We start from the raw sequence: 112,990 nt of genomic DNA, 5'->3' as shown, positions 1-112,990 counted from the left end.
GTGCCTTCAGGTAGCCTTCGATGTTTTCTGCAATAAGGTCTGACTGATGTGCCATTAGAAATACCCCTCTTGCTTTTTCTTTTCCATGGAGGCGGCGCTGTCATGGTCAATGACGCGGCCTTGGCGCTCTGATGTGGTGGTCAGCAGCATTTCCTGAATAACGTCCGTAAGGCTGGTTGCCTCGCTTTCCACCGCACCCGTTAGCGGGTAGCAACCAAGCGTGCGGAAGCGCACCATTTTCATTTCTGGCTCTTCGCCGGGCTCCAGCGGCATACGCTCGTCGTCCACCATAAACAGCTGGCCGTCGCGCTCCACAACTGGGCGTTTTTTCGACAGATAAAGCGATGGGATGGGAATATCTTCCAAGTGGATATATTGCCACACATCAAGTTCGGTCCAGTTCGAGATCGGGAACACGCGGATGCTCTCGCCAGCGGCTTTGCGCGTGTTATACAGGTTCCATAGTTCAGGGCGCTGGCTCTTCGGATCCCAGCGATGCTGCGCTGACCGGAACGAGAAGATACGTTCCTTCGCGCGGGATTTTTCCTCGTCGCGGCGTGCACCGCCAAACGCGGCATCAAAACCATGCTTGTCCAGCGCCTGCTTCAGCGCCTGCGTTTTCATCACGTCTGTGTGGTACGCCGAGCCATGTGTGAACGGACCAACACCTTGCTTGATACCTTCCTCGTTTTTGTGAACGATCAGCTCAAGCCCAAGGTCTTTTGCTTGTCTGTCCCGAAAGGCGATCATCTCACGGAACTTCCATGTGGTATCCACATGCATAATCGGAAATGGTGGCGGGCTTGGGTAGAACGCTTTCATCGCCAAATGCAGCATCACGGCGCTGTCTTTACCGACCGAATATAGCATCACCGGCTTTTCAGCCTCTGATGCGACTTCGCGCATGATCTGGATACTTTCGGCCTCAAGCCGTTTTAAGTGAGTGAGTGTTTTTGTCATTAACCGATACCAACTTCATTGGGGCAAACAGCATGTTTATCACGCCTGAAACCTAACATGGCGTGCGATTAGCACAATAGAAGATGATAATTGAAATAATTTTTCTTATTTCAAGCAATAGTGATGCTTTGTTGAAATATTTTTCCAGTTAATAATTTAAATCATAAAATTGAATCTATAAACGAAGAAATATTCGATTCAAGGATTACAGCATACACATGTACGCACTTTTGATGTTATCATTATGTCGGAGTTGAGCATCACATTAACCACTAGCGCTTATTTTCCAATTTGACTGGGATATCCTCTCTCTTTACCTTTCTAACTAGAAAAAGCAAAGGTTGCTGCAATGGCAAATTATTCAGAGGAAGAGCTGCAGTCGAAGGAAGAAGCTGATACCACTCCAATGTCAGAATATGTGGATCTCAACGAATACGAATTCACAGTAACGCGCGAACTAGGACAAAAAGTTTTTGACTACGTTCTACAATCATGGCCTCAAGAGGTTGAGGTTAGCGATATTGAAATACAAGGGCCAGATATAGCTTTTTCCGCATCCCTCAGTAAACAATGGGGTCTAGTCGAAGATAAAATCAAAAAAGCCATAGAAGAAGGCACAGCACCAACCTTCATGAGTGAAGACTCTGCTGGAGAACTTGAATATGTGTTTTACGGGTGCGTCCACAAAGCAGCTCAAGAAAGTCGGCAAAAAGTCTACCCTCACAACATTAGGTTTAAAACCTATGAAACACAGTTCGCGGGCAAACATGGTTGATGGAAACCAAATAGCGTTAACGATGCCGCTCTCCAAACAATGATTGAAGACCTTTCAAAGACAGACAATACACGCCGCGCCATTTTTAGAATCCGGAATCTGGTTTCACTTTTCAGGCAATTCAAGTCCGCAAATGAGCAACCGCTTCTATGGTTTCTAGAAATTGACTCTGATACAGACAATTTACCAATTGACGATGACGTTCGATTAAACTGGAATGAAGCTGCGTTGGTCAAGATCGATGATGAGATTAGGCAAGATTGGAATTACATACTTAAAGAACTACCAACGCGATGTAACACCCTGATAGAGCATTACACTTCTTTTTTTGAAACATAGTTCAATGCAAGACCAACATCCGATAAACAACATCAAAATTGCAACACTTCTAATTCAACTTTAGCTGTCAAATTAAAGTACAACACTACTCGATTTGCTTCATGCTCTTTTTACCACTCAAAGCTTTGGATTGGTGTTTTCCAGTCTGGGCCATAGCGCGCTTCGGATACAGCCTCCGGATCAGCAGGTGCGTCAAAAACACTGCCTTTGAATTCCAGCTTTTTCGCAGGCAAGAAAATATCTGCGCGTTCAGGCACTACAGCCAGCTTTGTGTGCGGCCAATATACTGTGTCACCCTTGTGGCCCAGCATAAATATATCAAGCGTGAGCGCGCCTTTATGCACATGGATAAGCGGCGCATGCGGTGTACCCAAATTACACTTCAGGCCGATTTCATTAAGCGTTGCGATACACTTGTCGCGCTCCGCGTTCAAGTCCTTCGGTCCAGCACCCTCAATGATCACGGCCACGTCCATGTCATCATCGTGTGGGATAAAATCTTTTTCGCGGATCGCACCAAGAAGCGTGCCGTACATCAGCATGGGCTTGTAGCCAGCCTCTGTGATCTTCTCCATGCAGTGCTCAAGAAATGCCATGACCATTTTCTGGTCACGCTCAATGATCGGTACACGCAAACCGTGCTTGCCAAGTTTCAGCGGTGCGGCATGACGGATCTTGCCTGCAATTTCGTTGGAGCCATCAAACGTTGCCTGATTGAAGTCTTCACGGTCGCGCACCATTCTGGCCATTGGCACACCCATGCGGCGGCGACGGTATTGTGTGTATAGTTTCCCGATCAGACGCGGATATGCAACGGGCCATTTGTCTGCAACAAACAAATCAACCAATCGCAGAACGCTGTATGCGTTTTTGTATGCTGCACCGCGGTCATAAACCATACGCCACGGCTCGTCTTCGGTGCTCCGCACACATATTTCAAGGAAACATGCGTTGCCCGCGTGCTGGCGGTTCACGCTCCAGACCAGAAACTTGCCAACCGATTGCCTCTCCGGCAGCGTCACGACACGCGACCGGACCTGTGTCACGAGACCCATGCTGTATATTTCAGGCTCGGTGAACACAGACGGTTTGTATTTGAAGTTCAGTGCGGGCTTTTTCAGTTCTTTAATCAGCGTTCCGTCAGGCGCAGAAATTCTGCCTCCCGACAAGCCCGGTGGCAATTCGCCGTATGCCCGCACACGAATAAATTTTGCCTCCACGCCGCGCATATCAATCTCAAGGCCGTCTTCAGGTGTCAGGCCAAAGTCTTTGGCACCGCCCAGCGCAAGGTCTGTTGCGCGTATCAGTTTTTCTGCCACGTCGCGGCGCATGTCATCGCCGACTGATGGCAGAGCGGGCGTCTCGATGTTCGGTAGAACCTTGCGGGCATATTTGCGGGCAACTCGTGACATTGCTGTTGCGCTATCATGCGCGCGCATCGTCTCAATGGTGCCGCCAATGCTCTCAAGGCTTTCACGGACACAGGTGTCAAATTCCTGCATATCAGCATCAGCAACACGGCCCCGCATTTCCGCAAGCGCATCTGCAGCGGCACCCATACGGGTCTTGACCAAATCACGATGTTTGTTGTTTTCGTCTACCTCAGGGTAATAAAGCGCCTGCTCTTTCCCGTCCTTGCCCGCACCGGTCACGCGCACATGCGCATCATTCATTATTTCCCAGCCAACGCGGCGGTAGAGATAAACGGCACTTACGCGCACATTGTCAGGAAACTCGGCCCTCCACCAAGGATCAGTCTCCTTTTGTGTATGTGTATTGTTAAAATAGAAGGCGCCTTTTATCGGGTTTTCCGCCGTGTGCTTCTTGCTGTACATAGAGCTGACGCTGCAAACCGCATGCTCGGATACATCCGTAATACCCTTTTCACCTTCAATGTACCCTGCAAACACAATACGTGAGAAACAAAGCCAAAGCGGTTTGTTTTTGCCTGCACGCACATGAAACGTTGAGAAAGGAGACCTGACATCAATCCGAACGGGGTAAAAACAGTCTCCCGGCGACACAATATAGCCAGGGAAAGCCTGCTGCAGCATTGGCCGGCGTGCGGACGCAACAAAAGTTTGACTTTGCTCTTTAAAAGAGCTGCACAACGACGAAATTGAATTATCAGACATACTAGCTTTTGAACACTCGAGCGCACGGCTCGCCATATCTTGAATATTTAAACAAATACGATCGGGCAATAAACAACAGGTGTTTCTTTACAAATTAAACCCGGCGGATATATTGCACGCCGTTCGCGCCGTGTAAATTCTTAACCCGTGTAATTTCTTAATCAGAGTATAACCACCATGAAAACCGTGATTACCTTTGGCACCTATGATCTGCTTCATATCGGCCATGTTCGCATCTTACAGCGCTCTGCTGCGCTTGGTGACCGGTTAGTTGTTGGTGTTTCCTGCAGTGACTTAAACCTGAGCAAAAAAGGCCGTGCGCCGGTTTACACCACAGAAGATCGCATGGCGATTATATCTGCGCTTGAATGCGTCGATGAGGTTTTTGTTGAGAAGTCACTGGAAGCAAAAGGCGAGTATATACAGAAATACGGCGCTGATGTTCTTGTGATGGGTGATGATTGGGAAGGTCGTTTTGACGAGTTTAAATCTTTGTGTGAGGTGGTTTACCTGCCGCGCACAGTTGGCATTTCCACATCAAAGCTTATTGCTGACATTTCAGATATTAACCCTGACCCAGAAAGCCATAGCTAAACAGCTATACGTGCAGGCCAAGCCTGTCTAAAAGTTCACGCCGCACTTTATCTGCGCCCACGTGCAAGCCTGCTGCTTCCCCGTAGCCGTCCTTGTATTCAATAGTTTTGAAATCGCTCGGCAACTCAATACCTGTGCATTGGGCAATGCGCGCTATGTCTGCTTGCTGGTTATGGATAAAATCTTCCAGATACACATCAACCGTATCAACACCGCAGCCACGAACATCGTTCAGTAGTGCCGCGCCCTGATTAATCTCGCTTATCTGCTCAAAGCTTTCCAGACAGGCCCCAGCTTTTATCGGCGTATGCAGCTTCTTGGATGGTTTTTTTGTCCATACGGAACGTTCGCTTGTTTTATCCAGCAATTGCATCATGGTTGCTTGCGTCAAGGTATCACGGCGTTCAATCAATACCACCTTGGCATTCATACGCTTGAGATAGCGCAGGAACTGTTTTTGACTGAAAGCGGTATTTTCAAATACACTTTCCAACACATCTGTTTGCAACAGGTATGACAGCTTGCCGCCTTTGGCATACTTCTTCTCAACACCACTGTAGAAGCGGCTAACCTGAAAGTGCCGGTGAAGCTGAAGCCACGATGCGTAGGGCCGCGCCAAAAACTCGTGCGCATAGGCCATACCGTTCTCAGCCATCACAGATGTAACAAACTCCGCATCAGCATACGGCGTGGACAAAAACACAATTGGCTGCGCAGCCGGTAAAGCGGGCTTAGGGTCATATTTTACAAGGCGCGGATAGCGGTCCCGCCCTGAGCGCATATAGCCATATGTGCCAGAGGTAACGTGCAAATCAGGATGTGCTGACTGAATAGCACGAATGATGGCAAGTTCACCTTGTTCGCACAGCACCATCACCTTCTTTATTTCAGGTGTGATTGCATCCGCATAATTATCAGGTGAAGCGATTTGACTGCGCAGTTTTTCCTTGCGTGCACCGTTCAGGTAATCAGCCATTGGTTCGTCAATGATAAGCAAATGCGTTTCATCGTAACGGTATAAGACATGCACCCATGTCCAGTACCGCAGATGCATAAAAAAGCGCTGATATATATCGTCGCTTGATTGCTTCATAGAGGCCGCTTCTCACCAATTACTTCAATAACCATCATTTAACGCCTCAGGGCTTCAGCCAGATACATGGCCTTACGGCCCCAACGGGCAATTGCCCCAAGCGGACCGCGCGGCCCCATACCAGAAGGCCTGCCCACTTTGCTTATTGCACCAATCAACACTTCAACACTGGTGTTTTTACCTTCAGGCCACGCCACATAGCGTGCATACACGCACAGCACGCCGTAAACAAGACTGTCCAGTGTTAAGGCAGTTGAACGCCGCGGGAAAGATTGCTTGTCCGTGGTCAACCCCCAACCTGCATAAAAAGGCAATCCGTATGTCACTACAGCAACACCGCGCAGCAGTGCTTCAAATCCCGTTAAGCTGGTCATGGTGTGAACGCTATCGCACGCCTCAAGGCAATCAATGATGTCTGCACCATCAACAACCCGGTCAACACAAGCCGTGAGCACGTCAGGTGGCACATGGCCGTCCCTGTTGCCGCTCACTACATCCGGATGCGGTTTAAACACGATATAGGCGTCAGGGTTATCAGCTCGCACAGCCTGTAACAGCGCTGCATTGGTTTTGAATGCCGGAGATCCGTATTCGAGGCTCGCGTCACCTTCAACCTGCCCCGGCACCAGCAACACAGGCTTACCGTCCGCAGCAGATTTGAAATCCAGCGCGGCTTGTGCGCCCACATTGTATTTGGATACGCGGGTCGCAAGCAAGCTTTCACGCACGCGCTTACCGCGCGCAGTATCCGCTGCATCAAAGGCGTGGGTTTCCAGAAAAATTTCCAGATCACTGGCACAGGAACCATCATAGTAAATGCCGGTATGATCCATCACCAAAGAGGATGGCCTGCGCAGGTCCGACCCCAAACCAACAGACCTTACAAACCCGTCCTCCATCCGCCAAACAGGCACATGGTCTGGCACGCCGGAAATGTCCGCATCGCGGCCACGCCCCCACAGCACCAGCATATCACCCTCATCGAAGGTAAAACCGTCTAACAATGCAGGTTTGATAAATTTTGTTTCAGCAACAGCTACACCAAAAAATTCAGGAATAAAGCCGCGCTTCCACAGCGAAAATCCAACTGCTATTGCACGCTTTGCTCGCGGGCGCAGCATTTGGCGTTCAGCAACCAGAATATCCAGTATATCTTCAAGCTCGGCACGCTCGCCTGTGAACGGATTAAGGTACCGGGAATATAAAATAAAAGCAGCAGCAAACAACTCCGGCAATGCTCGATTGGCGGCACGGTTATCACACAATTGCCGGTCATGGGTCAGGCCCCAACCGGCGTAAAACGGCACGCCGAAACAGCTCACTTTTTTGCCCGCAATAAGCCCTTCCAAGCCCAACTGACTGGTAACCACATACACATGGTCAACCCTTTCCATCAAAGCATATGGATTGCAGTCTTCCGCAACAAACAGGATACGATCACCCGCAATGCGCTGGCATTCTTCCAGATCATAATGGCCGCGCTTGGTGCCAACCAAAACATCAGGATGAATTTTCAAGATAATCAATGCAGTTGGATTATCTTCAAGCGCCGCATGCAGCATATCTTGAAACATGCCCGCATTCGCCATGCCGCAATCGATAGACTTATCGCCAAAGGTTTGATCAACAACCAGAACCTTCGGTCCTTTGTAGGCTGAAAGTTTGGCATCCAGGTCTTCAGGCAGTTCAAATGGGGATTGGTTATATTTGGAGATACGCCACCGCCGCATACGCTCAATGGCTCGCTCAGCGCGCGCCGTTAAGTCCGGCGTTATCCAATCATCGCGGTTGAGCAGTTTTTCAAGGTCACTTGACTGGTGCGCATCGTAATAAATGCCGCTGGTGTCAACAATCAGCGACAAACGGCGCGGATCAAGTGCGGGATGGCTAAGATAGCCAATAAAGCCATCCTCAAGCCGCCAATAAGGTAAGCGCTTTCTCTGTGCGTACGCACGCGCTTTTTCGGTGTTTTCTTTTTCGCCCCAGCCAACAACCACATCACCTTCGCGGGCATTCAGGCCATGCGAAACTTTACGCTCAAGCAGCACCGGCAAGGCATTGTCGCGGGCGATACCACGCGATGTGGTAAGCGCTCTCATGTCGTTTGTGCTGCGTCGCGCAGGATTTTATCGACGCGTGCGGCATCCGCAGGCGTATCAACACCGATAGCTGACGGTCCGTGATAATGCGCAACAGTGATTTTCATGCCGTGCCACAAGGCGCGCAACTGCTCCAGCTTCTCAAGCTGTTCGGTGGGCGCAGGCTCAAGTTTTGTTAGCGCTCTTAATGTACCGGCCCGGTATGCATAAATGCCGATATGCCGCAAATAGGGACTGCCTTCAGGAATTCCGTCACGGTTATGCGGGATGCATGCGCGGGAAAAATAATGCGCACTACCATCTTTGGCGCACACTACTTTGACAATATTGTAATCATCCAGTGCAACCGGATCCGTGATTGTGTCAGCGGCTGTTGCAAGATGGGCATCGGCGGTATTGGCCAACTGCTCACCAACCAATCTGATTAATGACGGGTCGATAAGCGGCTCATCGCCCTGTACATTGATGACGATTTCATCGTCAGACAGTGACAATAAATCCACAAGCTCCGCCAAGCGTTCCGTACCATTTTCATGCGATGCCGCAGTAAAGCAAACCTGCCCGCCAAACCCGCCGACCACTTCAGCAATACGCTCATCATCCGTTGCGATATATACATCTTCGGGGCATTCAAAGGCTTTGATAGCCTGCTGCCAAACATGCTGTATCATCGGCTTCCCTGCCAATTCAAACAGGGGCTTGCCGGGAAAACGTGTTGAGGCGTAGCGTGCAGGAATGGCTATCTTCATCTACGCCTACACATATTCTTCGGGGTTAAGCAGATCAACCAAGCGCACGCCGTTACGCTGTGCAACATGCTCACATGCCTCGCGCACCGCACCTGCCCCGCCCGCTTTAACGCTAACCCAATCAGCAACAGCAAGCACTTCAGCCACCGCGTTACTGGGCGCCATCGCGTAACCCGCGTTTCGCAAGACATCCAGGTCGATCCAGTCATCACCCATAAAGGCACAATCCGCTGGCGTGATGCCCATGTCATCACAGATATCTTTAAGCGCTGTAGTTTTATCAGCACATTTAAGCCTGCGCCGCCGCACACCCAGATCATCAAGGCGGCGTTCAAGAGGCGCGCTTCTGCGGCCAGAAATCACCGCAACCTCAACGCCTGACTTGCGGAGATATTTTATCCCCAACCCATCATGTGCATTAAAGGCCTTCATCTCTTCGCCGTTTGCGGTGTACAGGATTGTGCCATCGGTCATGACACCATCTACATCAAGTGCTAGTAACTTTATGTGCTGATCACTCATTCGTTTGCACCAATCATTCTGTATCCAGCGGCGAAAACTGCTTCACGGTCTCATCAATGGCCTTAAGCTGCTCCAGATAAGGCTTCAGTACATTTAGCGGCAAAGCGCACGGACCATCACACAGTGCCGCGTCAGGGTCAGGGTGAGACTCAATAAACAAGCCAGCCAGACCAAGTGCCATGCCTGCACGCGCAAGTGCAACCGCCTGTGCACGCCTGCCGCCTGCACTGTCTGGTCTGCCACCCGGTTGTTGCAGCGCATGTGTTGCATCGAAAACAACAGGCCCCATAGACTTCATCACATCCATGCCCAGCATATCAACTACCAGATTGTTGTAACCAAAACTGGTACCGCGCTCACACAGCATCACCTCACGCTTGCCACTTTCAGCAAACTTCTTGAGAATATGCGCCATCTCGGCAGGCGCTAAAAATTGAGGCTTTTTAACATTAACAACCGCATCTGTTGCAGCCATAGCCGACACCAGATCGGTCTGGCGCGCTAAAAACGCTGGCAACTGGATAACATCAGCAACTTCGGCAACAGGCGCGGCTTGCGCAGGCTCATGCACATCAGTGATGATTGGAACATCCAGTTCCTTCTTGATATCAGCAAGTAACTCAAGCCCTGCTTCCATGCCAGGACCACGAAACGAATGGATGGAAGAACGGTTCGCCTTATCGAAACTGGCCTTGAAAACCAGCGGTATATTCAGCGCACCGGTAATCTCCTTAAAAGTTCCTGCCACATCAAATGCCAACTGCCTGCTTTCAAGCACATTCATGCCACCGAACAGAACAAACGGCATATCGTTCGCAACAGTTATCTTTTCAGCAATTGTGACGCTGCGCACCATTCTCGGTTCCTTAAATACTCTTACCCAAAATATTTTATAACTTTACTGATCATGCACGACATAAGTAAAGCCACCTTGGCTACCTTGCACGCAAAAAAAGCGCAAGCAACTATGGGTACATCACGCAAATAATACAGCTATAAAGCCAACATTCAGTTTTCAGGTAAAAAGCAGATAGCAAAAAAAGCGTTATAAAATGTCAGGTTTGTCGTCCTCTGGCGCGTCAGGCTCTGCGTCTTTTGAAGGCACCGTAGCATCTGCAGCACTTGAAGAAGCAGGAGCTCCCGGCTTTTCAGCATCGTCGCTCTCTTCTGCTTCAACAGGATCTGGAAGGCGTCTGCTGGCTCGCTCTTCTTCAAGAGTGTTTGTGTACTGCGTCCATAGACCATCAAGGTAAGCTTTAAGCTCGGGATTGTTGTTCCGGTTCAGGCTTTGCGCAACCTCAAGTTTGGGTATTGCCCTTTGGTAATCACCTGCGGCTGCAAGCGCACGCGCATGATGCATGAACACCTGTATAGATTCGGGGAAAACCCCTTCCAAATTGCGAAAATACCCTAGCGCTTCGGTCGCACCATCAGTGTCAATCAACGCGCGCACATACATCAATTGAGCACGGGCATCACTTGGTATTGTATCCAAAACTATGTTCAAATCTGCGCGCGCTTCTGTATATTTTTGTTGCCTTAGATAGAGCGCTCCGCGGTTTTTCAATGCAGACACATAGTTTGCATTCAAGGAAATTGCTTTGGTGTAAGCTTCAAGGGCAGCATCAAGCTGACCTTGCCTGTGCAAAACAGTACCGAGCGCATTATGACCAACAGGCGAGCTCGGTGCCTGATCAACCATAAGTCTTGCCGTGGCCAAAGCTGCTTCAAAATCACCAGCCTGCACCTGCACATTTGAGAGCATCGTCACACTGGTAATGTCTTCGGCATCCTCGGTTATAAGACCTTGAAGAATATCAGCAGCTTGCGGCGTGTTGCCCGCACTGGCATAAAAACTTGCTAATCTTCTTTTAAGAATTTTGATTGAATTTTCATCAATGTTATCAGCAGAAATTCCTGTGTTGGCAAGGGTTTCAGGGCTTTCGGCCAAAGCAATGGTTTTGGCTGTATACTCAATTGCACCTGCCGTATCACCAACCTGCGCTGCTGCGAGGCCCGCCATCGAAAATGCAGCCAGGTCAATGCTTTCATCCACGATCATTGGCTCCAGTGTTGTGAGTGCACGGCGTGGGCGCTGTTGCAGCAAATGTATTTCGGCCAATGCAATGCGCGAAGCCCTGTCAAACGGCGCTTTTTCCACCACCATTTCAAGCCTGCCGCGCGCAACATCATATTCTTTGAGGCGGTAAGCCACATGGCCTAACAAACGAGCAAGCTGCGGGTTTGCGTTATTGTTTATCACCAAAAGCTCAAGCTGATCTCGCGCCTTCTCGTCGTCACCTTTCACAGCCAGCAACATGGCACTAAAAAACTGCGCGGTGCTGTTTTCCGGTTGCTCGCTATATACACGATCAAGATATTGCTCGGCTGTTTCATAGTCACCTTCGATGATATGAATGCCCGTCAGCTCCAGTAAAGCCGGTACATTACTATCCAGAAAAGCCAACGCTTGCTCAAACTGGGCTTTGGCATCTGTCTGCCTACCAAGCTGATTGTAAGCTGTGCCTAATGTATAGTGCGCAAGTGTGTTTTCAGCACTTAAACCAACTGCCACTTCCGCGTCAGCCAGCGCCAGTTCTGGATTGCCGGTTTTCAGGTGCGCTTGCGCACGCGCAATAAAAGCGCTGTAATTATCACTGTTATTGGCTATTGCCGCACCGTAGTGTGTCAGCGCATTTTCAAAATCGCCTCTCAGGAAGGCAATGTCACCTTGCATCAACTTGGCTTCATAAATATTTGCATCGGCAAACTCACGCGCCAACAACATCCCTGAAGCCCGCCCCAGATTACCTTCGAGCAACAATGTTCGGGCATTCAAAAGTGTATATTCATCGCTATCGCGCAGTGCCTCGTTAACTTTGCTCAGTTGCACGGATGCGCCGATGGCATCAAACGTTGCATGATATGCCCGTGTTGCAAGAATATGATCACTGTATGTAGCGACCTCTTTTTGCTCCTTACGTTTAACAGCGGCAATCAAGTCAGCAAAATCGCCAGCGGCAAAAAGCGCATTCAATTCTTCTGCGCTTAGAATTGGCAAATCAGCTTCGATCACCTGATCGTTGTCGTCTGTGTCACTGCAGGCAGCAACAAAGGAAAAAGCAACAAAAAGGGATATAGTTCTGATCGAAAGAGACATGGATTTTCCAAGCAAAAGTTAACAATTGAGAACCAGCAATAACTTCGACCACCAAAATGATGTAAAGCCAATGCCCGCAACAAGTAAAGTCAATATTTACAATTACATCATTACCGTGGTATGGTGAGTCGTGGTCGGAAAAGTTTTGTGTTTATAAAGACAAAAGGTACCAGAAGACCATGTTTTCCCGTTTTATTAGTCGTGTAATGCCGCTGGCAGGTATTGGTTTGCTTATGCTCTCCGCACCTTCGCACGCCCAAACCGTCGGAATTGACGTTACGTCGGACATTGGCACCTTTCAGCCTGTAGCGCTTGGTGAAGATATTTCATTGTCCCCGTGCGGCAGCAACATTGTTCGCGGTAACGGTGCCTTTATCAGCAGCCTATGCGATACTGGTAGCCCTGATGCTTTCAGCGTGAACTACTTAATTTCCTTTGGTGGCACAACGTCCGCATTATCGTTTGGGACCGGTGCAAACGGCGTTAGCGCCGGTGTCGCTGCTCTGGTTGCAGGTGCTGGCGGTGTGGTTTTATCGCAGGGTGCGACAGCCGGCGCATTAAGTAGCCCATTAACCCTCGCTACAGGCGTAGGTTCACTGTTTTCAACGGCAGGTACTTATGTGATCAGCTTAATCATATCGGTTCGCAATGGTGGCACGATTAACGTGGCCAACGGCCCAAACCAACGCCCCTTCGGCGATGGTGGACTGGAACTGGCAAACACAGGCTTTACCATTAACGGTGCATCTGTTGGTAACTTTGATGGCACAGTTATCGGCACCCTTGGTGGCAATGTTCCAGCAACAGCCAATGGCAGCAGGAATGTTGCGTTCTCGCAAGCTACAATCGTTGTTGAAGCAGCCAGCGTTCCGGAACCATCAAGCATAGTGATGCTGTTGATGGCTTTAATATCAATTAGCTATTTTCACCATAACCGTTCAACAATAACCCGCTCAAACTCGTAATTCTGTTTACCCGAGGACTTTTATCTCATGATAAACCGTTTGATAAATCGCTTAGTGATACTCACTGCTGGCACTTTACTGCTCAGCATGCCCTCGCAAGCGCGGCAACCTTACGTCGATGTGACGTCTGACATTGGCACATTCCAGCCGGTAACGCTCGGGGAAGACATTAATGTTTCGCCGTGTGGCAGCACGGTTTCCACGACTAATCAAAGTTTCCTCAACAGCATATGCAATGTTGGATATCCAGATGGTTTCAGCATCCATTACCTTATTTCATTTGGCGGCATTACGTCTGCACTTTCTTTTGGTACAGCCGGCACAGGCGTTACAGATAGTATCGCAACACTTGTTGCCAACAGGGGAGGCACAGTCCAAAGTCTGGGCAACACCGCAGCTGGTTTAACAAACGTTGCATTGTCAACGGGTATAGGATCATTGTTTTCAACGGCGGGTACTTATGTAATCAGCCTTGTGACTGCGATTCAGGCGGAAGCAAACACAATTGACAATATTCGTGGCGGCGGTGACAGCGGCCTTGTGCTCGCCAACACAGGCTTTGACATTAACGGAGCATCTGTCGGCAGCTTTGATGGTGTTACTATTGGCACACTGGGAGTGGTGAGTGGCGGCAATCCTTCAGCTGGCAATGGCCGTCGCGATGTTGCTTTCTCGCAAGCGACAATTGTTGTTGAAGCAGCCGCAGTACCGGAACCATCAAGCTGGTTGATGTTATTGATGGGCCTTATGCTTATCGGTCGGCGTCAATTTTCCCGTCGCCTACCTGGCTTAGGCAAAATATAAGCGAAATTAAGTCACAGCAGCACGTATGTGCTGCACTTAGTGGGCATGAAAAACCATCCTTGTCAGGGTGGTTTTTTAGTCTGAGGGAAGGTTGTGCAAGGAATTTGCTGTGCCTGATGTGTGCCTAATAGCGCTATCAAGCGCCACATTAACCGGATCTCGGGTAACACACGCAACAGCAAGTTCAAATTCAGGAATGAATGTAAAGAAAATCCCTGCGCTTACAAGGCCTGCCGGTGTTGGAGCTGCAAGGCGAAATTGTCCATCTGAGAAATCAATCTCCACGCCACGCAAATAAGGCATCAATTTGCCGTCTTCCATCTTCACAAATGCTTCCTTGATCGCCCACAACGTGAAGAAAAGGGCACGCCCCTCAGCCTCCGGCATAGCAGAGATCAACGCCCATTCTGCTTCGGGAAAACGCCGCTCGGCAACGCGCTGCCAGTTGATAGCATGGTCGATCTGCTGAATATCAATGCCAATGGGCGTGTCTTCAGACACCGCAACCGCAGAAATACCCGCTTCTGCAGCACCTGTATGAGAAACGGAGAAATATGGTGGATCGTTGGGATCAAAGCCTTCGATAGTAATGCGGCCAACATCAACCTGACACAATGGCACAGCCTTGGCAGTTAAACCCATGTAACTACCGAGTTCAGCGCGCAGCATCGCTCTTGCGGTAACAAATGCAGGGCGCGCACCCTCGTGCATACCAGCAAGGCGCGTATGCTCACTTTCAGAGAGCACATCCTGTGCCGCGAGTGATGGTTCCGCAGCACGAATTTTAAAAGTAACATCGCTCATTATTTGTTACACATCCGAAACAAAATAACTAATTCGGCCAAACTACATCCAAGTAGAGCCTGTGTGCAAATAAAACATATGTGTATGCTTTTAGTCTTATTTTTTAAGTTGTTTTTTAACTTTTTCTACCTATCGTATTATGTACACAACCTGAAACAACCATACATAGCAGGCAAACCATGATGGTAGACGCAACTTCAACTAATCCCGATCAAATTCATGATATCAAGCTATTGGTTGTGGAAGACAACCCCGTGATGGTTAGCATTCTGGGCCGCGTCCTTAAAAAAATGGATATTCGGTTTGCTGTTGCCGGGAACGGAAAAGAAGCAGTTGAAGCATGCCAGGAAAAACCGTTTTCACTTATCCTCATGGACATTAACATGCCAGGAATGGGCGGCGTTGAAGCCACACAGCATATTCGCAAACTGTCTGCTCACTACTCCGAAGCACCGATTGTTGCGGTAACAGCCAATTTGTCCAGCGAAGATCTGGCAGAATATAAAAATGCAGGCATGACAGACTATGTAAAAAAACCGGTTAATCAAGTTGACCTGCATAGAGTGATAGAAGCCTATGCCAGCACACTGCACGCCGACCATGAAGCGCCTTATGCAACATCAAAAATTGTACCGCCTGAGTTACAAGAAGTGTCGGATGACGAGCTAGACGCACTCAATTGGGAAGTGCTGCGTGAATATGGTGCTATTATGAAGGGTGATATTGCGAAACTGCTTGAGGGCTACCTGAAGGCAGGACCAGAAATGATGAATGCACTGGCGGAAGCCGTTTACGGCAAAGACGGGAAACGCCTGGAGCATCTGGCGCACAAGTTGAAATCAACCAGCATTGTTTTTGGCGCAGAGAGTGTGTCTGCTATTGCAGCACAACTGGAAGCGTGCGGAAAATCAGGCAAGATGGACGGAGCCAGTGCATTGCACACAGAACTGCATATATGCTTTGAGCGCACCAACCATGTGCTGAAAAAACGCCTGACTCTGATGAAAATGGGGATGTAAAACTTCATTTTAAAGCGACAAAGTTATGCTAGTAAATCAGCCACTTATCACAACCTCTGGCATTGAAATCTCTCAGAGTTTTCAAACGAAAGATATCTTCTGCTTCTAACTGTAGATAGATGTTCAGAATCGAAGTTCTTACTTCTGCAAATTTTTTATCCACCATCGGCTTTTCGATGTAATAGCGGCCTATTTGTCCTATAAATACACCCAAGGTGAATATGGCAACCAGCACATTAACTCTTAACAATATACGACTTGCAACCACACTCTTTTGACGCCCTGCAAACTCTATATAGAGAGATAAAAGGTCTTTCGATTTACTAAGAATTTCCTCATCCGCTGTTTTATCAATCTGAAACAAATCATCGCCAATTATAGGAATAAGATTAGCACCTGCTTTAGCCAAGTTTTGCTTTGCCCTATCAAAATCTTCTGCGCTAGCCTGTTCTTTAATAAAACGCTCAAAATCCAGATTTACTGCTTCGATCTGCTCGATTAGCTCGATAGTTCGCGCCTCAGAATCTTTTAAATCTTCCGCCAACTCCCGGCAACTGGCACAATGGCGTTCAGTACCATTTTTAAAATTCTTATTTAGACTTTTTTCCAAGATGGTCGCAGCATAAGATTTAAGCGATTTATTAATAATCTTACCGCCCTCTGAGCCAGTTTCGGCACAGGCTTGAGCATGAATTCTACCAGCGATTTGAACGATAGTGTCCTTGGGCGGAATTTTAAGAACTATGCCACGCCCTATAACGTCCTCCTGGATTACGCGACCAATGTTACCATTTTGATCCATTTCCTTAAGTGTTCGCGCCAAGCCCTTGTGTGTTGCACTTCTGATCCTCAGCTGTATTTTTCCTGACAAATCATCACTTCGGGTTACTTCCCACGTGTTACTACCTGCAGCCGTAAATATCTCTATTAAATCATGAACCTGCTTAGGAATTAGCGCAGTATCTTTTAATGTAATCGCATCAACAAATGCTTTGATCTCTGGAAAGCTAATCACTGAATAGTACCTGCTCTCGGATAGGTCGAAATCAACCTGTTCAATGTGGATTTCGATAGCCTGACTGCCAATTCGACAATACTTTTTGGGCAGATAGTCAGCTAAGATCAAATAATCTGGAGATATGATATTACTTTTATGATTAGCATCAGAAGCATACAGAATAGATGTTCCCTTTATTGCCTGATAGTTAAGCAGAGTGTGACCATTTAACTTAGTGATTATCTGATTTCGCAGAAAGCCTACTTTTTTGATCGTACGAGGAAATACCCTACTTGATTTACCAACAACCGGATGGTCCTGAAAGAACCGTTGCAATGCAGGCTTGAAGAAATTGATTTTGCCATCTACTACTCCTTCAAAATAAGCATGACCATTTGAAGCCTTCAATACTTTAAAAGCAGCTTGCACCTTGGCAACATCATGGGGACGATTATCGCCCAAAAGGCCGACGGATCCTGTCAGGGTAAAAACCATATCTTACTTCCCGCGCCAACCATCACGGCTGACACCTTTCAGTTTCTCAACCGTGCGCAAGCCACCCAGCCCCAGCATGGACATCAACACTGTCACCAATGTTTCGGTGCCATTGAGCGCAGGCGGTGCCGGCATCTCCGGCGCAAAGGCCAAACGCAGCCAGTTTGCCATATCAAATCCAATGAAATGCCACGCCAGTGCCATGCCGCACACCCACCCCACAAATGGGCGCCACCCCGCCACAAACACCGAAGGGTGCTGCGCTTCAACCTTGTTCACCTCAAGCTGTGCCAGCCCCGCACGCAACAGTTCCATCTCAAGTTCATGGTTGAATTTGCTGCGGGCGTTTTTGTCGGGTATCAGGCGCTCCAGGGGTGCCTTAATCACATCAAGAATTGTGTCCAATAGTGGAATAGCCATCACGGCCTCCAATCAACAAAGGCTGCAAACAGCAAAAACAGCGTGTAAAACGCAAGCAATGTCACGACAAAATCAGCGATCCAATCACGCAGCATGTGCGCCTCCTGCATCACTTCTCGCCGTTGTGCTTAGGGTTTGGTCAACAACCGGCTGAATGCCAGCAAGCGTGCGCTTGCCGTCCACGTCCTGCACACAGGTCAACACCTCGCCTCTGTTTGGGCCCAACCGTCTGTGCGATACATGCAGCCATTCCTGCCAGGCGTCACCGCGCAAACGTGCTTCATAAATCAGTTGGTCAAATGCAATGCCCGAACCTACAATCGCTAGCGCAGCATCACATACAGGCACACCCCGAATAATAATATCCGCCGCCTCACCAAACAAATGCTGGCTGGTTATGGCACCGCCAATTAACCTGTTAAGCGTCGCACACCGAAAGCCGGATGTTATGATCACATAGCGGTCAAACAAGGCACGCACAGGTTCCAGCACATTAATTGAGAGCGCCTTCAGGTTAGCAACTTCTGCTTCTTCACGCGGCACATTATAAAGGTCATATTTTTCCGCGGTTTGGCTGCGTGTAAACTCATGCAAATGAAAATGCTGGCTAAGCGACATACGCGGATCAATGGCCAGCTCAGCCTTTGGATGCAGTTTGTACGGATAGGTCATATCAACCACCCCAATTTGTCGGATATAAGGAAAAACAGCAGGCCACCTACCTGCGTCAGCACCAAAAGCATCAGCTTGATCACGATGCCCCAGCGTTTGCTGCACTGTGCCTCGTGGCGTTCAATGCGATCGAAAGCGAGCGTTGCTTTCAACAAAGCGGCATTGGCGGTATTGCTGCCTTCAATCGGCGTTGTACTCGCCTGTATGTGCTGTGCAATTGTCATATGATGATACCTGCAATCGCAGTACACCCGGCACCAACCGCAAGTGCGGTCAGCACAGCCAGAAAGCGCTTTTTCTCCAGTGCATGCCAGCGCCAGAACGCAAACGCACTAATGGGCGGCAAGGCAAACACAGGCGACCATTCAATGGCCGCGCGCTCTGCACCCATGCCGAGAAACAACGCAAACAACATCAATGCCCAAAGGCCGGAAACATATAGCATTTGGCCAGAAAAAACACTGAACGGCACAACAACAGCTGCAAACAATAACAATACCAGCGCACCGCGTTTTAACCCGGGGCGGGTATGAAACAGGGCATAAAAAAAGCGACTGATGGTTTTGCCAACAGCCGCCTTTGATACAGTATAAATGCGCACAAGCGCACCGCGCACCTTTCGGTACGCTTTCGAAATGAAAATCATGGTTATTCCTTCAGGTAGGGAATTCTAAGAGATGATGGGCCACATGACTGAGCTATTTATTTGCTCAATCTCATTAACAGTGGTCGCGGCGTCGATTTGCTTCTTTGTACCTAGCCTTACAGCCTCAACGGCTGCTGCAAGTGCGACCCATTCGTCAGCCTTTTGTGTGATCTTTGTACATACATCCAGCATGTCTGTGCCAGTGATACCAATTTCTGCACAAGGTAGCTTAAACAGCTCTATCTCTTGTGATGTATCACTTAACCACGCGCGCGCTTGCTGTTCTTTAATCAGGTATGTTTCGGATTGACCACGCACACTCGTAATATAGCGGCCACGTACAGTACCTGCACCCTGGTCAATTTCTCGCTTAGAGCGCCGTTTACATTCATCGAGTGTTTCTGTCATTTTTTAAGAACCAATGCTGACATTTCGGCAAAATCTACGTCAATATCCAGCAAGACATTGCCGACAGTAGATACACGCAAATGATATGTAGTTGAGCCACTGCTACCACGGTCCCAATACATCAACGTGTAAGTATAATAATTGTCTGTAACTTCTACTGGCAGCACATTCATTACAGTTGATGTACCGCGCCGTATTTCAAGTCTAAGTGTTTCAATACTTTCCGGGCCAGACAAGCGGATGCGTGCTGTTCCAACAATGAGCTGTCCTTCCGGCTGTCGGACAACACTCATGTGTTCACTTATTCTGACACCGCCGTTAATCGGCAAATCAGAATCTGCACCTTTATCAGCCATTGGTCTGTCACTGGCCGATCCATCAAGAATTTGGCTTTCACCAACCGCGTCCAAATTAGCCAGCGCGCCCATGTTGCGTGTTGCATTATCAGCGGGGCGTCCGCTACCCGTAATGCCATACCACTGCGCAGTATCACCCAAACCTGCATTATCACTCAACTGATTGGTGCCAGTGATATAATTGGCATTTTGTTCAACATCACTGCGCACACCATACCAATCGATTGACCCTGGTCCTTTATTAAGTGACGGACGCCTGCCACCAACAGCACCAAACTTACCCGCTTCGCGCAGCAACCGGTACCTGATCAATTCTGTTCCGGGTGGAATGATCAAACCCTCAATGGAAACTTGCTGGTACGATGCTGTGTTGGCCTGGCTATATTGACTGGTGTAGGCTTCAATGTCGGTTGTGTCTGCCTGTTCAAAGATAATTTCGAGTTGCCCGCGCCGATCATCCAGTGATTGAACCTCACAAGCGGCTGATACCTGATCGCCGATTTTCAAGCTGGTATCCGCCAATTCAACCTTACCAAAAACCTCCAGATTATCTGTGTCCAGAACAGCAATATCAGCAAACTGAATTTCATCGGCCAAATTAGCACTTAATGCCTCTTGTGCAGGGGCAGAAACACGCCCAACACCAATCCAGTCGATCTCAAACGTATCACCAAGCGTGACAGATGGATCAAACCGCAAGCGTTTGATTGTGCTGTTTATCCAGTCATCACCACCAACAGTCAGGTTCGCCATATCAAAGACAAAGGTACGTGCATTACCATCACCAAACCGCAAACTGCGGGTGCGTTTATAGCTGCCACTAAAACCATGACTTTCTGTTTCGTACAACAGGACAGGAAACTCAAAAAAGTCACCTTCGCCCTGAACGACACGTTTCATACGCACAGCAACTTTATCGTATAAGGCACCATCAATGTTTAGATTATCGGGACTGATGAGCTGCCCGTCACTGGTAGTAGGCGTAACGTGAATTCCCTGCGGGACACCTTGCGTGACCATGTTAACGCCGCTCCATCCAAGCGTTGACCATTTAAAATCCCACAAATGACCCATTGTAAGCTGACCATCAGCCGTTACCACGTCGCCAGCATCCACAAGAAACCCGTCAGAATCGAAAAGGTTTGTGCCTATAGAAGCGCCGTCCGTTGCTCCTTCTTCAATATTCTTGAGTTTGCTAACTGTTGTCTCAGCCAAATTGACATCAAGTATTGCTTCAATTGATCGCTGAGAAAGGCGCGTAACATAGCTTACAATAACGCGGTACAGTTTATCATCAGTGAGATTTTCTATTTTGTGTGCCACTGCTTCAGCAGGTAACACCGCCCTACCTGCATACTGAACATCAGGGTAACCGCTATCATCAACACTTGGTAATTCACTGTCATTAATATCCCGCCATTTCACTTCAATGCGTTCTACTGCAACACCCGATGCCGGTGCATCCCATGTCAGGTAAATGCCGCTAATGACCGATCCGTCAGCTTTGCTGGTGTGGTATTCCTGCGCCTGTAGGTTGGTAATTGCATCAGGATCTACCCACGGATCAAGACCGCGCTCGCGAATATTTGGCGGCTCTGGTACGCGCACTGTTGCGCCGTACAGGCGCCCGTCGTATGCGCGCAGGTCAACCGTTACATCAAGCGTGGATGAAATATTGATCTTCTCAACGAAATACAGGTTCTCTGCTGGATCAAATCCCTTCTCGGCATAGTCGATGGCAATAACATCGCCGGGCTCAAGCAGCATCGCCTTGGGGGCAAGCTGAAGGCCGGTGATGCGTTCATTCACACGGCTTTTTTTCACAGCAAATTCGGCATAAGCCTCAGCACGGTAAAAATCTGTCACTGTTTTTAGCGTTAGGTTGGCGTGCAGGTCGCGCCCACCATCTTCTACCAGATAGATATTGTGTTGTTCCCCGCGCAGCGGTGGCCACGAAACCGTATCGCTTTCATAATCCTTGTTGGCGTTTGGAAACTCGACGGTCACACGGTTATATCGCTGTGACCGGTTGCCGCGCTCAATATTCCAGCCACCAAAAATAGAGGTTGCATCAAATGTCATGGCTGGTGCCGCCACATCATCTTCAATCACCAGCCTGTGCCGCCCATTAGACCATGAAAGCGACCAACCAAATTCTTCAAGCAAGACTTTCAAATTATCAACAACACCGTCTTTGGGATCCAAAACGGCGTCCGCGACGAACTGCTGCTGGGTTGTGCTGCCTGTCAGTTGTTCGATACGGTTACAAGGGTAACGCTGATTAACAACGATTGTATCAATCTCGCCAGTTTCCGCATTATAGCAAAACTGAGGTACGCCCGATGTGTTTACCGCCGGTGCAGGAATATCCATACTTTGATCACACAGGTCAGCCGCAACAATGAAACTTTCCAGATCAAGCTCAGCCTTTGGTGCATTAAATCCAAAAGGCGACATCAGGTAATTGAGAACAACAAGCGCACGGTTATTGCCGTATGCCCATGTGCCCGCGTCATCAAAGCTGTGAGAGCCGCTGCCACCTGCAACACTGTTGTCAAGGCGCGGATCATAAAGTTTTAGCCCTTCAATTTCTGCGCGCAGAACAGGTTCTGCGTTAAACTGTGGTTTGTTTTTGGAATTGAGAAACCGCGACCAGCTATAAGCCACGCCGTTGCCTTTGTGGTCTGCGCTCCATGTTGAAGGCACAGCTGATAATGCTGAAAATGCAGTTTGTCCGTCCGCTCCGTATTTGGTGATGGCACGGAAATATGGCCGCGCGTTAAACCGTTTGTGTGTATGCAGATCACCATCAATCCAGAAACGGCGAACAGCGTTAATCTCGCCCTGCCCCCACACATCTATGCGGTGTAGCCATACGTTCGGGCGGTCAATGTCATTATCCGAAGTGCCGGCACCTGCCAGCACAAAGTTTGTACCCGGATAAGTACCGCTGGTAGCCGTAATATTGTTGCTGGACACACGCTTGAACACGTTAATCGCTTCAAGGCGGCGCTTGCCATAAATGATTGGCAACCCTTCTGCAGCAGACGTTTTACTTATCTCGATTTTTTGCTGCGGGCCGCCACTGACACCAAGCAGTTTACCAACGAATGAAAGCAATCCCATTAGGCTTCGCCTCCCCACCCGATGGTGTTCTTTTCTTCATGTGCAAATTCAAAGAATGTGTCGCCCGTGTAGCGGTCTTGTTGGTTGTGGTTGCTGGTAATGCGCCCTGCGGTCAGGTTAGGCTTGACCCACGGGCTGGTAATCTTCACTGTTACAGTTGATGTGGTTGGTGTTTCACGCTCTACCCAACTGTCGAACGCTCCTTTGTAAAGACTGACCGGATCACCAAGTTGCCCTCCTGTGCCGTCAAACAACATCAGGAAAACCTCACACACTTCGCCCGTCCGGTCATGATCACGCAGTGCCAATGACACAGCACCATCCACACCAGAAAATTCAACGACATAGCTTTGCAGTTTAATGGTGCGCTCACGGGCAATGGCAGGAAAACGCAGCACATCGCCTTCACTGCGATATGTGTTACCTGCCCATACAACATCGGCAACATGGTTAGTAAAATGCAGGTCACTGCCAATTTTCAATAACCACGCGTATTGAAGCTGATCGCCCGTGAGTGCATCAGCAAAAACAGAAGATACAGTCATCATAGCGGCAACCTTTCAACTAGATCGACCTCAAGCCTGATAAGCCCGCCACGACCAAGCGAAACCTCCTGCACATCACCGACAAGCGAAGCGTACATGAAGACAGTGTCAGTAAAGGGGTTTGCTGTGTTGCTGCGCGAAGGGGTTACCTCAACCGGACTTGTACCTGTGATCAGGTAAAGCTTGGTGCTGTCACTGAAGTTCGCGAAGCTGCCAACATGCAATCCCGGCGCTTCTGCCAAGCCTGAAATATCTACTTTGAATTTGCTGTCCCGGCCTTTGCGCGATTGCAAAAAAGCAATCAAAGGCGCTGCCTGCGTGCGTGTCATTGGGTTATACGACAATGTCACTTCGTAAACCTGGCCGCCGTAACTGCGGGTAAATATATGGCCGCTTTCTGATTGGCTGGCGCGGGTACGCTGGCGAGACCGTACACGAATAGCGGCTGGTGCCGGCGCAGCAGGCATCGCTGGCAAGCTGTCAAACTGAGGGCTTGGCATACAGGTTTCCTAGAACTTGAAATACTGAATTAAATGAGAGGCATGTTTATGTTTAGAAAGGGGCTTCCTGTGCATAATCTGCGTAAATTTCACGGATCATGCCTTCAAGCGCACCACGGTTGGCAAACACTGCATCAGGGCTGGCGTTGCTACCAATAGTCATATTGATGGTCGGGTTGAAAGTGCTACTTTTACTGATGGAACGATCGAGGTTGTTGCTAACGCTTCCGCCCTCACCTGACATGCCCGCAAGAAAACCGGACAAATCCTGATTAAGCCGCTTGCCCACCACGCGTTCACCGCGTTCAAGCAGATATGTGCCTGTAGATGGCACGCGGTTCAGGCCGTTATGTGCCTGCCCTCTGATGGTTGCAATTTGCTGAGCGCCCTGGGCCGCCAAAGCAGCGGCAAACGGTATGGCCGCGGGAAAGCCAAGCCTGCTAAAAGTCTCGGTAACGCCCTTGGCCGTATTAACAATTGCGGCACTAACCGCGTATGCCTTTTTGACCTTGGCAAGCTTCTTGGAGCCAGCAATTGCGTTAGCAAGTTTTGACGCCCAAACTTTCTTGTCACTTAATATCTGCTCTTCATCTTTTGCCGCCTGATTATCAGCTGTTTCCGTAGACAATGCTTTTATTTTTTCTGCAGCGTTCGCGTTATCGGCCTCAGAACCAGACTTCTTTGGCGGCGATACCTCAAACAAACTGCTGCCAGCAAATGTATCTTCCAGAAAGCCCGCAAAGTTATCAGATACAGCTGGCTCCGGAACAGACGGCACAAACACGCGCGGGCCAGTTTTGCCAGCACCTCCTGTTCCGCCCATCACTGCTGCAAGCTTCTCGGCAACGTTTGCAAGCGCCGCGCTTGCGCTTGTTAAAGGCTCCGCCAAACCCGCGAGCATTTTCTGCATCGCATCACTATCTGGCGCCGCAGTTCCAATTCCAGCAATCATGTGCTGTACCTTTCATGTAATTCTTTGAGGCGACGTCGGGTCATGCCCTGTTCAGGCGAACCTAGGCCACGCGCTTGCCTGTACCCTGTAATAGAAAACAACAATTCAGGCAGTGTTGCCCGGTATATTTGGCGCGGTGTCCAGCCAAGCATTGCACCTGCTGCCAGTACATCATGCCAGTTTACAGCGCTATCCGGCTTGGGCTCTATTGCCGTGGTATCAGGCTTCTTTATGGCTTTCCCGGCACATGCCTCTTTTGTTCATCAGCTGAAGAGGGAGACAATGTTGCCTCAAGGCATTTCGATATTGCTGTGGCAGCATCGGCGATACCCCCTTTAACAACTGAGGCGCCGGCACGTTTCACTGCTGCTTCATCGCCAAAGTCACCGCCTGTCATTGCCAGAAACAAAACGGCCAGATCCTTGAGACGGAACTGCGGAAAACGTTCAGTCAAAAAAGGGACTAGCCCCATACCGAAATGATCTTCCAAATCCATCATCGTACCGATATCCAGCCTTAGCCTGCGCTTACGGCGACCCACCATAAGGCTGGTTTCACCACTGATTGTCTTTGCCATAATATGCCCTTAAATTGTTGCAGTGGTAATTACGCCCGCAGATTCCAGACTGATACTGTATTGCACAGCGTCTTCAATACCGCCGCTAAGGCTGAGTGATGTTACGGTGAAAGGGCCGGTGTAGGTCATGAAATCAGGCAGTGTGATACGGCAGTCAAGATGGCTATTCGAGAGTGCCGCAGCGTGTACACGTTCAAAGCTTTCATCGTCCATGAAAACACCGCTGGCATTGGTACTTATGGAGACGATACCGCCGCCGTCAAGCGCTGCCCGAAAACCACCTGAGTCCTTGCTGGTGATGTCAACAGCCTGACCGTTAATATCGAAGTCATTACTTGTGAAACCACCAACGGTTTCATATGTGCCGGTGCCGTCATTAACCGCCAACAGCAGCTCTTTTCCCTTTTGTGCAGACATGCACGTCTCCTTTGATTTGTGTAAGTTATTGAAATGGTGTTAATAATCACATGTTGGTGAATATAGCACCTAGGGTGTATGCTGATATTTGCTTCAAACCTTGTGCTTTAAAACAAAGTGCAAAGGGCATCAGAATATGTTCACGAAAGGGTCGCCGTTATGCTGAAACAAATTTCATTATCATTCATAGCTATTACCGTAATAGCCGTGGCCACTGCATCACCGGCATATACCCAACAAGACAGTATGGAACAACGTCGCCTTGAGTCTCAGATTATGGAATTGAAATCCGAAATCCGAGAGCTGAAAGCCAGCACTCTTGAAATGCAAAAAATATTAGAAGCCGTTGCGGTTGCTGTACTACAAGACAATGCCGCTGCTATTATCGGCGCGTCCGAACTCACAAACTGTGAAACCCGTTTATATGACTTGCAGGCCAGGAAAGACCAACTGCGCACCCTTGGTTTTTCAGACAAATATCCTGACATGGTCAATATTTCAGCGATGATGACTGAGATACAACGTGAATGCTCGGCACTTGCTGCAAGCGAGCCTCGGTAACTTACATAAACTAAATTAAACTAAAGTTTATTCGACTTGTTGTGTCATGACCGTTAACTGAATATTAACATATTTTTAACTATCCTGAAGATTGCTCAATCGGAAGTTGAGCGATGTATAAACAACGCACGATACGGCCAACAACAGAATGAAAACTTTCGACAAAATACTTGGTGTATTCCTGTTTCTAGTTGCCCTGCCTGCAGCAATTCAGGCTGATGTGCACTGGTTTGCCATAAGCTTACTGGTTGTTGCCTGTCTGGTTTTTGCCGGTTTTATTGTACAATCGAAAAGAGAACGCTGTAAGCGTTGTGGGCACTATTATTCGCTCAATATGTATGAAGCTTATATTGACAAAACGAAAACCAAACGATGTAGCAGCTGTGCACCTGCTACCGAGCAACACACGCAGGGCCCTTCGGCCATTTAAACGCTGACGCGCTCATAAACCTGAGCTGTGTAGCTCATGCGACCACGGTACAAACTGCCCTCTTCGTTAAACTGGCGCACAACACTGGCGTTCTGCAACCTGATTTGCAACAGATCAAAAGCCAACGTTTCCAGTTCGCCGCCAACAAATACATTATCAACAATGGCCATCAGTTCTTTGGCTTCCATCTGGCTAGGCTCGTTGGACCAGACGATAATTTCAAAAGTGATGCGCGCACCTACCCTGTCTTTCACTAAACCAGGCGCAATGCTTGTTTCGCCCATAGCAACATAAGGAAATGCAGCATCGGTTATTGGCTGGTCATATATACCATGAACACGCTGCGAGAGCGTTATGTCTGACGTAAGCGCCGCAAAAACCACCTCCTGCAGTGTGTGTGCAACAAGGCTTGTCATGACACGCTTCCTTTCTGTACATCGGTGCGGCTCATCTGCATCTCTAATGAAGGGTTCAAAAAGCCATGTTTTTGTTTTGTTGTTATACGGTACATGGTGCCGCCTAAGCGTGCATGACTGGCAGTCATAGAGGTTTCGCAGTAACGCATAGTTACCGTCAGCCCCGTATTTTGTTTCTGTGTGTCTGCACGGTTGACAAGGTCTACAGTACTATCGGCAATGCTTGCCCAGACATCTGCAATAATCGGCGTTGTTTTAACCAAGCGTCCACCCGCGCCTTGGTGATACTCTTCGCGCATTAAACTGATACGGTGCCGCATCTGACCAAGCCCTGAATTCATAGCTGATCTCATAATCGCACCCGCTTGTATGGTGACAAAAGTGCCATAATTCCTGACGATTTCATCACATCATGTATTTGATTGCTATCACCGCGATTAAAATAAAGTGTTGTAATCAAGAGTAACAGCGCCTGATGAATATCTGCAGGAACGGCATTCCAGTCTGCACCAAATCCTGCGGTAATATTAATACGAATACCATCTATTTGCGCCGTCATAGCAGGCCACCGCATATGAGGGGCCAAACATACATACGGTGTTAAACCTGTTTGCACGATGTACTGGCTAATTGGCCATAGCATATCAGCACCGGTATTGTCCTTTAAGTGAATAGAATTAACGGCTTGCAATGGCCTTACCGGCAATACCAATTGGCCATTATTTTGCCTTGGCAATTCACTCAAATATACGTCAAATTGGCGGCTGATAAGTGCCAAACCTGTGGTGGCTTCTATCATTCGTTCTGCTGTGGCGATAAAAGCATTTAACTGACCGTCTTCTGCTGTACCATCAATTCGCAGATGCTCTTTCACCTCAGCCAATAGTATTGCTGTGGTGGCCTTGAGGCTTACTTCTTCTATGCGCATAATCATCGCTCCATAATACGTAAGCTGAGGCTTCGGTCAGCTTGCCGACCCGCATCTGTTTCTATCCGGCAGGTAAGGTGGTATCGCCGCCCTGCTATGCCGCCGCTTACATAAACGCCTTGGACTGTGTCACCGTCTATGATGTTACCAAGCGTTGGTGCCGATGTGTCACTCGGTGTAATCGACCATTCAGTCGATGTTATTGCTTCACCGGCGACAAGCCATGTTGTCCAGTCAACGCTGTAATCAACGGTGCTTTGTGGATCTTTTAAATAAAGTGTCAAGGTGCCGTGCCTCCGGATTGCGAACAGGTATATGCTCTTGTTATGATGATGTAATTGTTAGCCACCCTGCCGGCGGCGTCTCAATTTTCAGCACACCATTGATCGCCTCCAGCGCATTGCCTGATGGATTAAGGTCAACGCAGATCAAAAGCTGTTTTGATGAGGCTGGCGCAGCAACTGAACCATAAGCCATTACTAGAAATCTAAACGGCGGCACTGTGACTGGATCACCAAAAATTATGGCGTCTGTCGCCAATGACCAACTGCCATTATCTGCGATTACAGCAATGCCATTTACGGGGCGCGGACTATAGTCAAAACCGGTGATTTCATGTGATGCTATATCAGCAAAAGTTTCCTGTCCGATTTGGTCAGGTACGAACGCTGGCGTCATGAGGTGCGCGGACAAACCAGCCCCACCAAACCCTGGCAAAGCACCTAACAAAACAGCGCGCATGGCTTGCTGATAAACAAATGTATGTACTGAAGGCATATTTAGACCTTTAGGCAAAAAGGTGGACTATCGTGTGCTTGAACACTGACAGCTTCAGTGATAACGGCGACAGGAGCAGATGGTTGCACTGTGGCTCTACGCTGTGCTGACAGACCGTGGCTGAGCTGTGCAAGCCAATGTGCAACATGAACGCTGGCCAGATAAGCGCTGCCCTGACTGACCCGACACAGATTATATTGCCTGCTCGATGCATCTGGAGCAGCAGCCAGGCTATTGCTTGCTAAAATCATAAGGCTCTTCTTTAAAGACGACATTATTGATGATGACGCGCGGCAGCCCATACAAGGCAGCCGCATTGTGTTAGTGACAAATTTTCTAGGCAAATGCTTCGTCAGCAGACGATGCTTTTGCTATAACGGAAAGCGCATTGAAGGCATCAACATATGCGGCCATTTCAGCGCCCTGAAGTTGTGTTCGCTGTAGAAATTGCAAGATTATCTGCGCCTGCTTTGAGGTAAGCGCCCCGTCATGTGCTATAGGGTTAGCAGTGCCTTCCGTTGTTGTAATGGTTTTCGGTGATGTCATGGTTATACTCCTTTTATTGGCAGTAAGATTTACCGCCTCACAATGAGCACGGCATGATTGAATTCATTTATAAGTTAGTCTGAACGCAGGCTTGATTATGTTGGCGAGCAAAAATGCCTAGCCATTGCTAGACCGAGAAACCTCGATCCAATAACCTGATTTGAACATCAACTGCATTGTGTCGTGAATGCTGATCATGGTGAAGTCGGTACCGCATTTTATATTACCGCTATCATTATGTTTGACGGTAATGGGTCGACTATCACTTGCTATCGAGATGATAAGCACATCACCTTCCGCACCGCCGATAATGTTTTGTAAATCATCAACAGGGTCATCGTTCTCTGTATCAATGATATGAAAAGCCCGGCTAACCAAGATTTGACCTGCGGTGATTGTCAGATCAGTTGGCGCGCCCAGGTTAAATTTACCGACATCAGTTATATTGCTGCCCTGGAAATCCGCTCCTGCGCTGCTCAGAGATAAAACATCAACAGCCACCCCGCTTGTGTTTGTGGGCGAAACAGTAATGACCGACGATGCAGTGTCAGTGTCAAAGTTGGCAGAAATTCGCCCTCTAAGGCTTCCAGCAGAGTTTAGCCACTTGAGTGAACCAATCCCATTACCTGCGACGCCTGAATTACTGCGCTGGATATTCACATCAGCAGCGTTGCCTGCCGCAGCAACAGTTAAGCTACTCACGCCGGTAATGAGGTTGCTTCTGAAATTCCATGCTGCTGCCGAATGGTCAAAATTTAACGCATCCAAAGCACCCGCCCTAAGCCGAATGTCATTTGCTTGCGTTGCGTGGCTCTCTCCGTATAAAATGAGGTTACCGCCTAATGAACTGGTAGATCCGCCTGAAACGTACACTGCTGAAGCTGCAGTCCCTCGTGTTACTTCTGTGAGACCCGTAATTCTATTACTTTGATAGTTCCATTCAGCAGCACTGTTGTCCCAACGCAAACGCGCTGTGGCTCCCGTTCTAAATAGTATGTCGTTGGCGTCTGCCGCACCACTCGCATACAATAAAAGATTTGCACCAGTACTTCCTTCTCCCCCGTAAATATCTAAAGCACCTGTCGTATCTGAACCCGTAATTACACCTACTTCTACAGCACCTGTAGTTCTAATATCGTTACCTTGGAAATTCCACTCGTCCGTCGACGCATCAAACAGTAATATGTTGGTACTATTTCTTCTAAACGCTATGTCATTTGGTGTGGACGCATGAGACGCGGGATACATGACAAGATTGGCACCGGCACCTGTCGCAAGGTCTGAGCCGACTACTATTCCCCCCGTACTATTGTTGCTGAGTATGCTCCCCGCCACCACTATGTCATTCTCGAAATTAGCGGCTGTACTCGTGAGATATACCGTTCTGGCACCACCAACAGTGAAGGATAATTCCCCTGCTGCTGGCAGGTATATACCCGTACTATCTTCATTCGAGAAAGTATAAGAAGGATCACCTGCTGAACCATTGGGTAGTCTGATCTCATTATTAAGAGTAAGAACCTCTACCCCACTCACATTATTACCTTGGAAATTAGCAGCGCCTCCGCTGCTAATAGATAGTCTTAAAGTCCCTTGTAGGGTTGTGATGTCAGATGCTGTGTAAACATTAAATGCGGTTGCGGCATTACCCAATATAGAGCCGCCGCCAAGATTTAAGGTGTTATTAGAGGCATCGGAAGCCATAAAGAACGCAGTAACCATTTCTTCTGAATTTAGATAATGAGGCATTCCAACACGAGCAGCTTTCAGTTGAGCGTTGGTCAGGTCAGTTCCGTCACTATCGCCACCAACTGCGAGACTAAAGTCTGACCCATCATTTACCCAAAGGCCGCGATTGCCTGTCACGCCAGTTGTGGCACCAAACACCGCGCGTTCTACAGTGTTTGCTGAGATGCCAATTTGCCCGTCGGATTTACTAAAAAAACCTGTGTCGGTGTCGTTGCTAAAAGAAAATGTAGGACTACTCGCAGCGCTTGCAGCACCACGAATAGTGTTGGCAGTTACTACGTTAATGTTGAACAAGTTGGTGTTTTTAAAATCCCAATATGCGGCGCTGTTATCCCACTGTAGCCTATCGGTAGAGCCCGTTCTGAACAAAAGGTCGTTTGCCTTAGTGCTGTGAGTACTGCCGTATAAAAGAATATTAGCACCAGACGTGTCTGGTCCACTGTATATGTCTAACGCCGAAGCGGTACTATCCCCATGCAGCGATGCGGCTCCAATAATCTCGTTACCTAGGAAATCTGCTGTAGACGTACTTAAAGTAAACTGCGCAGCACCTCCAACGCTGATACCGTATACATCAGCAGAATGCACATAGGCCCCCATATCGGTATGGCCTGTGAAGGAATGTGTTGGCACAGCAGCCGCTCCTACACCACCTCTAAAGTTAGTGGTCGAAATAATATTCGCACCAGAAGTCATAGCGCCAGAAACTGTTAGATTTCCTGCATTACTTAAGTTCATTTGCTCTTGCGGGCTTGAGTATGGGTCAGAACCTGTATACCAAAACATTTTCCCTGAAGAAACTAAGGTGTGAAAGACAGAACTCCCCGAGGTGTCGGGGTTATACGTTACTGCATACTGACCCGTGGTGCTTAACATACCGACTTCTGTTCGCCCTTTAAGGGCAGCAACACCGTTAACATTAATGTCACTAGAAAAAGTCGCAGTCCCGTCTATGGCAACATCTTCATAAAACCTGAACAAAGTATCGCTGGCGTCATAAAACATAACATTAGCGGCGTTACTACGCAGGAGTATGTCTCCAGGGTTTGTCGGATGAAACTCACCAAAAAGAAATATGTTGCCGCCCTTATGTGCAGTGTCGCCGCCAGCGAGTACAAATTGGTCATCATTAACATTTCTCGTAATTCTATCTCCACCTATGGTGATGATCCCTGTTGGTCCATCTATGGAAATAGCAGAATTATTAATGTCCAGGTCTTGCCATGCGCTGGCACCATAAGAGTATGCCCCTATCCTGTGCTGACCTCCGGTCGTTACATCCATAAATGTGATTGGCTCGGTACCAATCGCACTCTTGATACCACCCTTGGCAACCGTTGCTTCCGATGCAATTAAAAAGCGTGTCGCGCTTACATCACCTGTTGTGATTAATTCACCAGTTAACGTGAATTCTCTACGGCTGTCATCCCATCGAGCCCACGCTACATTACCACCCCTGAAGCTCATATCATTGGCAGACGTTACATGGTTTTCAGCAAACATCTGAATGTTTGCCCCAAAAGAACCACCCGATGTGCCGCCGCCGTAAACAGGCGCTCCAGTATCCGAAAGCCCTTCTATTCCGAAATCTTTAACTGCCAGATTTTTAAACCGAGCATTACCGCTAATAATGAGATCAGTATTCACACTAACCAGATCTTGCTCAAAAGCCGTAACGGCATTAACACCGTTTATATCAATTCTCAGCCCGCCATTTATTGTCCCCAGGCCTACTAATCTGTTGCTTACGGCAGACAGCCCGTTCCATCCATTAATATTGAAAATCGAGCCAGAAGCTGCACCGCCTGTTTGCCCTATTGTCATTTGAAAACCATTGACATTTAACTCACCTGCGAAGGTAGCGTTATCAGAGTTTACAGCAAAATCAGTATCGCTCAGCGTTGCCCTTACGCCTTGAGATGTGAGAAATTCCTGCGTATCAGTTGCATGGTTATATCTTATCTGTCCGCGATCCTGCACATCATCTGAAAACGCCAAAACCGAAAACGCATCTGCACCAGATTTAATATCAACTTTTCCGCTTCCTGTTTGAGCGGAACCGACGGTCAGGTTCTCGGTAATAGTTACGCCGTTATTGACCATCAATAAATCTGCAATGGTCACACCGGCGCCGTCCGTCATTTCCCTGATCACATCTGCATCCACGGTAGAGTCGAGCAAGAAATCCGCAGTTGCAGCACAAAATACGCGAGCATTACCGGTCAAGCCAATCGCGGTTGCCCCTGATTTAGTGTAAACGCCGTCAACCAGTGTTTCACTTACTACCGTGCGTGAAAGCGTATCAGCCGCCGAGAGTGTGCCCGTACCAATTTCATAATTGTCGCCGTCCTCAATCACGTAAGTCACACTGTCACCAACAGTGAAGGCATCTGCAAATGTGATGTGGGCCGAAAGTGCGCCGCCCAGCGTAATATCACCTGTGCCTGTTGTTGCAGTATATTCACGAACCCTGTTGGCTAGCATCGCAGTGAACCTTTATGAGAGGAGAAAAAGAAAAAAGCCCAAAGGCCAATAAAAAAGGCGGGATAAAACCCCGCCTTCATGTTCGTCTATTACCGCGTTAAGCTTGCTTAGGCAGCAAACTCAAGCAGCTTGATCGCTTCAGCATTCACCACAGCACCACCAACGCGCTTGGTCGCGTAGAAAAGCACATTTGGTTTATCGCTGTATGGGTCACGCAGCACCCGTGTGCCAGTACGCTCCACAATCGTGTAGCCACGTTCAAAATTACCGAACGCCACAGCAAATGCACCGGTCGCAACATCAGGCATATCTTCTGCTTCCACCACAGGATAACCCAGCAGCATGTCAGCCTGGCCTTCAATCAAACCCGGTCGCCAGATAAAGTTACCATCGCCGTCTTTCATCTTGCGCACTTCGGCAAGTGTTGCGCTGTTCATGACAAACTTGGCACCTTGGCGGTAACGCGCCTTCAGTGCATGCACCAGGTCAACGAGGTTGTCAGGTCCATCAAAGGCACCCGATGCCGTGGTTGTCACCTTACCAATGCTGCCAACAACAGACGTATGCAAAAACCCGGTGGGTTTGTTCACACCGTCACCGTTAATAAAAGCGTCGCCTTCTTTGGCAGCAAAGGCTTCTGCCACTTCTTCCGTTAGCCACGCTTCTGCGTCAAACTGCATGTCATCAAGCGCACGCTGTGTCGCCGCTGCATTGGCGTATATCTCGCCGGGTGTGATGGTAATTTCCTGCAACGAGGGCGTCGCCGTCTCGCTGCGCGCACCCGCTTCACCGACCCAATCAGATCCTGTGCCACCAACATTTAACAACCGTGTGTAATTGGATGTCTCGATGGTTTTCACTTTACAGATGGAGCGCAGCGGCGACAGGTCACGCAGTTGCTTTTCAATTTCTGTGTCAATCACATGCGGCACAGCAAAGCCACCGTCGCCGCCACTTGCCGTAGATAAGCCCTTGGCTTCAATCTGCTTCAGTTCACTGTCATCACCGCGTGCGATAAAACCATCCAAAAACGCATGCTTATGTTCAAGCGCGTCCGACGCGTGCGCATCTGCACCGCCGCCGTTAGGGCGGGCAAACTTTGTCTCCAGCGCATCCATGCGGTCTTTCAGGCCAAGAATGCCGTTTTCTGCTGCGTCGGTATAATCCTCAATCGCAGACTTCAGATCAGTCATTTCCATGACATCTGTCCTTTCAATATATTTGGTATGAGAGAGCGGTCATGCCACTCGGTTGGCCGCTCGGTTGAAAGGCCACATGCCTGCCTCGCGCAGACCAGAAATGGCCGTGTATCAGCCAACGCGCATCAGCATCACGCTATGCACATCAGGCAAATAAAAGCCCGGCAACATCACTGCACCGGGCTGAAATTCGATTAGTTTTTTTTAAGCTACAGCACTAGGTGCACTGATTGGAACGCCGCACCTTTGCGACCTGCACATTATTGCCAGAGCTAACGAAAGCTTCCTTAAGCGACTTCGAAGCATCCAATCTAACACCGCCTTTTTTCAGGTCAAACTCACTCATACTTAAGCCCACGGTTGAGGCGACCATCCGTTTCAAATTGCACACCAGCATACCATCAAACTCAAAGTTCGCAGTGCGGGTACGCTCACCATCATGATTAATATAGATATAACCGCGCGCAGCGTAACTGGCGCTTGATGCCACCATAATTAGCATCGCTGCACTTAAAATACGTTTCATACTCATCCCTCAAATCGTGTTGCACCTCAATACTTCACGTATTTTGTATACTAATATAAACGCACCAAACATTCAGGTGTATGAAATGTTGCATTTTGCTCGCTTATGTTCTTATTATGTTCCAAATGCATGCAGGAGCGAACAATGTTCAAGTTCATAACGGGCCTTATGGCAGGTGTCGCAATTATGTTTGGGTATACCAGTTTTACAAACAGTCATACAATGACCCAAACCGATACGTCTGAAGACATCATGAATATCAGTGGCGTTTGGTATGGTGTTCACAACAATTTCAAATTGCGCCGAAAAATGCTTATAAGCGGTGAACCTCCTATTTCACTCACGGCAACAGAGCCATTGTTAGCGTTTTCGTTAAACGACATTCAGAGCGGCTGCGTTATCCCTGCCTATAAGGGTCCGTTACCAGGCGAATTTAGGATTGAAGTTTACTTCAAGCCTGAGGCACGCCGAAAGATTGGCCGCGTATTAGCCGAAAGAGACGGTAAAAAACATTCCTTCAGACTGTTTGGTAATGAAGGTGACCGTTTCGTCGCCAATAAAGATGCCGCCGTGCATTTCGTCAATGTTGCCGACGCTTACCCAACTGTCGAAGATATTGACCCCAATATTGACCTTGAGAAACCAGGTGCCTTTGATTACGACGCAGACGTTGTCTTCACATTCCCTCAATCAGCGTCACTATATGCTTGGTCATTAGCCAAAAGGTTACTGGGCGGTCGTGAAAAATTGCTAGGCTGTGCGCCACATATCGAACTGACCACTGCTATAGGTTACAATGAGAGCTTGTTTTAGGTATCATTCTAACGGTTATTTTCTACGAGTTCATTTTGTGAGTAAAGCCTATAACGCTCTTATGAAACCGTGACATTAAATCTGCGCTTATACTTACCGATGAATTGTAACCTCAAGGCACCGCGGTTCTTCTCTGCATCGGTCAACTGATTAAAACCGGGAATATCGATGGTAAACAGATGCTTGCCTTTAACGGCACGTTGGTGTTGCCAAATAGCTGGTTGACCGGGGCGTGTAGGGACCAGCACCCATATATCAATCACCAAATCATCATAGCGAGTGCCTTCTGGTTGCTCAGAAATTGACTCGCCCATGTCAACTCTTGCAGGTGAGCTAGATGGTTTAAATGTACATATTCGGCTTTTACTATTAGCTTCCAGCTCAAAATAAGGGATATTTTTCATCTCAATTCGCTGCGCACTCTTCTTCAGCATGTCTGACAAAACAGCCGTATCTTCCTTAGATGCTAGACCATCACCACTCTTAAAGCCCTTCGCCGTAATTGCTTTGGCCCGACTGCGGGAAAAACCGTTCTCACGCAGGAAACGCTCAAAACTACGTGGATCACGAATACTGGGATCTTCAATATCTGTCTGACTATTCAAAGCAGGTTCCTTTTGCTTAACAGTTTGAACGCGCGCAAGCTCGTTGGCCGGAAACGTCACAAGGGACACTTCCATCAAGTCTGCGCGGGTAATTTGGCGGGCGCCCGATGCGCTGCTGCGCTGTGCCTCTTTGGTTACAAAACCAATCGATAGGCCGTTAAGGGCGCCCATTTTTAGAAGTTCGTAGGCTTCCGCCCCCTTGCCTGTTTGCGACAGGCGACCTTTCACAAACAGGCCTTTTGCATCTTCGCGCACCACATCAAACCGCCCGATGGGCTGCTTGGGGTTATGTTGCCAGAGAAGGGCTGGCAAGCGTTCCTTCAAGCTGCTTGCAAACGCGCCTTTGGTGACCACGTCACCGTCGCGGTCCACATTACCAAATACAGCGCCGTAACCTTCAAATTCGCCAGGCATACCGCCTGCTTTCACTTCAAGCGGCAAGTCAATAATATCGCGCTCGGCCTGAACAGATGATGTCCGGGATGCTGCCATTGGCTATTCCTTTGGATTAAAGATGATTTAAGGTGTTGCGGGTTACCGCGCGCCTGCTGGACAGTGTTTTAGGCACCTGTTAAAACAGCAAACTATAAAAACAAGGATTACACGACATACCATCACACACCGAAATAACCGCACCGCCGCCAACTGCCGACATGGCACAGCTAACCCCAACCACAGGGGAAACTGCTCAGGCGGAAAATACTCTGATAAACGCTACTCAGGCGAATTCTGATCAGGTGGCCTCCGCACCCTCTAACGACAAATATCGTTTCTGGCTGTCGTTCACCGCGCTGCTGTTGTCTATCCTGTTTGGTGTTCTTGGGGTTGGCACCTTCGCGGCGGGCCAAGGCCTTGCGTTGGAGCACACGGACCCTGTCAAAGTTGATGAGACAATTTTCCTGTTTAAAATGATTGGCACTGTCGTGCTTGGCATCACCATTGGATGCCTTTGGATCGCTTACAAGCTAAGACCCGGTGGGGGTTAACTAATTCGATATCTTGCTTTCTCTTTTGATTATAGAAATTTGATTTTTTCTTCTGAACCAAAAATATATACCTAAACACCAAGACACTATAACTAAAATTCCGCTCGCCCATTTCATCCATGTAATAAATGAACTAGCCAATGCGTCCATTGGCTCAGCACCTACAAATTCAATATTGAGTGCAATAAAAATAGAGAGAAAAAACGATCCTACAGAAAAACTAATATTCGAGATAAAGTTCCATGCCGTAAGGTTTTCTAGTTCTGATTCCATTACCCCATACACCGTAGGTTTCCTCTCAACATAAAGTGGTTTTACTGTGGAACCATCAAAGCCAGATTGCGGATCAGCCGTTAGCTGTGGAACAGTATCGTTATTTTCTTTATCAGTCATCGGTCGCCTCCACCTCTAATAAGCCCATTACAACGGCATTAAAGTACCTAGTGGAACCACAATTATTGCAAACAACCATGACTTGAGGATACGAAGGTCCTCCTATTGTTAGCCCACCTTCATTAGCTATAATTGGTTGTACAATATGGTCAGCGATAGACATTTTATTAGAGCCACATTCTTTACATATACCTCCGTTAGGTGCTCGTTTATTTAAAAAATCCGCAATCTTTTGTTTTTCTGTTTTACTCAACATGTTCATGCCTCCAAGTGAATGGATTCATGAATATCGCGTTTTCAATAGTTTTTCAAATACACTATCTTTATTTCCCGAACCCAAGTACCGTGCGTTTTTCCTCGTCACTGAGGAACGCAGCGTTTGCGATACGGTCAAACTTTGCGGCACGTTTGGCGCTAAGGGCCGGTACATCATCGAGGTCCAGTGTTAGCTTTAATTGTTGCTTGTCATCTCGTCTTGCAGACGTTTGCAAGGCGCGTGTTCCGCCATTGAAGTCAGGCACCAGCCAATTGGTCAATTCCTGCGCTATGTCTTGTGCCAGCGGAATGATTGTGTCTTCCCACAGGCTTTGCCGCGCTTCTGCGTAGTTCGCATAAGTTTGTGCATCAGGCACCCCCATCATTTGCGGAGGCACACCAAACGCAAGTGCGATTTCGCGGGCGCTCATGTTTTTGGCAGATGCCCAGTCCATATCCTTGGGACTTAACCCCATGTCCTGCCACTTAAGGCCACCCTCGAGCAGAAGTGGCCGGCCTGCATTCACGGCACCTGTATACTGGTTCTCAATTTCCGATTTCAGTTTGTCAAACTGCGCGTCAGTAAGTGGTGCGTCTGCCTCGTCCTGATACAGCACACCTGAGGGCGTACCGCCGTTTTGCACCAGTGCAAGGTTCCATCGGCTGCTTTCGTTATGCGCATCAACCGCCATGGCCGCCGCTTCAAGCGGCGCAAGGCCGTACCAATCGGACAGCGGATTAAACGTTTTAAGGTGCAACACACTGTCAGCATCAAAGCGTTGTTTTTTACCGGCTAACTGTTGCTCGAAACCGGCAGGCAGGCCGTCCGTGCCTTCAACCACCTGCATGGTGTCAGGGCGCAAGAGCCACAGCTCCTTGGGCATACCGCCGTCAGGCCCAACCTTCACTGCATATGCATTGCCTGCAATCAGGTAATAGCCAACAAAGTTATAAAGAAAGTTCTCGCCTTTCAGCTTCGGGTTGGGGCGCGCCAATAGTGCGAGTAATGGATGATCGCTTAACCGCTCGTCACCGCGCATCAAGGTAAACGGAATGCTGGCAACAGCCTTTGCCACCAGATTAACGGCGCGGTATGCAACAACATTTTGCCTGTAGCCTTCATCCGCCAATCGGTCATAGCGCCGCGGCGTGGAAACAGCATTGCCGGGGCCAACCCGCGCCCAAATGGGCCTGTTTGCCTGCTTGGCCTCAAATCGTTTTTTGCCCTGCTCAGCATTAAGGTTTTTATCGGGTTTAGGACCAAATAATCTGTCGAATAACGCCATCAAAGAGTCCTTATATTAGGTGAATTTTTACGGCCCAACATCAGTTCGGTCAGCGCCCAAACCAACGCATCCATCCGGTCAGGGCTGGCACATGTTTGTCGTGCGCCTGTGTATGTGCCTGTGTAGTTGCACATCTGGTCTTCAAGCTGCGGGAACGTGCCGTAATGCTTAACCCGCCCCTGTTCATACAGCGCAGCAACAGGTTCAGCGCGAGCGATTTTACCGCGCGATGCGTGCACACCGCGGTATGCAATGGTCGGGTCTATCTCACGGATAATCGTTTCAACCATTGCGCCGCCCATATTCACCTCAGCTACCAAACGGTCAGCTTCAAGTGTGTGGTAAAGTGCGGCAGCGCGTGAAGCCCAGCCGTTCGGGCTGAGGCCCTGCATGCTTTGGTCATCCAATACATATGCTGTGCCGTTTGCTGAAATGCCAGCGGCAACAATGCCGCATTCATCTGCATTCTCCCCCATACTGGCGGGTGGATCCACTGCCACAACAATGCGTGTAAGCGGTGGATGTGTCTCAGTGCGTGCATCTTCGATAGTGCCACGCAGCCAAAGCGCGCCGGGCGTGTCTTCTAGCAACTCAGCCATCAGTTCCTGACGACCAAGGCGTGTGCCACTGTACCGCGCAACAATGTCACGCCGAAAGCTGGGTGCCAGATTTTTCAAATTATCAAATGTGCTGCCTTTGGTAATGGCGGTTTTCTTGTCTGCTGTCAGCCGTTTCAACAACGGCACCGGCCGCGGTGTTGTAGTAACAAGTGTGCGTGGTTTACGACCAAGGCGCAGGCCAAACAACAGCATATCATAGGTCATGTCAGCCTGTTTCCAGGCGCATAGTTCGTCGCACCAGGCGGCGTCATGTTGCGGTCCGCGCAGGCGCTCGGGCTCTTCCGCACTAAACAGGGTTGCAATAGCACCGTTTGGCCACGTGAGTGTGCGCTTTGATGGTTCAAATTTGGGCTTGAACCACGGCGGACAAACAGCGAGCAAGCCGCTGTCGCCTTCAACCATCACTGCGCGGGCATCATGCAGTGTGGGCGCAACCAGCGCTATACGCTGGGCTTTTCCGCCTTCAACAAGACTGCGCACCCATTCGCTACCCGCACGCGTTTTACCAAACCCGCGCCCTGCCAGCATCAACCAAGTGGACCATGCCCCTTTTGGTGCCCGCTGATTTGGCCGCGACCAAAAATTCCAGTCATATGATAATACAGCAGCTTCTTCGTCGGTCAGGCTATTCAGAAACAGGCGTCTGTTTGCATGTGTCATGGACCGCAATGAATTTGCTGATAAGCGCATCGCGTGTTCCTTTAAGGTTCAGCTGGTCAGTGCCCGCGCCTTGTTTGGCAGTTTTACTGCTCGCAGATGTCGCGCCGTAGCGGTCTGGCCTACGGGCTTTCAGCAGAAACATCAGCATCGTGTCTGAATAATCGGCCACATGGCCAACAACCTCGCCGGAGCGATAAACAGGTTTTTGCACACCGTTAACGGCGCGCCGGAAGGCCTCTTCTTCAATGATGTCAGTGCCAGCCTCCTCGGCTATCACCCATGCTGTAGCAAAAATCGTATCGCGTTCGCGCCAGCTATGCGGCACATCATGCGGCACACCCGCAGCTTCAGCTGCTTGCCGGACAGAGCAACCACTTGTCAGCGACTGCAAAAATGTTTGTTGTTCTGGTGTAAATGCACGCATCTCTTGCGCATGTGAAAAATCCTGTTGGTCTGCCTTCGCTGACTGCAGCGGATCCATATGCCTTACACCCTAATAACTATTTATTTGTGCCCCAATAAAAACGCCGCAGAAGTTTCTCTTGCGAGGTCTTTGCGGCGGCTCGACACACTTTCTCAATGTGACTGTACATATGGTGCATCAATATGGGTTTGGGTGCAAGCTATTTTTACGTTTTTCGTAAATTATTTTACATCGCCATTACTAATGTGGCAGAACCATTGATGTTTCACCTAATTTAAGTGAATTTCTTTCGCACCCTCTGACCCATACAACGACCACGACAGCAGCACGCAGCAAAACAATCTCCACAAGCTGCATAAATAAAATTACACCAGACCATAAAATTTAGTTGTAAAATGCAATCGTTTAAATATCATCCAATGATGATATCGCGCTTTGGGGGTGCTCACCAGTATTTGACTAAAAATCATCATTACTTTGCTTGTGAACTTCGCACAAAGAAAAAGCCCGCTCCGAGATTTTGTCCCGAGAGCGAGCTAATTCAGTCACTATGGCTACTACGACTTTGCCTCAAAGTCTGCAGCGAGGCAAGTATTTTTTTATTTAAATTTGAGTCTAATCCTGGTCGTTTAGTCAGGATCGAAAAAGGGTCGTCGCCATAATGGTTTAGAATTTTTGTGTCGAGACAACACTGAATACCAAAGCATTAGTTTACTCGGTAATCATTAATTTTTTACTAGCCAACACACAACAGAGACGATAAAAATAGCGCCACACAGGGGGCTTCATAAGTTAATTGGTTCGGGAGACCACGCTTATGCAACATGATTGCGCAAATGCAAAATATAGCCACGGCATTGCTTGCTGGCTTGGGCTTATTAGTTTTTTTGTTGTTATCGGTGGGGCGTTCTACTGGAGCATGGCGGCTAGCTAGCCTGCAGCTGCATCACTTCATTGCGCTAACATGCATGGTTATTCTGTTGTCGTAGAGTGAGACTGCGGCGCACCGTACCCAACATCCACATAATGCTGATCGGTAATTTTTGACCGCGCCGCGCCGCCTTTGGGCCGCGGCATTGTCTGGTCCAGATTGGTAATCCCCAACAAACCAACAATAAACTGGCGGCCTGCGCTCTTGTCTATCAGCGGGAATTTCAGGCTTTTCATTGTGTATGTCTGATCATCACGAAACGTCACTTCACGCGTTATCATTGAGCCACATGGCACGCGCAGTATCTCCTGCATCACATCCCAGTATATGTCGCGCTCATGCGGTGGGCAAACATCCAGAAAATTATTACCTGTGAGCGTTTTGGCAGACAACATATCAAGTGCGGTTCCCGCAATGCGCACTTCCAGCATTTCAGGCGGAATAACCTCAAGTAGGAAAACATGGGGCAACAAGTAAGCAATGCCACTAGGCCTAAACAAGTGCCTCTCGGCAATTTTTCCATCACTGGCTTCGCATGTCTGCTTCCAGTATTGCAGGAAAGTCAGATAATCGTTCTGGGTTAAGCTCATTAGCGTATCTATCTCCCCAATACTGTAACTTTATGGGACACTTTTCTCGCGCGCAAGTACTTGTGCACTTTTTACGCTAATAGTACTCTCTTTTTATACTTTTAAGGGAAACACATCCCGCACACTCCCCTGCAATTATGCCTGCGCCAACACAATTTGTGCGAGCCACTTCAGGCCGTTATCGTTGCGGCGCTTCAATGTCCAACGTGAGAGGTCAGCACCCAAACTGCGCCTCACTTTGGCCCAGGGAATTTTTGCAGAGACTTCACCGTCCTGATGCCACGCTGCCCAAAATAATATTTGCCGATCTGCCACATCTGGCAGCAATGGCAACATATCAAGTGCAGGCTGCATCGCATCAATTTCTTGTGGCTCAATGCGTATACGGCGCCGCGCCTGCATATAGCTCATGCCAGCGGGTGCATATGTGCCTGGTGTTTGCGCACCCTCCGGCCACATCATGGTACGCATCCGCATAAAACTACGCTCCCTGTCAGGCAACCGGCGTAGCGTCCATGTGGCACTGACAAGACGTCGTTCTACCGTTGCTGTCATATCGGCGAGGCGGTCACCTTCATCGCCGAAATTTTGCCGGCTTTCTGCGCTGGGCATACTAATGTGAACCATGTTGGCTTTCCTTTTGTTATCATTGAGGGTCGTTGTGTCTTTAGATATCTGCACGCAGCCATCCCCACGATGCAGCATAGGCACTGTATATTTCGGCAGGTATATGGCTGGTGCAGGACAAGCGCGGGTTCGGCCCAAGCTCGGCTGGTAAAAACACCGGATGGTCCCGATCAATAAACCAGTGCTGCGCCATATAATCACCACGAAACCGGCTTGCTGCGTCGCCGAGCAATTGATGCCAGTGGTCAACATTTACAGGATCAAATGGTATTTTGCGATGCTCACAAGCCAACAATGCCCGCGCGGCTGCATTGTCCTGCACGCGCTCATACATAGCCTCAAGCACTGCAGCCCGAAAATAAGCCAGCATGCGCGGCGGTTTGCCCGTTCGAGCCACCTCGCGCGTCATCACAGCCTGAACTGTCGGTGACATATCAGCATGCATATCCACACCTGCATCGTGCCAGGCATGCAGCACCCTGTCGTCCAAACGCACGCCGTCACCGCAAACAGCACGTGCAGCTGCGCGCCACATCTCCAGATCAAAGTCATTACTTATATCCTGCAGGTCAGCGGCAGCAGGCATTGTTTTGGCTTTGGTTTTGGCTGCTATTTGTTTTGCTGCCACGTCCATCGCCTGATCGCTTGTACTTTCGCTATGCGTTTGCTGCGCTGCTTGTATCACTGAAGCCTTGCGGTGCTGGCTTCTTGCCTTGCTGGTTGCACGCCCGCCACGCGCACCATTTGCCTTGTTGCGGGCCACACGCATAGACACACCCGCATATACAGAGGTCAGCTTTTTCTGCCGCCACAGGCCGCCTTCCACAGTAAAAAAGTCAATCAACGCAGGTTTTATCCGTCGCCACCGCGTCGGTGACAGACCAGCAATTCGCGCCAGTGTTTTGTCATTATCCTTAAGTGCGCACCCACGTGACCGCCACGCACATATCAACAACAACAGGTATGCACCATGTTCTTCAGTTGTCAGATGCCGCGTATCTGCCAGATAAGCATCCGTGAACAGTGGCAATGCAGGAAATTCAGCCATACAGGCCTTTCTCATAATGTGCGGACAGCACGCACGTTTGGGGTGGGTTGAAATAATAATATTACGTTTATCGTAAGTTATGCAAACCCTTTTTGAAAAAAGAAACGCTTGCTATTTTTTACAAAATTCGTAATATTTTATATATGCGATCACAAATATGGATAAAAGCCCGCCTGAAAGAGCGAGGCCATAAGATGAAAGACGTCGCCGCTGCGCTGTCTATTCCGCCACCACGTGTGACCGACATCATTAAAGGAATGCGCGAAGTACAGGTAGACGAGGTTGAAGCCCTTGCCATTCTGCTTGGTCTGTCACTGCAGTCATTGCTCAACAGCCTTAAGGCAGGCAAATTGCGCGATGCAGGCAATGACAACACAGCACCACTGCTGCCTGTGCTGGGCAGGCTGACCGGAAGCGGCATGGTAGAACCGGCAACGCCGCGTGACACCAAAGGAGTGCCTTTGCCGCCAGACGCAGACACAGCGGATGGTTTGTTTTGTTATATCATGGGTGATGACAGCATGAGCCGCGACATTCGTGAAGGCTCTCTGGTTATTGCCGGCGACCCCAAAATACACGGCACACTGCTGGTGCCTGGTGCTATCTTCATTATTGATCTCGGCAATGGTCGTCTTGTGGCACGCAGTTATGTCATTGCTGGCGGTGAACACTGGCTCATGCCTATGGCGGAAACGCCTAACCCGCAACACGCCCAGTTTCGCTTTTCCATGTTACCAAAGGATATGGATAATCACCGCATGGCTGCCAATGACGACGCCGACGCATCCCTGCACCGCACGATCAGACCTGATGATGTGAAGGCAACGGTGATGTGGGTCCACCGCCGGCATGCTGTTACTGCAGAGTTGAGCTGATGCGCACGCTCCTATACAGCACGGTCTACATTATACTGACCAGCTTCTTGAACGCAGAAGAAACGACTCAAGGCCACAAGCCTGGAACAGTATTTCAGGACTGCGATGTTTGCCCAGAAATGGTAGTTATCCCACCCGGAACATTCATGATGGGTAGTAGCTGGAACCCTATTACAAAACATGTAACCACCCCCATACATAAAGTGACCATTGGTTACCCGCTTGCAGTGGGTAAGTTTGAGGTAACCTTTGATGAGTGGGATGCGTGTGTCGAAGATGACGGCTGCGATGGTTACAGACCCAGTCATATTGGGTGGGACAACAAAGCACACACGCACACATGGGGCCGGTCAGGTTACCCCGTATTCAAAGTATCATGGGATCATATTCAAACATATCTGGCATGGCTGAACAGCAAAACCAGCGGTGGCTATCGCTTACTGTCCGAAGCAGAGTGGGAATATATGGCGCGCGCTGGCACAACAACCAAATACAGCACTGGCAATACTATTACTGACCAGCAGGCTAATTTCCTGACAAAAGGCACAAGCCAAATACGAAGAACGGGAAACTGGGAAAAGAAAACCATGCCGGTTGGCAGTTACCCACCAAATGCTTTCGGCATACATGACGTACACGGCAACGTTTCTGAAATAGTAGATGATTGTTTTCACCTGAACTATGACGGCGCACCAACAGACGGCAGCGTTTGGACAGAAGGGTCGGATTGCAAGGGGCGCATGAAGCGAGGCGGCACATGGTCTAACCCCGCGCGTATCATCTACTCCAGCCAGAGAGGTGATGGTGCAGGTGTTAGGGGCAATCATCAATACAGCACTAGCCATGGCTTCCGCGTTGCCAAAACGCTGTCAGCAAACGATCCGAATAACCCGGGCAAATAAAAACGTCACTTCCTCCCTTCAAAGATTACCGTACTAATTTCATATTTCGTAATTTTCGTTCTTTACTTTATTTACGTTTTTCGTAATAATAGTCACACAACATCGATGAACAGGTTGGCGCACAGTATCCAGCAGATTGACACGAACAATCAGCCACACTGACAAGACCCTGCTCAAAACGTATTCGCAGGAATACCGGACCGCACGGCCACCACGTTTCAAACGAAACCCCCAAGGCGGCAAAGGCTTGTTCATTCGACAGTTGACCCAAAAGCACCGCGCGCAACAGCCGGTGCGGGACGGCGTAACCCGCCGACAAAAAGAAGGGGAGAGCCAATATATGCTCCCTGATGATGTACGCGGTGTAATATGCGACAGCGTATACACCCATAAAGGCCACCGCGCTGGCAACAGGCATGGGTGCTTCCCCGCCCCTCCCCGTTCATCCAGCCCGAATGTCAGAAAACTGCCGCTTGGAGCGCACACGCGCACGAGATGCAGCACAGGTGGTCCATCAGCACTGGCAATGTCAGTGCTGCACATCAGACGCACATGCCGCCGCCAGCATTGGCGGCACGCAAAACGGCTCTCCCCGACTATACCGGATACAATGATCCTGAACTGGTGTGCCCCTGAACGCACGCACACACTGGACACGTTAGAGGAATCGCCCAGAGCAATACTAAAGCGCTACATGATTATTCTGGTTGATGTTCGGTGCAGTTTTCTCGCAGCACACGATGATCGCGGTGCCTTTATGATTGATGCAGGCCTTGCTCGCCTTGCCAATATTTTACGCACAACAGCCAGCTGATGCCATTAATGCCGCGCACACCAACATCACTATTTTACAATTTATACTAGAATATCTGCTATAGTGTTGCTGTGCGGGGGCACATGGGGAGCAGACTGATGACACAAAATCAAAACGCAAAGCACTGCCGTTTAAGTGGCAAAGCAGGTTTTACTCAACATATCCAAAGGTCTATGCGGTTTATTTTCCGATTACTCTCACTTGGTATATTTGGTGTTGCCGCCTGCATCGAATTGCCAGAGCCAGTCAGCAAAGCACCCCCTTTGGACGAAGCCGTTGTTCTACTTGATGTTGTCAGCAACATATCAACAACACAAAACACAATAACATTGGAATGGAACGGGGCACCGTTGGCTGGCAGGCCTCTTCATTTTGTTTTTCAGCATAATGTACAATCGGCTGCGCGTGTGCCGCGCGCCGCACTGCAGCAAACCACAAATGAGGGAAGCTGGTCGGAACCACAGCCCATCGTTGCCTCACTCGCTCGTATACCAAACCGCCCAGGCAACCTCTCTATTTTATCTGTTGAAATCCCGAAAGACACGAGGCCCGGCCCTGTTCAGCTTTCCCTTACATTAGGCGAATACACTTTCCCGCCCATTCAACTTGAAGTAACTGTACCAACCATATTTTTGGCCCGACAACAGGCTTACCAGCAGGCCCAAAACGCATTGCAGGAAATTGCGGGAGACCAAAACCTTGTAAACTGGGCTGCACTGTACACCCCCCTGCCAACAGGCAGCCAGCTGATAAGAGGTCAAACCGGCCTTGATGCCATCACCATTGAAACTGACAATACATGGGCGTTCGAAGCCACCATATTTGACATGGAAACCGAAACACGGCGAACACAGGTTATTGTCGCCAATCAAGCCGGTGTGCTTTTGATGGAAGACAGCAATGGTGAAAGCCATGCCTTAAAAACCGAACAAGGCATAGAGCGCAACCATTTACCCAGCGGGCCATACAATGGGTGGTTCTGGCATCCGGATGGAAGTGTGCACCACTACCCGGATACACCGCGAGAGGTGGTATTAGCTACCCCTGACACACCAATCTTAAGAGGATCATACAACGGATGGTTTTGGCACCCGAACGGTGGCACCTACCGGTATCCTGCACCGCGTCCACGCCCCATACCGAAACCGAAGCAACCCAAGAAGCCTGACGTTCCCGGTACGCAGGAAAAACCTGACCCCGTTAAACCGCCAATTCCGCCTCGCTTCAAGCCACCAACAGACGAAGTGAAAAAAACATTCACACCAAGCGAATACGTACCATTGAAATACCGCACAAAAACATGCAGCACCGATTTCGTGGAAACCTTCGGCTTTAACTACCGGAGCTATTATAACGCACCCATCCGCCGGCGCGTTAAACCCGGCCTGCCGGGACCTGATGCCCGCATGGATTACACCCGCCTGCCCGCCATGTATGCTGATGTGTACTTCACGGTGGCACGGACATCTCCTCGCATGTACATAAAAGTTGGCCTTGATGCATTCATGGGGCCTTTCGACGACTTCGCCTGGACCCCGCCGCGCATTGAAGACGCCATCAAACGGGCCATCCGGTGGTATGCACAATACTGCGTGTATCTGACATTTCACCGTGTTGATCCACCAGAGTTAAAGCCTGACCATAAGGTGCTTGAGAACTATAAAAAATGGATAAAATCTTTACCGAGCACAACAGGCAAAGGTATAACTGGTGGCTATGTTGGCAGAGGCCATACAGCGCTGCTGAACCTGGAAGCAGCAACCCGCAAAGCACTGCCAAACAAAGGGGCACTAGCCGTCATTTTCATGGATCGTGTCGTTGACCGCAACAGCAAAGGCTACGTGCAGGCATCGCGTCCAACAGAGGCAAGCCTTGCCATTACCAGACGAAATGCAATTGCCATGCACGCCGTTGATGCTGATGATCCTTATGTATTAAGCCATGAGTTAATTCACGCCCTTGGGCGGAATGCCGGAACGTTGAACATTGGGAAATACAGTTGGCAGCACAGCCCCAACCGCAATGCGATGAGCCACCTGACCCGAAAGTCTATACTGAAACCTTCAGGGCTTAATGCACGGCGCGAATGGGATTTTGCTGAATATATTGATGCAGTTAATTCAGGGCAGTTGCGCAGCACACCTTAAAACTGATGCGAAAAGCCATTATAAGCGCCCCATGATATTGCGCAAAAAATGGACACGGTGGCCAATATTGCCGCCGTGTTTTGTACAATTCGGTTGTTCAAATACACCTCAATTAGTATCCAAAAAACACTATCAAAATTTTAGAGGAACTTTGTAATTCATTAATATAATTAGCAATTTTTTAACCAGTGATACGTAAACCAATGTTTATCGACGGGGGTCGTCGAAGGGCAGAACATGAACTTTATAGGGCAAGAGGTTTTCTTTGACAGAGATGACCTGATCGTTAGTAAAACAGACCTCGATGGACGCCTCACATACGTAAATCATACATTTATGGAAGTTTCCAATTACGAAGAGCATGAGCTCATCGGCAAGCAACATAATGTCATCCGACACCCTAATATGCCGCGTGCCGTATTCGAGATGTTGTGGTCCACGATCAAATCAGGCAACGAAATATTCGCCTATGTGGTTAACTCAACCAAGTCCGGTGATCATTACTGGGTAAACGCACATGTAACACCTAGCTTTCGCGGTGGTGCCATTGTTGGATATCACTCCACGCGCCGTGTGCCCAGCGCTGCCACAATCACGGGAAAAATCATTCCGCTCTACGACGAAATGCTGGCCATCGAAGCGAGCAACAGCAGCAAAAAAGAAGGCTTGCAGCAGTCTGTGGCCACTTTCAAAGCCAAACTGGCTGACCTCGGAATGAGCTACGACGAATTTGTCGCCGACTTGAAAAAGGATGACTGATATGGATGATCAAACAATGCACATGTCCCCTGAAAATTTTGCACAATCCGACGCGGCGGTTAGTACAGAAAAGTTAAAAGAAATTCTGGCGGTTGTGACCAATGTGTCCCGTGGTAATTATGAAAACCGCATCAGCGGAATCACTCTTAATGAAGGCCTCGAGCGCGATTTGTGTAACCGCGTCAACGAGATGATCGACAGGGCTGACGCATATGTCCGCGAGTCGACAGCATCACTACATTTCGTTGCCAAGAACCAATACTTCAGGCGTATCACAACGCAAGGCATGCTTGGTGCATACGGCGATGCTTCGCGTGAGATAAACAGCGCAGCAGACGGCATCGCTGAAAAGATGGGACAATTCAGCGGAATTGTTAACGAAATCACATCAGCGGCAGACACCTTGAACGAAAGTGCCACCGGATTGACAGGCACTGTTGGCTCAACGACAGAAAAAACCAAGGCTGTTGCTATCTCTGCTGAAAAAGCAGGATCAAATGTACACACAGTTGCAGCTGCTGCTGAAGAACTGAACGCCTCCATCCATGAAATTAATCAGCAAGTGTCCAAATCAACAGAAATGGCACGCGATGCTGTGCAAGAGGCAGAAAGAACTAACGAGATTGTCAACAGCTTATCCCAGGCTTCAAAGCAAATTGAACAGGTTGTCGGATTGATTAACGACATTGCCCGCCAAACCAATTTGCTTGCCCTAAACGCCACAATTGAAGCTGCACGCGCAGGTGAAGCTGGCAGAGGCTTTTCCGTTGTGGCCTCCGAGGTGAAAGGTCTGGCCGTTGAAACAGCCAAGGCAACACAAGACATCCAATCACAGGTTACCGAAATTCAAACCGTGACAGAAACTGCTGTGGCATCCATAACCGGCATTGGCAAAACCATTGGTACACTCAATGAGTATTCATCATCCATCGCAGCAGCGGTTGAAGAGCAAGGCGCAGCAACACAGGAAATTGCCCGCAATGTAGAAGAAGTGTCCATTGATGTAAACGAGGTGACCAGCAACATTACTGAAGTAAATGGTAATGTCAGCCAAGTAAACACCATCTCGGGCGATGTTTTAAGCGTCGCAACAGGGCTTGCAGATCAGGCGAAAAGACTGAGCAACACTCTGAACAGCTAATCTATACATCAAGAAACAGACTAACCGCTACTGGCGGTTAGCGCTCTGTTAGCAACAGTTTCGCAGCAAGACCGAAGAAAACAGCTGATGCGGTTTTATTAATAATATTCTGCACTTTGGGTGTGCGTGCAAACGCATCACCCAACTTGCCGGCAACAACAGCAACAACGGAAAAAACCACAAGTGTTACGGCAAAAAACACACTGGCAAGGATTAGCATCTGTCCTTCAATGTTACCTGCCACCGGGTCGATGAACTGCGGCAAGAAAGCCAGAAAGAATATCGACACCTTGGGGTTCAGTGCGTTCATGATGATCCCGCGCCTGTAATAGGCAGCACTAGACATGTGGCGTGACTTTCCTGCCTCCGGGCCCGCAGTTTCCATGGGGGCAGCGCGAAAGCTTTTCCATGCAAGATAAATCAAATAAGCAGCACCCAGAACCTTCAACGTGGTGAATGCCGCAACCGAAACCTGAATAAGTGCCGCCAAGCCAAATACAACTGCCGCTGTGTGAAACAACAAACCGGTCGCAAGACCGAGTGTTACCATCAGCCCGGCCTGCGGGCCATGCATAGCTGACTGGGTCAGCACAAATATATTATCCGGCCCCGGCGCCAACGAAAGCACAATGGAGGTGGCAGCAAAGGCAGCGATAATTTCAAGCGTCATGAGAACAAACCTTCATAAAACATGCATGCAAATCACAGATCAGCCAGACACTAACTACTCAGCCGGAACAGCACCAATGGTTTTATCGCTTAAGCGTGGGCGTTCATCATTACGGCAGGCAGGTATCTGCGTTGATGAAAATACTATAAGCAGACCAAGCACTATTGTACTTATATCAACACCGTTTGATAAAACATCACCTACGGAATTGGCAGTCCAGAACTGTGCACCTGTATAAATCGCATTTATCACAGGGATACATAATACAAGCATGCCAAGTGTAGCCATGAGCTGCTTCACATTCCGGTATCCGTCTTGCTGAAACAACGAGAACACGGTGGTGCCAATTGCTACAGTGAAATATGTCACGCCAGTCCAATACATGCGTTCAGCTTCAACGCCGGTGTATAGTTTATCGAGATAGAACAATGCTGCGGTTGCAAGAGGAAACCCCATGCAGACACCAATGTTAATGCGGCTTAAGCGTTCATAGAACGCATCGCTTTTCTTGCCTTCCGAGCCATGCAAACGGCGTTCTACAAACAGCATCAACCCCGTTGCGGTCAGGATTGTCATAAACAGACCCAGTGCCGCATAAATCCACTTCAGCCATATACCGCCGTAAGTCGCATAATGCAGGGGCGTAAGCGCATTAACAACACGGTTTGCGGCCGTAACGCGGGTAATATCCAGTTCGGTATCGACAGCTGTTCCGTCAGCACCACTGATGGTGACCTGATCAAAAGAACTCAGCTCTGTCTCGGACGGGTAAATAACACGGTAAACGGCATTCTTGTCACCGTAGTTATCTACGATCACCCGAACCGGTTTCATGTCTGTTCCCGGGAATTTGAGTGTATGCACCTGATCCATTGAATACATTTGTACAATTTCACCAGATGCTTGCGGTGGTTCGCCCAAGACCTTGGCAATCAACGCTTCTGTGTCTCCCTGAAAAGCAATCAGCGCAACAACAGGGCTTAAGATGGTTACCACACCAAGGAATGCCCCTGTGAATGAGATCATGATATAAAACGGCAAACCAAATATACCGAGGACTTTATGACTGTCCTGCCATTTCAAACGGTCTGATCGTTGCAGCCTCAGTGTGAAAAAATCTTTGATGATCTTACCGTGGATCAAAATACCGGTGATGATTAACACCATCATGACAACGCCTGCGATACCAACAAGTGTGCGCCCCAATGTGGTTGGCAGCATTAGCTTACGATGAATATCCAGTATCCAGTGTGAAAGACCGTCACCGCGCTCCGGTAATAATTTTGCTGTTTCAGGGTGCCACTTCTCTTCTATGAAGGTGGTCTCGCCGCTGTCGTCGCTGTAACCCGCAAACGCCATGTAATAAGGTGCGATGTCATGGGGGAAATCAAGCCGTGCAAATGTCAAAGTTCCCTTACTGGATGTTGCTGCAACGAACTCTTTAAATTGTTCATTGATCGCAGCCGTCCGCTCCGGAACGGCGAGCCGTAGCGAAGGGTTTTCCCAAGGGCCTAACTCGTCGCCAAATAAAGCAACTGTACCTGAAAAGCAGACAACATAGATGAACAGTCCGAGCAAAATACCCGCCCAGGAATGAAGGTCGTATAATCTCTTGTGACGATCTTGTTTCATTTTAACCTCTAAACTGGTGTGGGCGTAGTCAGCACGATGCCGATGCCTATCAGGCAAATTCCGATAAGCGCTGTCGTGACGCGCCATACTTTCTTGTCCCAGTAACAATAGAACATGAACGCAGTCCATATCACCGGTATGAAAACAGTGAGCCACAGAGCGCGTTCAGAAAAATCGCCCGGCAAACCCAGAAGCAACCCGGCACCAATGAGTACGGTCGCCAGAACAGACAGGATGGTGACATTAAAAACACGCATGGCACTTCCTCCTTCAAATATTAAACAGCAGGCTCAGTGGTGTAACGATCAGGCCGCCCACTGCCATTGCGTTATTCACTGATGGGTGTGTTTGAACCGAGAAAATAAATAACAACCCCGTACCGGTTATAAGTGCCAACCACAGCGCAATGCCGCGCTCCAGGCCAACAAGCTGTGCACACGGATACAGCGCGAGAAAAAACACGAGCCAGGCAAAAAGCTGTGTAGTTTTTCGCCGCGCTTTAGACATGCTGAACACCTCATAAGCCGAGCGTTTTTCTTCAGAATGATAAAATCCAAACCAAGCCAGATACGACAGCGACAGCCCCGTAATTATCATGCCTCTACACCTCATTTCAGCACCGAATAATTATGTGGGTATCACATGGTTTTTTATATTGCAATTAAGAATCATTATTATTACTAACTCAGTTAAGAATAATTCGCATCTAGGGGTCTATCATGCAAACCACATCGTTTTTCAGCTCAGTTAGTTTATTCGCATTTGCGTTATCTGGGGGTGCAAATGCATTTGCACAGCTCGCGGAAACGGCCGACATAAAACCAATCGAAGAAATTGTAGTAACTGGGGAAAAAGTATTTCGTTCACTGCAGGACACGCCGACAAGCGTGGCAGTTATCACCAATACTGACATCAGCCAGCAAAACATCATCAGCCTTGAAGATCTGTTTGATCGCACAGCCAACATAACATCAAGCTTTGGTGGCAGGAACTACACCATTCGCGGCATCAACAGCACCAATGTTAGCGGTATCGGGCGCGGTGATCTGGCAACCATTTACGTGGATGGCTCACCCTTGCCGCGCAATGCAACATTGGTTGGCCCGATTGACGTTTGGGACTTGCAGCAGGTAGAGGTTTTTCGTGGACCACAGTCCACCTTGCAAGGGCGCAACACACTTGCTGGCGCTGTTATTATCAATACAGCCAATCCAACATACGAATGGACAGGCCGCGTGCGCGCTATTGCAAATACAGGCGCTGAAGAACAGCGATTAGGTGTTGCGCTTGGTGGGCCTATCGTTGAAGACCAGATTGCCTTTCGCCTGGCAGCCGAGGTTTCAGAAACCGAAGGTGTTATCGACAATCGCACACTGGGCATTAAGGCAGACAGCGGCGATTCCACTTTCTTCAGAGCAAAATTACTGATTGAACCCGAGGCCATTCCCGACCTGAGCGTTCTACTTTCCTACACGCGAGACGAACGTCGCTTTGGCGCAGAAACAGCAGAGCTGAACACCAATGATGCCTTCAACAACCGGGAAACTTTCAGCAACCGGGACAGCTTCGACGAAACATTTGTCGACATAGGCGTTGTAACCATTGATTATGATTTTAACGATGCTCTCAGGCTCACATCGATCAGCGCTATCAACTCCGGAAAACGCAGGCGCGCACGTGATGGTGACTTCACTGCTGAAGACCTAGAATTCAACTCTTTCGATAGTGATGCCAAAACATACACGCAGGAACTGCGGCTTGCAGTTGACAGTGGATCACTCACCGGCGCGGTAGGTGGGTATTATTCAAAACTAGAGATTCCAGACGAAATCTCGCGCAATACAATTGGCCTTGATTTTGTAGAAGACCTTGGTCTGATCAATGCACTTGTTGGCGGGTTTGGACTGAGCCATGAGCTGGCAAATCAGGTAGCCAGCTTCTATAGCGATCCAATTTTGATCCAATCAGAAGCACGTAATCCAATCGACATTGAAACATACGCGCTTTTTGGTGATTTCACTTATCAACTGAACGACAGTATTCGCCTTATCGGTGGTTTCCGCTACGACTCTGAAAAACAATCAGTGATCACCAGCAGTGACGTTTCCATTGTGTCCACCCTGCCCGACCCTGCCGCGTTTCCAGCCGCACTTGCGCCCATCATTACAGGTGTAAATGGCTTTGCGCAGGCCCAAGCTGACAATGCATCAACAGCACCTGTCACATTACGGTCACCCACGTTTAGCGCGTTCTTGCCGAAGCTTGGCATTAGCTGGGGTATCGCTGATGAGCGCAACATCAGTTTTATTGTGCAGCGTGGTTATCGTTCAGGCGGTGTCGGTGTCAATCAGGCCCGTGCAGAGGCCTTTGAATTTGACCAGGAGTTTATCTGGAACTACGAACTCTCATGGCGTAGCCGCTGGCTCGACAACAGGCTTACACTCAATGCCAATGCATTCTATATCGATTGGGCAGACCAGCAGGTTAACGTCCAGATATCTGACAATATTTTTGATGTTGAAACACAAAATGCGGGCAGCTCTGAAGTGCTCGGTTTTGAGGTGGAAAGCAATTATCAAGTTAATGCCAACCTGACGATTTATGGCTCTGTTGGTTACGCAGACACACGCTTTAACGAATTTGATGTGGTTGTAGCAGGAGAGGTTAGAGACTTTTCAGGCAATGAATTCCCCAACGCCCCCAAATGGACACTCGCCGGCGGCGTCACGTGGCAAAATGATGATGGCTTCTTCATCAACCTGAACGGCAACCACACGAGCGCCGCTTTCCCGCGCGCCGACCAAACGCAAGCCGAACGTGCAATCAATGCGCGCTTCCTCGCAAACTTCAAGGCTGGCTGGGAAAATGAACACTTCGGTGTTTTCATAACCGGTGACAACATCTTCAACGATGCGTCCATTCAATCCATTTTCCCGTTCAACCCAGACTTTGAAGACACGCAGCCCAACTTTGCAACATTCGGCGAACCACAAACATTTGGGCTGCAAATCGAAGCTAAATTTTAAGCCAACAGAAAACACCCACCAAAGATACCAACCAATAATACAGGAGAAAATTGTACGTGAGCCAGCAACGTGAATGCGAAAACAAACCCCGGACAGAAACACCCCGCTGGATACTAAGGGCCATGCGATCATGGGTGCGCGCAATCCTTGCCAGTTCATGCTCGAAAACACGAAGCTGGCACGCACAGGTATGGCAGGAAAGCTGCGCAGCATTCGGCAGCGGTGACGCAGTATCTATCTGGGGTACTTTTATGGCGCACTTATGTACTGAAAGCAGCGTTACATTTCAGCAAGGGTGTGCAGGGTGTGGCCGCGTGAGCGATGATGAAAATGCTTTGCTGCAGTGTATTGCTGCACATCAAACGGGCAGTAAGCAAAAAGCAAACATGATTTTGCAAAAATGGTTTAAAGGCGAAGCCTTGTGGCAAGCCGATGCGCTTGTAGAGGCCTTCGCTGATCATTTGAGCCAAAGAGGGTTGATCATTCCGTCAAGCCAAGAGGCGTTACCCGCCTTCGAGTTGACAGGCAGCACGCAAACACACTTCCACAGCGTAAACTAAATACCGCTCCAGCCCAGCCTCATAACAGGAGCGCTGGGCATTTTTCATGCAGACAATCGTTCCTGTCTGCTTGACTTGGCGACTGGCATAAATGTTGGCGACAAACCTTATGCGCCTCATCCGCTTGCTTTCGCCGCTATTTGCTACAGATTACAAAAGGGGAAAACAGTTCGGCGAACCTGTATGGGAAGACATCATTATGCAAAAAGCAATTGTGGCATTTGTTATCATATTTGCCGGTGTGTTTCTTTTACGGGAGCAAATCAGCGTTCGGTTATTTGCGCGTATCCTTGAAAACAGAATGGATCCATCAGCCACACGCCAACTGGAAGACGGCCTTCATGTTGCGCTGTGCGGTGCAGGCTCACCGCTGCCTGACCCTGAGCGAAGCCCGCCATGCACACTTGTTATTGCAGGCAATCAAACCTTTCTGTTTGATGCCGGTACAACAGCAGCCGCACAAATTGCCCAAATGGGATTTAACATCGGCGACCTTGATGCGGTGTTTCTCACTCATTTTCATTCTGACCATCTGGGCGGACTGGGTGAGGTTATGCTGCAACGCTGGATTGGCGGCAGCAACAAAAGCCCCTTGCCCATTTACGGCCCCGAAGGTGTTTCGGCTGTGGTTGATGGCTTCAACATGGCCTACAGGCTGGATGCTGATTACAGAACCGCACATCACGGCGAGGTGGTAGCCCCGCAATCAGGCGCGGGCGGTGTTGCTAGCAAGTTTGCTGTGCCAACCGAAGGTCTTCAGCCCATTGTCAATACAGGCGGTGTTGAGATCAGCGCCTTTTCCGTATCGCATAACCCCGTATCGCCTGCTGTTGGTTTTTTGGTAAAATACAAAGACCGATCACTGGTTATCAGCGGAGACACGGCACAATCTAACAACCTGCTGAATGTAAGCCAAGGTATTGACCTGTTGTTGCATGAAGGGCTTTCCAAACGCCTCGTCAAAGTTGCTGAGCAAAGCGCAAGGAATGTGGGACGTGAAAACCTGGCCAAGATATTTTTCGATATTCGCGACTATCATACCGACCCGGAAGACGTCGCACGCATCGCGCAGGAAGCGGGCGTTGGCTATCTTGCTTTCACCCATATTGTTCCCATGTTACCGTTGCCGGGTATGGAAAAGGCCTTCCTTGGTGCTGCGCCTGACATATACGGTGGCCCCATCCGCGTTGGTCGGGACGGTGATATCATCAGCATGCCTGCGGGCAGTGATGTCATCACGCTGGATTAGGCTTGCAAAACAGGTATCGAGCTTACGCAGTCGCTTCCACGCGCTCACATTGGTGGCTAACCATCCGCGACCAACCAGATTTGGTTTTTGCGTCTGCCGCCCAAGTCATGCCGGTTTCAGTAGGCCAAAAGCCAAACCGAGCAAGCCCGGCTGGCATTTCAGCCTCAAACCCTTTTGCACCTTCATGCATCGCCTCAACGTCCGCAAATGTGCCGATCGTTTGCCCGCCGTCACTGGTGAACGACCAGAACGTCGGGACTTTGTCACGGCTGAGGCCGTAGTGCGCGATTTCCTGATACTTCTTTTTGCCGCCGCCGATGTCCCAATTGGCCTCAAGGCGGATAAACTTACCGTCCAGTATTTTGTTATATGACCGCACGCAAACAACCTTGCCCATCGGGGTGTCCGGATCTTCTACGCGCCATGTTCCGAGTAACGGTTGCATGAAGCCCATTTTTCCGCGCCCTTGTTTCCAATGGTCATACATATTCTTATCCTAACACAATTGATCAATAGCCAACTATTCGGTTGAACAGACAATAAAACAGGCATCCTAATCTAACGCGGCAAGCTTCCCATAATTTACCCGGCATTTCCATAAATAGCTAAGCGCATACTTCAAACCAAAAATGGTCGTCCACACTATTGTCACACTTCACTAAAGACTTATTCTCCATAGCTACCAAGAAAATATTCAGCTTGTTATCGAAAACATACAACTTATAAGGTACCTCTGAAAATGGAAGCGCCCTGCTTTGCGGCATCTTCTCAATATAAAAAGACATTAGACGTGGGGGTCACAGAATGGCTAATCAATCTTCGATCGATATTTTGGTCAATCAATCAAAACAAGAGAGCGTGCAGGCTTTCAAGGAACATATGGAAAAATCCATGTTGTTTCGCCAAAAACCGCGCAATCAGGAATATGCCATCAAGCGTGCCGTGCGTAATCAGATTGAAGGTGGGCACTATATCGAGCTTGGTGTTGCAACGGGTACAAGCTGCAGGCTGTTTGCCGAGATACTGGCCAAAAAGTCCTTGACCATAACCGGTTTTGACAGCTTCGAAGGGCTGGAAGAAGATTGGACAGGCATTCAATCTGGTCGAGCAGCAGGGGCGTTCACACAGTCCGGCAAGCTTCCTGAAGTGCCCGCGAATGTCACACTGGTGAAAGGGTGGGTCGATGACACCCTGCCACCTTTCCTTGAAAAGATCGGGGCTGATGCACGGTTTGCTTTTATCCATATGGATATGGACACCTATAAACCGACGCGGTTTGCGCTTGAGGCTTTAAAGCCTTTCCTTACGAGCGGTACGGTAATTTTGTTTGATGAGCTGTACGGATATCCAGGATGGCGGCACCATGAATATAAGGCCTTGCTGGAAGTGCTTGACCCCGACGCCTTCACCTACATTTCTTTTTCGGAAGAGTCAGTTGCCATTGAAATAAACTGATTGGCTTGAGTTCTATCTTCAACAGGAAGCCTCAACCTGTTTCAGCTATGCGCCAAAACTGTCATTTACAAGACGGTTTTGACGCACGAAGATCATGTATATCCTGGTCAGGTTGAGTGTCCGTTATCAACCAAAAGCAGACATCATGACATCACAACTCTAACTAGTCATCCACCCTACACCCAAAGCACAACAAAAACCATCAGGCGTCATTGTTATCCATATCAAGGATCATCTTCCATGCGCCGGACTTGTCGCGTTTATAAACAAGGACCAAACGCCCTTCAGGGTTTCGAACATCACCAGTGTCACGCATTATCATGGTGCCGTAAAACCGACCAGCGACCACAACCACGTCGCCAAAATCTTGCATCACTTCGATATCAAAACCAGAGGTGATATCAGCGGCTTCAATGCGCGGTATATACTTGTCGCGGATGGCTTGCGTGCCCACAGTAACCGGCTGCTTCTCGTTTACCGTCATTGTGTTTTCATGGCATGTGCTAACCATTGCCTCAATATCACCGTTATCCAGGCCGCTGTTCCAGACATTAATAACAGCTTCAATTTCCTTGCGTACGCTCATTTGTTATCTCCTGTCGGGGTAAGTTCGGTAAAATATTGACCAACAATTATTTCGTCTATCTCGGCTAAAAACGCCTTGGTCGCATCGCGTGTTGCAAACGTTGGCGTCACACGTTTTGCTGTTTCGTGATCAGGAAATTCATAAATTTCTGCAAATAAGGTCGGTCGGTCTTTTGCCGTCGTCACATAGGTTTTCCACGCCTCCACCCCATCAACGCTCAGGAAGTCAGCGCGCGCCGCTTCCCGTACAACTTCTGCCCGCTTTGGGTCTTTCATTTTCAAAATAAAAATTTCGGTAATTTTCTGCATGTATCTCTCGCTTTCATTTGGCGCGAACCCATGTGTTCGTTAGGCCTTGTATTGCAATATAAGGTCTTCTATTGTTCTATTTAATAGTATAATTATAATCAAACTGATCGGATTTATGATCAATGAAGAATGCAAGCTACGATGATCTTGTGGTTTTTGCCGAAGTCGCACGAGCTAAAGGCTTTCGGGCTGCCGCTGATAATCTGAACCTCAGTGCTGGTTCTGTTAGTGAAACAATTCAGCGAATAGAACACCGGTTAGGTATTCGTTTAATTGAACGCACCACGCGGAAAATGTCTCTTACCAATGCAGGTGTCAGGCTTTTCGAGCGTACCCTTCCGGCTTTGGCAGATTTAGACAGTGCGCTTAGTGATTTGGGTGAAGAACAGGGCATAATTTCAGGCACGCTGCGTCTTTCAGCACCGCGTAGTAGCTCACCGTTTTTCCTTGATGAGGTAATCGCAAAATTTAGCGCCGCCTATCCAGCGGTTAATATTGAGGTCATATATGACGACAAGAAAGTTGATCTTGTCACATCCGGGATTGATGCAGCTATTCGCTCTCAAACCTTGCTCGAGAATGAAACCCACGCCGTTCAAATTGGTCCAAAACTGGATATGGCGCTGGTCGCATCTCCCGCATATCTGGAGCGCAACGGCACACCCAAAAAGCCGATGGATTTAACAAACCATGACAGCATTTGTTTTGCTTTCGGCCGCGCAGACAGCTTGGCACCGTGGTCATTTGCCGAGAGAAACAAATCTCCGTACACGGTGACACCTAAACCACGCATCATTGTTAATGATCTGGTTTCCATGATCAACTTTGCAAAAGCAGGCTTGGGTTTTGCCTATGTTTACCGAAAACCGATCGAGCCTTTCATTACGTCAGGCGAGCTAGTCACATTATTTGACAAACACATTCCGCCATTGCCGCAATATACAATCAATTATCTGACAAAACGCCACATGCCAGCCCGACTGCGCGCATTTATCGATCTGGCTAAAACGTTATGACACAGCTTGGTGTAGATTACAGGTTCACCCATTGCTGTTTCAGGCCCACTAAATGAACAAGGCCGAAAAGCAGACAAATTGCTGAGCTCCATACCCAGAATTCAGGTGTGCGTCCCATAGGCGAGCTTATTAAAAACAGGCCACCAACACCACGCGCCAGATAAACCAGTGTAATTAAAACCAGCGCGGTGCGCACCAAAGGCAAGCGCAGAATAAGCCCCGCAGCAGAAAATGCATAAACTGCCCAGATAGAAAGAACAACCACGATACCGCTTGTTATCAAAGCTGGCTGCATACTTCCCTGTTCAGCAAGTGTTGCCATTTGCTCACCAGCACCAAAGAACCGGTACCAGGGCGCACCGAAATAGATACATCCAACATGCAAAAGCGCAGCAAACGCACTTAAAATACCGGCAATGACAAGAAAGATATTCATGCTGTTAGGCACCTCCGCTTCCGGCACTCACTGACGCTTAAATTACCGCCTGAAATAAAGACAATAATGCGTGACCGGAAAGCGCGCAACCGATGCGCCTTTATGTGCGATTTAATGCCTGCTCAATATCCTCGATCAAGTCACCCACATCTTCGATGCCTACAGACATACGGATCATACCCAGTGTAACGCCTTGTGCCCTTATCTGCTCATCTGTGAGGCGCGCACGGAACATAACGGCTGGCTGCACAACAAGAGTTTCAACACCACCCAGGCTTGGTGCATTCAGGCATAGCCGAAGCCGAGATATAAAGGCTATGCCTGCATCGTAGCCATCTTTTAGATCAAAGGTTACCATGCCGCCAAACCCCGTCATCTGGCGTTTTGCCAGCGCGTGCTGCGGGTGTGAGGTTAAGCCGGGGTAATAAACATCAGCCACCGCTGTGTGACCCTCAAGGAAGGTAGCAATTTTCATTGCGTTAGCGTTATGAATATCCATGCGCGCCTTCAGTGTCCGCAAACCGCGCATAGCAAGCCATGCATCAAACGGCGCGCCGATGGGCCCAAGGTCCATGCTTGTGTCCCAAATTGCATCCAGATGCGCCTGGCTTCCAACAACAATGCCTGCAAGCAAATCATGATGCCCGCCTATGTATTTGGTGGCGCTATGTACAACGAGGTCAATACCGAAGCTTAGTGGTTTCTGGTTGATGGGGGATGCAAACGTGTTATCGCAAATCGTCAGCACATCTGCGGCTTTTGCAACCTTGGCCATCGCCTTCAGATCAGTTAGCGTGGCAAGCGGGTTAACTGGTGTTTCAATAAGAATGAGCTTTGTATTGGGCCTGATCGCTGCTGCGAACGCTTCAGGTTTTGTTTGGTCAACAAAGCTGGTTTCCACACCGTAGCGGGTGAGCACATTACGCAGAAAATTCGAGATTGAGCTATAATGCCCATCCTGTGCAACGATATGATCACCTTGTGCGACAAAAGTAAGGATGGCCGTTGTCATCGCGCCCATACCGGAAGACAGCACCAGCCCTGCTTCCGCTCCTTCTAGGTCAGCGACAATTTTGGCCAAACGCTTGGCCGTTGGGTTGCCGTGCCGCCCATAAAACATATCATTGTGTGGCTCAACCGCTTTACGGGCAAAATCCTCAGGCCCTTCCGCCAGATAGTTAACAGATTGGCAAATGGGCGGCGAAATAGCCTGATCTGTTCGAAACGCTTCATCGGCATGCAGCGACACCGTTGCGGGTGAAAGTACTTTGCTTACCATTGTGGTTTCCTATCAATACCAAGAACGAAGTAAATTTATATACTTTGACCTGATCGAATTATGGGGCAATATTTCACGCAAACGGGCCAACGGGAGAAAATGTTGCACAGCCTCAGCACATCTTCTGCTGATTTCATTGAAAGCATAAACCGCCCTGTTGTTGTGCTGTCAAAAGAGTATGCGCGCGGCCATCACACTGGCCTGCATATACATGAGAGAACGCAGTTTCTCTTCGCAACACAGGGCACAATGAGGGCACGCACACAGTATGGGTCATGGATCGTACCGCCGGCATACGGGCTGCTTATCCCCGGCGGTATGGAGCATGAAGTTGAAATGCTAGAGGAAGTGTCCTTGAGGTCCGCCTATATTCAGCCAGCAGTAATGCCCGAGGCGTGTTTGAGAACATGCCGCGTTATTCAGGTTCCGCTTCTGCTTTCCGCATGTATCGACAGGTTTGCGAGCAGACCGCTTGAATACGATAATGATGACATTGCCGGCAACCTCGCCGCGATAATCATAAAAGAAATAGCAACTATTCCGCCTTCTGCAATGGCACTGCCGTTTCCTGCAACGCCGAAGTTTCAAGCAATGACTGACGCCATGCTTAATAATCCGTCCATTCCAAAGTCCATTGATGACTGGGCATTTGAGCTGGGCATGAGCAGGCGCTCCTTTACACGCGCATTCCGGCAAGATACCGGCCTCACCTTTGATCAGTGGCGACAGCGGTTACGGTTTCAAGCGGCGGCGCAGCTAATAGCGTCAGGCCAACCTCTGTCCCGTATCGCCCCTAAAGTTGGTTACACGTCCGCCGCAGCACTGAAGGCGATGATGAATAGGCTTAACTGAGTGTACCTACGGCTGAAAAAGTGTGATAAATCCGCGCAACAAAACCTGTTCACATTGAAGATGCTGCATTTTCAACTGGGCAGCCTTCGGGGCGGCAAATACTTTCGTTACATAAACGGCAAATACGCCGTGCTTCATCATTCCCGTTTGTTAGCGAACGAAGCACAGTTTCCATAGCGGGTGTCAGTGCAGCTTTTTGTTCATCGGCGAGCATTTCCAGCACAGCAGACGTAATGCGGCTTCTAGCCTCTAAAACGATACCAGCTTTGCTACGTCCTTCCGTTGTTAGACGGATAACAACAGCACGTGCATCATCACGACTGCGGCGTCGTTCTACAAACCCGTCTTCTTCCAGGCCATTGATCAAACGCACCGCCCCCGAATGAGTCAAATTCAAGACGCGGCAGAGAACGTCGATTGTATCATCCGGGTGGTTGCCAACTGTCACAAGCGCTGTTGCCGCGTTGGAACTGCGAAACCCAAGCTTGGAAATTTCATCATCAATACGAATGGCAACACTCGTTGCAAAAGCCCCTAATATATTGCTCATGTATGCTTTCGTACTCATAACCTTTATTATATGACCCAGTCATAAAAAAACAATAGACATGTCACGCATCATTTTATATGACTGGATCATATAAAATCAATAACGACGATGGAATTATGAAATGGCCCACATATCTAGAGCAATAGCCCTCGCATTAGCAGTTATAACAATCCCCTTCACGGGCCAGGTGTTTTCGCCCATGCGTTGGAACAATCTACATGCTCAAGAGGATACAAAAATTATGTCCAAAATTTCTGAAAACTTAGGCTATGAAAAGCAATACAAAACCGTTCTAGGCAAACGCATGGCTTACATTGAGCACGGTAAAGGTGATCCAATTGTCTTCTTACACGGCAATCCTACCTCATCCTATCTTTGGCGAAACATCATGCCACACCTTGAAGGGCGAGGGCGTTTGATCGCTGTTGACATGATCGGTATGGGCGACTCTGATAAATTAGATAACACTGCTGATGGCAGTTATTCGCTTGCCGAAAACAGCAAATATACATTTGCATTACTAGAAGCAATCGGCGTCAGCAAAAATGTTACACTCATTTTGCACGACTGGGGTTCTGGTGTTGGCTTCAACTGGGCAAATCAAAATCAGGAAAAAGTTAAAGCTATTGCTTTCATGGAAGCAATTGTTACTCCATTCCCGACATGGGATGAGTTTCCGCACGAATTACACGGTCCAATCGGCACTCTTCGTTCAGCAGAAGGTGAAAAGCTTGCCCTAGAAGATAATTTCTTCATTGAAACACTTTTGCCTGCAACAATTGGACGTAAATTAAGCATAGCAGAACATGCAGAATACCGGCGCCCTTTCCTCAATTCAGGGGAAGACCGTCGGCCAACTCTTGCCGGACCACGTCAGTTACCAATTGCAGGTGAGCCCGCAGATACCGTCGCACTTGTTGATAATTATGCCGATTACCTGAAGAATTCCGAAGATGTTCCCAAGCTCTTTATCAACGCGGAACCCGGCGCATTTCTCGTTGGCTATGCACGTGACTTTGTAAGGACTTGGCCGAACCTGACGGAAATAACCGTCAGCGGATCTCACTTCATTCAGGAGGACAGCCCACACGCAATCGGCACTGCTATTGCGAACTGGCTTCCTGAATAATTTTAGCTATAGACCAATAACGGTACCATCAAATGGCAATTTCACATGGCTATGAAGATCTAAAGGCGATGATGAACAGGCTTACCTGATTTACACACGACAAGGCCACCGCATCGCTGCGGTGGCCTATCGTTTGAATTGCCATTCTTCTTTATCGTCACCTGCTCACTGTTTTCTCAGGTGATTTTAACGATCAGGCTTATCCACAGCTTTATGGTTCAAGCTGTGCAGCAATTATTAACAGCTATCTTTTCGAAGAGGTGCGGAGACGTAACTGCACTTGAAGGATAATGACTTAACGCATCTTGAAATTCGGGATTTGAAAAGGCGGTTCTGAAGTCTGCTACAGACTCCCAAACTGCGTAATTAAAGTACACACTACTTTCACCAACCGCTTTATGGAGTTGAGTACTTATATAACCCGGCTGTTTTTTCATCCACAGTGCGTCGCTTCGCCACGCATCAATAAGTGCGCTTTGTTCATCAGGATCAACAGTGAACATATTAACCAGAATAACAGGGCCAGTTTCGACACCGAGCTGTTGCTGTATTGGGAAAGTCGGATCCAGAGGCTTCATATTAACCATTTGCGCAACTCCTTTTGAGTTTATCTATTTTGGTGTTATGTTGTCAATTAATGATAAAGATAAGCCATTTTGACCATATGTTGTCAACTTTTATTTTGAGAAAAACTATGCTGAATGAGCAATGGACTGAATCTGGCAAAGCCGTGACGTCTCTAATACTCGACATATTTCGACTGAATGGTCGTCTCATAATCGCAGGGGACAGGCTCGTCTCTGAATTAGGTTTGACCAGTGCCAGATGGCAGATTCTTGGGTCTATTGCTAACAGCCAACACGCCCAGTCAGTCGCATGGCATGCACGAAGTATGGGAGTTCATCGGCAAGGGATTCAACGCATTGTCAATGAATTGATCAGTGAGGGGATTGTTGAATTCCACCCTAACCCGCGCCACAAACGCGCACACCTCATAGCCATGTCGCAAAAGGGACACAAACTGTTTAAAGCGGCCATAGAGCTGCAAACCCCTTGGATAAATGCGCTTTCAGACGGACTGAAGCCTCAGGACATTGAAATTGCGAAAGATGTGATTGAAAAACTCAAGATACGCCTTGAAAAGGAAATTGAGACATAAACACGAAAAAGGCCACCGTATTGCTACGGTGGCCTATCGTTTCTCTGGTTTGCCTCCAAATTTGGGGAGGGGGAGGAGAGGCAATGTGCATCTAGGGGGGACTGCACAAAAACCAGAGATTCAGGGAACTTTCTTTAACAGCTCTTTTGGAGCGTTCGTTTTGCTTTACTCTATAGGCTACCTGCTGCCCAGAACTTGGTGTACTGCTCGCAGTGAATAACCAATGACTGATAATCTGACAGGTTTACATTCGCTGGAATTTTATATTCCTGTGCACCTTTTTTACTTTTCAGTTCTGCAATGAACAGACCCTCAGCCGCATTGTCATTTTCAATATCGCCAGCCGCAAGTGTGTGCAGGAAAATCTTCAGGTCTGGTGCGCCGCGTGTCTTGAAGTTGTCAGCCAACACAATGTAATTGCCGTCTGCGCGGGTCTCAATTGACCACTTACCTGTCGTTTTCATGGCAACATTAGTAAACGGCTTTGCTAAACCAGCTTCTGCTGCATTTACATTTTCAGCTGCCGCAACACCGATGATCATGCCGAGCATCACAACAAAAGGTTTTAAAAGTTTCATGGTTCCGTTCCTTGCATAAATTAGTCAATTTAAATTCTTTCGCAGCAGCAGTGTTTCCATCAAACAAATGCTCGCTGCATGAACCCTATGTAAGAATGATCTGGTGATATTCCAATCAACCATCAATTACATAAACGTGAGCAGTAGGTGATATAAGTTGCAAGCACAGGGATTACGGCATTAACCGTTTTCAGGGTGCACGAAAATAACTTCGCGGGTCACTTGCCAGCGTTCATCTTCAAACACCAAATCAATGCTTAACGTGATGGTTTGCTCATCTGCCATCAGCTTCACCTTGCGGGTCAGCACGACATGACCTTTTACAGCGTCAGCAGATATGTGATGAAAATCCGCCCATGTATTCAATGGCGGATCGCCGTTATCGCGCTTGGATTGAAACAAACCCTTGAAAGCTTCCTTATTGGCTTCGTTCACGTTGCCGTTCGGGTCAAGCATAACAACCACCAAATCGTTATGATAAATCAGCTCAAGCTGATCAACGTCAAAACTGGTGCCTGCAGCAATCAGTGCATCAATGGCGCCTTTTACTGCCTGCGTATTATCATGCTCATTGTTCATAGCGTTTTCCCTGCATCATCAGTCCAGCGGCCAAAAATATTTCTTGCAGGACGCCTTCGTACCTTGTTGCCAAGCAGATAAGAAATTGGCAGGCACACCGCGCCGACCAGAGCATGGCCATAAAAGTCGCCGTATATGATGTGCCCGACAAGAGCCAAAATCATGTTCAGGAAATAAGCGGCGTAAACCATATCTCTCAGGTCGTTATATCGGTGTGTGATAATAACAGCAGCGCCAATAGCCTTTAGTGCGGCAAGCGGATACACAAGGTATGTTGGGTAACCAAAGGCTTCAAAAAAACCAGCCTGCGTATCGTGGATAACAACATACGACACAGCCGCCCATAACATCAGGAACAAGACGATACCGGTTGAAACCCAATATAACACTTTCAATAATCGCGACATTATGATCACCCTTGTATTTTGTAATGATCGTTATAAAATAGATTTCAATGCATGAGTCAAGGGTTTTGTAATGAACGATACAAAAAAAGTCGGGCGCCCCAAAAAGTTTGATAAAGAACAAGCACTGGACGCAGCCATCAAGGTGTTCTGGAGCAAAGGCTATAACGGCGCATCCATGAAAGACCTGACAACAGGTATGGGTATTAACGGCCCCAGCTTGTATGCAACATTTGGTGACAAACACGCGCTGTACCTGCAAGCGATTGAAGCATACGCAAACGGTGAAGCCTGTGCACCGCTCGATGCATTTGAAAACGAACCAGACATTCATCTGGCAGTTTCTGCTTTTCTGGAGGCATCCATCAGCTATGCGACAAACCACGAAAGCGGCATAAAGGGGTGCTTTGTTGGTTCATGCGTTGCCACAAGTGCTGGAGAAGTGGATGGTGTACAACCGTTATTACACGAAGCCATCACATCAACTGATGCACGTTTGACTGCGCGTTTTGAAGCCGAGAAAGCACAAGGCAACCTACCCCAGGATTTTCCATCTGCAGAACGAGCGCGTTTGATGTTTGACCTGCGACAAGGCTATGTCCTGCGCGCCCGCGCGGGCATAAACCCCGAGGCAATGCGCATTGAATTAAGAACTCGCAGTAATATGGTCTTGATGCACAATTCAAAACAATAGAAGAACGCCCCCGTCACAATGTGGCGGAGGCGTTCTTTATTCAGTGAAGTATACAGCTGCTATTAAGCAAGCGCGGTTTTGAACAAAGCGCTCAGGCGCGACCATGCCTTTTCGGCTTGTGCCTGATTGTAAACCTGACTATCAGGCGGGCACCAACCATGAAGCGTGCCTTCATACACTTCAATCTCGGCAGGAACACCGGCAGCCTTGTATGCCGCAGCCAGCACATTCTTGGCATCCGGGTTGCGCTCGTCATCATTTTCAGCAACAGCATGCAGCACATGCGCTGGTGATGTCGGGATCAGCAGATGCGGGCTGTCTTCACGGTCTGTCACCAAACCACCACCATGGAAAGACGCGGCTGCACCAACCCGGTCTGGCACAGCGCCAGCAGTGCGCATAATCAATGGTCCGCCCATACAGTATCCCATGGTACCAACCTTGCGGTTTGTATCCACACTGTCCTGCGCATCAAGAAACGAGATATACGCACGCGCATCTGACATGCTGGCGTCCTGCGTTAACTTGCGCGCCATACCGATCAGGAACGCGCGTGTGTCCGGATCACGGAAGCTAGCATCAGGACCAACAACAGGTGCCGTAGCATCGCGGTAAAACGGGTTCACGACCAACACGGAATAACCCGCCATCGCAAGACGTTTCCCCATTGCCCGGAACGCAGGGCGCAGACCTTTAATATCTGGCCAAAGCAAAACCGCAGGGTGCTTGCCCGACGTAGGGCGCACATAATAACAGTCAGACACACCGTCCGGCATGTCCACCATCACGTCAGATTCTGTCACAGGTTCCTGACCGAGAGCACTGGCAGGATAAGCCATCGCCATAATAGCCGCCACACTAAGCTTGCTGAAATCACGGCGGTTCAGCGCACCACCACTGCTGCCAAAGCGCTCATTGTCTTTTTCAGTTAATTCATCACACATAATCGCCTCCCAAAAACGACACCATACTGACAGCACCGTCAAAGGGAAATTCACTTGCGCGTTACATGAATGATTAAGCCGCGCGGTAAAAACGCCTGCGTGGTGAATAATTCAGCGCGTAGCCGTCACCACCGTGAAACAGCATAAACAGGTCGTCTTCGCCGTCATAATCGAAGAAGTCAGGATCAACGTGCAGGCTGTATCCGCCGGAAAAACGGAAAGCAAAGCAATCATCTTCCGCGGCGTAATCAACTGCCTCAAGTACTTCTCCGTTTAGCTGCTGCAACACGGCACCTGCCAGCGCATTATCGCTTTCACGGCGCCATAGAATGCGTGCATCGCCTTTTTTCAAGTCCCAGTCACACATGTAAATCCAGAGGTGCCAGTCAAACTGCTGTTCGCCTGTAATAGCGTCAATGCCGCATTGCTCACCAAAATCAATGGTGACATAGCCACCAATGCCGCGGCGCGCACGCGCAACGGGCAAAGGCAATTGTGCCTTAAATTCTTCAAACCGGTCAGTGCCCGTTTTCAGGGCATTCATATATACAATTGCACTCATGATCTTAAATCTTGTTGCTGCATACTATGATAAAGGTGTTTGCAACGGTAGCTTACCACCTTGTTTATAGCATGATTATCCTATTTTAGTCTGTCACTTTTATGACAACAACATCGCTATTTTCCTGTCGCACCAAAGGCTGCCTGTAACACCTCACCACCAGAAACCGTCCGGTGACGGGCACCTATCTGATCAAGCACAGCAAGAAAGCTGCTGTGTCCTGTCTTGATCGAAGGTGCCCGCCACACGGGCTGCGCGCTGTGATCTGCGGGAGACAGATCAGCAACGGAGCTGGGGAGAGCTGCGCGCAGGGGGTTATAGGTACCGGGCATGCGCATAGGCACACCGGAAATGTCCATATCTGCCATGGAATCAAGCCATACATCCATCTTCACACCAGCCACATGCACCTTGTAAGCTGCAGGCACTGCGTCTGCAGTGAATGTGCAACGTGTGTGGTCAGCAGTGTGTTGATAGTGCTGTGTTTGGCCGTACATGGGTCTTTCCCTTTTGTGGCTATATGCCGTTTAGTCAGTTGTGGTTCAAAGTTGTTTTTAATGAGGCCATAAAAAAACCCTCCGGGACTTGGGTCCTGAAGGGTTCTTGATGATCTCGGCGGTGTTTGTTTTACCTTACACCATGATCTCCCCCCTCAGGACGCGCGCTTGCAGGACCACGCGGCGCATAATGTGCGCTGCTGTCATTGCTTGCGGTTTGCATGTCCAAAGGTTGGTCATCGTTAATCCAAGTATCTCAAAATTCTGTTTCTGCACCTGACGGGTGCTGATTGGCTTAAGCATAGGCAGCGTAATTTAAAACTGTCAATCCGCTTTTTTTGAAAAAGTGCAAGCGCTTGAAATATAAGCCTTATGATCAGGCAAGTATCACAAAATGCCTGATCATGTGATTATTATATGTAACGCCTGCTTCTACGACGCCTTCAAACGCGCAAGGAACATGCCGCAACTATCATCCAGCACTTTCATTTGCGCCGTAAGGGCTGTGACGGCCTCAGCCGTTTTGCTGGACACATCGCTCATACGGCCTGATATCGACTCGAGATTACGCACCGCCTGGCTTGCCTCAACAGTGTCACCCGCTGCGGATTGTGCAGACCGTGCAATTTCTTCAGTTGCTGCAGATTGTTCTTCAACTGCTGCGGCAATGCCGTTTGAATTTTCTTCGATCTTACCAACAACTGCGACAATCTTCTTGTTCACATCAACTGCATCGTCTGTAGCTTCGCGAATACCTGCCAGCAAACTACCGATCTCGTCAGTTGCATTTGCTGACTGGTTCGCAAGAGACTTCACCTCGCTTGCCACAACAGCAAACCCCTTACCGGCATCGCCTGCCCGCGCCGCCTCAATGGTAGCATTCAGGGCAAGCAAGTTGGTTTGTTCTGCAATGTCGCCGATCATCTTGAGAACATCATTGATTTTGTCTGCACGGGCAGACAGGTCAACAATACGCTGTTCGGACAATTCTACATAACCACGTGCTTCAGCCACAACTTCTGTGCTCATGCTGACCTGCCGTGCAATTTCAGAAACAGAGGCAGACATTTCTTCCGCGCTTGATGCAACAGTACTTACATTATGTGAAACATTGTCTGTGGCGCCTGTTGCAACAGATGTAGCGCCCGATGTTTCACTTGTCATTTCAGCGAGCGTGTCTGTCTCGGCTGCAAGGCCTGTGTTTACAGCCGTCAGCTCATTGACAGCATCACGCAACATGTTTTCCATGTCAGTGCCAAGAGAGCGCAGATTTTCCGCTGCGCGTTCATCAGCAAGACGCAATTCTTCAGCTTTGGCTTCAGACAAGCTCTGCTTCTCTGCTTCAGCCTGCTTGATAGTCTGCAATGCTTCTTCCGCTTGAGCGCGCGCTGCAGCTGCGCTTTCAGCTTCGCTCATCGCACTTTCAGCCAAAGACTGTGCCTTTGCTTCTGCTTGTGATGCCGCATCAAGTGTGGCGGCAAGTTTAGTTGTTACCCAAAACAACGCCGCCGTTTCCAGCACCACGATAACGGCATGCATTATTACCCGTACCAGATCAGCGCCTTCAGGGAACACCCAAGCTGGCATTATGAAGTTGAACAACAAATGATGAACCGCAATAACCGCTGCCGCAATGATAACAGAACGTGCATCACATAGCGTTGCCAGGAAGGCCAGACTTGCAAAGAAATACATGTGCGCATCAATTTGCCACGGATGCCCCGCAAACACATAAAGCAGAATGGCTGGCATCAACACCGTGCCCGCAGCCGCAAGATGCTGGTGCAATTCCTTGTTGCCTCCTGTCATCATGATAGCCGTCGGACCCGCTGCAACCACAGCTGTTATCAGCGCGGTGCCAAGCAAGCCATCTTGGTCGACAAGGATACCCAAAAGCAAAAAGACAGGAATATGGGCCCACAATGCATACGTAAGATATTTGGCCGCTTCTGAGCGAATGTCACTAAGGGACATCATGATAATTCTCTCCGGAAAGATGCTGGTTTTTGCGTGCCTACACACCCAAAATCACCAGCTGCATTTACAACAACAAGCGCACCAGCTCCGTATAAGTGTCGCACAAATGCAGCACTTACATTTTCTGGTGTCGCGATAATAAAACTGTTCGATGAAACCTGATCAACAACACGCGCAGACGTACCTGCGATCATGCTAAAGGCATATTGATCCGCCGTGGATAGCAAAGCAGAGTGCGCATTTTCGCCTTGCGGTACCACCACAAGCAACCGCTGGGTACCAGTAGGCCACAGCATCAATGCACCAAGGCAAAGAAGCACTGTCACACAATAGAGAACCAAAATGGGGGTCGTCTTCAGCACACCGAATTCCTACACACTGGCTCCGTTATGGAGTCGCAGCAAACTTGGCATTCAATATCGCGCTATAAGCTTGTTATTTGGTTAACAACTATTAAGTGTTAGGTATTATTGGACTATAAAACGCACGAAGCTGAAAGTATGTAATCAGGTAACGGTGCGCCTGCGCTGCAAACGCCCGTCAATCACCAGCAGCCCTGCAAAAATGGCTACCATACCAAGCATATGATGAACGCTCAGGCTTTCACCCAAAAACAATACGCCCAGCAGAATAGCAAACGGTGGAATAGTCAGCGTAACGAGCGAAGCGTTCGTTGCACCAGCCACGGCTATCAGGCGAAAATAAAGTGCATACGCCACTGATGAACACAGCAAACCCAGCACAAGCAAAACAACCCATGTTTGCATGCTGATGGCAAGGGTCCATGGTTGATCAAATATGCTGACAATAGGCAGCGCAATGAGTGCAGCACCTGTAGATTGCCCCCAAGCCAGTGTGAGCGGTGGCAAACCCAACCGCGAAAAATGGCGCCCCACGAGCGCGGCCACCGCATATGAACACGCCGCACCAAGCACTGCAAACTTCCCGAGCGTGCCACCAGTCGCCAAATCAAAACCATCACCACCAACAATCAGGGCCACCCCGATCACACCGATGCTTACCCCGAGCACCTTTGGCAAGGTTGCGCGTTCATCAACTGTGAAGAAGTGCGCAAGAAAAACCACGAACAAAGGCATGGTCGCATTCAGGATTGATGCCACAGAAGCACTCAGTTCCGTCTGGCTCCAGACCAGCAACGAAAACGGCACCACATTGTTAAGCAGCCCAAGCACAAAAAATGCCGTCCATAAATGCCGCCATGAAACACTACCTGAAGGCACGTTGTTTTCAGCTACGGTTGCCCCGGATGTGGAACCACCTGTTACCTTCACCATCAGGTAAAGCCCCGCAGCACCAATGGTGACACGTGCAGCCATAATGGAAAACGGCGGCACCTCAACAAGCGCAAGCTCGACCAACAGAAATGACAGGGCCCAAATGATGGAAACAGCAAGCAGTATCATCCAGCTTTGCTTGGTCATTGTTTGGTTCATGTGGGTTTTCCTCATCTGCGGCGAAGCGGATCCATACCGCACTGGAAAGTACCATAATCAAAGCCAGATAAAACGCACGCCGTTTCCGGCTACGGTATGCTTACACAATCATTCTATAAACAATGGGTTATTTTTTATAAGTAAATACAGATGCATGATTACAATTATCAAAATAATAAATAAGAAGGATCCATAATCATGAATGATTTGAAGCCTCATCTGCTGCGTTTCCCGATGATATTTACTATCGTCACAATTTTAGCCTGCCTCGGTATTTTTTATCTAGAAGACACTTTAGGTATTACTGGCACAATCGCGCAGGAGATGCTGCACAGCAGTGTGCAAACGCTACTAGCGGCGGCAATAATTATCGCTATGATAAAGCTTGACTGGCTCAGTAAATCGGGGCTGACCACACCAATGAAGAACTGGCACCCTATGTGGTGGCTTGCAACACTCCCGATGGCATTAATTGGTGTAGTTAACGCACTGTCGATCGATTGGGCGAACCTAACTTTTGACATCACAAGTATCGCTGCATGGTTCTTTAACAACATTTCAACAGGCATATTTGAGGAAACATTACTCCGCGGTTTTTGTTTCTGCCTATTGCTTACAGCGTGGCAACACAAGCCGAATGCATTATTAAAGGCCGCTATCGCACAAGCCGTTTTATTTGGAATTGCCCACCTCACTAACCTTCAGGACGGTGTTGGTGCAGATATTTACCCGCAGGTGATATATGCCACGCTACTCGGGATTGGCTTTGCAGGAATTGTGACATTCACCAAGAGCCTGTGGCCTGCGATTATAGTGCATACGGTGATTAATGCGCTGGGTGATGTGAACAATTTTTTCGTTGCTGATTACATCCGCACGCCGCCACAAGCCAGCAACTATATTGGAGCGATTATTATCATTTTTGTTGTATCGACCCTGCCCGGCCTTTTCATGCTGCGTAAGGCTGCCAAGCAAAACTGACTTGCTCATTATGTCAGCAAGTAGGGACTGCAAAAGAAAGCCATATAAGGCCCGCGCGCTCGATGGATGGGGGTGAGCGCGCGGGACGCCAAATCGGTAAGACTTCAAACGGGGATCCGAAGCTCAAGGGCCGATTTAGCTTTTGTAACGGCAAGCAAAGTCACCGTTAACAGCTAGCAAACAAGATGGATGGTATGCAAAAAAAGCGAAAACAATATCAGGCTAAAAGCATGCGCATGCTACTCGGAACGGACTAACGCAAACTCTCTAATCATCATTGCTTTGTCTCTGTCTGCGGTAGGGGTCGGGGGTGCAGACATCGAAATTTTCTTTGCTCATCTCCTTTGCTGGCGCTGTTTCGTCGTTTCAGTTTGGCAAACGGTTCAATAATTGCCGATGTTTATTCATATAGTTATTTTTACGCTGCAGAGAAGCGTTTTACCGCCTGTTTTGACCGATCTAGCGGCATCGTGAAATGAAGGCGAAATTTGTTCACTAAGTCTCACAGTAATGTGACCAACACCCCTTAATGCCTTACCCATCAATTAACCGCGCCGTGGCAACGTCTGGCCGCAAAAATCATCACTTCAATCACCATCATGACAATAAAGGTTTTGTAATAACGTAACAATACAAAAAACACTCATTGACCTAATCGCTGCACATGCTTAATCAGTGCGTGGGGGTACGAGAGCTGCCACGCAGCAAAGTACAAACAGGGTATGGGTCGCGAACAAATCTTCTGCCACGTGCAGATGAACGATCGTAGTATGCATTAACTAGTTGGGCAAAATATGCGACAGCAGGACACAGTTGAGAAAACGCACGATATCAAGATGCGAAAAAATACTCACAACAATCTTTTGCACAGTATTCAACGCAATACTGCGTTGATGGCTACGTTAGCTACAGCCTTTACATTCGCGGTACCAGCGAGCAACGCCGCAAGCGAGATTGTCGTTGAAGAAATCATCGTTGCCCAGGAAGAATACAGCGCGCCGGAAACTCAAGAAGGCATTCAAGGTTACGATGATGAAGGCTTGTTTCAAATAAACGAAGAAACCGGCACAATTAGCTATGACGTAAAATATTTCGACAAATTCGCGCCGCAAAACGCACTTGAAATGGTGCGACGCATCCCCGGCTTTAGCCTTAATGGCGGCAGCGACGCGCGCGGCTTTGGTGGCACAGCTGGTAATGTGCTGCTCGACGGTGCACGCCCCGTATCTAAAAACGGCCTTCAGGATGTGCTGCGCCGTATTCCCGCAACACAGGTTAAGCTTATTGAAGTAACACGCGGCGGTGTAGGGGCAAGCCAAACAGCCGGCCAAACGGTTGTTGCAAATGTCGTTCGCCTTGAAGGCGCAAGCACAGGCACAGCGCGCGTTGGTTTAGAACGCAGTCCAAACGGTGCACTGCGCCCACGTTTTGAGTTTACATACGCAACAACCCTTGACGGCTGGGAAACCAGTTCGCGTTTATCAACAGGTACATGGTCTAACCCGCGTAACGCCATATTCCGCGATTTTGATGTCGACGGTAACCTGACCTCTACCACAACAGAATTTCGCCTGAATGGCGGTGAATGGGCATGGTACACCGGCGAAGCCAGCAAAAACCTGTTTGGTGGGCGTCTGGTTGTTAACACACGCTTTGGCGGTGGCCGTCCGGGCAACGTGTTCACACGTGAAATTTTTGAAGGTCGCGAGCCAGACGGTCGCCCTGACGAGTTTGTGACGATTGATCAACCAAACAGTGACCATGCCTTTGAGCTGGGCGCGGATTGGTCAACAACCACTGCCAAACAATGGAATATTCGCCTACTTAGCTTAACAGCATTTGAATCGCGTACGAACCCGAGCTTGTTCATCGAAGAAAATAATCGCAGAGAGCAAACCTTCCTTGAGGACTCGTTGAGAGAGCGAGACACCATCGAAACCATATTGCGTACAACGGTTGGTAAAGGCGGCGCGGGCAGACTAAAGCCGGAGTTTGGCGCCGAGCTTGCTTACAATCAATTGGTCAGCACGCTTGATCTGTTCGAGGAAGACGAAAACGGCCCCGTTGATATTGACGTACCGTCAGCTAATGCGAAGGTTGCTGAAATACGCGGTGAAGTCTTCACTAATCTTGTGTGGCAAGCTGGCGAGAAACTTACACTGGATGGTGGCTTAACATGGGAAATTTCTCGGTTGCGCGTGACCGGTGATGCCAATTCCACGCAAACGTTTAAGTTTTTCAAACCAACCTTAACGGCCACATATAATGTGCGCGACAATCTACAATTTCAATTGCAGGGCGTTCGTCAAATTGGCCAGCTGGATTTTGATGACTTTGCTGCATCCAATGATGTAGCGGTGGAGCGTGTGCTTGCAGGTAACCCGGAACTGAGGCCAGATCGTACGTGGCGTGCAACAACCCGCATTGATTGGCAATTTAGCCAGCGCGGCTCTTTGAATCTGCGCGGTTTTGTGCTCAAGCGTCAGGATCTACTTGAACAGGTCATTCTACCATCTGGTGGTTCAGGACGCGGCAATGCCGGCTCTGCAAACATCGCGGGCTTTGACGTGGAAGCAAACCTGCCGCTTGATTTTGCCCTGCCCGGTGGTTTGCTGGAGCTTACTTTCCGCCGCCGCCGGACAACATTCTTTGACCCTATCATCAATGCTGATCGCAACATCAGTGACCGCAACCTACGCAAACTGGACTTCCGCTTTCGCCAGGATATTACTGAACATCGTGTTGCATGGGGCGTAAGTCTTGAAGGCCGTTTTGACGAACCAAACTTTTTCGTTGAAGAAGTAAACACTTTTAGCGGCAATGACCGGTTTACGTTCTTCGTGGAAACAACACGCTGGTTCGGTGTTAAGACCCGGCTAGAGGTTGAAAACTTCAACGGCGCACGCTTTACAAGCCAGCGTAATTTCTTCGAGCCAGACAGAGGCGGCGAACCAGACGGCTCGCAGACACGCAGGTTCCGGCGCGGCGCTAACATTATTCTTGAGGTTACAAGCCAGTTTTAACTGCGCTGAAATAACGGTCCGCTTGTAAAATTATTACTAGTCATAAAATGATAGGAATTGTTGCATGAACTTTGTTGTGCTCACGCTAACTTTGGGGGTGTTGTCAATCAATGCCATTTTCACACAAGCTATTGCTGCTGAGCCCTTGGTAGCCGAGCCTGTTGCAACACCTGTTATTGTGGAAGTTGGTCAGAAGTATACCTTGCACTCGCAAATTCTTGGTGAAGAACGACAAGTTTTGGTTCGCTTGCCTGAAAGCTATAATGCCGCCGATACTGATGTCCGGTATCCAGTAATTTACTTACTTGATGGTGACAGGCATTTCACACATGGAAGCATTGGTGCAGAAGTACTGGAACAACGGGACCGCATGCCCGAAAGTATCATAGTAGCGCTGCCAAATAACCACGGCACTAGAGAGCGTGACTTAGCCCGACAACCAGAGAACTTCCGCCGCTTTATGAGCGAAGAGCTTTTTACTTTCATTGATACTAAATATCGCACCAGCGGCCATAAAACTCTGTTTGGCCATTCATTGGCTGGATACTTCACGCTTAGTATCATGGTCGATCATAATGAGATGTTTGATAATTATATCACTGCAAGCCCGGCAGTGCATGTGCGTGATGGTGAACTTGTTGGAAAATTTGAGCAGCTATTTGCATCTAACCCTACGATTTCCAGTACATTATTTTTGACACTAACGGAAATGGCCGAAGAAGGCAGGGAAGTAACACAAGTATTGAACCGACTGATTGCGTTGTTTGATAGGTCGGCGCCTGAATCATTTAAGTGGCGCTACAATTTTATTGATGCACAGGTGCATATTACCACACCCTATCTAACAATTTACCAAGGGTTCTCTCATGCTTTCTCCGACTTTCAGGCTCCGAGTTACATTGACATTCAATCCTTCGAAAGTGCCGGTGGCATTGCCGCACTAGATGCCTTTTTTGCGGAGCGCGCCATAAAATACGGCGCAGAAGAAGGCATGCCTCAAACAACACTGCGGCAAATAGCTTATCTCTATAGTGAGGAAGGAATGCACACGCAGGCCCTCGCCTTGTTTAACAAGAATGCCCAAACATATCCTACCCGCCCTCGCGTCTATAATAGTCTTGGTGATGGTTATGCCGCAGCCGGTCAGTTGGAAGACGCCCAAAAAGCTTACCAAAACGCAGTAAACCTTGCTGCAGAGCAAGGTGATGAGGATGTTGATTGGTTCAGCCGCAACTTGCGGCGTAACGAGACAAGAATGGCTCAAGAGTAACTTTTTCATTCTCGAATAAAATGCCCCAAATCCGCTGATTCTGATGCGGCGCCGCCATATGGCTTGAGATTGCGAGCCAGTTCTAAGTTTGCATTCAGGTTCCCTATAACCAATTGTGATTAAAAAAAGATAGCCAAAAGCAGCCTATAGTTGTTAATCATTTGTGTGGGTGTCGTAACAGGTAATAATTATTAAAAGCATGAGGTTGCGGTGTGACACCCCGTAAAGTTGTTCTTCTTCTGATTTTAGTTGCTGGCATTTCATCTTGCAGCATAAGGCCAACTGAATATGCACTTGATGATGCACCGTCGCATCATACAACGCGTGGCTTTAAAAACATTCATGTTGAAGACCCGAACAAAACCTTCTTCAGCTTCCTGCGCATGCGTATGTTTGGTGGTGTTCAGTGGGCAGACCACACAGCAACGGCAAACCTTGTTCCATACCAGATGCTTGATCTGGACAAAGTGCGCAAACCAGCGGCTGCGCCGCAAATCAGCTGGCTTGGACACTCCACATTTTTAATCCAGTATCAGGGTATAAACATCCTGACAGATCCTATTTTTAGTGATCGCGCATCGGCTCTTGGTTTTACGGGCCCAAAACGCTATACGCCGCATACAGTAGATTATACCGAGTTGCCACCTATTGACTATGTGGTGATCAGTCATAACCATTATGATCATCTTAATGACACAGCCATTCGCGTGCTTGGCAGCAACCCCAAATACCTTATACCGCTGGGCCTGAAAGAATGGTTGATGAATGAGGGCGTCAGCGAAACCAGCATCAGCGAGCTTGATTGGTGGCAACAGGCGAACCCAAGTTTTACTCGCGGGCTTACCCACGCTCTACAAATTGAAGCACAACCATCACAACACTGGTCAGCACGCGGCATATTTGACCGCCGCAAGACATTATGGGCCAGCTGGCACATCAACTTTGGTGATCTGAGCATATGGTTTGCGGGCGACACCGGATACAACCCTATACAGTTCAAGGAAATTGGCGAGAAGAACGGCCCTGTCGATTTAGCCTTGATCCCGATCGGTGCCTACGATCCGCGCGATTTCATGCAGACATATCATGTAGACCCGGACGAAGCTGTGGAGATTCATAAAGACCTGAAAGCACGCAAATCCATCGGCATGCATTGGGGAACTTATCCACTAACTGCAGAAGAACCGATGGACCCTATCCAGCGGCTGCGTCAGGCACGCGTACGTGAAGATATTTCGCCCAGCGAATTTGGTACCATGAAATTGGGCGCAACAATGGTTTTACACAACCCAATGAGTAGTAAAAAGGTCGAATAAGAGCGGTATAACAATGGTCAGCTTACTATTTGTGAAACACCATAAGCGATGAGTGTAACAGCAACAGCGAGCAACATCCACCCGGGGTGTTTGCCGCGCGTGCCCCAAAAGTTTCCAACAGCACCAAATGTATAAAACGCACCCACAAACGCCGCTGTGGTTAGTATTACAAGGCTGCTTGCATACAATGTCACAGCAATAAGCGCCGCACCGCCCAGGAACCAGCACAATGTGCTAAAATGCAGCAGAAACGGCACAAGCCTATGCGTTGTTTCAGGCAATCTAATCGTTGAAAGAATTGGCGGTATCATCTTTTTTTGCATGATGACACCGTGGAAAACAGCCACAAAACAACCGACACACCCTGCAGCCACAAAGGCCCATTCATAGCTTGTCATATCTCTTCCCCTTAGGAACAGATAATAGCAAACATGGTTGATGCAAAACAGGGCCGCGACATTTCACCCCGAAATGATGGATTAGCTTACGCCAACGCTTGCCGTACTTTTGGCATAATACGGCGGCTAACAGGCACCTGTACGCCGCCAGCAAGCGTTAATGTTCCGGTACCGGAACGGTCACGGCTAAGTGCCTCAACAAACTTCACATTGATCAGGTGCGATCTGTGCACACGCAGAAACGTGACCGGCAGCTCACTTTCCATGTCATTCAGTGTTGCCGCATATAAAACTGTACGACCATCAACCAGAATAATTTCAGCGTAGCCATCAGCACTTTGACAGTGGAGAATTTCACTGGTGGCGATGCGCTCCATCTTGCCAGCACTTTTAATATTTATCTCGCTTGCTGTGCCGCGTTCCTGCGCATCAGCCAGCGCAAGATCCAGCTGGTTCGCGCGCGCTTCTTCAACACGGCGTTGGCGCGCCTCTTCTGCTAGCGTTATTGCCTGCTCGATGAAGATAAGCAGTAAAAAGAAGGCAACAAGGAAGAAGAAAAGCGTATCCAGAAACAGACCGCGAAAAGCAAAAATTGCAGCGACAAAAACAAACACTATAGCAAAGTACAGGAAGGCACGGCGTCTTCCCATAAAGCCCCACCGCGCAGAAGCAATCATCGCCGCCAACAAGGGCAACGTCATGCCAACTAGCGCCTTGTAATCAAATCCGGGCATATAAATAAGCGCCAGGGTACACAAGGCCGCCAATCCTGCAACAACCTTAAGGGCTACATTCGCTGCATAAATGCGAAAGATATGGAACGCAACACTCAGGCCAAATCCGGATGAAAACAATGCAATAGATAACAAGCGAATATCATGCACAGGATACAGGTAAGGCCAGAGGCCACGCAGTGCTTCCGCCACCAACTGTGCTGCGGCAAATAAGCAAATGGAACTCAATATACAGAACCGAACACGCGGCGTAGATATCACACCCATGGTACCAAAATACAGCGCGCCCATCACAAACAAACCCAGCATCAACAACGCCGGGATATACTGCGGCAACGATCCGTTTGCATACACCCCAGCAGGCCCAATTACGATGCCGTGTACAGGCCATGCCAGCGTAATAAAGCCATGATGCGATGAGGCACGCAGCACCACTTCATTGTCACCTACATTGAATAGATCTTGCGGTGGATAAAACTGCGCATCCATCACGCCCGCTATTTCCGATGCAGCGCTATCGCCCGGCATGCCGTTCCGGCCAACAAACTGACCGTTCAGGTAAACTTCGCTCGACATCTTACCCGAAATATACAGCGAAAGCGGCTCACCGCTCGTCCCTCGATCAGTATCCAGAGTAACAAAGGTACGTACCCATATAAGCGTGTTTTGTGGATCAATTTCTTGCGGCGTTACCGACTTACAATCGTCGCCCATAAAGTCCGGCGGTGTTTCATCTGCCATGCTGGCAGGACATACAGTGATGCGGTCCCAATCAAGGCCGTATAGCTTCGGCCCTTGCGCCCAAGCGAGCGGCGCAACGGAAAAGACCATGTAAACAAAGCAGAAAACACGAAGCGACAAGAAATTCATGAGGTACCATACAACTGTAAAAAGATACCGTCTATCTCCGTTTAACGGAAAAACACAGCCGTTTACTTAATTTCGCGTGTGGCGCGCAAGGTCCGTTCCTAAGTTTGTTTCATCAACAAAAACGAAGAAACTTAAAAACAAAAGAAAGAACAGACCATGACAAAATTAGCCAGCCTGATGCCGCCCACTCTAATACCGCTCAGTATCGCTTGTGCTTTAACGGCTCAGGCCACGGCACAGGAAACCAGCATGGCACATAAGGGCGAGACAGCGATAACCTTTGAAGCGAGGTCCGGTGAAACGGTTGACGCCTACGAGGGCTCATTCACAGTCCCTGAAAACAGGCAAGCTGATGCCAGTCGTATGCTAACCCTTAAGTATGTGCGCTTCCCCGCTACTGGTAAGGCGAAGGGCACACCAACCATTTATCTGGCAGGCGGCCCGGGTGGTTCCGGTATTAACGCAGCGAAACATCAACGCTTCCCTTTGTTTATGGCTATGCGTGAGTTCGGCGATGTCATCGCATTTGACCAGCGCGGTACTGGTGTGTCCAACGACCTGCCCGAGTGCCGGACATCGCAAACCATCAGCACCACCACCCCGATAAGCGATGAAGATTATGTCACGGCACACAGGGCAGCGTTGCAGGAATGTCTGGATTTCCTGAAAAATGAAGGCATCGACCCACATGGTTATACCACCAACGAAAGCGTGGCTGACCTGAATGATCTGCGCCAGCACTTAAGCGCGGAAAAGATTAACCTGTGGGGCATATCGTATGGCTCCCACCTGTCACTTGCTGCACTGAAACAGATCGATGACCACCTGAACCGGGTCGTGATTATGGCCATTGAAGGGCTGGACCAAACGGTTAAACAGCCCGCAAGAGCAGACCAGTATTTTGACCGCCTGCAAGCCGCCATCAACACGGTGCCGGAGGCCAAAGCAAAGTTCCCTGACGTGAAAGCACTCATCAAACGGGTGCTCGACAGGCTGGAAGCCGAACCCTTGATGCTATCGGTGCCAACGCGCAGCGGTGAGACTGTGCCGTATCTATTGCAAAAACGCACAATGCAGCAGTTTACTTCTGCACTTGTTGCAGACCCAACCCGCGCAGCGATCATCCTGAATGTGTATGCCGCACTGGATGCAGGCATCACCGAGCCACTGGTTGGCTTGATGCAGCGCGCTGTTGACCCAACCGATGACGCCATTTCGTTTCCGGTAATGCATATCTTGATGGATGTTGCTTCTGGCTCTAGTCAGCAGCGCCGTGACATGCTTGCCACGCAAGCAAAAACGTCATTGCTCGGGTTGCAAACAAATATGTCAGCAATCCTCGAAACGGTAGATCCATCACTTGACCTGGGTGAGACCTTTCGCGCACCGCCAGTGTCTGATGTGCCTGTACTATTATTATCCGGCACGCTAGATGGGCGCACTTATCCAGAAAGCGCACAGGAAGCAACTGTGGGCCTATCCAACCGTGAAACCGTAATGATCAAATACGGCGGGCATAATTCCTTTATGTTAACCCCCAAGGTGACAAAAACCATTCAGGCGTTTATGCGCGGACAAACCGTCGACGGACGCACCATCACGGTCGAGCTGCCAGACTTTACAAGCTTTCCAGGGAGGTAATACTACCGCTAAAAATACCGCGCGCCGGCACCTGAAAAGGCTGGCGTGCGCACCCGTTTAAGGCTCGCTCTAATCATTATCTTTTACCCACCAGTCATGCATTGCTTCAAACACATCCGTCAAATTAAGGGCACGCTGTGTTGCGGTGTATTCCACACGAGGTGGCACTTCCGGATACACTTTGCGGTGCACCAGGCCGTCCCGCTCCAGCGCACGCAGTTGCTGCGTCAACATGGTTTGGGTTACACCGTCAATCATTTTACGCAGTTCATTAAAACGCTTCGTGCCCTGAAAGATGAGAATCTGCAAAATGATCAGCTTCCACTTGCCACCAATAAGCTTGGCGATGTCTGGCATGGGACAGTTCCACTCTTCAACCACCGGAATATCGCTTGTATCTTTCATTTTTATTAATCCATAACCTATTGATTTTACACATTAGTATGAAAAACAATACTATATACGAAAATACTGCCTTCTTGTGAAACAATACTAAAATCGTATTTTTGCTGCTGGGTCAATGCTTTCACAGAGCAGCCCATCAAAACCAAGTCACGACAACCGTTAAGCAACAAAGGCATACTAATGACAATAACAGTATATAGCGTCAGCGGCGCACCCCGTGGGTGGCGCGTTCTTTTGGGCCTTACATTCAAAGGCCTGAATTATGAGACAAAGTATCTGGAGGCATCAAAGGGCGAACACAAGTCTGAACCATTTTTAACCCTGAACCCACGCGGTACAGTTCCCGTTTTAGTACAGGATGATTTTATCTTGCGCGATTCACTCGGCATCCTTGCCTGGCTGGATAGTGCCTACCCTGAAAAACCACTTTTTGGCCGCACCCTTTCCGAGACAGCAAACGTGTGGCAAATCACACTTGAATGCTGTGACTACCTGCGTGCTGCAATCAATGACCTGCTCGCCCCCATATTGGTGAGGGGTGAAGCACTACCCGAAGCAGGTACACCAGAACGCCTTGCATGGGAAACAGCGGCAGCGGCTTACCACAAGGAATGTAACTACCTTGAAAACCTGTTAGCCAAAAACCCGTTTCTGGCGAGTGATGTACCCAGCGCAGCAGATGCTGTCGCATTCCCGGAAGTTCGGCTCATTGAGCGCGCCGTGGACACAAAACCTGACATCATGAAAGCGCTAGGTCTGCATGATACAGACGATACATACCCTCGCATCGCCGCGTGGAAAAAACAAATTAGCGCCCTGCCGGGTTTTGACAGCACCCTGCCACGCCACTGGTAACAGGCAATGGAAAATAAGGAAAAACCATGAATGATTATAATAAAACCATTGCCACAACAGCTGATGCGAAAACTGCTTATGCTGCCCTCACCACAGGCTATCAGCACTGGTGGACAAAACCGGATAGACCGCTTCAAAAAGTTGGTGACCGCGCAAAGTTTACTTTCCCGCCCGGCATATCTTTCTGGACATTTGAAGCAATGAAGCTTGAACTCAATAAGCATATTGAACTCAGGTGTGTTGTTGCAATGCATGTTCATGAAGGCAAAGCCAAAGAGATCGAAACGGAATGGCTGGACACGCGGGTTATCTGGAGCATTGAGGAAAAAAACGGCGTTACAAATATAACGCTTCACCACATTGGCCTCACACCGGACTTGCTGTGTTTTGACATATGCACAGCAGGGTGGGATTTCTTCTTTACGGAAAGTTTGAAGGCCTATCTGGATACAGGCACCGGCACCCCGCACAAAGCTGCGTAGAATAAACATGACCTCTGTGCCAAATGCAGCGCAGAGGTCGAAGGTGGCTTAACTACTCGCCTTCCCAGCTCAGTGCTGCGTATTCAGGGAATGTCAGTTCTTCATCCATGCCTTCCGCGCACTACCTGTATCTTATGTGCTTGCAGCAGCTCGGGTTTATGGTTCTTCAACAAACGCATAACATGTATCAAGCCCACACCACACCGCGGTCTGCGTGTTCTCTGTATCCTCTATCACCATAGGCGCTTGCATTATGCCCTTCATTGTATTCCCGATTAGACTGTGCCGCACGATTAAAAGCTTTTCTACTGAAACGCTTTTTGGGAGGGCTGCAAACATTCTTTTTCTGCGATATCTCTGGTTTTGTAACAGTAACTTCAACAACATTTGGATCAGGCGTTCCAGGTCGGATTACCGGAGCATTTGGGTCAATAACACCTATTACCTTCCCTGTAGATTTATTAATCATAACTCGAACGGTCTGGCCTGGGTTCAAAAGCTCTCTAACTTGATCTGTAATTGCATTTATGTCGTCCATAGTCCCATTGCTAAGCTCGTTAATAAACTTAGCCCAATCCTGCGCACCTTGAAGCAATGCACCAACGTCCGGGTTGGAGGAACGTGGCGCGCCTTTTGTGGAGGAAACCTTACCAGGTCGGCTAGATCTACCTTGTCCTGTTGGCCCCACTTTCGTTTGACCGCGTATCAACTTGCCGCGCTCCATGTTTCGGCTTAATTGCCTGACATGGTTCTGCTGTTTTCTGGAAAGGCGCCGGTTCATTGGCTTGACTCCGGAGCAGCTATAACCTTGATTTCTATATGCATGTTACCAATCCACTCTCGATTGATAGCATTCCATGTAGAAGTTTTAGGAAGTTTCACTTCCCATTCGCCAACAGGATTAATATTGAAGTAAGCATCTGTTTCACCGTCAAGCACGGTATGCAGGTTAATATTAGTATACAATTCAAGCGGATGGCCTTGAAGCTCTATCGCGTAACCGTTAGACAGTTTTTGAGAAGGTGGTTTTAATATACACGAGATCATTTCAGACCGGGGAGGTCTCTTTTTCTTTGGGCCAAGCTGAGACGAAACAAACGCTCTTAAGCCTACAGAAAGCAACCGAATATTCTTAAAGTGCGCGAACAATTCCTCAGGGATTGTAAACTCTAACGTTCCGGCATTACGCTGCGCCCCAAACGTGCTGGCATCGCTGTCTATTAATGCAGGGCAGTCATTAAAAGCATACTTATATCTCTCTGATATCGGCAATTTAAAATTGAGTACCTGCTGCATACTCATTTCTTTTTCAAGCTCAGCCACCACCTCATTATACCATGTGTTCAATCTATGAAGCAGATCAGCGCCAGCATCAGGCACAGGAAGCTTAATATCAAATATTGTGTCTATACCAACGGCAATTGCCAAACTCTTGGCAAGTAGCTTTTTAAATTCCCCGACAAATACCTGTTTTTCTTTTTTATAACGTTCAGGGTAATTAAGTGGGCTGCCTTGTCTTGTTGCTTGTTCACGGAGTGATCGCTGCAGCTGTTTTTTTATCCGTATTTCTTCTTCGGTTACCTTTAATCTCGCTTCAGTATCAGATAGCGCACCAGCGACGGATGCAGCTTCGCCCTGTGCATGCTCACCTTCCATAACCAGCTTCGTTTGTTGATTGATTTTTCCTGAAGTATATGCCAGCGCTTTCGGAGAATTCAGATAAGATAAATGTTCTTCAAGAGCTTTTACTTTTTGCTTTTCTTGCGATTGTGATATCGCAAAACTTACAGCCTTTTCTGCCATTACAAGTGCGCTTTGATGTACACTAAGGCATGTATTCAAGTGCCCAAACACTTCTTCAAGTAATAGGTCTACTTCAAATGGATTGAAAGATTGGGATAGCACATTTGCTTCATCATATAGTGAGACACTATCATCTAGTTGTGGCAGCGTAAGTTCACTTTCATCTAAAACATCACTGATATTGTGGTAAGCATCCGCAATTAACTGCTTCGTATTCTCAGGCATTATCTTCCCCTTACAACCCGTTCACTATTCACTCCAGACTATTTAGCATTTCACGAACCTGTGCATGGGTTTAGGTACACAGGTATCACTCAAATAAAATAAGTTAAATTAATAGAATACGTATCCACTGATCACTTCGTGGTATTACTCGCCTTCCCAGCTTAAGCCAGGGTATTCAGGGAATGTCAGTTCTTCATCAATGCCTTCTGCCGCCAGTGTTTCGGCAGAAGCACGCAGGGCAAGCAGGTCATCGGTAAGCTGGTAACGGAAACCGCGCACTTCACCCCACAGCTTTTCAAATCCGTCAGGATATTTGCCCGGTCCCATCGCAAGCTGCGGGCCGATCAGGTCATAACCAGTAACAAGGCGCTGTGCCTGTGCTGCCTCAAAGGCATCAATCTTTGCATAATATGCTTGCAACAACGGCGAAACATCACCTTCAGGGGCGCGTGCCTTAACGGCCTCTTCCGCGAAATAACTACGCGTGTCGCCGTAGCTAATACTGTCAGCATTGCGCCAAATATGCATGGTTTTGCTGTTCTTCAGCGCGCCTGTTTCAGGGTCAACAATCATCACCGTAGGTGTTGCATAAATGGACGGCATACCAAACCGCTGGTTAACCGCACGCGCACTGTCCAGATAGCCCACATCAACATACAAGGTCTCGTAACTGTCGTTTACAACAGATGCAATTGTTGGGTCGGCAAAACGCCGTGCAAGGCCGCGGCTGTCGTGGCACCAAGTAGCCCCCATCACAATCAGTACAAGCTTGTCATTTTCCTTGGCGCGCGCCAAGGCTGCATCCACATCTGCCATCACATTTTCTGAAGGCACATATGGGCTTGCAAGTTCGCTGTCATCAGCACGGCCCGACACAGCAACAACCAACACCAGCAAAGCGCCAACCACATTTAATTGCAAAAACTTAAGCACAACAAATCCCCATTTGATTATTTGCGCTCACGGTAAAGAAATTGACGCTCAAGTGCAACCAGATCAAAAGTATGTAAACACTTATCAAAAATGGCATTCGACAATCTGTTCCTGACAACGCATATTAGTCGTATATATTGATCGCAAGACTGCGCCGTATTACCGCCCTAAAGCTGCGTACGATATATGATGTAAAATGATACAAAACGGACAGAAAACCGCTCGTGAATAACCGCTTTATCAAAACTGTACCTCTATGCCTGCTTTCCTGTTTGATCGCCCTTTCAGGGGTACTTGCACAAGACATTCCTGTGTATGGTTACACGGTCGTGAACACGTACCCACATGACCCAAACGCATTTACACAAGGGTTGTTTTTTCGCGATGATACCCTGTATGAAAGCACAGGCCAACGCGGACAGTCCACCATTCGCAAGGTCGCACTTGAAACCGGCGAAGTATTGCAGCGACAGAACTTTCCCGCCGGCGTGTTCGGTGAAGGCATTATTGACTGGGAAGACAAGCTGATCGGCCTGTCGTGGAAGCGCCAAACCGGCTATGTGTGGAACATTGATAGTTTCCGTATGAAACGCAAATTTGGCTACCCCGGCGAAGGATGGGGCCTAACCAAAAACGACACGCACCTGATCATGAGTGACGGTACACCTACACTGAAATTTCTAAACCCTGAAACCTACAAGGAAGCGCACAGTATTTTCGTGACCGCTAATGGTCAGCCCGTGCGTAATCTGAACGAACTTGAGTGGGTTACCACCGGCGGCAAAAGCGAGATCTTCGCCAACGTATGGCAAACCGATGCTATCGCCCGCATTGACCCCGAGACCGGCAACGTAACCGGCTGGATTGACATGCGCGGCCTGCTCGCTAAAGCTGGCTCGATAACTGGCAGGCCTGATGTGCTGAACGGCATTGCTGTAAACAGTGAAGGACGCCTGTTTGTGACCGGCAAAAACTGGGCGCACCTGTTTGAAATTGAACTGACGCAGCGCAGGTAAAACGAGACGAAGGACAAAACTATGCATGGTCTTATCGCCAAGATAACCGCTCAGGAAGGTGAGCGCGACGCACTGATCGATATTTTGCTGGCAGGTACACAAAACATGCCTGGCTGTATAAGCTATGTGATCGCGCGCGATCAGGCGGATGATGCCGTGATCTGGATCACCGAAGTTTGGGAAAACAAGCAAGCACACGTCGCATCTCACAGCCTGCCCCAAGTGCAGGATTCCGTTGCCAAAGGTCGTCCGTTGATTGCACAAATGGCTATGACCGCAGTAACCGAACCTGCCAACAAATAGAAGTTAAGACTGGCCACATGTTATCTATGCCACTTGGTCATATAGGCATTGAAATTGAAAAACGTTTTTCAATCATTTGTTAACCGCATTGTTCTAAAAACATCATCCTGACGATTGGGGGTGCACTACCATGCATGGGGTCATTGTAAAAATAACTGCAAAACATGAAAAGCGTGATGAGCTAGCGGCTATCCTTCAGGCAGGCACCAGAAACCTTCCTGGTTGCATCAGTTTTGTTATCGCCAAAGACATGTTCGAGCCAGAGCTGTTGTGGATCACCGAAGTTTGGGAAAACAAGCAAGCACACGAAGCAAGTGTTACCAGCCAGGCTGTGCGCGACAACATCGCCAAAGCACGCAAAATCATGGAAAATATGTCCATTGTAACCGCGACCGAACCCTACTGTATTTAATCTGCACCGGGTTGGCATCCTTGCACGCCTGCTTTATGCTTCTGGGGTAATTTTAGGGGAGCAAAGTCAATGATCTGGATTGCATTACTGCGCGGCATTAACGTTGGCGGCAACAACATCCTGCCTATGGCAGACTTGCGCGATTTGCTGGCAGGCCTTGGATATACTGACCCCAAAACATACATTCAGAGCGGCAACTGTGTGTTTGGTGCATCTGGTGATGCAACAAGCATCAGCAATGCAATTTCAGGCGCTATTGATAAACAATTTGGCTTTGCACCTTCTGTTTTGATGTTATCTGCTGATGAACTAAGTGCCGCACTTGATGCCAATCCATACAAAGACGCCGACAATGCCTTAAAGACGGTACATCTGTTTTTCATAAGCGAGCCGGGCGCAGTGATTGACACAGACCGCATGAATGACCTCAAAGCAGACAGTGAGCATTTCACCGCCTCATCCGGCGTACTGTACCTTCATGCACCAGACGGTGTTGGTCGATCCAAACTCGTTGCCAAAATTGATAGCTGCATCAACGCACCAATAACCGCACGCAACCTGAATTCCGCGACCAAAATCCTCGCACTTGCAAAGACACAATAAATTCGGGCAAAACAAAAGCCAGCAAGACAAAGTCTCACTGGCTTGGGTTGCGGTTATCCTCGCCGCGTGGCTCTTTTTATAGTTAGAGGTTAGTCTTCTTTCGGCACATCGCGCGCGCCGTGTTTCTTCAATAGTTTGACCATATCGTCGTGGCCGCGCCTTTCAGCCTGACCGAGCGGCGAGCGCATTTTGTTACCAGTTTCACTGCGGTAGTGTTCACCGCGTTCAACCATCAAATTAACATCTGCACCCTGGTCAATCAGATACTCGGCAACCTTCAGGTGGCCTTGCTGTGCCGCATTAATAAGCGGTGTTTCATCACCCTGCACATAACCGTTTACGTCAGCGCCGCGTTTAACCAACAACTTCGCCATTGGCACACTACCGCGCAGCGCAGCTGCGATCAGTGGGTTGCCGTCACCGTCAGCCGGTGTATTCACGTTGGCACCTTTTTTGATCAAAAGCTTAACCATATCGCTGTCGCCCTTGCTCACGGCGCTGATAAGCGGTGAGCCATCACCGTGGACAGTCATGTTCGGGTCAGCACCAGCTTCCAGCAGCAGTTCAACAAGCTGGTTGTCACCGCGTGCGGCAGCGATGATAAGCGGCGAACCGTCACCATGAACACCAAGGTTTGGATCTGCGCCTGCTTCCAGTAACAGCTCGACAATATCACGTTCCCTGCGTTCAACAGCGACAATCAGCGGTGATCCGTCACCGTGAACAGCAACGTTCGGGTCTGCACCAGCCTCAAGGATAAGCGTCAGCATATCGCGGTTACCGCGCTCCACAGCAACAATCAATGGTGAACCATCACCGTGAACGCCTGCGTTTACATCGGCGCCAGCTTCAATAAGCATATGTGCGATTTCTTTCTCGTTTTCGTCCATCGCAACAATAAGTGCAGTACCATCACCGTGAGAGGCAAGATTAACATCTGCACCTTTCTCGATAAGCAGCTTCACCATCTCTCTGTCACCTTCGCTTACAGCTACCATCAACGGCGTACCATCATGGTCTGATACAAAATTAATATTGGCACCATCGTCAATTAACAGGTTTGCACGCTCTGTACGGCCTCTCTCGATTGCATCAATAAGTGCAACACCTTTTGCGTCAGCTGCTGTGAATTCAATCTTTTCATGTCTGACTTCTCTGAGCACTGCTCGCTGTGCAATCAGTCGTTCGCGCCGCGCCGAGATTTGCACGCGTTTCTCTCGCTTGAGGGCTTCTCTCTTTTCTATAGAAAGTTCACGTTTTGCTTCAGCCTTTGCTCTTTCGGCTTCTGCTTTCACCTTTTTGGCGGCAAGCGCTGCCTTCTTTGATTGTCTCGCAATTTCTTCGCGCATTTCAGGGGTTAATGCTGCCTCTACCTGCGCTTCAATTTCAGCTTGATCCGGCAGTGCAGCAAGTGCTGCTTTTTCCGCTTGTTCTGCAATCTCTTTGCGCATCTCAGGCGTTAGTGCAGCTTCTACCATGGTTTCAATTTCAACTGCATCCGGCAGTGCTGCAAGCGCTGCTTTCTCAGCCTGTTCTGCAATCTCTTTGCGCATCTCAGGTGTTAGCGCAGCCTCTACCATGGTTTCAATTTCAACTGCATCCGGCAATGCTGCAAGCGCTGCTTTTTCCGCTCGTTCTGCAATCTCTTTGCGCATTTCAGGCGTTAATGCTGCTTCTTCCAGGGCTTTGATTTTCTCATCAAAGTCAGCATCTAGCTGCGCTTCGGCTTCGGCTCGCTCTGCAGCGCTCTGTTCGGTGTTTTCTTGTTGATCTACACCTTCCTGCGTTGCAGTAATAAAGGTATATTCTGCAGGCAAAGTTGCCCATGCCGCAGTGCCAACAGCCATCGCGCTAGCCAGACAAACGGCTGCCCCCATGCCGCGGCGTGCTGGTGTCATCTTTGGTTTTGCCAGCAGTGCAAGGCGCTGCTTAAGCGGCGATGCGCCTGCCGAACCCCACATGCATCCAAGCGGTGCCGATTGCATTCCCACTTGTGATTTCAGGAGCGCGGCGCCGTACATGCGGCGGTGCTGACCATGCCGTTTCATCACGCGTTCATCGCAAGCGAGTTCCTGATCAACACGAAATGCGCGCATGGCAAAGTGTACAACCGGGTTAAACCAATTCAGGCACTGCACAATTGCGGCAAAGGCATTGATCCGCAGATCACCGGAGCGAATATGCTCACGCTCATGCGCTAAAATCAGATTGCGCTCTACTTTATTAAATTTCTTTTCGAAACTTTTAGGCACCACGATGAACGGCTTTAAAATGCCGATCACTACAGGTCCTATGTCTTCTCTCGCTGCCACGTGAAATCTCCTTTTTATATTTTTTAGACCGTGTTCATTTAGAAAACGGCGCTGCTTAAATGCTAGAACACACAGGCTCAACAATGTGCCTGCTATCCAGAATGCGACCAGCAGTGGAATCGCATCTGAAAGTGAAAATTTCTCCCATATATTTGTTGGTTTTCTTTCTGTCACAACTGGCGAAACAAGCACTGTATCAGCAGGTGCGCCAGCCACTACTCGTTCGGTGTTTAGCGTTCTGACATCGCCAAGCGACACATTACGGTCAAGTGGTGCGCGATGGATAACGGCTGTTTCCGGAACGAGCGAAATATCTGCAATGACGGGTGCTCGCTCGGTTTCAGTGATGGTAATTTGCTGCGCAGGCAAAAAGTTTGCCAGCATTGCAACAGGCACTAACACCCAAAACGCATAAGCAACACGGGCCCCAAATGCATTGCGCAACGTTGTGCGCAGCAGCAGTACGACAATAACTGCAACACTTGCAGAAACTGCACCGCGTATCACAAGTTCAAATATCTCATTTGTCATCGTCGAGTGCCTCCACCAGACGTTTTAACTCTGCGATTTCATTCTCACTGAGTTTTTCATTTTCCGAGAAATGGGACACAAATGACAAAACCTTGCCGTCGAACAGGCGGTTCAAAAGACCGCGCCCCTCGGCACTGACATAATCAGCGCGCTGAAGAACCGGGCTGTAAAAATACTTGCGCCCTTCACGAACAGCGGACACGGCATCTTTTGACAGCAATCGGTTCAAAAGCGATTTAACCGTACCTGCACTCCAACCTTGCACTTTGGCAACTTTGTTGGTGATATCTTCCGCGGTTAGCGGGTGCTTTTGCCACAAAGCTTCCATGAGAAGGCTTTCGGCAACGCTGATCTGTTTACTGTCAGCTGTGTCTTGTGATTCGTGTTTCATGCTCTTACGTTTACATTTGTAATCGATAGAGTCAACTCTTTTGTTTACACGTGTAAACGATTAAGAAGTATCATTCCGACACCCGGGAAATCTATAGGATATGCTTTTCCACTAAAACCCGTGCGAACTGAGTGCGCAACAACTCGTAAAACCGTGTCACATGCACTGGCTTCTGAGCCTTAAACGCATGGATGAAAGAAAACGGCCATACTTGTCCGCGGTAGCCCGGCAAAATATGCTTAAGCTCACCACGCTCCATCAAGGGCCGCGCTGCAATTTCAGGCAACAGACATACTCCAAAACTCTTGCGCGTCATTTCAATGCTGGACGCCATAGCGTCGCATGTTACGAAAGCATCCAAAGCCACTTCATGTGTTGGCACTGCATCAATCGGGGAACCCGCAGCATACAAAAGCAAGGGACTTTTGTGCCATGTCGGCGCAATCCATTGATGACCACTCAAGTCACTTGGAGAAAGCGGCGCACCATAATTGTCTATATAGAGAGGCGAGGCATAAAACATGTCCTGAATACTACCTAGTGGCAGTAACCGATAGTCACTATCTTTCGGCGTACCTGCATAGATTGCTACATCCAGCTTCTCTTCAATCAAATCGAGTGGTTGCTCTGTTACGCGCAAACACAAACTCAGACCGGGAAATTCTACAGACAATTGTCGCAATGCTGGAAGCGCAACACCCTTTTCCAGCAAACTAGGGAATGTGACAGAGAACTTTCCTTTTGGTTCAACGCGGTCAGCATCTATTCCCTTTAGTGCCGAAGACGCCTGCCGTGTCAGCGCCTGACTTCGCTCAAATAGGCGCACACCCACTGTGGTTAACGCCATTCCGCGTGTATTGCGGGCCAAAAGCTGACTGCCAACATGTGCTTCAAGGCGTTTTATATGCTGACTAACTGCTGACTTGCTAAGCCCGAGATACACTGCCGCTTTTGTGAAAGAACCACGCTGCGCAACCTCAGCAAAAACGAGTAAACTAGGGATAAGTTTTACATTGTGCATAAATCGAAACAATTAGTTTAATTATACGTAATTGCATTCTAATGAGCTAAAACCTAGATGTTTGTCAACATTAATCCATGAACGGAATTGACCCTATGACTGCCTTTATTATCGTCAGTATGAAACCCAATGACCCTGAAAAGTTACAGCAATATTCTGCCGCTGCCGCGCAAACATTCGATGCTTTCGACGGCGAGATAATCACCAAAGGCGCTGTAACTGCGCTGCACGGAGATGTAAGCTTGCCAGCCAAAGCAGTTATTCAATTCCCCAGTGCTCAACACGCGTCCGACTGGTATCAATCAGACGCGTATCAAGCTCTAATTTCGCTAAGGAATGAAGCGATGACGAGTGAATTTCATTTGGTCGGCTAAGCCGCACTCTCATTAATCTCCACAGCGAACTTTTGCAGGTTTGCCATCGCGGGCATGGCCGCTGCCTTCATACGGCCAAGAATTGCCATCTTTTCAGTGTCTGCAGGGTCAACGTTTTGAATAAGCTTGCTAAATCCGTCTAAGCGGTTACTGGCGATCCATTCTCGTAGCTCCTTGTTCTGGCTCCAGGTAAACTGGTTCATCATCAAACCCATGGTCACAATGATCCAATCTGTTGCATGGTTCGGAAGTGGCACGACAGAACACAGGGCTTTCTTTTGCTTCTCATCGGCGTATGTCGCCTCAACATGCGCGATAAACGCAGATGAAAACACAGGCTGAATGGTGCGCACAGTTTGCACCGTGATCAGGTTGCCATCAAAAACCGGGAACATTTCTGTCACAGGTACTGCACGCGCTGAACAGTCTACATACAGTGTGCCCGGAGTGGCTGGCATAACGCTCTTATCAAACGTAATTTCATGCTGGCCAATATGTTTAATCCGGCCCATACGAATAACGTTTTTGATCCGGCGCAGCTCAGCCATCTCTTGCTGGCTGATAGTGGCGCCGTGGTACATCTCCGGCTTCACGTCGGGGTCAAGGCGCAGCAGCACGCCTGTCGTTTCCAGGCGATCAAACAGATCATCAATTGAGGTTGCTGCCGCGATAGATTCCATCTGGTTAGCTTGCGCGCCAATGGTGCTAGCGAAAAACTCTTCACTCGGCTGGGTATTGGCGCGGTCAATTAGCCAGCCATCACGCGGCATTACCCACTGAATATCATCAGGGTTTACACCGTTTTCCAGAAGCCACAAGCAAGCATCCATCGCGGTTTTACCACCGCCCACAACCATGTAGCCCGCTGGGTTTGAGGTCACATTTGGCAAGGCATTAAGCGGATGTACTTCAATACCCGCATCCCAGGTGTAGCTCGGTGTATGCGTGGATGGTACAGAGGTTTTAAAATAGGTCGCGTCTACAGTTTTCTTCGCCACCTTCACATCGTAAGTGTCACCGGAAGTAATTGATTTAAACTGCCCCTCACCTTTTTGCGCAGCCACTTTGTCGCTGGTGTAATCACACATCGGGAAATACTGCACACGGCCACTGGGTAAAAACTGATGACGCATAACCTGATCAAAATAAGCACTTACCTCTGGACCAGATGCTAGCTCGTGTAATCCCTTGTTCAGGCCCACCATATCCTTGCGGCCTTTGCTGAGTTCCAGCGAAGACACACCGTAAAACGACGATGGCTGATGCAGCGTTACAAACGAATAAGCATCATTCCAGTGACCACCCGGTTTGTGATGGCGATCAACAATAGTGATGGTGGCATCACTTTCAGCAAGCAAGGTATCCGCAAACGCCATACCAACCGCGCCGCTACCAACTATCAGATAATCAGTTTCAATGATGTGATGTGCCATGTCATTTCCTTTGCATGCATCAGCGGGCAAACACCCATACTTATGCTATCGATTTACTGCATACCAACCCGCGTATAACAATGTTATATTTTTGCGTTATATAACACTGTTATATTTTGTCAAGATATGTTTATATACCACCTGAATATGTGCAAGATACGAACCCAAACAAGAAACCAATCATGACAGACACGCGCACCAAAATACTGAAAGCTGCCTCCGCCCTTTTCCTTGAAGGTGGTAGCGCGGCATTAAGCGTTCGCGCCATCGCAGCGCGCGCTGAAATGTCCACCATCGGTATATACAGTCACTTCAAAGGCAAGCAGGGCATTCTGGATGCGCTGTATACCCAAGCGGCTGAAATGGCTTCTGCCGCAATGGATGTTCAGCAGGCAGGCCTTAGCCCGCGCGACATCATGATGACAGCTGCCAGGAATTACATTGTATTATCAGAAACGAACGAAGCGCATTACCGCCTGTTCTTTGGTGAAAGCGACCCGGGCTACACCCCTTCGCCTGAAGCACAAAAGGCTGGTTTTGAAGCATTTGGCAAGCTGCTGGAACAAACAGCATTCGTACTGCCACAAGACACCGCACCTGAAGAAGTGCGTGATACTGCTCTAACCATTTGGGCCTTAATGCATGGCTTTTTTGGCCTGCGCAATCATGCTGGCGCTGACAAGCTGCGGGTGGAAAGCTGGCGCGGCCTAACGCTGGATGCCATGAGCAATCACATCGATGCCCTGCTTGCCCGCAAGGACTAGTCAGGCGTTCGCGCACATGTCCATTCAACTGTTTTCAAACCAGCAAGATGGGCAAAACGCATTAGCTCTGCATCCAGTTTATCAGCGCGTGCATCGGTCCATTTCACCCTTGCTTCACGCCATAGGTTTGCAACCGTCATCACCCCTGTTTTACGGTCTGCCTTCAGTTCCATCCGCCCAACAAAGCGCGTGCCTTCCAGCAATGGATATACATAATAACCCCACTGGCGCTTTGCCTTCGGTACAAACATTTCGTTGGTATAGTTAAAGCCAAACAAACGCTCCAGCCGCTTACGGTCCCGCACGACAGGATCAAACGGATTGATGATACGCATGCGCGGTGCGGGTGGTGTGGCGGCATCAAGGCGCGCAGCAATATCATGCGGCACAAAGGTTTGGCTCCAACCACCGTCGGCACCTTCAATTTCCGCAGGCATGATGAAGTCATTTGTACCGCCACCGCTGGCCCACGTCTTCACCTCGGCTGCATCTACTGCTGCCCAAAATCGCTGAATGTCACCGAGCGTACCAAACTGCATGCGCACCAACGCTTGCCGACACAACCAATCAATTTGCTCTAAATCGCTGTGGATCGTGTTTCGATGCACGGGCGGGATCACCCGCTCTGCTAGATCATAGAACTTGATAAAGTTCTCGCGGTGCGATGTGGTTAGCGTGCCTTCGTACCACATCAGGTCCAGCGCTTTTTTGTGTGGTGGCCGCGCCCACATTTCTTTTTTGCCTACAATCTTGGTATCAAAATCACGCGTACTCAGCGGCCCTTCATTGGCAATACGCGCCTTGATCACATCATAGTCTGCACCCTTCAAACCAGACCTATGCCATGCGGATCCTCGCACCTTCGCGCCTAACCGTTCGAACTGGCGTTGCCACATGGGGTAAAACTCAATCGGCAATACCGATGCATCATGGGTAAAATGCTCGAACACGGCCCGGTCCTGACGCAGCATCTTGTCCAGTACCGGTTCGCGGTAATTCTGGTTGCGTGACCACATGATGTGATGATGTGCGCGCGTAACGTTTTGGATGGTATCCAACTGCACAAAACCAAGGCTGCGAATGATCGCGGCAGCATCCAGCGCGCCTGTGGGCGCACCGGCAAGACCCTGCCCCCACAGCCATAATCGCCGCGCATCTTTGTTATTAATTTTCATGTCACCATCAGAGCTTACTTGATGGTGACAAACAAGGTTTGAATGCAAGAAATAGTAACGCAGATTAGCTTCTCGGCGTTGGCGGGGTCAGGTAAAACTGGTTCACATGTTTTACCCCTGCGTGATCCATCGCTAAATTCTGCTTCAGGAAGGCATCAAACGCAGCCTGATTATCCCACTCGGTAATGGTGACATGCTCGGGCGTATAGTCATAACCAAACGGCGAGCGTGGGTTTGTTAACTCCAGCTTCACAACCCCACCGCCCGCTTTTGCTTTGGCCATAAACTCTTTGATGAAGGTATTAAACCGACGAGTATCCTTTTCCCAATAAGCGGTGAGAACCTGAATTTTATCCCGGCGTACCGTGAAGGATTTATCTTCATCCAGTTCATAGTTGATCATATCAAACCGGGACCAGACATCTAACCTGCGTTCGTGCAAGCTGGGCACTGCTGCTTCCAGTGATTCAAGGGCATCTGCGCGATCTTTAAAATCACCAGGCCAGCTGCCAAAAACCAACACTTGAGGATATGCGTTGCCCTGCGTTGGCTTGCGGTCAATACGGAAACCACCTATCGGTTTGTAATCAAGTGCTATCCCTTCCGAGATTACATCTTTTGCATAGGCATTGTAGGCATCTTCTGTATTAGGGCGCTGTGTTAAAAAGAGAAAATCAATCACCTGACCTGCTTCAAAGGTATAGGTGTTTTCAGGCACACTGTCTTGCGCGCTTACACTGAGGGGGGCAGCCGTAGCGGCCATAAGGGCCAAACCTGTAAGAGGTCGCATGAGATATTTTATCATTGTCTTTCCTTCGCTGACATTGGCGAACGCTAAAGCCCGCCGTTTGTGTTTGCATCGCTTCCATAAAGCGAACGCACCCAGCAAGAGAAGGCCTGACAATGCACACAAGCTGTGCAAATACGCACATCATAAATTAGTGTGATCCAAGTATATTAGGGTGTTGCGCCAAAACTGGCTCTTTAGTTGGTTTTCAGAGAAATTGAAGCCAAACAACAGCTCTATATCGCGGCGCATAGCCACGCTGAAACATGACCTCAACATTACGTTACTGCATCACAGCGCCACTGACATTCGCCTGGCAGAAACCAGCCTGTCTGTTATTGCTCATGCTGGCGATATGACCGCACCAGCCCAACTCGCTACCTGAAGCTGCAACCGTTTGGGTTAAACGAACCTGTTGGCGCACTGCCAAGCCCTTACCACACAACCATAGTCGCCGTGCATCTTTGTTCGATATTTTCATAACGTTATTTATACGGCCAACAATCCAAACTCAAACGTTTCAAGAATCTAAGCCGCGCTGAGGACATCATCATGTCCGTAGAGTCATATGGAAACCAATCAGCAAAAGGTGTCGCATAAAGGCCCTCTTCCTTTTCATCTGCTTCATCATGATTTCCACTCTCTCTTAATTTACGCGTTTCATGGAAACCAAGGTATTTCTCTTCAATAGCTGTTTCAGGCTTACAGCCTCGAGCCAAAATAGTATCGCGCGTACCAAAATTAAGATTACTATTATGGCCGTCACCTAAGTATGTCTCCGCACTTAAATCAGCTCCTGTTAAACTCACACCATAGACTTTACCCATGCCAATACTACAATGAAATCCGCCAAGTATAGGCTTAGGCCTATTAGATATAGCTCCATAAAAATCTGTACCGGTTAGTTCAGCGCCCCAAAAATCGGAGTGGTTAATGATTGACCGAAAAAATTGCGTTCCATGAAGTCGAGCTTCTCGAAACCAACATGCTTCTAATAAACAATCATGAAACATTGCCGCAGAAAAATTGCCGCCAACAAAGTCTCCCCCAGACAGATTGGCCTTTCGTATATCAAGTCTAAACTCGCGTTTCCATTCCACATCAACTTGATCTTGTGACCGTCTTCCAATAACACGTATTGCTGCTTGAATATCTGCACGCAGACTAGGGCGCTCGTGCAAATCTTCTGTAGGCTTCAAAGTTTTCTGCGGAGCATTTTCACGAATGTAAGCACATAGAATTTCCATAATTTGAATATGATCGCGAAGGCTATCCTGCGCCAAACGCTCAAGAGCATAAATAGCACCAACTCGTACTTCCAAATTTGGCTGTGTAAGCTCAAACGTTTCTCTATCAATGAAAGCCTTACCATCTGGTCGTATAGCTGGAATCAAATTACCTTCTTCATCACGAAGCCACTCATCGCCACGTTTTTTGTATCGTGGCGTTTCCTCTAGTTGCCTAACTACTTTTTCTGCGCCTAATCCCTGAACAGCTTTGTTTATTCTATCAGTGATTTGGCCTTGCTCTGCGACGTCAACTTGTTTTTGAGCAACAATTGAGCGCCAGACAAGAAACGGAACACCGATAAGGGCTGCAAGTATAAGCGCATAATTCCTAAGCGCTTCTGAGGGGTTATCGTGGGTTTCGCCGCCTACAAGAACGGCGAGAAATTTAAATAAAACACCAACAGCTATCAGCAGAAATGTTAGCAGTAAAATGGCGGAAATTCGGCCTTGCCATTCTTGAGGAATGTCTACTGGAAACCAGTCGGGCAAATTTGATTTATTATTGGCCAACTCAATCTCTCCCCCAAACCATGAATGAAGAGCTTAGTCTTATGGCAAGCTAGCATCAACGATATTGTTGTGGGTACGCGACTACAATATCTTCTCGAGTGGGCATAAATCCTACTATTTCAAACCCAATTTCCGCATTAATTGTGCGCGTTTTTCAAGCCACCATCCGGCCTCCGGTGGCCACATGCCATGATCTGTATCAACACCCAGTTTCGCTGCCGCATGCAACGGCCAGTTGGGGTTTGCGAGCAGTTCACGCGCCAGCGCGACCATGTCTGCCTTGCCGCTTGCAATCACTTGCTCACACATCGCTGCATCACGCAAAAAACCAACAGCCATGGTTGGTACACCTGCCCCACTTTTAACACTGACTGAAAACGGCACCTGAAATCCGTCTTCAATTTTCATGCGCTGCGGCCGCTCGGTGCCGCCTATGCCACCGGTTGAACAATCAATCATATCCACGCCTGCAGCTGCCAGTGCGCGAGCGATCTCTATAGTGTCATCAATCTCAAGGCCGCCGTCCACCCAATCGGTTGCAGACAAACGAAACAGTAAAGGAAAATCATCTGGCCAATGTTGACGGATAGCCTTTGCAACCTCAACAGCAAAGCGCATGCGGCCCTCGGCGCCGCCACCCCATCTGTCTGTGCGTTTGTTAGCGATTGGTGACAAAAACTGGTGCACCAGAAAACCGTGTGCAGCGTATACCTCTATCACCTTAAAGCCTGCTTTGTGCGCCCGTTTTGCCGCCAACCCAAAAGATGCGATCACGCGTTTGATGTCGGCGTCTGTCATCTCGGCTGGTGTGGGCCACCCAACAGCATAAGACATGGCAGATGGTGCTATGGTTTGCCACGGCTGTTCATCCCGCGCCTTGATGTCTTCATCGCTCAGCGGTGCATCACCGTGCCACGGTCTACGCTCTGACGCCTTGCGGCCTGCGTGCCCAAGCTGAATGCCCGGCACAGCGCCTTCTGTTTCAATGAATTTTGCGATACGGGCCAGTTCCGCAATCTGGCCGTCTTCCCACAGGCCGAGGTCGCCGTATGTGCGCCGTCCGTCTTCCTCCACCGCGGTGGCTTCTGCGAACACCAGCCCGGCGCCGCCCATAGCAAAGCGGCCCAAATGCACCATGTGCCAATTGTTGGCACAGCCCTTATCAGCACGGTATTGGCTCATTGGTGAAACGGCGATCCGGTTCTTGAACGTGACGCCGCGCAGCGTTAGTGGCTGAAAAAGTGCACTCATAGTTGCACCCTATTCACCTTGTGCTGCCGCTTGACTGTCTTGGTAGGAAACAGTCGGGTATTTTGGCGGATTATCCGGCCCGCAGCACGTGGGCAAGCATGCCATAGGATAGTCTGCATTGGCGTTGAAAAAGAACGGAATAGAATAGCGCGAAGCGGTGCCATCCGTATTGGCAAAATGTTTTGTGCTGACAAAACGATCATTCGACCACTGCTTTAACAGTTCACCTGAATTAACCACAAATGCGCCTTCAATCACCGGCGCCTTGATCCATGCCTTGCGTTTCTCACTGAAAATCGTCAGGCCCGGGCTGTCCTGCAACAGCAGAGTGAAAAAGGTTGTGTCTACGTGGGGCGCGATACCAAATTGGTCAGCATCCTGCGCTGGAAACGGCGGATAGTGTGTCATGCGCAACCGCCAAAACGGATGGGTGAACCCCGGTGCAAAAAAGTCAGGTTCGAGCCCAAGTGCAACTGCATAAACAGGCAAGATACTGCGTGCAAGTGTCGTTAGCGCGTTTGCATACTCTTCAACCACGCCGCGAAAACCGGGCAGGTCAGTTTCCGCCAACCACTGATTATCATCAAAGCTGATGCCCTGTGCGCTCTTAATCAGAAAAGCTTCATTCAGGTTGCCTTTTTCGCGGCGGGGAAAACGCCGTTCTCCCACTGGCATATAACCAATACCACGCAGCGGCCAGTCTGGCCTGTCCAGTATAATTTGCTGCTTGGTAGCAAGTGGTAACGCGTGAAAGGCACGTACGGCAGCGAACATATTATTGATCAGTTTCCTGTCCACACCGTGGCCAGCTAACTGGTAAAATCCGACGGTTTCACATGCACCCCGCAGCGTCTCAGCAGCAACCTTCAGGGCATCCCTACTACCTGTGCGCAAATACTCCGCCACATCCACAATCGGGATGTCGCCGTCCTCTGCAGATAATGCAGTTGATGTATCCCAGCTGTATGACTGGGTGCGTAATTCGTTTTCTTTTGCCTCGGCATCAAACAATTTTTCTGTCACGAATTCAGCGCCCCGCAATCTATATATTACATGTCATTACGGCGCATATGCTTGGGCCGCAATCCAGCCAACAAGAACTCATTAATCGCCAACGGTGTCAACGGGATTGATCATCACTTTAATGATACGGTTAGTGCTGCTTTGATGCGCGAGAATGTTACCATCGCTGTCTGTGCGCATATGGCGAATGATGCCTGCATGCACGCCGCCTGACGGCATCGCCCAACTTTGGAATGTTTCGGTTTTTGGATCAAAGCGCACCAGCGCATCTGGCCGCACACCTGACTCGTTATACCAAACCGCACCGCCTGCCACGACCATACCGTAAGGGTGAGATTTCGGGCCGCTTGGGGAAGGCCACTCCATAATATGCCCATTGCTTGGGTCATAGCGGCCAAGCCGCCCTTGCGAAGCGTTGCCATACCAGATGACGCCGTTTTCGTCGATATCAAGCCGCCGGACCGTTGTCGCTGGAATGGGCAGTTTGACCTCAGCCAGCTCCATGGTCTCATTGTTCACGTTCACAAGGCAGTTGCTGCCATTGCATGCCACCCACAAGGAACCATCAGCAGCAACCTTAATACCATAAGGCCGCGACCGCGGTGTCGGCATGGTCACCAAACGAATATCACCCGTTTCAGGGTCAAGCCGCCCAATCATGTTGCTTTGCTGCAGCGTGAACCAAAGAATGCCAGCCTTGTCAAACACGGCTGTATGTGGATCACGTGCATTTGGGTCTGGCATTTTATATTCAGTAATTTCACCTGTTTCAGGGTTTAGCTTACCCATGGTGCCGTTTTTGTTGCCTGTGTACCAAATATTGCCAGCTGCATCCGATGTCACGCTGTGCGGCATGGCGTTTGGTGGCAACGGGTACTCGGTCATTTCGCCTGTACCAGGATCTATGCGGCCAATCAGATTGCCCCACTGGCCTGCCCACCAGATAGAACCGTCTGGTGCTTCCACTGGGTCGCGGGAGCGCTGCCCAAGTGTTGGCACTGTCCATTCCTTGAACGTAACACTCCTGTTACCGCCAACGATGGTTGAAACGCGGTTATCATTCGGTGGAAAATGCATTGCCAGATAACCGGTGATTTCATCCAGTGTTTCAGGGTCAGCTGACAGATCAACCATAGTGGCGGTCAATTCCGCCCACCCGTCTTTGTTATAGCCACTGCTGCGAACAATGTTACGTGTGGTGTGGCAAGCGGTGCACACACCTGTCACCGTTTCTTTACCAGTACCATCAGGTAACTCTTGTGCCTCAGCGCTGAAATTCAGAGCGCACAGCGCTGCACTTATTAACACCAATTTGGAAGAAAACATTTGTTGCATCATGACCCCACTCCTGATTACGCAATGAGATACTACCGCAACGATACACGTGCACTCAAGGTGAAAGCGTAGCTTCACCCTGCGCCCATGTTGGTGGGCAGCATATCTTTTCGTGCTAAAAACACACCCACGGCCATAACCACCAAGCCCAAAACACGGCGCGGCGTGATCTCTGATACAGCCGCCGATAATATCCCGTAATGATCGATAACCGCAGCAGCAACAAGCTGCCCAAGCAAAACATAAAACACCGCATTACCAAGCCCGATACGCGGCGCAGCAACGGTCACAGACAGAATATAGAAAAGGAAAAACAACCCGCCAAAGTAATATTTCGGTGGTGCAGAAAACACAGCTGCCCACTCTGGCACCCCAACGAAAAGCATCGCAGTGCCTGATACAATCACTGCAATACCGGAGAGGATAAAAACCGCACCAACCGGACTAGCAATACGCACACCAAGACCTGCATTCATCGCAGCCATAACCGGGATACCGATACCTGCAACAAACATAAGGACAGTAAACGTAATTGTTGACGGAGTCATGAGATGTACCTTTTACTATTGATCAGCGCTCAAATCACCGATCATTCATCTCATCATGACCCCATTTTTACCAGATGGGCAAGAGCATTAACGCGGCAATACCTCTCTGCCAGCGCCTATGTGCAATCAATCGCCACTTAAAATTTTGGTGCTTGGGTAATGTAAGCGCTTATCTCTTTCTCGCCCAAAGCCTTGCTAGCCTCAAGCCGGTGAATACCTGCTATCAAAACAAGACGCCCTTTGCCTCTGCGAACCCGAATAGGTTTCTGTTCAATCTCGTTGAGCATATCTTCTATGACTGCATCTACCTTGCCCTGATCCCGTTCCTGACGACGTGCTGCTGGGACATATATGTCTTCAATTTTCTCATAGGTAACTTTGAGCATTTATTGGTCCCATCTGATTATACTGTCACAGACTGTTGCATACAGTGATTATTTTCACCAAGCCTTTAAACAAGACAAAACATCCATTGCGTTATGGCAGAATTAATGCCCCTTACAGGGCCAGTTAATTAACGCACAACGAACGCCAGCTTGTCGCCTGCTGCATTAACGGCAAGGCGTGTAATCGTGTTAATGCCCTGAGATTCCATATCTGCAATCTCTAGCCATGCATCTTGCGATACACTGCGTATATACAGCTTGCTTCCATTGGCAGAAATAAAACTAATACCTAGTGGCGCATCCTCGTTGACCATCAACGCATAGTGTTCGTTGCCACCAACACCGCCAGGCAGATCAAACAGCGGTGTAACCGCGCCGCTTTCAATATCAAGATGCAGCACTTTAAACGCGCCGCTTTCAAGCCGCTCGGTAAATGTATAACCACTGCCATCAGGCAGGGCATATAGCGCACGCCCAATGTTTTCATGCATGATTTTAATCTCGCCTGTCTCGCGGTTGGCAAGACGAAGCGTAGGCGGGTTACCAAGCGCAAAAGTAGCAAGATACTTCGTGCCGTGCCCCCATGCGTGATAGCCGACAGGGCTAAGGTCAAGCATCACCTCGGATTGTTTTGTATCGTCAAATCCATATCGGCGCACTTCCTGACCACCACGATTTTCCTGCTCATAGATAACAGAAAAGCCGCTACCATCAGGCATTAACTTCGGGGAGTATTCGCTATTGTCCGGCGTATCGGTTAGCTGTGTTCGCACACCTGTTTTCAGATCCAACTGCCAAATATCCATGCGCGCACCGGGACCTTCAGATGTATAAAGAAGTGCATCTCCACTCGGCAGGAAATACGGCTGATTATCATACCCTTTGTGCTGCGTTATGTTCCTTGGGTTGTTGACAGTAACCATGCCAGGACCTATTTGCATATCAGCCACATAAATTTCTGTCTCTGGCGGAGCGCCTGCATTGTTCGGCGCAGTCGCCGGCGTTTGCTGTGCCATTCCCGCTTGGCCAAGCAAAGCCTGAAGCCCCATACCTATTCCAACAAAAATGCTGCATTTCCGCATGACCTAACTCCCATGAACATGACACTTCAAAAGAAACATTAGGGTTTTATCACACCTGATTGTCAAATTATCGGTCGTTTAAACGTCAGATATAATAACACAGATATGAAGGGGGGTGTGACGACGCAGACCTCATGTCGAAAAGAAATCAGAAAACTTTGTGGTAGAGTAGGGAAAATACCCACCTGTTTCGGTAGGCTATACATATGACACAGCAAAAGAAACGTGGCCGCCCAAGGCATGAAGATATTCTAACGCCCGCTGAATGGCGAACCATTGAAGGCCTGCGACACGGTATGACCAACCGTCAAATAGCCGAAAGGCACGGCATCAGCATTGACGCGGTAAAATACCACGTCGCCAACATCCTTCAAAAACTCTGCCTGTCAAATCGCGCAGAGCTACGTGTCTGGAGCGGCGTTGCGGCAAACTCAACATTACATACAGAGGGTAACGATGTGAGTACTGAATTCGAAATAAAACAAGTCGGGCAAATCTCAAGACACACAAAAGACATCAATCAGGCACGGAAGTGGTACGAACAAGTGCTCGGGCTTGAACATCTGTTTTCATTTGGCGACATCTCCTTTTTCAACTGCGATGGCGTCAGATTATTTCTGAAACAATCAGAAGGGGAGCTGCCCACAGATTCGATCCTCTATTTTCAAGTAGACAACATCAAAACCGCTAAAACCGAGATGGAAACACGTGGTATCATCTTCACTAATGCACCGCATATGGTGCACAAACACGATGATGGCACAGAGGAATGGATGGCCTTTTTCAACGATGTTGATGACCGCCCCCTTGCCATTATGGCGCAACATAAACCCATTGACTGAGGTGACCCAACATGCCTGATTCTAACAATATTAAACTATATTGGTGCCCACAAACCCGCGCTCAACGCGTTATCTGGATGCTTGAAGAAGCCGCGCTGGATTATGATCCTGTTGTTATTGATATCCGGGATCCTGACAGAACACCTGACACAGAATTTTTGTCTGCGAGCCCGATGGGCAAAGTACCTGCAATCATAGACGGCGATGTAAAGCTATCTGAGTCTGCCGCGATATGCCTGTATCTTGCAGACAAGTATCCAGCAAACAAACTTGCACCCAGCACTGACAGCAGTTTGCGCGGACAATATCTCTACTGGATGCTGTATACACCCGCCGTTGTTGAACCCGCCATGGCTGAAAAGTTCGCTGGCCGTGAACCCAACACTGTTCAGAACGGCTGGGGGTCATTTGATCTTATGATCGCGGCATTTGAAGCAGCTCTTAAAAACGGACCGTGGATCCTGGGAGATACTTTTTCAGCGGCAGACGTAATGGTCGGATCATCAGCGTGTTTCATGCAGCAATTTGGCATGCTGGGCGATAGTGAAGTGCTGAAAGCTTACGCAGACAGATGCATGAAAAGACCCGCATACAAGAAGTCTATTACAATCAATGATGCGGCATAATTAAACAAATACGGGATAGTGTAATGACACAGAATATTTGGAAACACATCACTCGATATGGGAACGCAGTTTTATTAACGGCTGTGCTGCTGGTAACTGCTGCGTTCCCAAGCACTGCGACGGATGATCCACCCCTTGCAAGCTTCATGGGTGATTGGCAATCAAACGGCGATGCATTTGGGCGGCCCGCCGTCAGCACCATCAAATTTGCACCCGCATTTGGTGGCAAGCTGGTTCATCTTCAGTACAACATCAATATTATAACAAACGGCACACCCACACCTGCGTTTTCCGGCGTTGCTTATTACAAACAGCTAACTGATGATCGTTATCAGGCGTTTTGGGCAGATATTGAAGGCTCCATTCATCCCATAGCATCTACGTTGGAAGGGCAAGCGCTAACATCAATTTGGGGCACTGAAGAAACGCGACTTGGCCGCACGCGCTATGAAATCCTCAGCGACGGTACCATGCGCATTACAGACTGGGCACGCGTGGACGACGAATGGAAGCAATTTAATGATAATGTATACAAACGCCTTCATCATAACATAGCACATGAAACAAAATAGCCGCGCGGCTATGTAGGCAAACAGGGTAGCATGCCCCCAACAACACGACTGTTGTCAGGGGCATATCCACTATTATCGTTTTTTGTGGCTAACGGCTTCTTTGATGATTTTACCAAACGCTTTGTCTTTTGACCTGCGTTCGGCGAGCGACATGGCGTTAAACTGTTCTTCGGTAACCAGTTTTTTCCAGCGTTTCAGGCGCGCAGGCTCCACCGTGCCAGCCTTAACAGCTGCAAGCACAGCACACCCCGGTTCGCTTTCATGGCCACAATCATTAAATTTGCATGTGCTGGCTAATGCGTGAAGGTCTGCAAACACGCCCGCAATGCCGTCCGCAACATCGGTCATTTGCAGTTCACGCATCCCCGGCGTGTCCAGCACGCAGTAACCCGCGGGCAGCATATGCAGCGCACGTGCTGTCGTGGTGTGGCGGCCCTTGCTGTCATCTTCGCGGATCGCCTGCGTTTCCGCCGCCACCGTTTCCGACAACGCGTTAACAAGTGTGGACTTACCCACACCCGACGAGCCCATAAACGCCAACGTTTGCCCGGGCTTGCACCAGTCGACAAGCTTGACGTGCGGCTCGCCGCCGCGTGCATCCAGCACCAAAACAGGCACAGGGCTCGGCATATGGTCGCTCAAGGCCCACGCTTTGCGTTCATACTCCTCAGGCGTGTCCGTAAGGTCACTTTTAGTCAGGATGATTACAGGGTCCACCTCGGCCTCAACCGCGAGGGCGATGTAGCGCTCCAGTCGTGCCACGTTAAAATCGTTGTTGCAGGAAGACACAATAAACACCGTATCCACATTGGCAGCGATAAGCTGGGTTTGCCTGTCTGTGCCTGGTGCGCGGCGCTTGAACAGGCTTTTGCGCTCCAGTCGCTGGCTGTGGCTTGGCTGCTGAGTATTCAGCAGCAGCCAATCACCCACGGTGAGGTCAGCGTTTGGTGGAATAAGCTGTTCGATATCCTCACCCATCACACGCAAGCCTGCACGGTGCACTTCAGTGACGCGCACAGGTGTATGGTTTTCTGGCGGCGCTTTGGTGAGCACACCCTCTGCGACCTGCGTGCTAAAGTGTGTGCTCCAACCCAGCCTGTCGAGGATGGAAAGAGAAGGCGCAGGTTGTGCATTAGTATCAGTTTTGATTTGTTGGTTCTTTTTCAAAGACGTTAGAAACTGTGAATAATCACGTGCCATTTCTGAGAGACTTTCATTTCTTGTCCGGAAGCAGCCTGCATGCAGTGCATAGCAAGTGTGCCTTCAATCCTTATAGGAATACGGCAAGTTGTTTCCGAAAATATTGTGAGCATACATCAACAGGAACGCTGCGCCTATGACTGCACCGTTTCCCTGCTTGCCAGCACCCAAATCAGGGGCTAGCGGCGTCCCGCAATATCCGACATAAAATCTCCAACACTCAGAGGCCACAGCCTCAGGTTCTTGCTTGTAGCAAGATGGTATAGTGAAAACAAGACTACATGATTATGTACTTAAACGGCACATAACCCACATCAAAATCAAGGGTGTACGGCACCGCAGCTTATTCTCGCTCTAGAACGGAGCTATCAGGCTGATCGAAACATTATTGTTTGATGGATTACCAGCTGCCCCATTAATATTATTGAGAAGGTATCCACCTTCAAGGCTAACATTATTAAAGGCACGCCACCTTAAGCCTGCGAAAAAGCGATTTTGGTCAAGCCCTGCGCGTGCACCAAAATCGGTATCATTTAACGCAATGAAGGTTTCGTTCCAGGCGGTAGCCGTCCACCGCTCGTTAAGCGGCTTTCGCCATCTAAAAAATTGACGCAAACGATACCCCGTTTCACTTCCTGTATTCAGGAAACGAAACTCAAAACGTGTCCGCCCTGACAATATCCCCCAATTACCTGACGCAATGGTATATGTAGCCTGTTGCCAAATACGGTTTTCCTTAATATCTGCCCGCCCATCTGCACGATTAACCACACGCGCATAACCAGCCCATAAAGATAGCTGTTGATTGACTTTGTATCCAAAACCAGGGCGAATAATTGAAACGCCCAGCCTTGATGCGTCTTCCGAAAACCTGGCATGGCCATCAAACCAGAAAAGGGCTTTCCCATTTTTATCAATCGCACCGTTGGTAAAGACCGCGGTCCAGGCCTGATTGTCATTTTGTGCGCTGACAGGCAGACAAAATAAAACCGCGAATGTCGCATAACAAACTGCGACTAATAAATTTTTAGAATACATGCCGCCCCCATAG

General features: G+C 49.0%; 123 protein-coding genes (1 of these 123 only partly in view). 39 read left to right on the top strand and 84 right to left on the bottom strand.

Annotated features, from left to right (window positions below; translation table 11 throughout):
• Both cysN and cysD read right to left on the bottom strand, forming a co-directional pair.
• On the bottom strand, positions 1-55 hold the 5' portion of the coding sequence (gene cysN, locus OEU88_RS07405) for a sulfate adenylyltransferase subunit CysN (protein ID WP_262694510.1). Its footprint begins 1,850 nt before the window's first position; the window shows 55 of its 1,905 coding nt (coding positions 1-55); its start codon is at positions 53-55; its stop codon lies off the left edge, out of view.
• Complete coding sequence (gene cysD / locus OEU88_RS07400; RefSeq protein WP_262694509.1) at positions 55-960, bottom strand: sulfate adenylyltransferase subunit CysD; 906 nt, start codon at positions 958-960, stop codon at positions 55-57. The genes cysN and cysD overlap by 1 nt, the downstream gene beginning before the upstream one ends.
• A gap of 349 nt (positions 961-1,309) precedes the next feature.
• Here cysD and OEU88_RS07395 point away from each other — a divergent pair, with 349 nt between their 5' ends.
• Positions 1,310-1,735 carry a hypothetical protein gene (locus OEU88_RS07395; protein ID WP_262694507.1) on the top strand — a complete coding sequence of 142 codons (426 nt, stop codon included), beginning with the start codon at positions 1,310-1,312 and terminating at the stop codon, positions 1,733-1,735.
• Positions 1,736-2,184: 449 nt separating this feature from the next.
• Here OEU88_RS07395 and OEU88_RS07390 read toward each other — a convergent pair whose 3' ends face one another.
• A complete protein-coding gene (locus tag OEU88_RS07390) occupies positions 2,185-4,209 on the bottom strand; it encodes a LicD family protein (RefSeq protein WP_262694506.1) in 2,025 nt (674 codons plus the stop codon).
• A 177-nt stretch (positions 4,210-4,386) separates the two neighbouring features.
• Between OEU88_RS07390 and OEU88_RS07385 the strand changes: the two genes are divergently transcribed.
• The gene (locus OEU88_RS07385; protein ID WP_262694505.1) at positions 4,387-4,803 is read left to right on the top strand and encodes an adenylyltransferase/cytidyltransferase family protein; all 417 of its coding nucleotides are present in this window, start codon (positions 4,387-4,389) and stop codon (positions 4,801-4,803) included.
• A gap of 4 nt (positions 4,804-4,807) precedes the next feature.
• Here the strand turns inward: OEU88_RS07385 and OEU88_RS07380 are convergent, their stop codons facing one another.
• From OEU88_RS07380 to OEU88_RS07355, 6 genes are all read right to left on the bottom strand, one after another.
• Positions 4,808-5,896, bottom strand: a complete 1,089-nt coding sequence (locus OEU88_RS07380; RefSeq protein WP_262694504.1) for a hypothetical protein — start codon at positions 5,894-5,896, stop codon at positions 4,808-4,810.
• Between the two features lie 38 nt (positions 5,897-5,934).
• Positions 5,935-7,995 (bottom strand): capsular polysaccharide biosynthesis protein, encoded by a 2,061-nt coding sequence (locus OEU88_RS07375; protein WP_262694503.1) that lies wholly within the window; start codon positions 7,993-7,995, stop codon positions 5,935-5,937.
• Positions 7,992-8,744 carry a 3-deoxy-manno-octulosonate cytidylyltransferase gene (gene kdsB, locus OEU88_RS07370; protein ID WP_262694502.1) on the bottom strand — a complete coding sequence of 251 codons (753 nt, stop codon included), beginning with the start codon at positions 8,742-8,744 and terminating at the stop codon, positions 7,992-7,994. Before kdsB ends, OEU88_RS07375 begins: the two co-directional genes overlap by 4 nt.
• A 6-nt stretch (positions 8,745-8,750) precedes the next feature.
• Positions 8,751-9,266, bottom strand: a complete 516-nt coding sequence (locus tag OEU88_RS07365; RefSeq protein WP_262694501.1) for a KdsC family phosphatase — start codon at positions 9,264-9,266, stop codon at positions 8,751-8,753.
• Positions 9,267-9,279: 13 nt separating this feature from the next.
• Complete coding sequence (gene kdsA / locus OEU88_RS07360; protein ID WP_262694500.1) at positions 9,280-10,122, bottom strand: 3-deoxy-8-phosphooctulonate synthase; 843 nt, start codon at positions 10,120-10,122, stop codon at positions 9,280-9,282.
• A gap of 189 nt (positions 10,123-10,311) precedes the next feature.
• Positions 10,312-12,426, bottom strand: a complete 2,115-nt coding sequence (locus tag OEU88_RS07355) for a tetratricopeptide repeat protein (RefSeq protein WP_262694499.1) — start codon at positions 12,424-12,426, stop codon at positions 10,312-10,314.
• Between the two features lie 179 nt (positions 12,427-12,605).
• Here OEU88_RS07355 and OEU88_RS07350 point away from each other — a divergent pair, with 179 nt between their 5' ends.
• Positions 12,606-13,391 (top strand): hypothetical protein, encoded by a 786-nt coding sequence (locus OEU88_RS07350; protein WP_262694498.1) that lies wholly within the window; start codon positions 12,606-12,608, stop codon positions 13,389-13,391.
• Between the two features lie 27 nt (positions 13,392-13,418).
• Positions 13,419-14,195, top strand: a complete 777-nt coding sequence (locus tag OEU88_RS07345; protein ID WP_262694497.1) for a PEP-CTERM sorting domain-containing protein — start codon at positions 13,419-13,421, stop codon at positions 14,193-14,195.
• A gap of 75 nt (positions 14,196-14,270) precedes the next feature.
• Here OEU88_RS07345 and OEU88_RS07340 read toward each other — a convergent pair whose 3' ends face one another.
• The gene (locus OEU88_RS07340; protein WP_262694496.1) at positions 14,271-14,999 is read right to left on the bottom strand and encodes a 4'-phosphopantetheinyl transferase family protein; all 729 of its coding nucleotides are present in this window, start codon (positions 14,997-14,999) and stop codon (positions 14,271-14,273) included.
• A gap of 179 nt (positions 15,000-15,178) precedes the next feature.
• Here OEU88_RS07340 and OEU88_RS07335 point away from each other — a divergent pair, with 179 nt between their 5' ends.
• Positions 15,179-16,018, top strand: a complete 840-nt coding sequence (locus OEU88_RS07335) for a response regulator (protein ID WP_262694495.1) — start codon at positions 15,179-15,181, stop codon at positions 16,016-16,018.
• A gap of 28 nt (positions 16,019-16,046) precedes the next feature.
• Here OEU88_RS07335 and OEU88_RS07330 read toward each other — a convergent pair whose 3' ends face one another.
• The 13 genes from OEU88_RS07330 to OEU88_RS07275 all read right to left on the bottom strand — a co-directional run bounded on the left by OEU88_RS07330 (position 16,047) and on the right by OEU88_RS07275 (position 26,129).
• On the bottom strand, positions 16,047-17,510 hold the full coding sequence (locus OEU88_RS07330) for a hypothetical protein (protein ID WP_262694494.1): 1,464 nt from the start codon (positions 17,508-17,510) through the stop codon (positions 16,047-16,049).
• A 3-nt stretch (positions 17,511-17,513) separates the two neighbouring features.
• Complete coding sequence (locus tag OEU88_RS07325; RefSeq protein WP_262694493.1) at positions 17,514-17,930, bottom strand: holin family protein; 417 nt, start codon at positions 17,928-17,930, stop codon at positions 17,514-17,516.
• A gap of 84 nt (positions 17,931-18,014) precedes the next feature.
• A complete protein-coding gene (locus tag OEU88_RS07320) occupies positions 18,015-18,602 on the bottom strand; it encodes a D-Ala-D-Ala carboxypeptidase family metallohydrolase (protein WP_262694492.1) in 588 nt (195 codons plus the stop codon).
• A complete protein-coding gene (locus tag OEU88_RS07315; protein WP_262694491.1) occupies positions 18,599-18,826 on the bottom strand; it encodes a hypothetical protein in 228 nt (75 codons plus the stop codon). Before OEU88_RS07315 ends, OEU88_RS07320 begins: the two co-directional genes overlap by 4 nt.
• Positions 18,823-19,248, bottom strand: coding sequence for a hypothetical protein (locus OEU88_RS07310; RefSeq protein ID WP_262694490.1), 426 nt, complete (start codon positions 19,246-19,248; stop codon positions 18,823-18,825). The genes OEU88_RS07315 and OEU88_RS07310 overlap by 4 nt, the downstream gene beginning before the upstream one ends.
• Before the next feature lie 24 nt (positions 19,249-19,272).
• A complete protein-coding gene (locus tag OEU88_RS07305) occupies positions 19,273-19,656 on the bottom strand; it encodes a hypothetical protein (RefSeq protein WP_262694489.1) in 384 nt (127 codons plus the stop codon).
• Positions 19,653-23,138: a phage tail protein gene (locus tag OEU88_RS07300; RefSeq protein WP_262694488.1), complete on the bottom strand. Its 3,486-nt coding sequence runs from the start codon at positions 23,136-23,138 to the stop codon at positions 19,653-19,655. The genes OEU88_RS07305 and OEU88_RS07300 overlap by 4 nt, the downstream gene beginning before the upstream one ends.
• Positions 23,138-23,686, bottom strand: coding sequence for a DUF2163 domain-containing protein (locus OEU88_RS07295; RefSeq protein ID WP_262694487.1), 549 nt, complete (start codon positions 23,684-23,686; stop codon positions 23,138-23,140). The genes OEU88_RS07300 and OEU88_RS07295 overlap by 1 nt, the downstream gene beginning before the upstream one ends.
• A complete protein-coding gene (locus OEU88_RS07290) occupies positions 23,683-24,183 on the bottom strand; it encodes a hypothetical protein (protein WP_262694486.1) in 501 nt (166 codons plus the stop codon). Before OEU88_RS07290 ends, OEU88_RS07295 begins: the two co-directional genes overlap by 4 nt.
• A gap of 52 nt (positions 24,184-24,235) precedes the next feature.
• Entirely contained in the window at positions 24,236-25,135 is a 900-nt protein-coding gene (locus tag OEU88_RS07285; RefSeq protein ID WP_262694485.1) for a hypothetical protein, read from the bottom strand.
• A complete protein-coding gene (locus OEU88_RS17675; protein ID WP_394805243.1) occupies positions 25,132-25,344 on the bottom strand; it encodes a phage tail assembly chaperone in 213 nt (70 codons plus the stop codon). Before OEU88_RS17675 ends, OEU88_RS07285 begins: the two co-directional genes overlap by 4 nt.
• A gap of 20 nt (positions 25,345-25,364) precedes the next feature.
• Complete coding sequence (locus tag OEU88_RS07280) at positions 25,365-25,712, bottom strand: gene transfer agent family protein (RefSeq protein WP_262694484.1); 348 nt, start codon at positions 25,710-25,712, stop codon at positions 25,365-25,367.
• Positions 25,713-25,721: 9 nt separating this feature from the next.
• Positions 25,722-26,129, bottom strand: a complete 408-nt coding sequence (locus tag OEU88_RS07275; RefSeq protein ID WP_262694483.1) for a phage major tail protein, TP901-1 family — start codon at positions 26,127-26,129, stop codon at positions 25,722-25,724.
• 159 nt (positions 26,130-26,288) lie between these two features.
• On the opposite strand from OEU88_RS07275, the gene OEU88_RS07270 reads away from it, so the two are divergent.
• Complete coding sequence (locus OEU88_RS07270; protein WP_262694482.1) at positions 26,289-26,690, top strand: hypothetical protein; 402 nt, start codon at positions 26,289-26,291, stop codon at positions 26,688-26,690.
• Between the two features lie 426 nt (positions 26,691-27,116).
• On the opposite strand, the gene OEU88_RS07265 is transcribed toward OEU88_RS07270, so the two are convergent.
• From OEU88_RS07265 to OEU88_RS07220, 10 genes are all read right to left on the bottom strand, one after another.
• Positions 27,117-27,536, bottom strand: coding sequence for a DUF3168 domain-containing protein (locus tag OEU88_RS07265; protein WP_262694481.1), 420 nt, complete (start codon positions 27,534-27,536; stop codon positions 27,117-27,119).
• Positions 27,533-27,889: a head-tail adaptor protein gene (locus tag OEU88_RS07260; protein ID WP_262694480.1), complete on the bottom strand. Its 357-nt coding sequence runs from the start codon at positions 27,887-27,889 to the stop codon at positions 27,533-27,535. Before OEU88_RS07260 ends, OEU88_RS07265 begins: the two co-directional genes overlap by 4 nt.
• A complete protein-coding gene (locus tag OEU88_RS07255; protein WP_262694479.1) occupies positions 27,886-28,464 on the bottom strand; it encodes a head-tail connector protein in 579 nt (192 codons plus the stop codon). Before OEU88_RS07255 ends, OEU88_RS07260 begins: the two co-directional genes overlap by 4 nt.
• A gap of 2 nt (positions 28,465-28,466) precedes the next feature.
• On the bottom strand, positions 28,467-28,748 hold the full coding sequence (locus OEU88_RS07250) for a phage fiber-tail adaptor protein (RefSeq protein ID WP_262694478.1): 282 nt from the start codon (positions 28,746-28,748) through the stop codon (positions 28,467-28,469).
• A gap of 40 nt (positions 28,749-28,788) precedes the next feature.
• Positions 28,789-29,241 (bottom strand): hypothetical protein, encoded by a 453-nt coding sequence (locus OEU88_RS07245; RefSeq protein ID WP_262694477.1) that lies wholly within the window; start codon positions 29,239-29,241, stop codon positions 28,789-28,791.
• A gap of 2 nt (positions 29,242-29,243) precedes the next feature.
• Positions 29,244-29,492 (bottom strand): hypothetical protein, encoded by a 249-nt coding sequence (locus OEU88_RS07240; RefSeq protein WP_262694476.1) that lies wholly within the window; start codon positions 29,490-29,492, stop codon positions 29,244-29,246.
• Between the two features lie 85 nt (positions 29,493-29,577).
• Complete coding sequence (locus OEU88_RS07235; protein WP_262694475.1) at positions 29,578-29,787, bottom strand: hypothetical protein; 210 nt, start codon at positions 29,785-29,787, stop codon at positions 29,578-29,580.
• Between the two features lie 117 nt (positions 29,788-29,904).
• Positions 29,905-34,020 (bottom strand): beta strand repeat-containing protein, encoded by a 4,116-nt coding sequence (locus OEU88_RS07230; protein ID WP_262694474.1) that lies wholly within the window; start codon positions 34,018-34,020, stop codon positions 29,905-29,907.
• Positions 34,021-34,127: 107 nt separating this feature from the next.
• Positions 34,128-35,219, bottom strand: a complete 1,092-nt coding sequence (locus OEU88_RS07225; protein ID WP_262694473.1) for a phage major capsid protein — start codon at positions 35,217-35,219, stop codon at positions 34,128-34,130.
• Between the two features lie 217 nt (positions 35,220-35,436).
• The gene (locus OEU88_RS07220; protein ID WP_262694472.1) at positions 35,437-35,745 is read right to left on the bottom strand and encodes a hypothetical protein; all 309 of its coding nucleotides are present in this window, start codon (positions 35,743-35,745) and stop codon (positions 35,437-35,439) included.
• A gap of 144 nt (positions 35,746-35,889) precedes the next feature.
• Between OEU88_RS07220 and OEU88_RS07215 the strand changes: the two genes are divergently transcribed.
• Positions 35,890-36,558 carry a hypothetical protein gene (locus tag OEU88_RS07215; protein WP_262694470.1) on the top strand — a complete coding sequence of 223 codons (669 nt, stop codon included), beginning with the start codon at positions 35,890-35,892 and terminating at the stop codon, positions 36,556-36,558.
• Positions 36,559-36,617: 59 nt separating this feature from the next.
• On the opposite strand, the gene OEU88_RS07210 is transcribed toward OEU88_RS07215, so the two are convergent.
• Positions 36,618-37,655 (bottom strand): HK97 family phage prohead protease, encoded by a 1,038-nt coding sequence (locus tag OEU88_RS07210; protein WP_262694469.1) that lies wholly within the window; start codon positions 37,653-37,655, stop codon positions 36,618-36,620.
• A gap of 161 nt (positions 37,656-37,816) precedes the next feature.
• Here OEU88_RS07210 and OEU88_RS07205 point away from each other — a divergent pair, with 161 nt between their 5' ends.
• Positions 37,817-38,149 (top strand): hypothetical protein, encoded by a 333-nt coding sequence (locus OEU88_RS07205; RefSeq protein WP_262694468.1) that lies wholly within the window; start codon positions 37,817-37,819, stop codon positions 38,147-38,149.
• Here the strand turns inward: OEU88_RS07205 and OEU88_RS07200 are convergent, their stop codons facing one another.
• The 8 genes from OEU88_RS07200 to OEU88_RS07165 all read right to left on the bottom strand — a co-directional run bounded on the left by OEU88_RS07200 (position 38,150) and on the right by OEU88_RS07165 (position 44,983).
• Positions 38,150-38,542: a hypothetical protein gene (locus tag OEU88_RS07200; RefSeq protein ID WP_262694467.1), complete on the bottom strand. Its 393-nt coding sequence runs from the start codon at positions 38,540-38,542 to the stop codon at positions 38,150-38,152. It abuts the gene before it with no gap.
• Positions 38,535-38,798 (bottom strand): hypothetical protein, encoded by a 264-nt coding sequence (locus OEU88_RS07195; protein ID WP_262694466.1) that lies wholly within the window; start codon positions 38,796-38,798, stop codon positions 38,535-38,537. The genes OEU88_RS07200 and OEU88_RS07195 overlap by 8 nt, the downstream gene beginning before the upstream one ends.
• Positions 38,799-38,865: 67 nt before the next feature.
• Positions 38,866-40,083 (bottom strand): phage portal protein, encoded by a 1,218-nt coding sequence (locus OEU88_RS07190; protein WP_262694465.1) that lies wholly within the window; start codon positions 40,081-40,083, stop codon positions 38,866-38,868.
• Positions 40,083-41,393, bottom strand: a complete 1,311-nt coding sequence (locus tag OEU88_RS07185) for a DNA-packaging protein (RefSeq protein ID WP_262694464.1) — start codon at positions 41,391-41,393, stop codon at positions 40,083-40,085. The genes OEU88_RS07190 and OEU88_RS07185 overlap by 1 nt, the downstream gene beginning before the upstream one ends.
• A complete protein-coding gene (locus OEU88_RS07180; RefSeq protein ID WP_262694463.1) occupies positions 41,329-41,844 on the bottom strand; it encodes a hypothetical protein in 516 nt (171 codons plus the stop codon). Before OEU88_RS07180 ends, OEU88_RS07185 begins: the two co-directional genes overlap by 65 nt.
• Positions 41,845-42,759: 915 nt before the next feature.
• The gene (locus OEU88_RS07175; protein WP_262694462.1) at positions 42,760-43,308 is read right to left on the bottom strand and encodes a PAS domain-containing protein; all 549 of its coding nucleotides are present in this window, start codon (positions 43,306-43,308) and stop codon (positions 42,760-42,762) included.
• 135 nt (positions 43,309-43,443) lie between these two features.
• Positions 43,444-43,935, bottom strand: coding sequence for a hypothetical protein (locus tag OEU88_RS07170; RefSeq protein ID WP_262694461.1), 492 nt, complete (start codon positions 43,933-43,935; stop codon positions 43,444-43,446).
• A gap of 40 nt (positions 43,936-43,975) precedes the next feature.
• Entirely contained in the window at positions 43,976-44,983 is a 1,008-nt protein-coding gene (locus tag OEU88_RS07165; protein WP_262694460.1) for a YdaU family protein, read from the bottom strand.
• 143 nt (positions 44,984-45,126) lie between these two features.
• Here OEU88_RS07165 and OEU88_RS07160 point away from each other — a divergent pair, with 143 nt between their 5' ends.
• From OEU88_RS07160 to OEU88_RS07135, 6 genes are all read left to right on the top strand, one after another.
• The gene (locus OEU88_RS07160) at positions 45,127-45,858 is read left to right on the top strand and encodes a helix-turn-helix domain-containing protein (protein WP_262694960.1); all 732 of its coding nucleotides are present in this window, start codon (positions 45,127-45,129) and stop codon (positions 45,856-45,858) included.
• On the top strand, positions 45,858-46,760 hold the full coding sequence (locus OEU88_RS07155; RefSeq protein ID WP_262694459.1) for a formylglycine-generating enzyme family protein: 903 nt from the start codon (positions 45,858-45,860) through the stop codon (positions 46,758-46,760). Before OEU88_RS07160 ends, OEU88_RS07155 begins: the two co-directional genes overlap by 1 nt.
• Before the next feature lie 136 nt (positions 46,761-46,896).
• Complete coding sequence (locus tag OEU88_RS07150) at positions 46,897-47,574, top strand: hypothetical protein (RefSeq protein ID WP_262694458.1); 678 nt, start codon at positions 46,897-46,899, stop codon at positions 47,572-47,574.
• A 98-nt stretch (positions 47,575-47,672) separates the two neighbouring features.
• A complete protein-coding gene (locus OEU88_RS07145; protein ID WP_262694457.1) occupies positions 47,673-49,721 on the top strand; it encodes a hypothetical protein in 2,049 nt (682 codons plus the stop codon).
• 237 nt (positions 49,722-49,958) lie between these two features.
• On the top strand, positions 49,959-50,480 hold the full coding sequence (locus tag OEU88_RS07140) for a PAS domain-containing protein (RefSeq protein WP_262694456.1): 522 nt from the start codon (positions 49,959-49,961) through the stop codon (positions 50,478-50,480).
• A 1-nt stretch (position 50,481) separates the two neighbouring features.
• The gene (locus tag OEU88_RS07135) at positions 50,482-51,621 is read left to right on the top strand and encodes a methyl-accepting chemotaxis protein (protein WP_262694455.1); all 1,140 of its coding nucleotides are present in this window, start codon (positions 50,482-50,484) and stop codon (positions 51,619-51,621) included.
• Between the two features lie 37 nt (positions 51,622-51,658).
• On the opposite strand, the gene OEU88_RS07130 is transcribed toward OEU88_RS07135, so the two are convergent.
• Genes OEU88_RS07130 through OEU88_RS07115 form a run of 4 tightly spaced genes read right to left on the bottom strand, consistent with a single transcriptional unit; the run spans position 51,659 to position 54,520 of the window.
• Positions 51,659-52,291: a LysE family translocator gene (locus tag OEU88_RS07130; RefSeq protein ID WP_262694454.1), complete on the bottom strand. Its 633-nt coding sequence runs from the start codon at positions 52,289-52,291 to the stop codon at positions 51,659-51,661.
• A gap of 54 nt (positions 52,292-52,345) precedes the next feature.
• On the bottom strand, positions 52,346-53,923 hold the full coding sequence (locus OEU88_RS07125; protein ID WP_262694453.1) for a PepSY-associated TM helix domain-containing protein: 1,578 nt from the start codon (positions 53,921-53,923) through the stop codon (positions 52,346-52,348).
• An 8-nt stretch (positions 53,924-53,931) separates the two neighbouring features.
• Positions 53,932-54,180, bottom strand: coding sequence for a hypothetical protein (locus OEU88_RS07120; RefSeq protein ID WP_262694452.1), 249 nt, complete (start codon positions 54,178-54,180; stop codon positions 53,932-53,934).
• Positions 54,181-54,193: 13 nt separating this feature from the next.
• Complete coding sequence (locus OEU88_RS07115; RefSeq protein WP_262694451.1) at positions 54,194-54,520, bottom strand: DUF3325 domain-containing protein; 327 nt, start codon at positions 54,518-54,520, stop codon at positions 54,194-54,196.
• A 122-nt stretch (positions 54,521-54,642) separates the two neighbouring features.
• Here OEU88_RS07115 and OEU88_RS07110 point away from each other — a divergent pair, with 122 nt between their 5' ends.
• From OEU88_RS07110 to OEU88_RS07100, 3 genes are all read left to right on the top strand, one after another.
• Positions 54,643-56,949: a TonB-dependent receptor gene (locus tag OEU88_RS07110; protein WP_262694450.1), complete on the top strand. Its 2,307-nt coding sequence runs from the start codon at positions 54,643-54,645 to the stop codon at positions 56,947-56,949.
• A gap of 56 nt (positions 56,950-57,005) precedes the next feature.
• A complete protein-coding gene (locus OEU88_RS07105; protein WP_262694449.1) occupies positions 57,006-57,509 on the top strand; it encodes a hypothetical protein in 504 nt (167 codons plus the stop codon).
• 91 nt (positions 57,510-57,600) lie between these two features.
• Positions 57,601-58,758 (top strand): MBL fold metallo-hydrolase, encoded by a 1,158-nt coding sequence (locus tag OEU88_RS07100; protein WP_262694448.1) that lies wholly within the window; start codon positions 57,601-57,603, stop codon positions 58,756-58,758.
• 22 nt (positions 58,759-58,780) lie between these two features.
• Here OEU88_RS07100 and OEU88_RS07095 read toward each other — a convergent pair whose 3' ends face one another.
• On the bottom strand, positions 58,781-59,245 hold the full coding sequence (locus OEU88_RS07095; protein ID WP_262694447.1) for a hypothetical protein: 465 nt from the start codon (positions 59,243-59,245) through the stop codon (positions 58,781-58,783).
• Positions 59,246-59,562: 317 nt separating this feature from the next.
• On the opposite strand from OEU88_RS07095, the gene OEU88_RS07090 reads away from it, so the two are divergent.
• The gene (locus OEU88_RS07090) at positions 59,563-60,213 is read left to right on the top strand and encodes a class I SAM-dependent methyltransferase (RefSeq protein WP_262694446.1); all 651 of its coding nucleotides are present in this window, start codon (positions 59,563-59,565) and stop codon (positions 60,211-60,213) included.
• A 202-nt stretch (positions 60,214-60,415) separates the two neighbouring features.
• On the opposite strand, the gene OEU88_RS07085 is transcribed toward OEU88_RS07090, so the two are convergent.
• Positions 60,416-60,799 (bottom strand): YybH family protein, encoded by a 384-nt coding sequence (locus OEU88_RS07085; RefSeq protein WP_262694445.1) that lies wholly within the window; start codon positions 60,797-60,799, stop codon positions 60,416-60,418.
• Complete coding sequence (locus tag OEU88_RS07080; protein WP_262694444.1) at positions 60,796-61,107, bottom strand: hypothetical protein; 312 nt, start codon at positions 61,105-61,107, stop codon at positions 60,796-60,798. The genes OEU88_RS07085 and OEU88_RS07080 overlap by 4 nt, the downstream gene beginning before the upstream one ends.
• Positions 61,108-61,229: 122 nt before the next feature.
• On the opposite strand from OEU88_RS07080, the gene OEU88_RS07075 reads away from it, so the two are divergent.
• Complete coding sequence (locus OEU88_RS07075; protein WP_262694443.1) at positions 61,230-62,123, top strand: LysR family transcriptional regulator; 894 nt, start codon at positions 61,230-61,232, stop codon at positions 62,121-62,123.
• Between the two features lie 16 nt (positions 62,124-62,139).
• Here OEU88_RS07075 and OEU88_RS07070 read toward each other — a convergent pair whose 3' ends face one another.
• Both OEU88_RS07070 and OEU88_RS07065 read right to left on the bottom strand, forming a co-directional pair.
• Complete coding sequence (locus tag OEU88_RS07070) at positions 62,140-62,559, bottom strand: hypothetical protein (RefSeq protein WP_262694442.1); 420 nt, start codon at positions 62,557-62,559, stop codon at positions 62,140-62,142.
• Between the two features lie 100 nt (positions 62,560-62,659).
• Positions 62,660-63,838: a trans-sulfuration enzyme family protein gene (locus tag OEU88_RS07065; protein WP_262694440.1), complete on the bottom strand. Its 1,179-nt coding sequence runs from the start codon at positions 63,836-63,838 to the stop codon at positions 62,660-62,662.
• A gap of 99 nt (positions 63,839-63,937) precedes the next feature.
• Between OEU88_RS07065 and OEU88_RS07060 the strand changes: the two genes are divergently transcribed.
• The gene (locus OEU88_RS07060; protein WP_262694438.1) at positions 63,938-64,690 is read left to right on the top strand and encodes an AraC family transcriptional regulator; all 753 of its coding nucleotides are present in this window, start codon (positions 63,938-63,940) and stop codon (positions 64,688-64,690) included.
• Positions 64,691-64,739: 49 nt separating this feature from the next.
• Here the strand turns inward: OEU88_RS07060 and OEU88_RS07055 are convergent, their stop codons facing one another.
• Entirely contained in the window at positions 64,740-65,240 is a 501-nt protein-coding gene (locus OEU88_RS07055) for a MarR family winged helix-turn-helix transcriptional regulator (protein ID WP_262694437.1), read from the bottom strand.
• A gap of 241 nt (positions 65,241-65,481) precedes the next feature.
• On the opposite strand from OEU88_RS07055, the gene OEU88_RS07050 reads away from it, so the two are divergent.
• A complete protein-coding gene (locus tag OEU88_RS07050) occupies positions 65,482-66,369 on the top strand; it encodes a haloalkane dehalogenase (protein ID WP_262694436.1) in 888 nt (295 codons plus the stop codon).
• 218 nt (positions 66,370-66,587) lie between these two features.
• Here the strand turns inward: OEU88_RS07050 and OEU88_RS07045 are convergent, their stop codons facing one another.
• Positions 66,588-66,956 (bottom strand): antibiotic biosynthesis monooxygenase family protein, encoded by a 369-nt coding sequence (locus OEU88_RS07045; protein WP_262694435.1) that lies wholly within the window; start codon positions 66,954-66,956, stop codon positions 66,588-66,590.
• 107 nt (positions 66,957-67,063) lie between these two features.
• On the opposite strand from OEU88_RS07045, the gene OEU88_RS07040 reads away from it, so the two are divergent.
• On the top strand, positions 67,064-67,528 hold the full coding sequence (locus tag OEU88_RS07040) for a MarR family winged helix-turn-helix transcriptional regulator (protein ID WP_262694434.1): 465 nt from the start codon (positions 67,064-67,066) through the stop codon (positions 67,526-67,528).
• A 170-nt stretch (positions 67,529-67,698) separates the two neighbouring features.
• Here the strand turns inward: OEU88_RS07040 and OEU88_RS07035 are convergent, their stop codons facing one another.
• From OEU88_RS07035 to OEU88_RS07025, 3 genes are all read right to left on the bottom strand, one after another.
• Positions 67,699-68,106 carry a DM13 domain-containing protein gene (locus OEU88_RS07035; RefSeq protein WP_262694433.1) on the bottom strand — a complete coding sequence of 136 codons (408 nt, stop codon included), beginning with the start codon at positions 68,104-68,106 and terminating at the stop codon, positions 67,699-67,701.
• Positions 68,107-68,286: 180 nt separating this feature from the next.
• Positions 68,287-68,685, bottom strand: coding sequence for a hypothetical protein (locus OEU88_RS07030; RefSeq protein ID WP_262694432.1), 399 nt, complete (start codon positions 68,683-68,685; stop codon positions 68,287-68,289).
• Complete coding sequence (locus OEU88_RS07025; RefSeq protein ID WP_262694431.1) at positions 68,682-69,092, bottom strand: DoxX family protein; 411 nt, start codon at positions 69,090-69,092, stop codon at positions 68,682-68,684. The genes OEU88_RS07030 and OEU88_RS07025 overlap by 4 nt, the downstream gene beginning before the upstream one ends.
• A 70-nt stretch (positions 69,093-69,162) precedes the next feature.
• Between OEU88_RS07025 and OEU88_RS07020 the strand changes: the two genes are divergently transcribed.
• The gene (locus OEU88_RS07020) at positions 69,163-69,783 is read left to right on the top strand and encodes a TetR/AcrR family transcriptional regulator (RefSeq protein ID WP_262694430.1); all 621 of its coding nucleotides are present in this window, start codon (positions 69,163-69,165) and stop codon (positions 69,781-69,783) included.
• Between the two features lie 62 nt (positions 69,784-69,845).
• Here the strand turns inward: OEU88_RS07020 and OEU88_RS07015 are convergent, their stop codons facing one another.
• From OEU88_RS07015 to OEU88_RS06990, 6 genes are all read right to left on the bottom strand, one after another.
• Positions 69,846-70,727, bottom strand: coding sequence for a dienelactone hydrolase family protein (locus tag OEU88_RS07015; protein WP_262694429.1), 882 nt, complete (start codon positions 70,725-70,727; stop codon positions 69,846-69,848).
• Between the two features lie 73 nt (positions 70,728-70,800).
• Positions 70,801-71,289, bottom strand: a complete 489-nt coding sequence (locus tag OEU88_RS07010; RefSeq protein ID WP_262694428.1) for a hypothetical protein — start codon at positions 71,287-71,289, stop codon at positions 70,801-70,803.
• A gap of 116 nt (positions 71,290-71,405) precedes the next feature.
• On the bottom strand, positions 71,406-71,786 hold the full coding sequence (locus OEU88_RS07005; protein WP_262694427.1) for a hypothetical protein: 381 nt from the start codon (positions 71,784-71,786) through the stop codon (positions 71,406-71,408).
• Between the two features lie 432 nt (positions 71,787-72,218).
• Positions 72,219-73,763 (bottom strand): methyl-accepting chemotaxis protein, encoded by a 1,545-nt coding sequence (locus OEU88_RS07000; RefSeq protein WP_262694426.1) that lies wholly within the window; start codon positions 73,761-73,763, stop codon positions 72,219-72,221.
• Positions 73,760-74,125 carry a hypothetical protein gene (locus tag OEU88_RS06995; RefSeq protein WP_262694425.1) on the bottom strand — a complete coding sequence of 122 codons (366 nt, stop codon included), beginning with the start codon at positions 74,123-74,125 and terminating at the stop codon, positions 73,760-73,762. The genes OEU88_RS07000 and OEU88_RS06995 overlap by 4 nt, the downstream gene beginning before the upstream one ends.
• A gap of 144 nt (positions 74,126-74,269) precedes the next feature.
• On the bottom strand, positions 74,270-75,217 hold the full coding sequence (locus OEU88_RS06990) for a DMT family transporter (RefSeq protein ID WP_262694424.1): 948 nt from the start codon (positions 75,215-75,217) through the stop codon (positions 74,270-74,272).
• Positions 75,218-75,415: 198 nt separating this feature from the next.
• Here OEU88_RS06990 and OEU88_RS06985 point away from each other — a divergent pair, with 198 nt between their 5' ends.
• From OEU88_RS06985 to OEU88_RS06970, 4 genes are all read left to right on the top strand, one after another.
• On the top strand, positions 75,416-76,198 hold the full coding sequence (locus OEU88_RS06985) for a CPBP family intramembrane glutamic endopeptidase (protein ID WP_262694423.1): 783 nt from the start codon (positions 75,416-75,418) through the stop codon (positions 76,196-76,198).
• A 794-nt stretch (positions 76,199-76,992) separates the two neighbouring features.
• Entirely contained in the window at positions 76,993-79,221 is a 2,229-nt protein-coding gene (locus OEU88_RS06980; protein WP_262694422.1) for a TonB-dependent receptor plug domain-containing protein, read from the top strand.
• A 64-nt stretch (positions 79,222-79,285) separates the two neighbouring features.
• Positions 79,286-80,491 (top strand): alpha/beta hydrolase-fold protein, encoded by a 1,206-nt coding sequence (locus OEU88_RS06975; RefSeq protein WP_262694421.1) that lies wholly within the window; start codon positions 79,286-79,288, stop codon positions 80,489-80,491.
• A gap of 212 nt (positions 80,492-80,703) precedes the next feature.
• Positions 80,704-81,807 (top strand): MBL fold metallo-hydrolase, encoded by a 1,104-nt coding sequence (locus OEU88_RS06970; protein ID WP_262694420.1) that lies wholly within the window; start codon positions 80,704-80,706, stop codon positions 81,805-81,807.
• A gap of 17 nt (positions 81,808-81,824) precedes the next feature.
• On the opposite strand, the gene OEU88_RS06965 is transcribed toward OEU88_RS06970, so the two are convergent.
• A complete protein-coding gene (locus OEU88_RS06965) occupies positions 81,825-82,205 on the bottom strand; it encodes a hypothetical protein (protein ID WP_262694419.1) in 381 nt (126 codons plus the stop codon).
• 86 nt (positions 82,206-82,291) lie between these two features.
• Complete coding sequence (locus OEU88_RS06960) at positions 82,292-83,809, bottom strand: LytR/AlgR family response regulator transcription factor (protein WP_262694418.1); 1,518 nt, start codon at positions 83,807-83,809, stop codon at positions 82,292-82,294.
• A 156-nt stretch (positions 83,810-83,965) separates the two neighbouring features.
• Here OEU88_RS06960 and OEU88_RS06955 point away from each other — a divergent pair, with 156 nt between their 5' ends.
• A complete protein-coding gene (locus tag OEU88_RS06955) occupies positions 83,966-85,450 on the top strand; it encodes an alpha/beta hydrolase (RefSeq protein ID WP_262694417.1) in 1,485 nt (494 codons plus the stop codon).
• A 69-nt stretch (positions 85,451-85,519) separates the two neighbouring features.
• Here the strand turns inward: OEU88_RS06955 and OEU88_RS06950 are convergent, their stop codons facing one another.
• A complete protein-coding gene (locus tag OEU88_RS06950; protein WP_262694416.1) occupies positions 85,520-85,855 on the bottom strand; it encodes a winged helix-turn-helix transcriptional regulator in 336 nt (111 codons plus the stop codon).
• 180 nt (positions 85,856-86,035) lie between these two features.
• Between OEU88_RS06950 and OEU88_RS06945 the strand changes: the two genes are divergently transcribed.
• Both OEU88_RS06945 and OEU88_RS06940 read left to right on the top strand, forming a co-directional pair.
• Positions 86,036-86,710, top strand: coding sequence for a glutathione S-transferase family protein (locus OEU88_RS06945; protein ID WP_262694415.1), 675 nt, complete (start codon positions 86,036-86,038; stop codon positions 86,708-86,710).
• Between the two features lie 26 nt (positions 86,711-86,736).
• Entirely contained in the window at positions 86,737-87,192 is a 456-nt protein-coding gene (locus tag OEU88_RS06940) for an SRPBCC family protein (protein ID WP_262694414.1), read from the top strand.
• Positions 87,193-87,379: 187 nt separating this feature from the next.
• Here the strand turns inward: OEU88_RS06940 and OEU88_RS06935 are convergent, their stop codons facing one another.
• The 3 genes from OEU88_RS06935 to OEU88_RS06925 form a co-directional block, all read right to left on the bottom strand.
• Entirely contained in the window at positions 87,380-87,973 is a 594-nt protein-coding gene (locus tag OEU88_RS06935; RefSeq protein ID WP_262694412.1) for a hypothetical protein, read from the bottom strand.
• On the bottom strand, positions 87,970-89,220 hold the full coding sequence (locus tag OEU88_RS06930) for a hypothetical protein (protein ID WP_262694411.1): 1,251 nt from the start codon (positions 89,218-89,220) through the stop codon (positions 87,970-87,972). Before OEU88_RS06930 ends, OEU88_RS06935 begins: the two co-directional genes overlap by 4 nt.
• Before the next feature lie 144 nt (positions 89,221-89,364).
• Entirely contained in the window at positions 89,365-90,153 is a 789-nt protein-coding gene (locus OEU88_RS06925) for a thioredoxin family protein (RefSeq protein ID WP_262694410.1), read from the bottom strand.
• 224 nt (positions 90,154-90,377) lie between these two features.
• On the opposite strand from OEU88_RS06925, the gene OEU88_RS06920 reads away from it, so the two are divergent.
• The 4 genes from OEU88_RS06920 to OEU88_RS06905 all read left to right on the top strand — a co-directional run bounded on the left by OEU88_RS06920 (position 90,378) and on the right by OEU88_RS06905 (position 92,487).
• Entirely contained in the window at positions 90,378-91,169 is a 792-nt protein-coding gene (locus OEU88_RS06920; RefSeq protein WP_262694409.1) for a glutaminyl-peptide cyclotransferase, read from the top strand.
• 21 nt (positions 91,170-91,190) lie between these two features.
• A complete protein-coding gene (locus OEU88_RS06915) occupies positions 91,191-91,472 on the top strand; it encodes a putative quinol monooxygenase (protein WP_262694408.1) in 282 nt (93 codons plus the stop codon).
• A 130-nt stretch (positions 91,473-91,602) separates the two neighbouring features.
• Positions 91,603-91,884 carry a putative quinol monooxygenase gene (locus OEU88_RS06910; RefSeq protein ID WP_262694407.1) on the top strand — a complete coding sequence of 94 codons (282 nt, stop codon included), beginning with the start codon at positions 91,603-91,605 and terminating at the stop codon, positions 91,882-91,884.
• 69 nt (positions 91,885-91,953) lie between these two features.
• Positions 91,954-92,487 carry a DUF1697 domain-containing protein gene (locus OEU88_RS06905; protein ID WP_262694406.1) on the top strand — a complete coding sequence of 178 codons (534 nt, stop codon included), beginning with the start codon at positions 91,954-91,956 and terminating at the stop codon, positions 92,485-92,487.
• Positions 92,488-92,576: 89 nt separating this feature from the next.
• Here OEU88_RS06905 and OEU88_RS06900 read toward each other — a convergent pair whose 3' ends face one another.
• The 3 genes from OEU88_RS06900 to OEU88_RS06890 form a co-directional block, all read right to left on the bottom strand.
• Positions 92,577-95,330: an ankyrin repeat domain-containing protein gene (locus OEU88_RS06900; RefSeq protein WP_262694405.1), complete on the bottom strand. Its 2,754-nt coding sequence runs from the start codon at positions 95,328-95,330 to the stop codon at positions 92,577-92,579.
• Positions 95,320-95,721: a BlaI/MecI/CopY family transcriptional regulator gene (locus OEU88_RS06895; protein ID WP_262694404.1), complete on the bottom strand. Its 402-nt coding sequence runs from the start codon at positions 95,719-95,721 to the stop codon at positions 95,320-95,322. Before OEU88_RS06895 ends, OEU88_RS06900 begins: the two co-directional genes overlap by 11 nt.
• A gap of 91 nt (positions 95,722-95,812) precedes the next feature.
• On the bottom strand, positions 95,813-96,742 hold the full coding sequence (locus OEU88_RS06890) for a LysR family transcriptional regulator (RefSeq protein WP_262694403.1): 930 nt from the start codon (positions 96,740-96,742) through the stop codon (positions 95,813-95,815).
• A gap of 95 nt (positions 96,743-96,837) precedes the next feature.
• On the opposite strand from OEU88_RS06890, the gene OEU88_RS06885 reads away from it, so the two are divergent.
• Positions 96,838-97,116 carry a DUF1330 domain-containing protein gene (locus tag OEU88_RS06885; RefSeq protein WP_262694402.1) on the top strand — a complete coding sequence of 93 codons (279 nt, stop codon included), beginning with the start codon at positions 96,838-96,840 and terminating at the stop codon, positions 97,114-97,116.
• On the opposite strand, the gene OEU88_RS06880 is transcribed toward OEU88_RS06885, so the two are convergent.
• Positions 97,113-98,549: an NAD(P)-dependent oxidoreductase gene (locus tag OEU88_RS06880; RefSeq protein WP_262694401.1), complete on the bottom strand. Its 1,437-nt coding sequence runs from the start codon at positions 98,547-98,549 to the stop codon at positions 97,113-97,115. The two genes, OEU88_RS06885 and OEU88_RS06880, sit on opposite strands and share 4 nt — an antisense overlap.
• A 182-nt stretch (positions 98,550-98,731) precedes the next feature.
• On the opposite strand from OEU88_RS06880, the gene OEU88_RS06875 reads away from it, so the two are divergent.
• Positions 98,732-99,313, top strand: coding sequence for a TetR/AcrR family transcriptional regulator (locus tag OEU88_RS06875; RefSeq protein WP_262694400.1), 582 nt, complete (start codon positions 98,732-98,734; stop codon positions 99,311-99,313).
• Here OEU88_RS06875 and OEU88_RS06870 read toward each other — a convergent pair.
• From OEU88_RS06870 to OEU88_RS06825, 10 genes are all read right to left on the bottom strand, one after another.
• Complete coding sequence (locus OEU88_RS06870; protein WP_262694399.1) at positions 99,310-100,488, bottom strand: winged helix-turn-helix domain-containing protein; 1,179 nt, start codon at positions 100,486-100,488, stop codon at positions 99,310-99,312. The genes OEU88_RS06875 and OEU88_RS06870 overlap by 4 nt on opposite strands.
• A 64-nt stretch (positions 100,489-100,552) precedes the next feature.
• A complete protein-coding gene (locus OEU88_RS06865) occupies positions 100,553-101,293 on the bottom strand; it encodes a hypothetical protein (RefSeq protein WP_262694398.1) in 741 nt (246 codons plus the stop codon).
• A 265-nt stretch (positions 101,294-101,558) separates the two neighbouring features.
• Positions 101,559-101,756: a hypothetical protein gene (locus OEU88_RS06860; protein WP_262694397.1), complete on the bottom strand. Its 198-nt coding sequence runs from the start codon at positions 101,754-101,756 to the stop codon at positions 101,559-101,561.
• Between the two features lie 4 nt (positions 101,757-101,760).
• A complete protein-coding gene (locus tag OEU88_RS06855) occupies positions 101,761-103,074 on the bottom strand; it encodes a pentapeptide repeat-containing protein (protein WP_262694396.1) in 1,314 nt (437 codons plus the stop codon).
• A 114-nt stretch (positions 103,075-103,188) separates the two neighbouring features.
• Positions 103,189-104,325, bottom strand: coding sequence for an NADH:flavin oxidoreductase/NADH oxidase (locus tag OEU88_RS06850; protein WP_262694394.1), 1,137 nt, complete (start codon positions 104,323-104,325; stop codon positions 103,189-103,191).
• 9 nt (positions 104,326-104,334) lie between these two features.
• Entirely contained in the window at positions 104,335-105,348 is a 1,014-nt protein-coding gene (locus tag OEU88_RS06845; protein WP_262694393.1) for an isopenicillin N synthase family dioxygenase, read from the bottom strand.
• An 81-nt stretch (positions 105,349-105,429) separates the two neighbouring features.
• A complete protein-coding gene (locus OEU88_RS06840) occupies positions 105,430-106,686 on the bottom strand; it encodes a Vgb family protein (protein ID WP_262694392.1) in 1,257 nt (418 codons plus the stop codon).
• Positions 106,687-106,757: 71 nt separating this feature from the next.
• Positions 106,758-107,231, bottom strand: a complete 474-nt coding sequence (locus tag OEU88_RS06835; RefSeq protein ID WP_262694391.1) for a DMT family transporter — start codon at positions 107,229-107,231, stop codon at positions 106,758-106,760.
• A gap of 137 nt (positions 107,232-107,368) precedes the next feature.
• Entirely contained in the window at positions 107,369-107,617 is a 249-nt protein-coding gene (locus OEU88_RS06830; RefSeq protein WP_262694390.1) for a ParB N-terminal domain-containing protein, read from the bottom strand.
• A 128-nt stretch (positions 107,618-107,745) separates the two neighbouring features.
• Positions 107,746-108,699, bottom strand: coding sequence for a TolB family protein (locus OEU88_RS06825; RefSeq protein ID WP_262694389.1), 954 nt, complete (start codon positions 108,697-108,699; stop codon positions 107,746-107,748).
• 206 nt (positions 108,700-108,905) lie between these two features.
• Here OEU88_RS06825 and OEU88_RS06820 point away from each other — a divergent pair, with 206 nt between their 5' ends.
• Genes OEU88_RS06820 through OEU88_RS06810 form a run of 3 tightly spaced genes read left to right on the top strand, consistent with a single transcriptional unit; the run spans position 108,906 to position 110,739 of the window.
• Positions 108,906-109,541 (top strand): LuxR C-terminal-related transcriptional regulator, encoded by a 636-nt coding sequence (locus OEU88_RS06820; RefSeq protein WP_262694388.1) that lies wholly within the window; start codon positions 108,906-108,908, stop codon positions 109,539-109,541.
• 11 nt (positions 109,542-109,552) lie between these two features.
• The gene (locus OEU88_RS06815) at positions 109,553-110,167 is read left to right on the top strand and encodes a glutathione S-transferase family protein (RefSeq protein WP_262694387.1); all 615 of its coding nucleotides are present in this window, start codon (positions 109,553-109,555) and stop codon (positions 110,165-110,167) included.
• A gap of 23 nt (positions 110,168-110,190) precedes the next feature.
• On the top strand, positions 110,191-110,739 hold the full coding sequence (locus OEU88_RS06810; protein ID WP_262694386.1) for a hypothetical protein: 549 nt from the start codon (positions 110,191-110,193) through the stop codon (positions 110,737-110,739).
• A gap of 72 nt (positions 110,740-110,811) precedes the next feature.
• Here the strand turns inward: OEU88_RS06810 and rsgA are convergent, their stop codons facing one another.
• Positions 110,812-111,939: a ribosome small subunit-dependent GTPase A gene (gene rsgA, locus OEU88_RS06805; RefSeq protein ID WP_262694385.1), complete on the bottom strand. Its 1,128-nt coding sequence runs from the start codon at positions 111,937-111,939 to the stop codon at positions 110,812-110,814.
• Between the two features lie 354 nt (positions 111,940-112,293).
• Complete coding sequence (locus tag OEU88_RS06800) at positions 112,294-112,977, bottom strand: DUF2490 domain-containing protein (RefSeq protein ID WP_262694384.1); 684 nt, start codon at positions 112,975-112,977, stop codon at positions 112,294-112,296.
• Positions 112,978-112,990: the final 13 nt, after the last annotated feature.

The sequence above is a fragment of the Kordiimonas aquimaris genome, assembly GCF_025574485.1.
Lineage (GTDB): Bacteria > Pseudomonadota > Alphaproteobacteria > Sphingomonadales > Kordiimonadaceae > Kordiimonas > Kordiimonas aquimaris.
The sequence above is the reverse complement of the archived record's forward strand: the minus strand, read 5'-3'. Positions and strand labels throughout refer to the sequence as shown.

Coding starts and splice junctions, on each gene's coding strand:
- cysD (WP_262694509.1), bottom strand. CDS start 960: ATGACAAAAACACTCACTCACTTAAAACGGCTTGAGGCCGAAAGTATC.
- OEU88_RS07395 (WP_262694507.1), top strand. CDS start 1,310: ATGGCAAATTATTCAGAGGAAGAGCTGCAGTCGAAGGAAGAAGCTGAT.
- OEU88_RS07390 (WP_262694506.1), bottom strand. CDS start 4,209: ATGTCTGATAATTCAATTTCGTCGTTGTGCAGCTCTTTTAAAGAGCAA.
- OEU88_RS07385 (WP_262694505.1), top strand. CDS start 4,387: ATGAAAACCGTGATTACCTTTGGCACCTATGATCTGCTTCATATCGGC.
- OEU88_RS07380 (WP_262694504.1), bottom strand. CDS start 5,896: ATGAAGCAATCAAGCGACGATATATATCAGCGCTTTTTTATGCATCTG.
- OEU88_RS07375 (WP_262694503.1), bottom strand. CDS start 7,995: ATGAGAGCGCTTACCACATCGCGTGGTATCGCCCGCGACAATGCCTTG.
- kdsB (WP_262694502.1), bottom strand. CDS start 8,744: ATGAAGATAGCCATTCCTGCACGCTACGCCTCAACACGTTTTCCCGGC.
- OEU88_RS07365 (WP_262694501.1), bottom strand. CDS start 9,266: ATGAGTGATCAGCACATAAAGTTACTAGCACTTGATGTAGATGGTGTC.
- kdsA (WP_262694500.1), bottom strand. CDS start 10,122: ATGGTGCGCAGCGTCACAATTGCTGAAAAGATAACTGTTGCGAACGAT.
- OEU88_RS07355 (WP_262694499.1), bottom strand. CDS start 12,426: ATGTCTCTTTCGATCAGAACTATATCCCTTTTTGTTGCTTTTTCCTTT.
- OEU88_RS07350 (WP_262694498.1), top strand. CDS start 12,606: ATGTTTTCCCGTTTTATTAGTCGTGTAATGCCGCTGGCAGGTATTGGT.
- OEU88_RS07345 (WP_262694497.1), top strand. CDS start 13,419: ATGATAAACCGTTTGATAAATCGCTTAGTGATACTCACTGCTGGCACT.
- OEU88_RS07340 (WP_262694496.1), bottom strand. CDS start 14,999: ATGAGCGATGTTACTTTTAAAATTCGTGCTGCGGAACCATCACTCGCG.
- OEU88_RS07335 (WP_262694495.1), top strand. CDS start 15,179: ATGATGGTAGACGCAACTTCAACTAATCCCGATCAAATTCATGATATC.
- OEU88_RS07330 (WP_262694494.1), bottom strand. CDS start 17,510: ATGGTTTTTACCCTGACAGGATCCGTCGGCCTTTTGGGCGATAATCGT.
- OEU88_RS07325 (WP_262694493.1), bottom strand. CDS start 17,930: ATGGCTATTCCACTATTGGACACAATTCTTGATGTGATTAAGGCACCC.
- OEU88_RS07320 (WP_262694492.1), bottom strand. CDS start 18,602: ATGACCTATCCGTACAAACTGCATCCAAAGGCTGAGCTGGCCATTGAT.
- OEU88_RS07315 (WP_262694491.1), bottom strand. CDS start 18,826: ATGACAATTGCACAGCACATACAGGCGAGTACAACGCCGATTGAAGGC.
- OEU88_RS07310 (WP_262694490.1), bottom strand. CDS start 19,248: ATGATTTTCATTTCGAAAGCGTACCGAAAGGTGCGCGGTGCGCTTGTG.
- OEU88_RS07305 (WP_262694489.1), bottom strand. CDS start 19,656: ATGACAGAAACACTCGATGAATGTAAACGGCGCTCTAAGCGAGAAATT.
- OEU88_RS07300 (WP_262694488.1), bottom strand. CDS start 23,138: ATGGGATTGCTTTCATTCGTTGGTAAACTGCTTGGTGTCAGTGGCGGC.
- OEU88_RS07295 (WP_262694487.1), bottom strand. CDS start 23,686: ATGATGACTGTATCTTCTGTTTTTGCTGATGCACTCACGGGCGATCAG.
- OEU88_RS07290 (WP_262694486.1), bottom strand. CDS start 24,183: ATGCCAAGCCCTCAGTTTGACAGCTTGCCAGCGATGCCTGCTGCGCCG.
- OEU88_RS07285 (WP_262694485.1), bottom strand. CDS start 25,135: ATGATTGCTGGAATTGGAACTGCGGCGCCAGATAGTGATGCGATGCAG.
- OEU88_RS07280 (WP_262694484.1), bottom strand. CDS start 25,712: ATGGCAAAGACAATCAGTGGTGAAACCAGCCTTATGGTGGGTCGCCGT.
- OEU88_RS07275 (WP_262694483.1), bottom strand. CDS start 26,129: ATGTCTGCACAAAAGGGAAAAGAGCTGCTGTTGGCGGTTAATGACGGC.
- OEU88_RS07270 (WP_262694482.1), top strand. CDS start 26,289: ATGCTGAAACAAATTTCATTATCATTCATAGCTATTACCGTAATAGCC.
- OEU88_RS07265 (WP_262694481.1), bottom strand. CDS start 27,536: ATGACAAGCCTTGTTGCACACACACTGCAGGAGGTGGTTTTTGCGGCG.
- OEU88_RS07260 (WP_262694480.1), bottom strand. CDS start 27,889: ATGAGATCAGCTATGAATTCAGGGCTTGGTCAGATGCGGCACCGTATC.
- OEU88_RS07255 (WP_262694479.1), bottom strand. CDS start 28,464: ATGCGCATAGAAGAAGTAAGCCTCAAGGCCACCACAGCAATACTATTG.
- OEU88_RS07245 (WP_262694477.1), bottom strand. CDS start 29,241: ATGCCTTCAGTACATACATTTGTTTATCAGCAAGCCATGCGCGCTGTT.
- OEU88_RS07240 (WP_262694476.1), bottom strand. CDS start 29,492: ATGATTTTAGCAAGCAATAGCCTGGCTGCTGCTCCAGATGCATCGAGC.
- OEU88_RS07235 (WP_262694475.1), bottom strand. CDS start 29,787: ATGACATCACCGAAAACCATTACAACAACGGAAGGCACTGCTAACCCT.
- OEU88_RS07230 (WP_262694474.1), bottom strand. CDS start 34,020: ATGCTAGCCAACAGGGTTCGTGAATATACTGCAACAACAGGCACAGGT.
- OEU88_RS07225 (WP_262694473.1), bottom strand. CDS start 35,219: ATGGAAATGACTGATCTGAAGTCTGCGATTGAGGATTATACCGACGCA.
- OEU88_RS07220 (WP_262694472.1), bottom strand. CDS start 35,745: ATGAAACGTATTTTAAGTGCAGCGATGCTAATTATGGTGGCATCAAGC.
- OEU88_RS07215 (WP_262694470.1), top strand. CDS start 35,890: ATGTTCAAGTTCATAACGGGCCTTATGGCAGGTGTCGCAATTATGTTT.
- OEU88_RS07210 (WP_262694469.1), bottom strand. CDS start 37,655: ATGGCAGCATCCCGGACATCATCTGTTCAGGCCGAGCGCGATATTATT.
- OEU88_RS07205 (WP_262694468.1), top strand. CDS start 37,817: ATGGCACAGCTAACCCCAACCACAGGGGAAACTGCTCAGGCGGAAAAT.
- OEU88_RS07200 (WP_262694467.1), bottom strand. CDS start 38,542: ATGACTGATAAAGAAAATAACGATACTGTTCCACAGCTAACGGCTGAT.
- OEU88_RS07195 (WP_262694466.1), bottom strand. CDS start 38,798: ATGTTGAGTAAAACAGAAAAACAAAAGATTGCGGATTTTTTAAATAAA.
- OEU88_RS07190 (WP_262694465.1), bottom strand. CDS start 40,083: ATGGCGTTATTCGACAGATTATTTGGTCCTAAACCCGATAAAAACCTT.
- OEU88_RS07185 (WP_262694464.1), bottom strand. CDS start 41,393: ATGCGCTTATCAGCAAATTCATTGCGGTCCATGACACATGCAAACAGA.
- OEU88_RS07180 (WP_262694463.1), bottom strand. CDS start 41,844: ATGGATCCGCTGCAGTCAGCGAAGGCAGACCAACAGGATTTTTCACAT.
- OEU88_RS07175 (WP_262694462.1), bottom strand. CDS start 43,308: ATGAGCTTAACCCAGAACGATTATCTGACTTTCCTGCAATACTGGAAG.
- OEU88_RS07170 (WP_262694461.1), bottom strand. CDS start 43,935: ATGGTTCACATTAGTATGCCCAGCGCAGAAAGCCGGCAAAATTTCGGC.
- OEU88_RS07165 (WP_262694460.1), bottom strand. CDS start 44,983: ATGGCTGAATTTCCTGCATTGCCACTGTTCACGGATGCTTATCTGGCA.
- OEU88_RS07160 (WP_262694960.1), top strand. CDS start 45,127: ATGCGATCACAAATATGGATAAAAGCCCGCCTGAAAGAGCGAGGCCAT.
- OEU88_RS07155 (WP_262694459.1), top strand. CDS start 45,858: ATGCGCACGCTCCTATACAGCACGGTCTACATTATACTGACCAGCTTC.
- OEU88_RS07145 (WP_262694457.1), top strand. CDS start 47,673: ATGACACAAAATCAAAACGCAAAGCACTGCCGTTTAAGTGGCAAAGCA.
- OEU88_RS07140 (WP_262694456.1), top strand. CDS start 49,959: ATGAACTTTATAGGGCAAGAGGTTTTCTTTGACAGAGATGACCTGATC.
- OEU88_RS07135 (WP_262694455.1), top strand. CDS start 50,482: ATGGATGATCAAACAATGCACATGTCCCCTGAAAATTTTGCACAATCC.
- OEU88_RS07130 (WP_262694454.1), bottom strand. CDS start 52,291: ATGACGCTTGAAATTATCGCTGCCTTTGCTGCCACCTCCATTGTGCTT.
- OEU88_RS07125 (WP_262694453.1), bottom strand. CDS start 53,923: ATGAAACAAGATCGTCACAAGAGATTATACGACCTTCATTCCTGGGCG.
- OEU88_RS07120 (WP_262694452.1), bottom strand. CDS start 54,180: ATGCGTGTTTTTAATGTCACCATCCTGTCTGTTCTGGCGACCGTACTC.
- OEU88_RS07115 (WP_262694451.1), bottom strand. CDS start 54,520: ATGATAATTACGGGGCTGTCGCTGTCGTATCTGGCTTGGTTTGGATTT.
- OEU88_RS07110 (WP_262694450.1), top strand. CDS start 54,643: ATGCAAACCACATCGTTTTTCAGCTCAGTTAGTTTATTCGCATTTGCG.
- OEU88_RS07100 (WP_262694448.1), top strand. CDS start 57,601: ATGTTGGCGACAAACCTTATGCGCCTCATCCGCTTGCTTTCGCCGCTA.
- OEU88_RS07095 (WP_262694447.1), bottom strand. CDS start 59,245: ATGTATGACCATTGGAAACAAGGGCGCGGAAAAATGGGCTTCATGCAA.
- OEU88_RS07090 (WP_262694446.1), top strand. CDS start 59,563: ATGGCTAATCAATCTTCGATCGATATTTTGGTCAATCAATCAAAACAA.
- OEU88_RS07085 (WP_262694445.1), bottom strand. CDS start 60,799: ATGAGCGTACGCAAGGAAATTGAAGCTGTTATTAATGTCTGGAACAGC.
- OEU88_RS07080 (WP_262694444.1), bottom strand. CDS start 61,107: ATGCAGAAAATTACCGAAATTTTTATTTTGAAAATGAAAGACCCAAAG.
- OEU88_RS07075 (WP_262694443.1), top strand. CDS start 61,230: ATGAAGAATGCAAGCTACGATGATCTTGTGGTTTTTGCCGAAGTCGCA.
- OEU88_RS07070 (WP_262694442.1), bottom strand. CDS start 62,559: ATGAATATCTTTCTTGTCATTGCCGGTATTTTAAGTGCGTTTGCTGCG.
- OEU88_RS07065 (WP_262694440.1), bottom strand. CDS start 63,838: ATGGTAAGCAAAGTACTTTCACCCGCAACGGTGTCGCTGCATGCCGAT.
- OEU88_RS07060 (WP_262694438.1), top strand. CDS start 63,938: ATGTTGCACAGCCTCAGCACATCTTCTGCTGATTTCATTGAAAGCATA.
- OEU88_RS07055 (WP_262694437.1), bottom strand. CDS start 65,240: ATGAGCAATATATTAGGGGCTTTTGCAACGAGTGTTGCCATTCGTATT.
- OEU88_RS07050 (WP_262694436.1), top strand. CDS start 65,482: ATGTCCAAAATTTCTGAAAACTTAGGCTATGAAAAGCAATACAAAACC.
- OEU88_RS07045 (WP_262694435.1), bottom strand. CDS start 66,956: ATGGTTAATATGAAGCCTCTGGATCCGACTTTCCCAATACAGCAACAG.
- OEU88_RS07040 (WP_262694434.1), top strand. CDS start 67,064: ATGCTGAATGAGCAATGGACTGAATCTGGCAAAGCCGTGACGTCTCTA.
- OEU88_RS07035 (WP_262694433.1), bottom strand. CDS start 68,106: ATGAAACTTTTAAAACCTTTTGTTGTGATGCTCGGCATGATCATCGGT.
- OEU88_RS07030 (WP_262694432.1), bottom strand. CDS start 68,685: ATGAACAATGAGCATGATAATACGCAGGCAGTAAAAGGCGCCATTGAT.
- OEU88_RS07025 (WP_262694431.1), bottom strand. CDS start 69,092: ATGTCGCGATTATTGAAAGTGTTATATTGGGTTTCAACCGGTATCGTC.
- OEU88_RS07020 (WP_262694430.1), top strand. CDS start 69,163: ATGAACGATACAAAAAAAGTCGGGCGCCCCAAAAAGTTTGATAAAGAA.
- OEU88_RS07015 (WP_262694429.1), bottom strand. CDS start 70,727: ATGTGTGATGAATTAACTGAAAAAGACAATGAGCGCTTTGGCAGCAGT.
- OEU88_RS07010 (WP_262694428.1), bottom strand. CDS start 71,289: ATGAGTGCAATTGTATATATGAATGCCCTGAAAACGGGCACTGACCGG.
- OEU88_RS07005 (WP_262694427.1), bottom strand. CDS start 71,786: ATGTACGGCCAAACACAGCACTATCAACACACTGCTGACCACACACGT.
- OEU88_RS07000 (WP_262694426.1), bottom strand. CDS start 73,763: ATGATGTCCCTTAGTGACATTCGCTCAGAAGCGGCCAAATATCTTACG.
- OEU88_RS06990 (WP_262694424.1), bottom strand. CDS start 75,217: ATGAACCAAACAATGACCAAGCAAAGCTGGATGATACTGCTTGCTGTT.
- OEU88_RS06985 (WP_262694423.1), top strand. CDS start 75,416: ATGAATGATTTGAAGCCTCATCTGCTGCGTTTCCCGATGATATTTACT.
- OEU88_RS06980 (WP_262694422.1), top strand. CDS start 76,993: ATGCGACAGCAGGACACAGTTGAGAAAACGCACGATATCAAGATGCGA.
- OEU88_RS06975 (WP_262694421.1), top strand. CDS start 79,286: ATGAACTTTGTTGTGCTCACGCTAACTTTGGGGGTGTTGTCAATCAAT.
- OEU88_RS06965 (WP_262694419.1), bottom strand. CDS start 82,205: ATGACAAGCTATGAATGGGCCTTTGTGGCTGCAGGGTGTGTCGGTTGT.
- OEU88_RS06960 (WP_262694418.1), bottom strand. CDS start 83,809: ATGAATTTCTTGTCGCTTCGTGTTTTCTGCTTTGTTTACATGGTCTTT.
- OEU88_RS06955 (WP_262694417.1), top strand. CDS start 83,966: ATGACAAAATTAGCCAGCCTGATGCCGCCCACTCTAATACCGCTCAGT.
- OEU88_RS06950 (WP_262694416.1), bottom strand. CDS start 85,855: ATGAAAGATACAAGCGATATTCCGGTGGTTGAAGAGTGGAACTGTCCC.
- OEU88_RS06945 (WP_262694415.1), top strand. CDS start 86,036: ATGACAATAACAGTATATAGCGTCAGCGGCGCACCCCGTGGGTGGCGC.
- OEU88_RS06940 (WP_262694414.1), top strand. CDS start 86,737: ATGAATGATTATAATAAAACCATTGCCACAACAGCTGATGCGAAAACT.
- OEU88_RS06935 (WP_262694412.1), bottom strand. CDS start 87,973: ATGAACCGGCGCCTTTCCAGAAAACAGCAGAACCATGTCAGGCAATTA.
- OEU88_RS06930 (WP_262694411.1), bottom strand. CDS start 89,220: ATGCCTGAGAATACGAAGCAGTTAATTGCGGATGCTTACCACAATATC.
- OEU88_RS06915 (WP_262694408.1), top strand. CDS start 91,191: ATGCATGGTCTTATCGCCAAGATAACCGCTCAGGAAGGTGAGCGCGAC.
- OEU88_RS06910 (WP_262694407.1), top strand. CDS start 91,603: ATGCATGGGGTCATTGTAAAAATAACTGCAAAACATGAAAAGCGTGAT.
- OEU88_RS06905 (WP_262694406.1), top strand. CDS start 91,954: ATGATCTGGATTGCATTACTGCGCGGCATTAACGTTGGCGGCAACAAC.
- OEU88_RS06900 (WP_262694405.1), bottom strand. CDS start 95,330: ATGACAAATGAGATATTTGAACTTGTGATACGCGGTGCAGTTTCTGCA.
- OEU88_RS06895 (WP_262694404.1), bottom strand. CDS start 95,721: ATGAAACACGAATCACAAGACACAGCTGACAGTAAACAGATCAGCGTT.
- OEU88_RS06890 (WP_262694403.1), bottom strand. CDS start 96,742: ATGCACAATGTAAAACTTATCCCTAGTTTACTCGTTTTTGCTGAGGTT.
- OEU88_RS06885 (WP_262694402.1), top strand. CDS start 96,838: ATGACTGCCTTTATTATCGTCAGTATGAAACCCAATGACCCTGAAAAG.
- OEU88_RS06880 (WP_262694401.1), bottom strand. CDS start 98,549: ATGGCACATCACATCATTGAAACTGATTATCTGATAGTTGGTAGCGGC.
- OEU88_RS06875 (WP_262694400.1), top strand. CDS start 98,732: ATGACAGACACGCGCACCAAAATACTGAAAGCTGCCTCCGCCCTTTTC.
- OEU88_RS06870 (WP_262694399.1), bottom strand. CDS start 100,488: ATGAAAATTAATAACAAAGATGCGCGGCGATTATGGCTGTGGGGGCAG.
- OEU88_RS06865 (WP_262694398.1), bottom strand. CDS start 101,293: ATGATAAAATATCTCATGCGACCTCTTACAGGTTTGGCCCTTATGGCC.
- OEU88_RS06860 (WP_262694397.1), bottom strand. CDS start 101,756: ATGAAAATATCGAACAAAGATGCACGGCGACTATGGTTGTGTGGTAAG.
- OEU88_RS06850 (WP_262694394.1), bottom strand. CDS start 104,325: ATGAGTGCACTTTTTCAGCCACTAACGCTGCGCGGCGTCACGTTCAAG.
- OEU88_RS06840 (WP_262694392.1), bottom strand. CDS start 106,686: ATGATGCAACAAATGTTTTCTTCCAAATTGGTGTTAATAAGTGCAGCG.
- OEU88_RS06835 (WP_262694391.1), bottom strand. CDS start 107,231: ATGACTCCGTCAACAATTACGTTTACTGTCCTTATGTTTGTTGCAGGT.
- OEU88_RS06830 (WP_262694390.1), bottom strand. CDS start 107,617: ATGCTCAAAGTTACCTATGAGAAAATTGAAGACATATATGTCCCAGCA.
- OEU88_RS06825 (WP_262694389.1), bottom strand. CDS start 108,699: ATGCGGAAATGCAGCATTTTTGTTGGAATAGGTATGGGGCTTCAGGCT.
- OEU88_RS06820 (WP_262694388.1), top strand. CDS start 108,906: ATGACACAGCAAAAGAAACGTGGCCGCCCAAGGCATGAAGATATTCTA.
- OEU88_RS06815 (WP_262694387.1), top strand. CDS start 109,553: ATGCCTGATTCTAACAATATTAAACTATATTGGTGCCCACAAACCCGC.
- OEU88_RS06810 (WP_262694386.1), top strand. CDS start 110,191: ATGACACAGAATATTTGGAAACACATCACTCGATATGGGAACGCAGTT.
- rsgA (WP_262694385.1), bottom strand. CDS start 111,939: ATGGCACGTGATTATTCACAGTTTCTAACGTCTTTGAAAAAGAACCAA.
- OEU88_RS06800 (WP_262694384.1), bottom strand. CDS start 112,977: ATGTATTCTAAAAATTTATTAGTCGCAGTTTGTTATGCGACATTCGCG.